100 protein-coding genes, 2 tRNA genes and 1 other RNA gene are annotated in these 106,454 nt (G+C 34.5%); 48 read left to right on the top strand and 55 right to left on the bottom strand.

Annotated features, from left to right (window positions below; all coding sequences use genetic code 11):
* Positions 1 to 75: 75 nt before the first annotated feature.
* The 6 genes from Q1A01_RS15790 to pyrE all read right to left on the bottom strand — a co-directional run bounded on the left by Q1A01_RS15790 (position 76) and on the right by pyrE (position 4,476).
* The gene (locus Q1A01_RS15790; RefSeq protein ID WP_299682945.1) at positions 76 to 699 is read right to left on the bottom strand and encodes an outer membrane beta-barrel protein; all 624 of its coding nucleotides are present in this window, start codon (positions 697 to 699) and stop codon (positions 76 to 78) included.
* A 93-nt stretch (positions 700 to 792) separates the two neighbouring features.
* Positions 793 to 1,746 carry a transketolase C-terminal domain-containing protein gene (locus Q1A01_RS15795; protein WP_299682947.1) on the bottom strand — a complete coding sequence of 318 codons (954 nt, stop codon included), beginning with the start codon at positions 1,744 to 1,746 and terminating at the stop codon, positions 793 to 795.
* Positions 1,743 to 2,462, bottom strand: a complete 720-nt coding sequence (locus Q1A01_RS15800) for a hypothetical protein (protein WP_299682949.1) — start codon at positions 2,460 to 2,462, stop codon at positions 1,743 to 1,745. Before Q1A01_RS15800 ends, Q1A01_RS15795 begins: the two co-directional genes overlap by 4 nt.
* 1 nt (position 2,463) lies before the next feature.
* Positions 2,464 to 3,309 carry a transketolase gene (locus tag Q1A01_RS15805; protein WP_299682950.1) on the bottom strand — a complete coding sequence of 282 codons (846 nt, stop codon included), beginning with the start codon at positions 3,307 to 3,309 and terminating at the stop codon, positions 2,464 to 2,466.
* 113 nt (positions 3,310 to 3,422) lie between these two features.
* Entirely contained in the window at positions 3,423 to 3,818 is a 396-nt protein-coding gene (locus Q1A01_RS15810) for an SRPBCC family protein (RefSeq protein ID WP_299682952.1), read from the bottom strand.
* Between the two features lie 19 nt (positions 3,819 to 3,837).
* Positions 3,838 to 4,476 carry an orotate phosphoribosyltransferase gene (gene pyrE, locus Q1A01_RS15815; RefSeq protein WP_299682954.1) on the bottom strand — a complete coding sequence of 213 codons (639 nt, stop codon included), beginning with the start codon at positions 4,474 to 4,476 and terminating at the stop codon, positions 3,838 to 3,840.
* 7 nt (positions 4,477 to 4,483) lie between these two features.
* Between pyrE and Q1A01_RS15820 the strand changes: the two genes are divergently transcribed.
* Positions 4,484 to 5,107: an NUDIX domain-containing protein gene (locus Q1A01_RS15820; RefSeq protein WP_299682956.1), complete on the top strand. Its 624-nt coding sequence runs from the start codon at positions 4,484 to 4,486 to the stop codon at positions 5,105 to 5,107.
* Here Q1A01_RS15820 and Q1A01_RS15825 read toward each other — a convergent pair.
* The 4 genes from Q1A01_RS15825 to Q1A01_RS15840 form a co-directional block, all read right to left on the bottom strand.
* Positions 5,075 to 6,829 carry a M14 family metallopeptidase gene (locus Q1A01_RS15825; RefSeq protein WP_299682958.1) on the bottom strand — a complete coding sequence of 585 codons (1,755 nt, stop codon included), beginning with the start codon at positions 6,827 to 6,829 and terminating at the stop codon, positions 5,075 to 5,077. The two genes, Q1A01_RS15820 and Q1A01_RS15825, sit on opposite strands and share 33 nt — an antisense overlap.
* A 146-nt stretch (positions 6,830 to 6,975) precedes the next feature.
* A complete protein-coding gene (locus tag Q1A01_RS15830; protein ID WP_299682960.1) occupies positions 6,976 to 9,279 on the bottom strand; it encodes a T9SS type A sorting domain-containing protein in 2,304 nt (767 codons plus the stop codon).
* 119 nt (positions 9,280 to 9,398) lie between these two features.
* Positions 9,399 to 10,058 (bottom strand): uracil-DNA glycosylase family protein, encoded by a 660-nt coding sequence (locus Q1A01_RS15835; protein ID WP_299682962.1) that lies wholly within the window; start codon positions 10,056 to 10,058, stop codon positions 9,399 to 9,401.
* A gap of 3 nt (positions 10,059 to 10,061) precedes the next feature.
* On the bottom strand, positions 10,062 to 10,790 hold the full coding sequence (locus Q1A01_RS15840; RefSeq protein ID WP_299682964.1) for a tetratricopeptide repeat protein: 729 nt from the start codon (positions 10,788 to 10,790) through the stop codon (positions 10,062 to 10,064).
* Between the two features lie 249 nt (positions 10,791 to 11,039).
* Here Q1A01_RS15840 and Q1A01_RS15845 point away from each other — a divergent pair, with 249 nt between their 5' ends.
* Complete coding sequence (locus Q1A01_RS15845; RefSeq protein ID WP_299682966.1) at positions 11,040 to 13,274, top strand: T9SS type A sorting domain-containing protein; 2,235 nt, start codon at positions 11,040 to 11,042, stop codon at positions 13,272 to 13,274.
* A 96-nt stretch (positions 13,275 to 13,370) separates the two neighbouring features.
* On the opposite strand, the gene Q1A01_RS15850 is transcribed toward Q1A01_RS15845, so the two are convergent.
* The 5 genes from Q1A01_RS15850 to Q1A01_RS15870 form a co-directional block, all read right to left on the bottom strand.
* Positions 13,371 to 13,847, bottom strand: a complete 477-nt coding sequence (locus Q1A01_RS15850; protein ID WP_299682968.1) for a hypothetical protein — start codon at positions 13,845 to 13,847, stop codon at positions 13,371 to 13,373.
* 111 nt (positions 13,848 to 13,958) lie between these two features.
* Positions 13,959 to 14,609 carry an elongation factor Tu gene (locus Q1A01_RS15855; protein ID WP_299682970.1) on the bottom strand — a complete coding sequence of 217 codons (651 nt, stop codon included), beginning with the start codon at positions 14,607 to 14,609 and terminating at the stop codon, positions 13,959 to 13,961.
* A gap of 79 nt (positions 14,610 to 14,688) precedes the next feature.
* Complete coding sequence (yaaA, locus tag Q1A01_RS15860) at positions 14,689 to 15,453, bottom strand: peroxide stress protein YaaA (RefSeq protein WP_299682972.1); 765 nt, start codon at positions 15,451 to 15,453, stop codon at positions 14,689 to 14,691.
* Positions 15,454 to 15,922: 469 nt separating this feature from the next.
* Positions 15,923 to 16,960: an RluA family pseudouridine synthase gene (locus Q1A01_RS15865; RefSeq protein ID WP_299682974.1), complete on the bottom strand. Its 1,038-nt coding sequence runs from the start codon at positions 16,958 to 16,960 to the stop codon at positions 15,923 to 15,925.
* Positions 16,947 to 17,558 carry a PASTA domain-containing protein gene (locus Q1A01_RS15870; RefSeq protein WP_299682976.1) on the bottom strand — a complete coding sequence of 204 codons (612 nt, stop codon included), beginning with the start codon at positions 17,556 to 17,558 and terminating at the stop codon, positions 16,947 to 16,949. Before Q1A01_RS15870 ends, Q1A01_RS15865 begins: the two co-directional genes overlap by 14 nt.
* Before the next feature lie 190 nt (positions 17,559 to 17,748).
* Here Q1A01_RS15870 and Q1A01_RS15875 point away from each other — a divergent pair, with 190 nt between their 5' ends.
* The 8 genes from Q1A01_RS15875 to Q1A01_RS15910 all read left to right on the top strand — a co-directional run bounded on the left by Q1A01_RS15875 (position 17,749) and on the right by Q1A01_RS15910 (position 25,514).
* Positions 17,749 to 18,729: a D-alanine--D-alanine ligase gene (locus Q1A01_RS15875; protein ID WP_299682978.1), complete on the top strand. Its 981-nt coding sequence runs from the start codon at positions 17,749 to 17,751 to the stop codon at positions 18,727 to 18,729.
* 10 nt (positions 18,730 to 18,739) lie between these two features.
* Positions 18,740 to 19,204: a hypothetical protein gene (locus tag Q1A01_RS15880; RefSeq protein WP_299682979.1), complete on the top strand. Its 465-nt coding sequence runs from the start codon at positions 18,740 to 18,742 to the stop codon at positions 19,202 to 19,204.
* 227 nt (positions 19,205 to 19,431) lie between these two features.
* Positions 19,432 to 20,895 (top strand): ferritin-like domain-containing protein, encoded by a 1,464-nt coding sequence (locus Q1A01_RS15885; protein WP_299682981.1) that lies wholly within the window; start codon positions 19,432 to 19,434, stop codon positions 20,893 to 20,895.
* Positions 20,896 to 20,939: 44 nt separating this feature from the next.
* Positions 20,940 to 21,587 carry a hypothetical protein gene (locus Q1A01_RS15890; protein WP_299682983.1) on the top strand — a complete coding sequence of 216 codons (648 nt, stop codon included), beginning with the start codon at positions 20,940 to 20,942 and terminating at the stop codon, positions 21,585 to 21,587.
* A gap of 241 nt (positions 21,588 to 21,828) precedes the next feature.
* On the top strand, positions 21,829 to 22,779 hold the full coding sequence (locus Q1A01_RS15895) for a DUF692 domain-containing protein (protein WP_299682985.1): 951 nt from the start codon (positions 21,829 to 21,831) through the stop codon (positions 22,777 to 22,779).
* Positions 22,779 to 23,585: a DNA-binding domain-containing protein gene (locus Q1A01_RS15900; RefSeq protein WP_299682987.1), complete on the top strand. Its 807-nt coding sequence runs from the start codon at positions 22,779 to 22,781 to the stop codon at positions 23,583 to 23,585. Before Q1A01_RS15895 ends, Q1A01_RS15900 begins: the two co-directional genes overlap by 1 nt.
* Before the next feature lie 566 nt (positions 23,586 to 24,151).
* Entirely contained in the window at positions 24,152 to 24,643 is a 492-nt protein-coding gene (gene coaD, locus Q1A01_RS15905) for a pantetheine-phosphate adenylyltransferase (protein ID WP_299682989.1), read from the top strand.
* A 187-nt stretch (positions 24,644 to 24,830) separates the two neighbouring features.
* On the top strand, positions 24,831 to 25,514 hold the full coding sequence (locus Q1A01_RS15910) for an SGNH/GDSL hydrolase family protein (RefSeq protein ID WP_299682991.1): 684 nt from the start codon (positions 24,831 to 24,833) through the stop codon (positions 25,512 to 25,514).
* Between the two features lie 187 nt (positions 25,515 to 25,701).
* On the opposite strand, the gene Q1A01_RS15915 is transcribed toward Q1A01_RS15910, so the two are convergent.
* The 22 genes from Q1A01_RS15915 to Q1A01_RS16020 all read right to left on the bottom strand — a co-directional run bounded on the left by Q1A01_RS15915 (position 25,702) and on the right by Q1A01_RS16020 (position 45,133).
* Complete coding sequence (locus Q1A01_RS15915; protein WP_299682993.1) at positions 25,702 to 27,429, bottom strand: hypothetical protein; 1,728 nt, start codon at positions 27,427 to 27,429, stop codon at positions 25,702 to 25,704.
* 11 nt (positions 27,430 to 27,440) lie between these two features.
* Positions 27,441 to 27,983, bottom strand: a complete 543-nt coding sequence (locus Q1A01_RS15920; RefSeq protein ID WP_299682995.1) for a sigma-70 family RNA polymerase sigma factor — start codon at positions 27,981 to 27,983, stop codon at positions 27,441 to 27,443.
* Between the two features lie 147 nt (positions 27,984 to 28,130).
* Positions 28,131 to 28,748: an endonuclease/exonuclease/phosphatase family protein gene (locus Q1A01_RS15925; protein ID WP_299682997.1), complete on the bottom strand. Its 618-nt coding sequence runs from the start codon at positions 28,746 to 28,748 to the stop codon at positions 28,131 to 28,133.
* Positions 28,749 to 28,777: 29 nt separating this feature from the next.
* Positions 28,778 to 29,725 (bottom strand): alpha/beta fold hydrolase, encoded by a 948-nt coding sequence (locus tag Q1A01_RS15930; protein ID WP_299682999.1) that lies wholly within the window; start codon positions 29,723 to 29,725, stop codon positions 28,778 to 28,780.
* 10 nt (positions 29,726 to 29,735) lie between these two features.
* On the bottom strand, positions 29,736 to 30,338 hold the full coding sequence (locus Q1A01_RS15935; RefSeq protein ID WP_299683001.1) for a hypothetical protein: 603 nt from the start codon (positions 30,336 to 30,338) through the stop codon (positions 29,736 to 29,738).
* Entirely contained in the window at positions 30,331 to 30,639 is a 309-nt protein-coding gene (locus Q1A01_RS15940; RefSeq protein WP_299683003.1) for a hypothetical protein, read from the bottom strand. The genes Q1A01_RS15935 and Q1A01_RS15940 overlap by 8 nt, the downstream gene beginning before the upstream one ends.
* A gap of 29 nt (positions 30,640 to 30,668) precedes the next feature.
* Positions 30,669 to 31,943, bottom strand: coding sequence for an aminotransferase class V-fold PLP-dependent enzyme (locus tag Q1A01_RS15945; protein ID WP_299683005.1), 1,275 nt, complete (start codon positions 31,941 to 31,943; stop codon positions 30,669 to 30,671).
* A 124-nt stretch (positions 31,944 to 32,067) separates the two neighbouring features.
* Entirely contained in the window at positions 32,068 to 33,276 is a 1,209-nt protein-coding gene (locus Q1A01_RS15950; RefSeq protein WP_299683007.1) for a PNGase F N-terminal domain-containing protein, read from the bottom strand.
* A gap of 20 nt (positions 33,277 to 33,296) precedes the next feature.
* On the bottom strand, positions 33,297 to 33,848 hold the full coding sequence (locus tag Q1A01_RS15955; protein ID WP_299683009.1) for an HAD family hydrolase: 552 nt from the start codon (positions 33,846 to 33,848) through the stop codon (positions 33,297 to 33,299).
* A gap of 334 nt (positions 33,849 to 34,182) precedes the next feature.
* Positions 34,183 to 34,731 (bottom strand): Two component regulator three Y domain protein, encoded by a 549-nt coding sequence (locus tag Q1A01_RS15960; protein ID WP_299683011.1) that lies wholly within the window; start codon positions 34,729 to 34,731, stop codon positions 34,183 to 34,185.
* A 295-nt stretch (positions 34,732 to 35,026) separates the two neighbouring features.
* Positions 35,027 to 35,440 carry a hypothetical protein gene (locus tag Q1A01_RS15965; RefSeq protein WP_299683013.1) on the bottom strand — a complete coding sequence of 138 codons (414 nt, stop codon included), beginning with the start codon at positions 35,438 to 35,440 and terminating at the stop codon, positions 35,027 to 35,029.
* A gap of 158 nt (positions 35,441 to 35,598) precedes the next feature.
* A complete protein-coding gene (gene trpA, locus Q1A01_RS15970) occupies positions 35,599 to 36,360 on the bottom strand; it encodes a tryptophan synthase subunit alpha (RefSeq protein WP_299683015.1) in 762 nt (253 codons plus the stop codon).
* A 564-nt stretch (positions 36,361 to 36,924) separates the two neighbouring features.
* A complete protein-coding gene (gene trpB / locus Q1A01_RS15975; protein WP_299683017.1) occupies positions 36,925 to 38,115 on the bottom strand; it encodes a tryptophan synthase subunit beta in 1,191 nt (396 codons plus the stop codon).
* 23 nt (positions 38,116 to 38,138) lie between these two features.
* Complete coding sequence (locus Q1A01_RS15980) at positions 38,139 to 38,753, bottom strand: phosphoribosylanthranilate isomerase (protein ID WP_299683019.1); 615 nt, start codon at positions 38,751 to 38,753, stop codon at positions 38,139 to 38,141.
* 55 nt (positions 38,754 to 38,808) lie between these two features.
* Positions 38,809 to 39,243, bottom strand: a complete 435-nt coding sequence (locus tag Q1A01_RS15985) for a hypothetical protein (RefSeq protein WP_299683021.1) — start codon at positions 39,241 to 39,243, stop codon at positions 38,809 to 38,811.
* On the bottom strand, positions 39,240 to 40,016 hold the full coding sequence (gene trpC / locus Q1A01_RS15990) for an indole-3-glycerol phosphate synthase TrpC (RefSeq protein WP_299683024.1): 777 nt from the start codon (positions 40,014 to 40,016) through the stop codon (positions 39,240 to 39,242). The genes Q1A01_RS15985 and trpC overlap by 4 nt, the downstream gene beginning before the upstream one ends.
* Before the next feature lie 128 nt (positions 40,017 to 40,144).
* Positions 40,145 to 41,137 carry an anthranilate phosphoribosyltransferase gene (trpD, locus tag Q1A01_RS15995; protein ID WP_299683025.1) on the bottom strand — a complete coding sequence of 331 codons (993 nt, stop codon included), beginning with the start codon at positions 41,135 to 41,137 and terminating at the stop codon, positions 40,145 to 40,147.
* Positions 41,138 to 41,187: 50 nt separating this feature from the next.
* Positions 41,188 to 41,790: a hypothetical protein gene (locus Q1A01_RS16000; RefSeq protein ID WP_299683027.1), complete on the bottom strand. Its 603-nt coding sequence runs from the start codon at positions 41,788 to 41,790 to the stop codon at positions 41,188 to 41,190.
* Between the two features lie 14 nt (positions 41,791 to 41,804).
* The gene (locus tag Q1A01_RS16005) at positions 41,805 to 42,374 is read right to left on the bottom strand and encodes an aminodeoxychorismate/anthranilate synthase component II (protein ID WP_299683029.1); all 570 of its coding nucleotides are present in this window, start codon (positions 42,372 to 42,374) and stop codon (positions 41,805 to 41,807) included.
* A 33-nt stretch (positions 42,375 to 42,407) separates the two neighbouring features.
* The gene (locus Q1A01_RS16010) at positions 42,408 to 43,805 is read right to left on the bottom strand and encodes an anthranilate synthase component I family protein (RefSeq protein WP_299683031.1); all 1,398 of its coding nucleotides are present in this window, start codon (positions 43,803 to 43,805) and stop codon (positions 42,408 to 42,410) included.
* Positions 43,806 to 44,038: 233 nt separating this feature from the next.
* On the bottom strand, positions 44,039 to 44,605 hold the full coding sequence (locus Q1A01_RS16015; protein WP_299683033.1) for a YceI family protein: 567 nt from the start codon (positions 44,603 to 44,605) through the stop codon (positions 44,039 to 44,041).
* A gap of 18 nt (positions 44,606 to 44,623) precedes the next feature.
* A complete protein-coding gene (locus Q1A01_RS16020) occupies positions 44,624 to 45,133 on the bottom strand; it encodes a MarR family transcriptional regulator (protein ID WP_366520109.1) in 510 nt (169 codons plus the stop codon).
* A 114-nt stretch (positions 45,134 to 45,247) separates the two neighbouring features.
* Here Q1A01_RS16020 and Q1A01_RS16025 point away from each other — a divergent pair, with 114 nt between their 5' ends.
* The 5 genes from Q1A01_RS16025 (at position 45,248) to Q1A01_RS16045 (ending at position 48,573) form a co-directional block, all read left to right on the top strand.
* A complete protein-coding gene (locus tag Q1A01_RS16025) occupies positions 45,248 to 45,754 on the top strand; it encodes a TlpA disulfide reductase family protein (RefSeq protein ID WP_299683035.1) in 507 nt (168 codons plus the stop codon).
* Entirely contained in the window at positions 45,751 to 46,380 is a 630-nt protein-coding gene (locus Q1A01_RS16030) for a thioredoxin family protein (RefSeq protein ID WP_299683037.1), read from the top strand. Before Q1A01_RS16025 ends, Q1A01_RS16030 begins: the two co-directional genes overlap by 4 nt.
* Positions 46,381 to 46,488: 108 nt before the next feature.
* The gene (locus Q1A01_RS16035) at positions 46,489 to 47,877 is read left to right on the top strand and encodes an MBL fold metallo-hydrolase (RefSeq protein WP_299683039.1); all 1,389 of its coding nucleotides are present in this window, start codon (positions 46,489 to 46,491) and stop codon (positions 47,875 to 47,877) included.
* Positions 47,874 to 48,179, top strand: coding sequence for a rhodanese-like domain-containing protein (locus Q1A01_RS16040; RefSeq protein WP_299683041.1), 306 nt, complete (start codon positions 47,874 to 47,876; stop codon positions 48,177 to 48,179). Before Q1A01_RS16035 ends, Q1A01_RS16040 begins: the two co-directional genes overlap by 4 nt.
* A 10-nt stretch (positions 48,180 to 48,189) precedes the next feature.
* Positions 48,190 to 48,573 (top strand): rhodanese-like domain-containing protein, encoded by a 384-nt coding sequence (locus tag Q1A01_RS16045; RefSeq protein ID WP_299683042.1) that lies wholly within the window; start codon positions 48,190 to 48,192, stop codon positions 48,571 to 48,573.
* Between the two features lie 80 nt (positions 48,574 to 48,653).
* Here Q1A01_RS16045 and Q1A01_RS16050 read toward each other — a convergent pair whose 3' ends face one another.
* From Q1A01_RS16050 to Q1A01_RS16060, 3 genes are all read right to left on the bottom strand, one after another.
* Positions 48,654 to 50,699 (bottom strand): FG-GAP-like repeat-containing protein, encoded by a 2,046-nt coding sequence (locus Q1A01_RS16050; protein ID WP_299683044.1) that lies wholly within the window; start codon positions 50,697 to 50,699, stop codon positions 48,654 to 48,656.
* A gap of 16 nt (positions 50,700 to 50,715) precedes the next feature.
* Positions 50,716 to 51,843, bottom strand: coding sequence for a hypothetical protein (locus Q1A01_RS16055; protein WP_299683046.1), 1,128 nt, complete (start codon positions 51,841 to 51,843; stop codon positions 50,716 to 50,718).
* A gap of 467 nt (positions 51,844 to 52,310) precedes the next feature.
* Entirely contained in the window at positions 52,311 to 55,499 is a 3,189-nt protein-coding gene (locus Q1A01_RS16060; RefSeq protein WP_299683048.1) for a M36 family metallopeptidase, read from the bottom strand.
* A gap of 482 nt (positions 55,500 to 55,981) precedes the next feature.
* Here Q1A01_RS16060 and Q1A01_RS16065 point away from each other — a divergent pair, with 482 nt between their 5' ends.
* On the top strand, positions 55,982 to 56,437 hold the full coding sequence (locus Q1A01_RS16065; RefSeq protein ID WP_299683050.1) for a Na(+)-translocating NADH-quinone reductase subunit F: 456 nt from the start codon (positions 55,982 to 55,984) through the stop codon (positions 56,435 to 56,437).
* On the opposite strand, the gene Q1A01_RS16070 is transcribed toward Q1A01_RS16065, so the two are convergent.
* The 4 genes from Q1A01_RS16070 to Q1A01_RS16085 form a co-directional block, all read right to left on the bottom strand.
* Positions 56,434 to 57,033 carry a hypothetical protein gene (locus Q1A01_RS16070; protein WP_299683051.1) on the bottom strand — a complete coding sequence of 200 codons (600 nt, stop codon included), beginning with the start codon at positions 57,031 to 57,033 and terminating at the stop codon, positions 56,434 to 56,436. The two genes, Q1A01_RS16065 and Q1A01_RS16070, sit on opposite strands and share 4 nt — an antisense overlap.
* A 127-nt stretch (positions 57,034 to 57,160) precedes the next feature.
* On the bottom strand, positions 57,161 to 57,349 hold the full coding sequence (locus tag Q1A01_RS16075; protein ID WP_299683052.1) for a hypothetical protein: 189 nt from the start codon (positions 57,347 to 57,349) through the stop codon (positions 57,161 to 57,163).
* A gap of 50 nt (positions 57,350 to 57,399) precedes the next feature.
* Positions 57,400 to 57,633, bottom strand: coding sequence for a hypothetical protein (locus tag Q1A01_RS16080; RefSeq protein ID WP_299683053.1), 234 nt, complete (start codon positions 57,631 to 57,633; stop codon positions 57,400 to 57,402).
* A 329-nt stretch (positions 57,634 to 57,962) separates the two neighbouring features.
* Entirely contained in the window at positions 57,963 to 58,169 is a 207-nt protein-coding gene (locus tag Q1A01_RS16085; RefSeq protein WP_299683054.1) for a hypothetical protein, read from the bottom strand.
* A gap of 552 nt (positions 58,170 to 58,721) precedes the next feature.
* Between Q1A01_RS16085 and Q1A01_RS16090 the strand changes: the two genes are divergently transcribed.
* Positions 58,722 to 60,437, top strand: a complete 1,716-nt coding sequence (locus Q1A01_RS16090) for a helix-turn-helix domain-containing protein (RefSeq protein ID WP_299683055.1) — start codon at positions 58,722 to 58,724, stop codon at positions 60,435 to 60,437.
* 33 nt (positions 60,438 to 60,470) lie between these two features.
* The gene (locus tag Q1A01_RS16095) at positions 60,471 to 60,677 is read left to right on the top strand and encodes a hypothetical protein (RefSeq protein WP_299683056.1); all 207 of its coding nucleotides are present in this window, start codon (positions 60,471 to 60,473) and stop codon (positions 60,675 to 60,677) included.
* A 110-nt stretch (positions 60,678 to 60,787) separates the two neighbouring features.
* Here Q1A01_RS16095 and Q1A01_RS16100 read toward each other — a convergent pair whose 3' ends face one another.
* Positions 60,788 to 61,015, bottom strand: coding sequence for a hypothetical protein (locus Q1A01_RS16100; protein WP_299683057.1), 228 nt, complete (start codon positions 61,013 to 61,015; stop codon positions 60,788 to 60,790).
* 424 nt (positions 61,016 to 61,439) lie between these two features.
* Here Q1A01_RS16100 and Q1A01_RS16105 point away from each other — a divergent pair, with 424 nt between their 5' ends.
* Positions 61,440 to 63,164, top strand: a complete 1,725-nt coding sequence (locus Q1A01_RS16105; protein ID WP_299683058.1) for a tetratricopeptide repeat protein — start codon at positions 61,440 to 61,442, stop codon at positions 63,162 to 63,164.
* Positions 63,165 to 63,684: 520 nt separating this feature from the next.
* Here Q1A01_RS16105 and ssrA read toward each other — a convergent pair.
* Positions 63,685 to 64,084, bottom strand: a transfer-messenger RNA (tmRNA) gene (gene ssrA, locus Q1A01_RS16110).
* A 274-nt stretch (positions 64,085 to 64,358) separates the two neighbouring features.
* On the opposite strand from ssrA, the gene Q1A01_RS16115 reads away from it, so the two are divergent.
* Both Q1A01_RS16115 and Q1A01_RS16120 read left to right on the top strand, forming a co-directional pair.
* Positions 64,359 to 65,564: an NAD(P)-dependent oxidoreductase gene (locus Q1A01_RS16115; protein ID WP_299683059.1), complete on the top strand. Its 1,206-nt coding sequence runs from the start codon at positions 64,359 to 64,361 to the stop codon at positions 65,562 to 65,564.
* A gap of 62 nt (positions 65,565 to 65,626) precedes the next feature.
* The gene (locus tag Q1A01_RS16120) at positions 65,627 to 66,544 is read left to right on the top strand and encodes a TIGR01777 family oxidoreductase (RefSeq protein WP_299683061.1); all 918 of its coding nucleotides are present in this window, start codon (positions 65,627 to 65,629) and stop codon (positions 66,542 to 66,544) included.
* Between the two features lie 57 nt (positions 66,545 to 66,601).
* Here Q1A01_RS16120 and Q1A01_RS16125 read toward each other — a convergent pair whose 3' ends face one another.
* Positions 66,602 to 67,273 (bottom strand): YceI family protein, encoded by a 672-nt coding sequence (locus tag Q1A01_RS16125; protein WP_299683063.1) that lies wholly within the window; start codon positions 67,271 to 67,273, stop codon positions 66,602 to 66,604.
* 176 nt (positions 67,274 to 67,449) lie between these two features.
* Between Q1A01_RS16125 and Q1A01_RS16130 the strand changes: the two genes are divergently transcribed.
* The 8 genes from Q1A01_RS16130 (at position 67,450) to Q1A01_RS16165 (ending at position 77,299) form a co-directional block, all read left to right on the top strand.
* Complete coding sequence (locus Q1A01_RS16130; protein WP_299683065.1) at positions 67,450 to 67,998, top strand: nucleotide exchange factor GrpE; 549 nt, start codon at positions 67,450 to 67,452, stop codon at positions 67,996 to 67,998.
* A gap of 95 nt (positions 67,999 to 68,093) precedes the next feature.
* On the top strand, positions 68,094 to 69,218 hold the full coding sequence (gene dnaJ, locus Q1A01_RS16135) for a molecular chaperone DnaJ (protein ID WP_299683067.1): 1,125 nt from the start codon (positions 68,094 to 68,096) through the stop codon (positions 69,216 to 69,218).
* 306 nt (positions 69,219 to 69,524) lie between these two features.
* Positions 69,525 to 70,556 carry a hypothetical protein gene (locus tag Q1A01_RS16140; RefSeq protein WP_299683069.1) on the top strand — a complete coding sequence of 344 codons (1,032 nt, stop codon included), beginning with the start codon at positions 69,525 to 69,527 and terminating at the stop codon, positions 70,554 to 70,556.
* A gap of 39 nt (positions 70,557 to 70,595) precedes the next feature.
* Positions 70,596 to 72,896 carry a hypothetical protein gene (locus Q1A01_RS16145; protein ID WP_299683070.1) on the top strand — a complete coding sequence of 767 codons (2,301 nt, stop codon included), beginning with the start codon at positions 70,596 to 70,598 and terminating at the stop codon, positions 72,894 to 72,896.
* Between the two features lie 77 nt (positions 72,897 to 72,973).
* A complete protein-coding gene (locus tag Q1A01_RS16150) occupies positions 72,974 to 73,909 on the top strand; it encodes an ATP-binding cassette domain-containing protein (protein ID WP_299683072.1) in 936 nt (311 codons plus the stop codon).
* Positions 73,906 to 75,204, top strand: coding sequence for an ABC transporter permease (locus Q1A01_RS16155; protein WP_299683074.1), 1,299 nt, complete (start codon positions 73,906 to 73,908; stop codon positions 75,202 to 75,204). Before Q1A01_RS16150 ends, Q1A01_RS16155 begins: the two co-directional genes overlap by 4 nt.
* 1 nt (position 75,205) lies before the next feature.
* Entirely contained in the window at positions 75,206 to 76,096 is an 891-nt protein-coding gene (locus Q1A01_RS16160) for a mechanosensitive ion channel domain-containing protein (RefSeq protein ID WP_299683076.1), read from the top strand.
* 39 nt (positions 76,097 to 76,135) lie between these two features.
* The gene (locus Q1A01_RS16165; protein WP_299683078.1) at positions 76,136 to 77,299 is read left to right on the top strand and encodes a sigma-54 dependent transcriptional regulator; all 1,164 of its coding nucleotides are present in this window, start codon (positions 76,136 to 76,138) and stop codon (positions 77,297 to 77,299) included.
* A gap of 102 nt (positions 77,300 to 77,401) precedes the next feature.
* Here Q1A01_RS16165 and Q1A01_RS16170 read toward each other — a convergent pair whose 3' ends face one another.
* Positions 77,402 to 78,250 (bottom strand): T9SS type A sorting domain-containing protein, encoded by an 849-nt coding sequence (locus tag Q1A01_RS16170; RefSeq protein ID WP_299683079.1) that lies wholly within the window; start codon positions 78,248 to 78,250, stop codon positions 77,402 to 77,404.
* 129 nt (positions 78,251 to 78,379) lie between these two features.
* Here Q1A01_RS16170 and Q1A01_RS16175 point away from each other — a divergent pair, with 129 nt between their 5' ends.
* Entirely contained in the window at positions 78,380 to 79,252 is an 873-nt protein-coding gene (locus tag Q1A01_RS16175) for a PPK2 family polyphosphate kinase (RefSeq protein WP_299683080.1), read from the top strand.
* A gap of 10 nt (positions 79,253 to 79,262) precedes the next feature.
* Complete coding sequence (locus tag Q1A01_RS16180) at positions 79,263 to 80,675, top strand: M20/M25/M40 family metallo-hydrolase (protein ID WP_299683081.1); 1,413 nt, start codon at positions 79,263 to 79,265, stop codon at positions 80,673 to 80,675.
* A 67-nt stretch (positions 80,676 to 80,742) separates the two neighbouring features.
* On the opposite strand, the gene Q1A01_RS16185 is transcribed toward Q1A01_RS16180, so the two are convergent.
* The 3 genes from Q1A01_RS16185 to Q1A01_RS16195 all read right to left on the bottom strand — a co-directional run bounded on the left by Q1A01_RS16185 (position 80,743) and on the right by Q1A01_RS16195 (position 82,334).
* Positions 80,743 to 81,354 carry a hypothetical protein gene (locus tag Q1A01_RS16185; protein ID WP_299683083.1) on the bottom strand — a complete coding sequence of 204 codons (612 nt, stop codon included), beginning with the start codon at positions 81,352 to 81,354 and terminating at the stop codon, positions 80,743 to 80,745.
* Between the two features lie 108 nt (positions 81,355 to 81,462).
* The gene (locus Q1A01_RS16190) at positions 81,463 to 81,846 is read right to left on the bottom strand and encodes a hypothetical protein (RefSeq protein ID WP_299683085.1); all 384 of its coding nucleotides are present in this window, start codon (positions 81,844 to 81,846) and stop codon (positions 81,463 to 81,465) included.
* Positions 81,843 to 82,334 carry a hypothetical protein gene (locus tag Q1A01_RS16195; RefSeq protein WP_299683087.1) on the bottom strand — a complete coding sequence of 164 codons (492 nt, stop codon included), beginning with the start codon at positions 82,332 to 82,334 and terminating at the stop codon, positions 81,843 to 81,845. Before Q1A01_RS16195 ends, Q1A01_RS16190 begins: the two co-directional genes overlap by 4 nt.
* A gap of 147 nt (positions 82,335 to 82,481) precedes the next feature.
* Here Q1A01_RS16195 and Q1A01_RS16200 point away from each other — a divergent pair, with 147 nt between their 5' ends.
* The 5 genes from Q1A01_RS16200 to Q1A01_RS16220 all read left to right on the top strand — a co-directional run bounded on the left by Q1A01_RS16200 (position 82,482) and on the right by Q1A01_RS16220 (position 89,376).
* Positions 82,482 to 83,852 carry an MATE family efflux transporter gene (locus Q1A01_RS16200; RefSeq protein WP_299683089.1) on the top strand — a complete coding sequence of 457 codons (1,371 nt, stop codon included), beginning with the start codon at positions 82,482 to 82,484 and terminating at the stop codon, positions 83,850 to 83,852.
* Positions 83,853 to 83,894: 42 nt separating this feature from the next.
* Positions 83,895 to 84,125 (top strand): hypothetical protein, encoded by a 231-nt coding sequence (locus tag Q1A01_RS16205; protein ID WP_299683091.1) that lies wholly within the window; start codon positions 83,895 to 83,897, stop codon positions 84,123 to 84,125.
* 6 nt (positions 84,126 to 84,131) lie between these two features.
* On the top strand, positions 84,132 to 84,692 hold the full coding sequence (locus tag Q1A01_RS16210) for a phosphatase PAP2 family protein (RefSeq protein ID WP_299683093.1): 561 nt from the start codon (positions 84,132 to 84,134) through the stop codon (positions 84,690 to 84,692).
* Between the two features lie 108 nt (positions 84,693 to 84,800).
* Positions 84,801 to 87,647: a pitrilysin family protein gene (locus tag Q1A01_RS16215; RefSeq protein WP_299683095.1), complete on the top strand. Its 2,847-nt coding sequence runs from the start codon at positions 84,801 to 84,803 to the stop codon at positions 87,645 to 87,647.
* A gap of 7 nt (positions 87,648 to 87,654) precedes the next feature.
* Positions 87,655 to 89,376: a M28 family peptidase gene (locus Q1A01_RS16220; RefSeq protein ID WP_299683097.1), complete on the top strand. Its 1,722-nt coding sequence runs from the start codon at positions 87,655 to 87,657 to the stop codon at positions 89,374 to 89,376.
* A 12-nt stretch (positions 89,377 to 89,388) separates the two neighbouring features.
* On the opposite strand, the gene Q1A01_RS16225 is transcribed toward Q1A01_RS16220, so the two are convergent.
* The 3 genes from Q1A01_RS16225 to Q1A01_RS16235 form a co-directional block, all read right to left on the bottom strand.
* On the bottom strand, positions 89,389 to 90,219 hold the full coding sequence (locus Q1A01_RS16225; protein ID WP_299683099.1) for a DMT family transporter: 831 nt from the start codon (positions 90,217 to 90,219) through the stop codon (positions 89,389 to 89,391).
* Between the two features lie 129 nt (positions 90,220 to 90,348).
* Positions 90,349 to 91,953: a thioredoxin-like domain-containing protein gene (locus tag Q1A01_RS16230; protein ID WP_299683101.1), complete on the bottom strand. Its 1,605-nt coding sequence runs from the start codon at positions 91,951 to 91,953 to the stop codon at positions 90,349 to 90,351.
* Between the two features lie 136 nt (positions 91,954 to 92,089).
* Positions 92,090 to 93,232 carry an acyl-CoA dehydrogenase gene (locus Q1A01_RS16235; RefSeq protein WP_299683103.1) on the bottom strand — a complete coding sequence of 381 codons (1,143 nt, stop codon included), beginning with the start codon at positions 93,230 to 93,232 and terminating at the stop codon, positions 92,090 to 92,092.
* 84 nt (positions 93,233 to 93,316) lie between these two features.
* Here Q1A01_RS16235 and Q1A01_RS16240 point away from each other — a divergent pair, with 84 nt between their 5' ends.
* The 10 genes from Q1A01_RS16240 to Q1A01_RS16285 all read left to right on the top strand — a co-directional run bounded on the left by Q1A01_RS16240 (position 93,317) and on the right by Q1A01_RS16285 (position 104,364).
* The gene (locus Q1A01_RS16240; RefSeq protein ID WP_299683105.1) at positions 93,317 to 94,387 is read left to right on the top strand and encodes an anhydro-N-acetylmuramic acid kinase; all 1,071 of its coding nucleotides are present in this window, start codon (positions 93,317 to 93,319) and stop codon (positions 94,385 to 94,387) included.
* Between the two features lie 202 nt (positions 94,388 to 94,589).
* The gene (locus Q1A01_RS16245) at positions 94,590 to 94,985 is read left to right on the top strand and encodes an ArsC/Spx/MgsR family protein (RefSeq protein ID WP_299683107.1); all 396 of its coding nucleotides are present in this window, start codon (positions 94,590 to 94,592) and stop codon (positions 94,983 to 94,985) included.
* Positions 94,986 to 95,107: 122 nt separating this feature from the next.
* A complete protein-coding gene (locus Q1A01_RS16250) occupies positions 95,108 to 96,334 on the top strand; it encodes a Glu/Leu/Phe/Val dehydrogenase dimerization domain-containing protein (protein WP_299683109.1) in 1,227 nt (408 codons plus the stop codon).
* A 24-nt stretch (positions 96,335 to 96,358) separates the two neighbouring features.
* Entirely contained in the window at positions 96,359 to 97,726 is a 1,368-nt protein-coding gene (gene nhaD / locus Q1A01_RS16255; protein ID WP_299683111.1) for a sodium:proton antiporter NhaD, read from the top strand.
* Positions 97,727 to 97,777: 51 nt separating this feature from the next.
* Positions 97,778 to 98,482, top strand: a complete 705-nt coding sequence (locus Q1A01_RS16260) for a MotA/TolQ/ExbB proton channel family protein (protein WP_299683113.1) — start codon at positions 97,778 to 97,780, stop codon at positions 98,480 to 98,482.
* A 1-nt stretch (position 98,483) separates the two neighbouring features.
* Positions 98,484 to 98,882, top strand: coding sequence for a biopolymer transporter ExbD (locus tag Q1A01_RS16265; protein ID WP_299683115.1), 399 nt, complete (start codon positions 98,484 to 98,486; stop codon positions 98,880 to 98,882).
* A 167-nt stretch (positions 98,883 to 99,049) separates the two neighbouring features.
* On the top strand, positions 99,050 to 99,826 hold the full coding sequence (locus tag Q1A01_RS16270; RefSeq protein ID WP_299683117.1) for an energy transducer TonB: 777 nt from the start codon (positions 99,050 to 99,052) through the stop codon (positions 99,824 to 99,826).
* Positions 99,827 to 99,954: 128 nt separating this feature from the next.
* Positions 99,955 to 100,308, top strand: coding sequence for a nuclear transport factor 2 family protein (locus tag Q1A01_RS16275; protein WP_089372848.1), 354 nt, complete (start codon positions 99,955 to 99,957; stop codon positions 100,306 to 100,308).
* A 325-nt stretch (positions 100,309 to 100,633) separates the two neighbouring features.
* On the top strand, positions 100,634 to 103,135 hold the full coding sequence (locus Q1A01_RS16280) for a T9SS type A sorting domain-containing protein (RefSeq protein WP_299683121.1): 2,502 nt from the start codon (positions 100,634 to 100,636) through the stop codon (positions 103,133 to 103,135).
* 11 nt (positions 103,136 to 103,146) lie between these two features.
* On the top strand, positions 103,147 to 104,364 hold the full coding sequence (locus Q1A01_RS16285; protein ID WP_299683127.1) for a folylpolyglutamate synthase/dihydrofolate synthase family protein: 1,218 nt from the start codon (positions 103,147 to 103,149) through the stop codon (positions 104,362 to 104,364).
* 31 nt (positions 104,365 to 104,395) lie between these two features.
* On the opposite strand, the gene Q1A01_RS16290 is transcribed toward Q1A01_RS16285, so the two are convergent.
* Positions 104,396 to 106,090 carry a hypothetical protein gene (locus tag Q1A01_RS16290; RefSeq protein WP_299683123.1) on the bottom strand — a complete coding sequence of 565 codons (1,695 nt, stop codon included), beginning with the start codon at positions 106,088 to 106,090 and terminating at the stop codon, positions 104,396 to 104,398.
* A 168-nt stretch (positions 106,091 to 106,258) separates the two neighbouring features.
* On the opposite strand from Q1A01_RS16290, the gene Q1A01_RS16295 reads away from it, so the two are divergent.
* A tRNA-Val gene (locus tag Q1A01_RS16295) sits at positions 106,259 to 106,333 on the top strand.
* A gap of 45 nt (positions 106,334 to 106,378) precedes the next feature.
* Positions 106,379 to 106,453 (top strand) — tRNA-Val (locus tag Q1A01_RS16300).
* Position 106,454 lies beyond the last annotated feature (1 nt).

The raw sequence follows: 106,454 nt of genomic DNA on the forward strand, positions 1-106,454 counted from the left end.
TAAGGACAGTTCCATTTTTTTTTACAAAAATCCAACTTCTATTTTAATTCACACACAACTTTTAGGAATGATCCATTATTTCTTATCTCCGTTCCCTTTCAATTGATATGATAGACTTAAAATCCATTGTGAAGGCCTAGAGTCAATTGTAAATTGAGTACTTGCGATATCTGTTAAATCACTAGTTACGCTCGTGTCATTTTCGCTAAATGCACTCTCATATCTTAGATCTATGCCTAGTCTCCCAAGCTGAAGACCAGCGCCTATTTGATAACCAACGGTAAATGAGTTTTCAGGATCATTTGCTTCAAAACCATTTAAATCAAGCTCATTGTTAAGCGTTAGCTGAAAAGCAGGCCCCGCTTTAATATTTAAAGGTCCTACAATATCAAGTCCTACTAATAATGGAATATCTAATTTTGAGAAATTATAATCAGTAGCAACCCCATCTTGGCTATACTCTGTGTTAAGACGTGTATATACTAGCTCTGGTTGTACAAAAATTCCTAGAAATTTAAATTTTGAATAGAGTCCTGCATGAAAGCCTACTCTATTGTCGCCATCAAAACTTTGGTTGTCAAGAGTCGTAATATCTCCAGTAGATCCGAAGTTAAGACCTCCTTTGAGTCCAAATTGTGCGCTCTGCCCAAAAGCTGTTACCGATGATACAAAAAGTATCAAAATCATTAGTTTTTTCATAATTGAGTTTTAGTGTTTGAATGAATGACAAAAATAAAGGCAGAATGTTACACTCTGCCTTATATATATAATAAAAACGTAAAAATAAGATCTTTATTTTCTCGTAATCACTTTCTTTGAGGCTTTTACAATGGCAGCGGCATTAAGTCCATACTTCTCCATGAGCTGCGCTGGCGTCCCACTTTCTCCAAATGTATCCTGTGTTGCAACAAACTCTTGTGGTGTTGGATGTGACGTTGCTAAAGTTCTAGCAACACTTTCGCCTAAACCTCCTAAGAAGTTATGTTCTTCAGCAGTTACGATACATCCAGTTTTCTTTACAGAAGCAATAATAGCTTCTTCATCTAGTGGTTTAATGGTATGTATATTAACCACATCTGCAGAGATGCCTTCAGCATGTAATGTTTTTGCAGCCTCTAGCGCTTCCCATACAAGATGCCCTGTTGCTACAATCGTAACATCACTTCCTTCTTGTAAGTGTACCGCTTTTCCAATTTGAAAATCTTGATTTTCAGGAGTGAAGTTCGCTACTTTTGGACGTCCAAAACGTAAATATACAGGGCCTTTATGAGCAGCTATAGCAATGGTAGCTGCCTTAGTTTGGTTATAATCACAGGTGTTTATAACCGTCATACCAGGTAGCATTTTCATCAGTCCTACATCTTCTAAGATCTGGTGTGTTGCTCCATCTTCTCCTAAAGTTAAACCTGCGTGAGATGCACAGATTTTTACATTTTTTCCAGAATATGCAACACTCTGACGTATCTGATCATATACACGACCTGTAGAGAAATTTGCAAACGTTCCTGTAAAAGGGATTTTACCACCTATAGTCATTCCTGCGGCAAGACCAATCATGTTTGCTTCGGCAATACCTACCTGAAAAAAACGCTCTGGGTGATTTGCTTTAAAAGCATCCATTTTAAGAGATCCCGTAAGGTCTGCACAAAGTGCTACTACATTCTCATTCGTTTTTCCTAGTGCTTCTAAACCTGCACCAAACCCTGATCGAGTATCTTTATTTCCTGTGTTTTCGTATGTTTTCATTCTGAGATTTTAAAGCTGTTATTTAGGCTTATTTTTCGAGGCTTTATATTTACATCAATAGCTTCTAATAATGTGACACCATTATCATCTATAATAGATAATATAATACCTTCAGGTAATCCTCCTTGTATACCTCCTGAACTTTCTGTAGCTGAAATCATTAATTTCATGAAATTTATAAGTAAGGCTGAGTTGTTCATTTTTTTTGACTCATCCACAGCAAATATAATTGGCTTGTCTGGTTCTGCTGCAGCATATACTTCGTATTTAGGGTACTCTTTATCATTAAAACGATAGGGATCTAAAGTTTGCTTAGATTCAAGGACTATTTCTTCATTCATCTTATCATCTTCCGAGAAAGTTCCTTGCAGTACTAGAGCCATATCCATGTCCATCATCATATTTATAGGACCTAAGAATACAGACATATAAATTTTATTGTCCTCACTTGCATATACAAAATTAGAAGCGCCATCTGGAATATTACGAAGGCCAGGCATAATATCAGAAGCAAGCTCTTCAGTTAATCTTTTAAAATTAGTCCACAAGTATTTTCCATTTTTTTCATATCCTATGGTAATTGTGTCTTTTGTTCCTTCTTTCGCATTATCTATTAAATACTTAACCGTATAATCAATAGTAAACTCATGGCTTTGCGATTGTCCGAAAGCTGTTATAGAAAAAAGAATCCCTATTATTACATATAATGCTCTCATATTAATAATCTCCTAATGTTTCTGCGTTCTGGGCAAGGCCAGTAGCAAGTTGTTCATCATTAGGTGCTTTTCCATGCCAAGCATGTGTATGCATCATAAAGTCAACACCGTTCCCCATAATCGTATGCATTAAAACACAAACAGGTTTTCCTTGGCCACTAAGACTCTTTGCTTCTTGTAATCCTTTTACAACAGCAGCCATATCATTTCCTTTTTCAATATCTAAAACAGTCCATCCAAAAGCTTCAAATTTAGCTCTTATACTTCCTAGTTCAAGTACATCATCCGTACTTCCATCTATCTGTTGACCATTAAGATCTACCGTCGCAATAATATTGTCTATTTTATTGGCAGCAGCATACATAATAGCTTCCCAGTTTTGACCTTCCTGTAATTCTCCATCTCCCATTAAAGAATAGACTTTGTGACTGCAACCATTCAGTTTTTTTGCTTCGGCAGCACCAAGCGCTACACTAAGTCCTTGCCCTAAAGATCCAGATGCAATGCGTATACCAGGTAATCCCTCATGTGTAGTTGGGTGACCTTGTAAACGAGAGTCTAATAATCTAAATGTATTAAGTTCTTCTACAGGAAAATATCCTGATCGCGCTAGAACACTATAAAAAACAGGAGAGATGTGTCCGTTAGACAAGAAGAAAAGATCTTCTCCTAATCCATCCATATCAAATCCTTCTTTGCGATCCATGATCTCTTGATAAAGGGCTACAAAGAATTCTGCACACCCTAAAGAACCTCCTGGATGACCAGAATTTACTTTGTGTACTTGTCTTAAAATATCTCTGCGCACTTGTGTAACTAGTGCTTCAAGCTTTTGAATATCTGCCATTAGAAAGTTATATTATTTTAATGTTTAAAAATACTTTATTTGCCTCCGGCAGCCTATAGAGATACTGGGAGGTTATCAACTAAAATCAATAAAAAGTAAACAATTTTTAATCTTTACTGACCTATACGGTCCATATTTTCGGCTAACGTCTGTATGAATTTTGTAATAGGGCCTTTAATCATCATAGACATCATCGGGTTAAAATCTCCTTCAAATGATAATTGCACTTCACTTTTACGGTCTTCTATCTGTGTAATATTTCCCGTAAGGGTAAAAGGTAATTTATCACTAGCAGCACCAAGAACTACTTTAGAGTGTGGTACCCCTTCTTTAAGGTCTAATACAATTTCAGGCATTCCTTTTAATGCAAAAAGGAAACGTGTATCATGAATCTTTTCAAATTTTGTATTCTCTGGCATGAGTGTTTCAAAATTTTCAACATTCATTAAAAATTGATATACTTCTTCTGCAGATCTATCAACTACTTTTGTTGGACTTTCTAAATTCATTTGATTTTTTTAATAGGTGTTATCCCCAGTTTGCTGGGTCTTTACGCCAGTTTTCTAGTGTGGTTTGTTCTTTTTCTGTAATATATTTTGTGTCTGCCGCTTGTTCTAGTAGATGTGAGTAATCACTTAATGTATGTAAATCTACGTTTGCTTCTTTAAAAGCAATCACACTCTTTTCAAAACCATAAGTAAAAATAGCAAGCATTCCTTTTACATTCGCGCCAGCTTCTTTGAGTGCGTCTACCGCTTTAAGGCTGCTCATTCCTGTACTGATTAAATCTTCTATAACTACAACAGAACTTCCCTGTTCTAAATATCCTTCTATTTTATTCTGACGTCCATGCTTTTTTGCTTCAGGACGTATATATACAAATGGAAGGTTTAAGTAGTCTGCAACAAGCATACCAATACCAATCGCCCCTGTAGCTACACCAGCAATAGCATCTGGTTTGCCATAGAGTGTTTCTACTTGCTTAGCCATTTCTTGATGTAAGTAGTTGCGTATCGCTGGATATGATAGGGTAATTCTGTTATCACAATAAATTGGCGATTTCCATCCAGATGCCCATGTAAAAGGGTCTTGTGGTTGTAATTTTATTGCATTAATTTGCAATAATAATTCGGCAGTTTTTTTTGCCGTTTCTTTGTCTAAAATCATACTGCAAATGTATAAAGTTTTTGTGAATGATATTCCTATAATTCTGTCAACAGAAAAAGAGATTGGGAATAATTATAAATCAATTCCGCTTAAGAAGGTAAAGCTGAAGAGAATTATAAAAAAGTTGATTAAAGGAGAGCTTATTTATGTGAACCTTTATCATAAAAATGAAGAGAAACTTCTTAAGTTTTTGAAAAAGAAATTACCTGTAATTGTTGCTGGTGGCGGACTTGTATATAATTCTAAAAAAGAAATTCTATTTATTTATAGAAATGGAAAATGGGATTTACCTAAAGGAAAGATCGAAAAAGGAGAAGATATAAAAACATGTGCAATACGTGAAGTAGAAGAAGAAACAGGTGCTTCTGGTATCGAAATCAAAAAATTTATCACAAAAACATATCATGTTTTTAAACGTAATGGCAAATTTAGACTCAAAGAAACGTATTGGTATGAGATGTATACCGATTATGATGGTGTATTAACACCTCAAGAAAATGAAGGGATTAAAAAGGCCAAATGGAAAGATTTTCAAAAAACGCAAGAAGCCTTAGAAAAATCATATAATAATATCAAATTACTTTTTCCAGCAGCTTACTTAACGAAGCATCCTAACGATCGGGTATCGTAAGTGTGCCTTTTCATAATTAGGCGATTTCTTATGTATCCAGGCTAATTGTGCGTACCAATTTTGTGCAAATGATGGTTCTGCAAGTTTCTTAGCTTCAAATGCTACTTTGATGTCTGGATGTTCATTTAAAAACGCCAAGGCTTTGTCTTCCCATACGTATGGAGAAAATCCTTCCTTCTGTTGGAGAATCGTATCAAAAAAGTTCCAGTTAAAGAAACTGTCGTTTGCTTCAGGTTCTAGCGTTTCTAATAGATAGCGTAACCCTTCTTTATTGTCTTCCACTAAAATCATATATCCATCTCTTGGAATAGTCACTTCTTCCTGAGTCTTTCTCACTTTAGTACCGTAATGCGGATAGTGACCTTCGTACGGATTTCGAGATGTTTGATACGTATCTATATGATATACTTCTGCCATAAATGTCGTATCTCTTTTTAATTGCTTGAATCGAATGTCGTTTTCTCGTAATTTTAAAGCAATGTCTCTATAGCCTCTAGGCATAAAATAAGCCTTGGGAATCGTCACTTCTTTTGTTGGCTTAAAATAGTTGTAATAAGTGACATCTTTTGTAAAGGGCTTCTCTCGATTGTATTTTAAACGTTGTTTTCCTGTGATTTCACTTGGAATCATTTCGCCTTCATAGCCTAAGAATTTTAAGGTAGATGTTTTTGTACTGTCTATGGTGTAGGCAAGTGGGTAAGTGTCCGCTTTCGCGAAAGCGTTAAAAGCATCTTTACGTAAGGCCTTGATCTTCTCTCCTTCCTGAGCAGTTATTTTTAATGCGCTTTTCATCAACTCATACGTGCCTTCTACTCTAGGTTTATATGGTTTAAGCATATGGGTTTCTACCATTAAACCAATTGTGTTCCATAAAGTTGTATACCCTGTAGAATATCTTGGGTGATCCATAAACTGACTAAATCCTTTTTCTGGAGTACGGTTAAAAACATTTACATAAGGTGTAATATCCCAGTCTTTCGATTTTAAATCTTGTTCTAATTTTGGTTGAAAATCTTGATGAGTGTACTCACCTAAAACACCTCCTAATTTATTGTGTTGTGTAAATAAATGTGTGAGTGTGTATTGGTAATCGGCTCCATTACTTACATGGTTATCAATAAATACATCAGGTTTTATAAGGTGGAAAATCTCTGTGAAAGCTTCTGCATTTTTAGTGTCATTCTTTATAAAATCACGATTGAGATCATAATTTTTTGCATTTCCTCTAAAACCATATGCTTCAGGACCATTTTGATTAGTTCTTGATGTACTATTTCTGTTCAGTGCGCCACCTATATTATATACTGCTATAGCTCCTACCCATGTGTTTTCAGGGGTTTCTATAGTCCCTTGCGCTAAATCACGCATAAGCATCATCGTTGCATCAATTCCATCAGACTCACCTGGATGAATACCGTTATTAATAAGAATACGGCGCACATCTTGATTTTTAGAAAATTCGCTTTCAAAAGAACGATTAGGATTAAAGGTAACTAAGGTGAGTGGTTTTCCAATATCTGTTGTACCTATTTCATAAGTTTTGATAGCTATATAAGCTTTATCTAATTCTTGATAGAATTGTATCACCTCATCATAGGTCGGGGTTTGAGTACCTCCACTTTTTTCAAAAATAGTCGTGAAGTCAACATTATCTGGATTATCTACAGGCTCAGAACAAGAGAATAATACTACGATAATTAATAGGGAAAATACGTATTTCATAAACGAATCTATTGATCCTGTGAAGATACATAATGTATGTAAATATTTTTGCTACTTTAACGTTGTGATCTATAGCAGAAAATAAGAACTCATAAAAAATCCCAAGACCTCAGGTCTTGGGATTTTAATAATGGAAAATGCTTTCCCTATTGCTTTATAATACGTTTTACAGTACTTGCTGTAGTTGTTTCAATCTGAACAAAATAAACACCAGTCGCATAGCTTGATATATCAAGCTGTCTTTCTGCGATACTATTTGTATTTGAAATAGCATGTAGAATACGACCATTACTATCAAAAATAGTAATTTGCGTAATAGGCTGCACTCCTGTGTTTGTAAGCGTAACAATATCTCTAGCTGGATTTGGATAGATGCTAATCACATTTTCTAATGTCTCATCGTCAACACTCAAAGAAGATAATACGTTGATATCAAATGTGCATATAGATTCGTTTCCAGATTCGTCTGTTGCTGTAAGTGTTATAGTTTGTACCGTATTTTGATCTACTACTGTTCCTCCAACTGGGTCTTGTACAATAGTAACCTCACTACAGTTATCACTAGCAGACACGATGGCTGTAAAGTCATCAAGGGTTACCGTTGAATTTCCTTCTTGATTCACCTCAAAGTCTCCAGGACATCCTATAAAGAAAGGAGCAGTTTCATCGATCACAGTAATATCAAAAGAACAACTGAGGAGAGTGCCATCATTTCCTGGTACTTCAAAGGTATTTGTAGTTGTACCTGCTGGATATACAGCACCACTTTCTAATCCTTCTATTTGTACTGGTGTGCTTGTCGTTCCTGTAGCGGTTGGAGCATCATAAGTTACAACAGCATCACAAGCGGTACCCATAAATGCGATTTCGGCAAATCCAGCATCATCATCTCCGTAATTACTGAGTACTTCCAAACGTATAAAAGCAGCTTCGGTAGTAACAAATCCAAATTGTTCAGGACCTACAGGCCCATTTTCTAGTACTTGAGATACTAATGCAGGTCCATTAGGAATCACGCTAAAGTTTACACCATCTATAGAAGAGGAAAGTGTAATTTCTTGTATACCTGGTTCTCCTTCTACACCAGGACCTCCATTATTTTGATTCCAGATAGCAACACCATTTAGCATGAATGTGCCCCCTAAATCAAAATCAAAACTTCCAGCTACTTCATTTTCGCTTACAAAAGAATTTCCTGGTGATGTATCATCATGTGTAGCATCTAGACTTGGAAATTCAGAAAGTCCAGATCCATCAATTAATGCTTCTGGAAGCGTTCCAAAACCAGGAGTGTACGTAGTTGTTACCCCTACAGGTACAATCGTTGGGTTGGTTACAATTTCAATATCTTCAGGACAAATAATAGCAAAAGAAACAAAGGTCATACAGAAATTATCTAGGGTTCCCATATCACTACTGCTAAAAACATCTATAATCGTTAAGGTCCAATCTCCGTTTATTTCTTCTCCAGTAAAGGTGTCTGCAAATGAGCCTCCTTGTGGTTCAAAAGTGCCTGTAAAAGGAGGTGATGCTGCATTGATAGGATCGCCACCATCTTGAAAAACAGTATCAATATAATTATTGCCACTACCGCCATTTTCATTAGAGAGAATTAAAGTAGTACCCATAGGTGATGTTAAGTTGATATCTAAATCTCCTACAAAATCATGTGTAATGGTTAGCATTAAATTTTCGATAGAAAATTCATTACCAACAGTTCCATTTTCAGCAACCGTAATAACAGAAGTTATTGTATCTCCATCATTAGAAGCATCTGGATCTATGACTTGACCTGTAGGACCGCATACCGTAAAGGTTTCATTAGGTAAGGAATAACGTATCGCACTTATACCATCTAAAGGAGTAGGGTCATTGAAAGCATATTGATAAACAGTAGTTTCACTTACGACTCCAATAGTAGCACTTTGACCAAGATCAAAATCTGGATCATCAAATAAGACATCTTCGTATACAAAAAGAATATCATTTGTAGTTTCAAAAAGTACTACTTGGAAGGTTGCAGGATCAATTTCTGTTTCTCCTGGAAAGTGAGGCCTGTCTTCCCATTGTATAATGACACGTCTAGCAGGTGCTGTACCTCGTACTTCCCAATATACATCACCAGTTTGTTCATCAAAATCATCCCAGAAAGGAACAATTCTAGGCGATTCGCCATCTAATGGTAAATTACTGGCAAATAAATCACCTTCAGTTACATCATATAATATACCTCCGTTATTTCCAATCCTAAGATCGGAAGAGAGTTGTCCATCAAGGTTAAATTCAAAAGGAATCACAATGTTTTCTTCCCCATCATCGGTGAGGCCAAGGGCAGTACCTGTAGCACTGATGTCTTCAAAAGGAGTGGTGTCTGTATCATCGACCATAAGTTGCCCGTAGGAAGCAATATAGGTACATAATAAAAAAACCAGTAGGGTAATTTTTTTCATAGTATATAATAGATTTAGGTAGGTTAAAACTACTGAATATTTTTAAATAAGTATGTTACTAGCTTGCAGAAGTGTTTGTTTCTTAACAGAAAAGGAATATTTGACAATAAAAATGTAGGTTAAAAAAATGGCTTGTATTGTAATACTCTAAAGTCTATGGTGGTGAAATTTGGGTCTTCGCTTTTCAGTTTTTTATAAAGCGGAAGGCTTCCTACAGCTCTATTGGCAGCGCCAGAAGGCGCTGTGAGAGATACTGTTTTTATAGTGCGATTAGCCCAAGTAAATGAATGTATACGGGGAACTTCACTAGACACAACTTCTAATTTGACGAGATGTTCTTTTGCCTTTCGGCGAAAAAAATATTCGGGGCCATTCTTACTGTTTCCTCCAGTAAATAATAACGTATCAATATTTGGGTGTACTTCTAGGTATCCAAATATATCGCGTAGTTGTACGTTTTGCATCCCAATGTCTGAAGCGTCTATTTTGGTTCTTTCTGAGGAAGCAACGATATCACACACGCCAATTTTTCGCGAAAGCAAAAAATGTTTACGTTGTTCTATAGCCTGGTGGGTGTTTTCATATACCAATTCGAGATCAAATATGGTATCTAGGATTGGCCATAATTGTCCATTACTACTTCCGTAACAGAAATCAACATCTTTATTGTTTAAGGCGCCTGTTGTAAATCTAGGAGGAGGTAATGTTCCTACAATAATTTTAGTAGCGCCTTCTAAATTATAAGGTTCATAAGGATGGGTATGAAGGAAAACAGCCATACGTTATGCAGTGATTTCGTTGTATAGTTTATGAATTTCTATAAAAGTATCTCTATGTAGTCGTTTATTAGGTTTGGTCATGTAATTTCCCTCATTTCCTAATTCTTCCAGAAGTTCTCTAGCTGCTGCTAGTTTATTATTGTCTTTGTAAAAACGAGCCAAGATGAGACGTTCTTCATAATTAGAATAGCGTTGGTCTATTTTCTTAAGAATTACCTCAGCCTCTTCATCTCTATTCATTTTGGATAAAGATAAGCCGTATAAAAATTGTGCTTTTGAGGTTTCAAAATCGGATTTGTCTTTAATAATCTGTGCACATGTAATTACCTGATCATACGCTTGTGTATGGTAATAGGCTTTTAATAATTGTGCAGTGGTGTAGTAATCCTGACTGTGACTTCCTGATAAGGCTTTTTTATAGTTTGTGATCGCATTCTCATAATCATTGAGTTCAGTATAAGCATCGGCGAGGTCTAATCTGTTTTGAAAGGTGTCAGCAAACGCAACTTTAGCTTCCAAATCTTTTACTTTCTTGGTAGGATTGATAACCGCTGTGATTTCCTTTTGAACAATCGCGGCATCTCTCTTTGTAAAAACTTGTGTAACGAGATACACAATAGAGCCTAATAATGGTGCTAAAAAAATGATTAAATACCAGTATAATTTATTGCGAGTTGTATATGCGTGATAAGCGCAATAAAGTTGAAGACCAATAATTACATAATAAAACATATCTCAAAAATAGGGAAACGAAATAGATAAACAATTTTAAGACGCTAGGAATATAGTAGCATAGACATAGTAATTCTTGTCGGAAACAATATTTCTTATGTATAGTATCTCTGTGTTATTCATAATAATTGAAAATAAATAAGTTAACAAAAATTAATTTTTGCCTCTAGTAAGTATAACCGGTTACAATAAGGCGAAATCCGAAAAGCCTTTTAAGAGAGTAGGAATCCACTAAAATCAATTTTAATTATGAAAAAAATAATATTCTTATTTTTGGTTGTGTTAGCTTATTGGACTTCTAATGGGCAGTGTACACAAGGAAATTGTCAAACCAATATACCTATTGCAAATGGCAATAATTGGAGTGAATCACACGGAACCCCAACTTGGGGAAATAATTCTGTATGGTTATGGTCATATACAAATAATAATGGAACGACTGTAGGTGAAGGGGTTAATTATTCAGGAACTAATTTTGTTGCAGGACAGCAGTATTGTGTGTCTTTTACACTAGCTGCGGATACGCATAATGGAAATACACCTCCAAATGTACTTATGAATGTGTTGTTAACTCAAAATGCAGTGATTGGTAATACAGGAAGTACTAATGACCCTATTCCGCCAGTACCTGCGCTCAATCAAGTGGTGATGAGTCAAAACATATGGAATATTGTGCCTAATACACAGACGTATACATTTAACTTTACGGCAAATCAAAACTTTAATAATATCTGGTTTTTTCCACAAAATCCAAACACTCCAGGTAATCCAAATGCTCAGATTGAAGTTAGTATTTCTAACTTAAATATCTGTACAGCATGTGATCCTACAGATTTTGTAGATTATCATTATGAAGATGAAAATGGAAATGATCAAACAGAGTTTTGTGTAGGAGAAGATGTATATGTAAATGGAAGTAATACGTTTAACACAAATAACTATTTCATGGATCTTTGGATTGTAGATGATAATGGTGATTATGATTGGATCTCTGGTGCAGGATGGATTTCAGGAACTCCAGATTTTGTCAATATCACAGACTTATTTGAAAATGATCCAGAACACCCAATAACATTTGAAGCTGGGGAAACCTATTCTGTAAAACTTGCAATTGTTCATCCTACTTGTGGATGGCTGGAATTACAACACGACTTTACGATTGTAGAACCAGATTCTGTAGCGTATCATTATGAGGACGAAAATGGAAACGATAAAACAGAGTTTTGTATTGGTGAAGATGTATATGTAAATGGTAGTGAGACATTGAATACAAATAATTATTTTATGGATCTCTGGATTGTAGATGATAATGGAGATTATGATTGGATCTCAGGAGCAGGATGGATATCTGGCTCTCCAGATTTTGTGAATATCACAGAGTTGTTTGAAAATGACCCAGAACATCCTGTAACTTTTCAAGTAGGGGAGACGTATTCTGTAAAGCTAGCAATAAATGATCCTGATTGCGGATGGGTATCATTACAGCACGATTTTACCATTATAGATTGTTGTGACGATTTTAATGAAGCTGATTTTTCATTAGGAGTAGATTTAGACTATAATTTTTTAGTAGGAAATTATGAAAGTTATGATTTTCTAAATGCAACACATGAATGGTATGTATTTTCTAGTCCAAATGAAACCGGAGGACCGTATACGTTAGAACATCAAGTTACAACTACAGGAGATAATAATTTTGTATTGTATACAGAAGGAGAATTTGAAGTGTATTATACAATAATACATAAAGTGATAACAGATTGTGGAGAGATTTGTTACGCTCAAGTACAATATCAAAAAGAAGGAAAAAATCCTGAAGCATATACAAACGTAAAAGCTGCTGAGATTGATTGTGGCATCTTAGATGAAATTTTGCCGCCAAAATGTAGTGAACTAACAGCACCTACAAATCTTCAAGCTAATGGGGCAACATTAAGTTGGGATCCTGTACCAGGAGCAATTGCATACATCATATCTTCACCTGCTGGCAATGAACCACAAATTGAATGTAGATGTAGAAAATCTATTTCTTTAAATATCGCAACAGAAGAAACAAGTTATACGTTATCTAATTCATTAGCAAGTAGATGTTTTATTTGGCAAGTCACAGCCATATGTGAAGATGGTACAGCATCTGCAACTTCACAACAAATGTGTTTCTTACCAATATTAATTGAAGAAGAAGATCCTCATGAAGAAGATATTCCAAATGAAGAGGTTCCTTATGAGGATAAGGTGACATTATCACCTAATCCTAATAATGGTGTGTTTAGTATAAACATGGACATGGCTTATGATTCTGAAGTATCTATTGAAGTACGTGACTTCTATGGGCGAATGGTTACAGTGCTTTCTGATTCAGTAAGAGCAGAAAAATCTAGTGCTATAAGCTGGGATGGAACTGGAATTTTACAAAGAGGTATTTACTTTATAGAAATTAAAACTGATCGTGATACATTTTATAAGAAAATGATTGTAAAATAATATAGTCAGTATTAAACCTATTTTAACCTGGAGTTATTAAGATAACTCCAGGTTTTTTATATGAAGCATATAGAATGTGCTATTGAATAGTGTGAATTACCTTTGATTTTGAGACAATTTCTTAAGTATCCTCTTCTCTTTTTTAGAGACGCGTGCCACATGGTTATTTCTACTGCAAATACTTGTTGAGTAATCAATTTGGTTTCCAGTAGTTGTCGTGTGATGGTTTGATGTAATAGCATAGACCATATAGGTTTTTCCTATTTGAAATCTATATCCGCAACTAGAGCCGCTTCTCTCGGAAATAATTTGAATTTCACGTTTTGTATCGACTCCTTTTATTTGTTCAATAATTTCAAATGTATATTGGATAGGATCACGAGAAGATGATCGTGTAGGATGTGTGTTGAAATCTTTAATCGCGATCACATTGCCAGTGAAAATAACATCAGATCTTAAAAATTCCTTTTGAATTTTCTTCCTTAAAGATTCTTTTTCTGCAATACAAGAACACCCTATGGCATTTGTTATGGGAATAAAGAAAATGAAGAAAGCTAGAATGTATGGTTTCATTGTATAAAGGTATAACCATTACCTAATAAATACCAACTGATTTTTATTTAAGTCAAAGCCCACTAATTATAGTAACTAAAAAGGCTTCTTTTGTAACCTTAATCCTTAGTGTTACCTTTTGGCTTTTATTTTTTCTTTTCCGAATTCGTTGTTAAAATCATGAACTCTCTTTTCAGGATACTCATATTCTGCGTCCATAAGTAAGTCTCTCCAATCTGTTCGTGTTAATTCAATCATTTTTTTTAGATGAATAATATCTTTATTTCCTGTGAATATTAATGCTCGAACAATTCTATGACTTCTGAATTCCTTGTGGGAAATTATTAATTCTTGTATTTTTCTTTTGGCTTCTCCGGAGTTCTTCCCATAATCTAATTCAAGTTGTTTTAGTATGTCGTTCGGGTATAAATTTAGATTGATTGTTTTTTGGTCAATTTCCGTTTCGCATTGCAAGTCAGAGTTGATGAGTTCAATTATTTTCCCAAAACCAATTATGTTTGGTCCTTCGAAAAATTTGAATTCCATATGTTCATAAAGTCGTTTTGCAAAATACTCAGTTCCTAAAATTACTATTGCTGCTTTTACCTTTTCTCCAGGTTTAACGAACTCTTTTTCAATATAAGTTTGATTTCCAGAAGTGAGGTATTCAGGATAATTTTCGAATTCGATATGTGGTCGATAATTTGAACGTGCTGGTGTTTTTCTACCACCTTTTTCTGATGTCAAAAAATCTAATTCAGCTATGAAGTCAACATGTTTCATAATGTTTTCTTAGCTTGCTAGTAATTACTTTTACTGTGTAGTAACGGGTTGTTTTATTATATGCTGTATATAAAATGTACTAGCGTATAAACACCAACTCATTTTTGTCTAGATTAGAATGCTCTTCACTAAAACCATAGCCTTCATAATCAAACCCTTTCAATCCTTCTAAAGTAGTAATATCTTTATCTATGATATAACGTACCATCATACCTCTTGCTTTCTTAGCAAAGAAAGAAATCACTTTCAACTTATCATTTTTGAAGTCTTTGAAAATAGGCGTAATCACGGGTACTTTTAAATTTTTAGGCTGTACCGCTTTAAAGTATTCGTTACTTGCCAAGTTGATAAATAACTCATCATCGGCGAGCTCTTCATTTAAATGATTGGTAAGCATATCTCCCCAATATTTATATAGATTATCAGCGCTGCCAACTTTTAATTTTGTCCCCATCTCTAGGCGATATGCTTGCATCAAATCCAACGGTTTTAAAATCCCGTACATTCCAGAAAGAATACGCAAGGTATCTTGAAGTTTGTCTAATTTTTCTTCAGGTAAACTATAAGCATCAAGACCTGTGTATACATCGCCATCAAAAGTATACACCGCTGGGCGTGCATTTTCTGAGGTAAACGGGGTGTTAAATTCTAATGTGCGTTGCTTGTTAAGTTCAGCCAATTTATCACTGATGTGCATGAGTTCTCCAATGGCTTTTTTTGATTTTCGCGAAAGCGCACCATTTAACGTACTCGCATTTTTAATAAATGCAGGTTGTGTCGCACATGTAGTGGGAATTTTAGATTCGAGATTTAAGGATTTGGCAGGAGATACAACAATTTTCATCGATTCAATTTTTTTTAGTAAAACTTGTTTTGAAAAGTCTAAAAGACGTATTCAGAACAATTAGTTGAACTAATCCCACTTTTAGGGCGGAATCTATAGCCAACTATTATTTATTTTTCTTCCTTTCAAAAATAAGAAATCTCTGTCTGAAAATAGACGATGTCTTATAGATTGTATGTAGGTTGGTATAGGTTGAACTTATGGAGGTTTTACTGAATGTTTATAGTTTTTAGAAATATAAGTATCCTCTCCCAATGGGAGAAGGAATGGTTATTCATATACAATAACAATGTTTTAAAATAGCGTATTACGCTATCATTAGAGTGTCACTCTATTTTTCACTTTTAAAGCTCCATCCTTTGAAAATGCAAGGGAAAGAGAGATATATAAAGAATTGGCGATTTCGATACACTTTCGCGATAAGTGTATTGAAATTACCTTATGTTTAGTGTATACTCTCTACAAAAATCTACTGCTGATGTGTAGCATAGCCTTTCCACTTTGCAATACAAGCGGTCATATCTTCTGGGATAGGTGCTTCAAAACGCATCAATTCTCCAGTAGTAGGATGTACAAAACCTAAAGTTTTTGCGTGTAATGCTTGACGTGGTAAGATTTTAAAACAATTATCTACAAACTGTTTGTATTTAGAAAAAGAAGTTCCTTTTAGGATTGCATTTCCGCCATATCGCTCATCATTAAATAACGTATGGCCAATGTACTTCATGTGTACTCTAATCTGATGCGTACGTCCTGTTTCTAGTTTGCATGCTACAAGCGTTACATACCCTAAACGTTCTAACACTTTATAATGCGTGACAGCATGCTTTCCAAGACCTGCTTCATCATCTTTATATACCGTGTTTTGTAATCTGTTTTTAGGGTGACGACCTATATTTCCTTCGATGGTACCTTCATCTTCTTCTACATTTCCCCATACGATAGCAACATATTCACGCTCTGTAGACTTATCAAAAAACTGTTTAGACAGATGTGTCATCGCATGCTCTGTCTTTGCAATCACGAGAAGTCCACTAGTATCTTTATCAATACGATGTACAAGACCCGGACGATCACTGCTATTATTCGGTAAATTTTCAAAATGATAAATCAGCGCATTGATCAACGTACCTGAATAATTTCCATGTCCAGGATGTACAACCATACCAGCGGCTTTATTAACAACCAATACCGCATCATCTTCATACACAATATCTATAGGAAGATCTTGAGGAGTCAATAGATACTCATACGGCGGATGTTCAAAAAGCACACGTACTACATCATTTCCTTTTACTTTATAATTTTGCTTAACAACCTTTCCATTTACCTGTATGCTTCCGCTTTTGGCTGCTTTCTGGATTTTATTACGCGTCGCATTCTCTACAAAATTCATTAAGAATTTGTCCACACGTAATGGTTCTTGCCCTTCACTCGCCGTAAAACTATAATGCTCATATAGTTCGTCATCTTGTGGTTCAGGTCCTATAGGACTAGTTTCCTCCATCAGTATCGTTGTTTTGAGAGTCACTCTCATTTACACTTGATCTGTAGGAACCTTTTCCATTTCCTAAAACAAGATCTATCGTGGCTGTTTTTTCAAGCTTATCTCCTGGTTGAAGACGCTTTCCTTTATGATACATTTCTCGTAATTCATTTTCACCGATATAATCTACAAAGGTGATTTTTCCTATTTTGAATCCAAGAGACTTTAGCGTAGGCTCTGCTTGTCTACGTGTTTTACTAATTACATTAGGAATCGTGATCTTACGATATCCCGACGGATTTAATACTAGATAAATCTGTCTGTTTTCCTTTACAAATTTACCTGCTGCAGGACTCTGTTCTATAACAGAATACTTCGGGTAATTAGGATTGAAGTTAGCACTATCCATAATATAATAACGTAGCTCAGCATTGCTTAACTCTTGCTCTACTACATTAAGTGTCATTCCTTTTAAATCAGGCACAGCAATACGTTGATCATGATTTGTGGTACTTCCTAACCACCACTTTACAAGAAAGATAAAAACAATAAGAATCAATATTGCAAGACCTAGTTGTTTTAGAAAAGTCTTACTAAATAGAAAACGAAATAAGTTCATAGGGTCATCTGGTTAGTTCAGCAAAGATATAAAATTGACTGCCTTTTAATAGCCCTCTTCATATCTAGTATTTTTGATATTCATTATGACAACGTAAATAACTGAATTTTCTTTTAACACATCTCTATAAATTATACTATTTTTAAGTTATAATTTTACACTTATTTAAAACAGCAGTAATTCTTTTTTTATGTTGAAAAATGTTGCCGTCCTCATGGGAGGTTATAGCAGTGAGTACGAGATCTCTATCCAGAGCGGAACCACCGTAATGAATGCATTAGATGCCCAAAAATACACACCTTATGCCATACATATCTTAAAAGACAAGTGGATTTGTATGTATGAAGGAGAAGAGTTTTATATGGATATGGGCGAGTTTAGCGTACTACTCCCTTTCGGGAAAGTCTATTTTGATGTATGCTACAATACCATTCATGGTACACCAGGCGAAGATGGAGAGATACAAGCCTACCTTAAAATCATGGGGATCCCTCAGACTAGCTGTGATTTTTATCAAAGTGCGCTTACATTTAATAAAAGAGATACCTTAAGTGTCTTACGTCCGTACGGGATTGACATGGCACAATCTGTATATATCAATAAAGGGGATGTGGTGGATTCCGCTTTCGCGAAAGCTATAGAAGAACGCATCCAATTTCCTTGTTTTGTAAAACCTAACCGAGCAGGATCGAGCTTCGGGATTAGCAAAATATATAACAAAAAAGGACTTGCACCTGCACTCGAAAAAGCATTCGCCGAAGATGATGAAGTTCTCATAGAGTCTTTCTTAAGTGGCACCGAAGTTTCCGTAGGTGTATGTACCTATCAAGGAAAAACCAAAGTACTACCCGTTTGCGAAATCGTATCAGAAAACGACTTTTTTGATTATCAAGCAAAGTATGAAGGCAAATCTCAAGAAATTGTACCCGCACGTTTAAGTGATAATCAAACCGATGCCGTACAATCCTTAACAGGGGCTATTTATGAGGTCATGAAACTCAAAGGCATTTGTAGAATAGATTTTATTTTCCACAACGGAAAACCACACTTTGTAGAAGTCAATTCTAACCCAGGACTCTCTCCAGAAAGTATTATCCCCAGACAAGCCAAAGCCGCAGGTATTTCTTTGACAGATTTATTAGGAGAAGCGATTGAGGCGGCGATGGGGTAAAAGAAAAGTGATGAGTAAAAACGCCATATCCATACTATTAGCAATTGTTTTAACGGTAGTTGGGTATATACTCTATAGATACTTTTTTATTTTTTCATTACATCAACTGGATGAATTAAAGTCGCCAATTTCTATGCATAGGCTTAGCGGTTTATTTAGAACCCGCATACTATTCTCATTAGTTATTGGGAGTATTCCTTTGCTATATCTAGCTGTAAATAAATTTGCAAAACTAAAATCACTACCCCAAAAATTAGCTGTTGTGGGTATGATTATGAGTTTAGGTGTTTTGTTTTGGCAACTAAGAATAGTGTACTTAAGTAAGGTCGTATCACGTTTATTAGGAACCAAACCTACAGGAGTTTTAGATGTTTCTATAAGTTTTCAAGTCTTGCAATTAGAAGTTTTTTTGCTGATTGGATTTATATGGGGTGCACTCATTAGTGTGTTGATTTTTAGATCAAAAAATAAGTAGTCTTAGATTTTTCTTTATAAAAGTCTTCTCTTCTAAGAAGTAAGGGATAGGAAAGGTGTTTTTGAATACTAATCCCAAAGCCTTTACTTCCAGTCTTAAGTCCTAAGTCTTACGTCCTAAAGCGAAACGATCCTACATCTTTTAAACAAACCCCGTATAACTACGCGATTTCTTCAAAAAGATTTTCCATAATTTTAAGGTCATAACAACCTAAAACCAAACCTCCCATGAAAGGCACTCTTTTTCAGTTGGTAGACGAAGTCACGCCTGCCAACTTAAAACAAGCCATGCAACAAGCAATCGAAATTGAGATTGCGACCATCCCCGTATATTTATATACCTATTACTCTATTACTAGAGTACCCGATCAAGCAACAGTTCTTAAACAAATTCTTGATGATTTTAAACGCATAGATACTAACGGTCATTCAGAAGAAGAATTACAAGAAGCTGCTGAGAAACTCGCATTAGATATCATGGTGTTTGCTAATAAAGCAGGAGCATTAATCATGAGCGTAGCGGTAGAAGAGATGCTACATATGTCTTTATCTTCCAATATCAAAAATGCCCTAAAGCATCATGGAGGATTACCAGAACTGGTAGGAAAAACACCTAAAGAATGGCCTGCCTATTTGCCAGGACATCAGCCGCCATTTCCAATCAATAGAGCGAAGCTTACGTTAGATCAATTATACACATTTTTGCTGATTGAAAGTCCGTTGCCTGTAGTGCCAAATCAAAACTTAAGAGCACAAGCCATTACGTATGACACCATTGGTGATTATTATAAAAAGATAGAAGACTGTATGCGAGATCATCTTACCGATGATGATTTTAATCCAGACGCACCTCAGCTTATTAATAGTGAGTACTACGCACAAAACAATGTAGATACAGTGTATTATGATAAAGATCATCAACCAAAATTTAGCAATGAAGATGATAGTGGTGGTTTGATACACGTACGAGGTGTAGATTCAGCGATTAAAGCGATGGATGAAATTGTAGAGCAGGGTGAAGGTGCGACACGATTTGAACATGGACATAAAGAAGTAGGAGATCACTTGACTCCTGATGGAAAAGTAGTGTGCCCTATCGATTTTGATCCTTTATCTTATGATGATCCAAGTAAAGGCGAACTCTCTCACTTTGATAAATTCTTAGAGATTTATTGTACGATTACAAGAACCAATCATAGGCTAAATGATTTCTTAGGTACGCAAGATTTTGATTACTCAAAATACTTTATCACAGATCTTCCTACAAATACTGAAAATGCAACCTATCCAGAAACGATCCAGAAGATAAATACATTAACCAATGCTATTTATACATACATATTTGTAATGGCAGAAGGGTGTTATAAAAAAGCAGGACATACGCAATTTGAGATTTTTATGTTTGGTATTCATAAGTCTATGATTTGGCTGTTGAATGTACTCTCCGAATCTATGGCAACTATGGTGTATCGTGAAGGCACAGGTACCGATCTAAAACGCGTAGCTGTAACTTTTGAAGATTATGATTTTGCAATAAGTAACGACTCGCCTAAAGAGCAAATTTTATCTATGGCTAAAGAATTGATAGGAGTGGAGTATGAAGTAGAAAGTAATGGTGTAACTTCTAAATCTGTCATTGTCTCACAGGGTACTTATGATCGTATGAGCGATTTACCAGATGTAGCGTTATAAAACACATTCCTTTTTTTAAGAACCTATTTCACAAAAAGTAACTCATGGAAAATTTAAAAATAAAACTCAAAAACGAAACTAGTGTATCTAATGATAGTGATGGAAGTTATAAGCCTTCTGGAAAAACAGATATAAAAGTACCTTTAGAATTACACGCATGCATGGGATTAAATGCTTGTAAAGGTCACGATCGTTATGGCGATAATGACTGTGCAGGAGCAGGGTATTGTGCTACAGAAGTGCATGCTTGCCACACCCTAAATGATTGTCGCGGACAAGGAGGTTGTGGCTTGTATGGAGATACAGAAGAACAGTGTAAACCAGGAGCAAATGATTGCTCATGGCAAGGTAGCTGTGGTACACCCATACCTGCAGAGCGTTTTATTACACAAGGAAAAAACAAAGGGCGTAGTGTATGGCAACTAGCAAGAAAGCTATTTGAAGATCGCATGGATACTGCGAGGAGAAATGTAAAAGAAGCGCCTTTTGAATATGGTCCTCCTATTAAATGGTTGCAAGCTAATGGACGAGACGAATCTTGTGGGTATAGCGGTCATAAAAACTGTGCATTTATCGTCAACAAAGAAGATCGAATTGCTGCTCAGGAAAAGCATTCAAAAGAGTTTAGTAAAGAAAGTGCTCAACTACTTGATAATACGGTTGAGAATTGTGAATGCAGTGATAACGAATAAAATCGTATCTTAAAGAAGCATGCTTTTTATAAATAGGTGACTGGGTACGCTTTCGCGAAAGCGTATAAAGAATATTTAGAATTCGCATAAAAAAGCATTTTTATATAATAGCTTTTGCAATAATATGTCTGGTCGTACGCAGCCGAAAACTATAGAAGTAGCAATGAAACAGTCATATGCTTGAAGAGATTCTCAACTACGTGGGAATAAAATATACAGTATACCATTAGGGATATATACAATGAAGAAAAATGAATATAGTTCACAAGTAAAAGACCTTCCAAATTTAGGATTAGGTCTAGGATTACGTAGTGAACATTTTAATCATATTTTGGAAGAACTACCTCAAGTAGATTGGTTTGAAATTATTTCTGAAAATTTTATGGATTCAGGGGGACGGCCACGTTATGTACTAGATCAAATCGCTGCACATTATCCTGTAGTTATGCATGGTGTATCATTATCTATAGGAAGTACAGATCCTTTAAATTATGACTATTTAAAGCGTTTACGACAACTAGCAAAAGAGATCAATCCCAAATGGGTAAGTGATCATTTGTGTTGGACAGGCGTATTAGGAATGAATTCTCATGATTTATTACCAGTTGTCTTAAATGAAGAGAGCTTACGTCATATTATAGATCGTATCCGAAAGGTGCAAGATTATTTAGAACGCCCATTGGTGATTGAGAATCCAAGTACGTATTTGACGTTTAAAGATTCGACCATTCATGAATGGGATTTTTTGCGATATATGGCAGAAGAGACGGGTTGTGGTTTGTTGTTAGATGTTAATAATGTTTATGTGTCTGCGTTTAACAATGAGTTTGATCCAGTTACCTATATAGAAGAATTACCTCACGATCGGATTGTACAAATGCATTTGGCGGGTCATCAACACAATGGTAATCATATTGTAGATACCCATGATAGAGAAGTAGTTGATGAGGTTTGGGAATTGTTTCGACTGGCATGGCAAAAAACAAAGGGTGTTTCGACCTTATTAGAATGGGATGGAAATATCCCATCTTTTGATGTGTGTCATCAAGAATTACTAAAAGCAACACAGTATATGTCTGCTTTAGAACAGGAACACACACCTTCTACATCGATGGTGCAACGCGCAGATGGCGATGTGTCAAATCCTATCAATTTTATGGTGAATAGCGTGACGAAAGAGTTTATAAACTAATGTATATAGATAAAGGCAAACATAGTGACCTCACCTCTCAATTGCGAAATGTACAGTCTTGGATGCAACAGCAATTATTACATCCGTCTCGCGATGTAAGTATTGATGACCGAATCCATAGTACAAGTAAGCTTTCTGCAAGTGAGCATTTGGCTATTTACCAACGGAGTTATATTGCACGATTACGGGATTGTATGGAAAAGCAATTTCCTGCATTGGCCTATGCATTAGGAGGGGAGTTGTTTCAAAATTTTACTGATGTTTTTTTAAGTGAATATCCATCAGGCAGCTATACACTTACCAATTTGGGAAGGCATTTTTCTTTATTTCTTGAAGAGACACGTCCAGATCGAGAAGCTAGTCGGAAAGAATCATGGCCAGATTTTATGATTGAGTTGGCGCAATTTGAATATCAAATCAATAGCGCATTTGATGAACGTGTTTCTAAAGATTATCAACCATCTGTATCTCAAAATGATTCTGACTTAGTATTAACTCCTGTATTGTATTTGTTTCGAAATCGCTTTCCCATAAGTAGGTATTATAAGGCATACATTCAAGAACAAGAACCTACACTTCCTTTTGAAGAAGAGAGTTTTGCGGTTTTGATTCGTAAAGAATACAAACTTGGTCTTTTTGAACTCAATCCTGCGCAATATGTTTTCTTGTCATATGTAAAAGAACAGCAATCTGTCCCAAAAGCAAAGCGTCGGTTTTTAGAGGAATACTCATTTTCAAAAAAAGAATTTGAAAGCTTTTGGAACGTATGGAAAAGGAAATGGATTGAGGAAGGTTTTTTTGAATAATAGATTAAGAATGAGATTCCCTCCTTCAAGGGGATTTAAATGATTTTTCAATCAAAAAAAAGATAACTGTTTTAAATTACGATTGAGAAATGGATACTAAATATTTGTTTTAAATGGAGAGATATTAGTTGCTGTTTTTGGACTTCGAAAATTTGTCGTAAAATTTGAAGTGAAGATTCCGTGAAATTTCTGACTGTTTGAGTGTAGCGAGTTTCAGAAATTTAGGAATTGAACGATAAATTTAGACAAGGTTTCGTGAGCCTAGACTTTCCTGCCTGCTGGCAGGCAGGTTTGTTTCTCGTATGTTTCTTTGGAAAAATAAGCAGTAAGAATGAGAGAAATATTTTGTTTCAGGTAATCTTAAGATATACCGTAAAAAAGAAAAGAACTGTTCGTGACTTAATAACAAATGTAAGTTCTAAACATGGATTTTGCTGATAGAACAAGATAAATCTACCTACAGTCAAGAGGAAGTTTTATAGTACAATTGTGAATGAGCCCAGTAAACTTTATGGAATTGATTTTTATGAAGATAATCTCATTCCTAAAATTCGTACTTTTAGAGCATGAGAAGAGCAGTATTTCCAGGATCTTTTGATCCCATCACTATGGGACATTATGATATTATAGAACGTGGTGTCACATTATTTGATGAAGTGATCTTAGCCATAGGCGTGAATTCCGCAAAAAAATATATGTTTTCGCTAGAACAGCGTCTTAGATTTCTAGAAGAAACGTTTAAAGACGAACCTAAGATCAAAGTGATGAGCTATAAAGGGCTTACTGTCGATTTTTGTAAAGAACAAGACTCAGAGTTTATCTTAAGAGGACTTCGAAATCCGGGAGATTTTGAGTTTGAAAAAGCGATTGCACATACCAATAGAAAACTCTCTGGTATAGAAACGGTATTCTTACTGACCTCTTCAGGAAAGAGTTATATCTCATCGTCTATTGTACGCGATGTTATTCGAAATGGTGGAGATTGTTCAGATTTAGTGCCTGCTGTGGTACGACCATGTGCTAATGATGTTTGGGTAAAAGAACATCAAGGGAAGTAAAATAAAATAATCTTAGGTTATTGTTTCATGCCTTAGAATGATACTTTAATTGTGAGTGTGCAGTTGATGTATGGATACCTTCAAAAAAATAGGATGCAACCTGCTATCTTAAAAGATAGGTTGACAAAGATGCTTATACTATGTAGAGTGTACCAGGTATAATGCTTAGTAAAGAAAACGTTACATTATGAAAGGAATAAAAAGGACCTTAAAAGACTTGTTCATATTCTTTTTTTTAAAGCCTTCTAGTGCTCAAGATTGGCCAAATCTAAAACGCTATAAGGAAGAAAACGAAGTGTTGAAAATACCCAATAAAGATCGTATTGTATTTATAGGAGATTCCATCACAGAAGGTTGGTTGAGAGAACGACCAGAATTTTTTGAAAATAAACCATATGTAAATAGAGGTGTAGATGGCCAAACAACACCTCAAATACTATTGCGTTTTAGACAAGATGTTATTAATTTAAAACCTTCAGTAGTAGTTATACTAGCAGGAATAAATGATATAGCAGGAAATACAGGATTCTCAACAATTCAAATGATTGAAGATAACATTATATCTATGGAAGAATTGGCAAAAGCAAATAATATAAAAGTTATCTTATGTTCTGTGCTTCCAGCATATCACTTTTATTGGAGAAAAGGATTAAAGCCTGCTGAAAAAGTTATAGAACTGAATGCACGATTAAAAACGTATACTACTCAAAATAATTTAATTTATGTAGATTATTTTACTTCTATGGCAAACACATCTAATGGTTTGAAAGAAGAGCTTGGAAGAGATGGTATTCATCCAAATGTTGCTGGATATTTAATTATGGAACCTCTTATCGAAGAAGCTATTTCAAAAGCTTTAACTCAACACTAATTTGTATTGATTGAATAATCAAAAGCTATTGAAGAACTGCGACTTATTAAAAGTATATTTTTTTGTAGTAGTTCGTCATGTGCTAATGACTTTTAGGTAAAGGGACATCAAGGAGAGTGTATAATAAAAAATTAAATAGTAAAAAGCCTTGATGAATCGTATTTGTCAAGGCTTTTATACGTCTTAACTATTTTAGTGAGTTAAGTTCAATTTCTAATTGGTCAAGAGTAAATTCTTTAAACCCTGTAAGTGTATATGTTTTGTTATCTGTTGTAGATTCGCCGATTGCTAATGTTGGCTTCCCATTTGAATAACTTATTCCTATGATTCTTATTTCTTTTCCTTTAGGGATATTTTTGAAAGTAAGTGTTCCATTTTCTAAACTTCCATTCATAATGCTTTTGATGTCCTTAAAGATGATTTGTATTTTAGTGTCATTTGGGTAATCTGTATTTACAATAAAATCTGTTTTTTTAGCCTGATCTATATCCCAAAATCTATCACAATTTATCCATCCCATTTCAGTTGCAGCAAACATATAATATTGTAAAGCTTCTGAATCTAATTTTTGAATAGCATTATCTTTATATTTAGCATATTTCTCTCTGAATTTCTGTTTAAACCTTTTCCAGTTTATAGAACGTCGATTAGAAATACCTAATGAATAGGTCCAATTCGTTTTGATATCTTTTTTAAAATTAGTAACATCAAAAGGAGGTAGAGATTGAAATATTTCTCTTGCCATATTAATAGCTCCTTTCTCATAGATAATGCCAACATCTTTATTAGGCCTTAAATTAATTATCTCACCTTCTTTGTTGATATTAAAATCAAAATCTGTTCTCCAATTATTTTTATGAAATGTATAAGCTTTTATGCTATCAGTATTTTTAGAATTTTCAAGATACTCCACAACAGTTTCATCACTTCCTAAAAAGTTTACAAAGTCAAATGTGGCTGTTCTCAAAGAAACGAAGTATCCAAAATCATACAGGTCATCAGTCATTTCTATAGGATAATTCAATTCAATAATAGTGTCTACTCCATAGTCATTTACTGTATCAACTTCTTTAATTGAATTGTTTATAGCATTTGCCTCAAATAATTTATAATCTGGTATCCATGTATTTATACTATCATTGATTTGAATATCATAAAACAAATCCATTTCTTTTTTTGAGTTCTTTTTAGGAAACCCAATAACGATTGCTTTATCATTTTTGATATGAAGCTTTTTACCTTCCGATTCAGCATTAATGTATATCATGCCATTGGTTTCTAGAATTTGACCCTTTGAAGTGGTCTGTAGATTTTCAGAAATCATATCGGTAAGGCTAAAACATTCTTTTAGTTCTAAATTTATAGAACCAATAGGTTCTGTGCCATTTTCATATTGAAAAGCATATTCAGGAATATATATTGTGGTTCCTTCTGCTCCTTTTAAAAAAGATTCTTCACCTACTTTAATGGTGAAACTCTCCTCGATAGGGGATAGAAATGATATAATTTCTGAAATTGAATTAACAGGTGAGTTTTTTTCTTTTTTCTTTTGCTTTATATTACTATATATAAAACTATTCTCGCTTATAGACTCTTCAATATATTCATCTACAGGAACTACTTCATCATTTGTAAACACCAAATTATAAACCAATAATGCAAGACCTATAACTCCTAAACCAATCAATAAAGACTTGATCCATTTTGTTAGGAAATATCCTTTGCGAGCTGCTTGAATTTCTTGTTTTAACTTAACACGTTTTATACCACCTAGAAATGTTAAATGTTCTTCATACAGTGTCTTTAACTTAGAATCTGTTATTAGATGTAGTTCAAATAATCGTCTTTCATAACTGGATAAATTATTGTTTATATATTCATTAATGCGTTCTATGTCTTGTATGTACTTTTCCATGATGTTACGAACTAAGATTGAACCGTTTTGTAGTTGGCTTTAAAGATGTCTTTTGCTTTTTGTAAGCATTTATACTTCTGATTTTTTGCAATCTTTTCAGATTTAAATTGCATCATTTGTGCAATCACTTTAAAGGATAAGGCCCTCTGATAAAACAGTTGTAATAATTCTTGACATCGTTCTCCTAATTCGAGAAACGCTTTTTCAGCATATTGATATTTTTTCTCCTCTAATATGCTGTGGAATGTATCTACTTCCTCAGGTTGTAAGGAATGTAATTCTTGTTTGGTATATTGTTTTTGAGTATCCTTCCAGATAAAACGTGATACCGCATAGATATACGTGTAAAAAGAAGAAGTTAATTTAAAATCTGATTTTTCTAGATTTTTACTTACTATGATTAATGCTTCTTGAAATACATCTTGTGCATCATTTTTAGAACCACCTTTAGAAAGTACTAATTTTTCAATTCTGGGATAGAGACGATATAATTGTCGAAATGCTTTATCTCGCTGACCATTTTTAAAAAGCATCATTATTTTTTGATCACTCATAAAAGTATGTTTTACTTATTAATGGTCATTTTGTGAAAAGGTCTCCTCAATTTTATAAAATAATTTTTAATGAATAACGATATCACTACTCAAAATCAATAATTATTGGACTATGATCACTAAGGGCTGCCCAATCCTTATGATTACCTATATGTACGTTTTGTAATTTCTTAAGGAGGTCTTTGAAACAAAACAATAATCTAGATGATACGGGCGACCTAGTTGCTTATAGAGATAAAATGTAGGATCTTTTTCTTTGCCTTGTATTTGATTGTGAAAATAATGATACGTACTTTCTATAGTATGTTTAGAAAGATAAGCAACTACATTGGAATGATTGGATTCCCGATTTGGTTTATCCCAAAATGTATTGCTATTAAAATCACCGATGAGTAGCAAGTTATCTAATGATACTATTTCTGTATAATAGTTAATTGCATTCCAAATATGAATTCCATAATTGTCATTGGTTTCAGGTTTTTGCGCCCAAATAGCAAGAAGTGTATAAGTGATTTGCCCATTAGAAATTTGTAAGGGTACTACAAAGCGAAAATCTGTATTATGATCAGGAAGTGGTGATATCGCATACTCTCCATAGGTGAAAACGCCAAGCCCTTTGTGAGGATTATCTCCAAACCAAAAAGAGTCATTTGGTTTCTGTATTTCGTCTTTAAAGATAAGTTTATCAAGACATTCACATTCTTGAATAACCAAAATGTCAGGGTTTTCGAAAAGTATAGTCTGTGCTTTTTTTCGAAATGCCATATTACAATTCCATGTAATGATTTTCACTGTTATGGATTAAAACGGTCAATAAAGTCAGCAAAAGATTTTATAAAATGAGGTCGTGGTGTTTCCATGAATGCTGCGTGATCTCCTCCAGAAATGACAACCCAACTTTTGTCTTTTGTTTTTAATTGTGTAAAAAGTGTTGCTTGTTTATTTGTTGGGCCAATGGGGTCTTCGGCTCCTTGTAATACTAATACTGGCGTGTTGATAACCGTAGGATCAATCTGATTGTACTCATTCTGTTGTTTCCAGTCTACTCGAATTGGGTCTGCTTCTAGCGCCATTTTCACGTAAGTGTCTACAGCATTTTTACTAATAGATCCAGGGATGATAAAATCACTGGCAGCAGCTTTGGCAGTATTGACTCTTTTTTCTAACATAATATCAGTAGGATCTTCTGGAATTATGGTATTAATATCTAACCAAAAGCCAAATAAGGTCAAACTAGCAATATGCGTATCGTCTTTTTGAGTCGCTAGTAATGAAAGAGTAGACCCCATAGACCATCCAAATAAATGTACTTTTTGATTTTTATGTTGCGTAGAAATCCATTGTAATACAGTATTGATATCACGGGCTGCTTTGTTAGGTGTGTTCCATTCACTAGCATCTCTTGGTGTTGCTCCATATCCACGTAAATCGATCGCATATGTCGTATATCCTTGCTCGATCATTCCGTCCATTAAAGAAAGATCTTCGTCTTCTACTTGTAAGTCAAAATCTGGAACACCACTCCAAGTTCGCCCGTGTACAAAAAGAATAACACCTTTTGGTTTTGGTGCCTTTTTCTCCCATACAGCCATAGGATGCCCTTCAGAAATCACAGTGTGTTGTATAAGCGTATCTTTTAAGATCACTGTTTTTTCTGTGGCTGTTGTAGGTGTTATTTCTTTTTTACAAGCAATGCTAATCAAAGCACAGACGATAAGTGTGATTTTAAGAGTGGTTTTCATTATGATTATATTATTTAATACGTTCAATTCTCTCTTCTATCCCATGTTCTCCAAACTTTTCTAAAACGATAATACTACCATAAGTATTATAAGTGAGTTTTGTATAGCTTGTAGGCTTTTGAATAAGCGTAAGATTTCTTCTTTCTTCTTCTTGAGTCTTTGGTAATGCTTTCTCATTTACTAATGATAAATAATACGTACGTTGTTCTATAATGTTATCGTTCTGGTCATACGTTAATGTATATCCCCAAGGTAACTGTGAGCAAATCATACAACCCGAATACTTATATTCAATTAACCTTCCTTTTGTATCATACGTATAAGAGTCTGACCAATTTGCTTGCTCATTTTCAGGATTTGACCATTCTACGATTTCTTGGTTTTTATATTTCTTCTTAATAAGTTGTTTAGGAAGTCCATAAAATAGATGAAAATGCTTTTTGTAGAAGTGCACATCTAGTGTTTGCTTCATGTCTTTTATTGCGATAGTATCTGTTTTATGCAGTAGATTATTTGAATAATAAGAAGAAACAGAAAAATATAGGGAATCTGATTGTGCAAAACCTGACAGTGATATCAATACCAAAAGAGGAAGTATACTATATTTATTCATTTTTATTTCTCTCGTATTTTTCAATAAAATCCCATAATTCAGACTTTTTTGGATTAAAGAACACTTCACTTTCACCATCACTTAAATGAAATTTTACACCCATTTTAATCAAGTCATTTTTTATCCTTTCGGTTAGAGAATTATCATTAATAGTGAAAATTACATCTTCACCCGATTCATAAATTTCCATAAGTTCTTCGGCTTCAGTTAAAGTATATTTTTTTAAAATATGTTGAAAACCTGTTATGATATATAGAAAACTGAATTTTTCATTTTTATTAATATTAATTTTTATTTCCATAATAGTCAATTCACCTATATACTCATAAATTAACCAGCAATTTCTTCTAAAGCCTTCACTAAATAATCAACATCTCTTTTCGTAATAAAAATGGCAAAAGAGATACGTACGCCATTCAACTCAAAAGTACTCATAGGTCGAGTGTCTATGCCATAGGTTTCGGACAGTTGTTTTTTAACATCCTGTACATTTTTATCTATAATTTCTACCGTTTGTATAGCACAAGATAAATCATCATGCCCAGGCGTTTTAAATCTAAAAGAAGGATTGTCTTTTAGTTTGTTTCTAAAATAATGTTTTAGCTCATACGATCGTTGTGCAATCTTTTCCTTTCCAATCTTAGTATGAAAATCTATGGCAGCGCCTAAACCTAAGTATTCAGGTAAATTACGCGTATTATAGTTTTCTAGACGGCGTATGCTAGGGTCATCATACCCATAAGCTACTACCAGTGGTTTTAGATAGTGCTGGCTCTCTTTTTTTGCATAGAATACACTAATGCCTTTCGGCGAAAATAACCACTTGTGAGCACTCGCTGTATAAAAATCACATCCTAAGTCGTGCAGATCTATCGTAAACATTCCTGAACTTTGTGCACCATCTACGGCAACCAAAATTCCATTCTCATGTGCCATTTTCGAAATCTCTTTCACAGGAAGGATCATTCCATTGGTATTTACCATATGACACATAGAAATCACTTTGGTTTTAGGTGTAATAGCATTTCTGTAAACCGCAACAATATCTTCAACAGTTTCAGGGAGGATAGGAAGTACAGGACGAACTAATTTGACGCCTTTTGATTCTTGCCATACCTTCCAAGGGACAGTACCACTGTGATGTTCGTGATCTCCTAAAATAATCTCATCACCAGGTTGTAAATCAAAACTACGCGCAATCAGATTCATTCCCTCAGTAGTATTATGTGTGATGGCTATTTCTTCATTAGAAACAGAAAATACATCTGCCACTTTTTGACGAACCGTTTCTTTTTCATCACTCCAATCTCCCCACATATATTTAGAAGGAAACCCATCTAGAGTTGCCCTAAATGAGTTGGTAGCTTCTTGTACTGAAATAGGAGAAGGACCTAAAGATGCATTATTAAAATAATAAAGTCCCTCAGCAAAAATGAATTGTTGTTTTATCTGTTCCCAAAAAGTTTCAGAATCATCTGTGTAATTTACACGTGATGGTACATCTTTAGGAGTAGATGCATTTGCAGTATAAGAAGGTAATAAGGTAGCTCCTGTTACTCCTGCAAGCAACTGTTTTACAAAAGACCGACGACGATTATTTTTCATAAAAGATTAATTTGTCTAAGTATCTATACTAAGATAATACCCTCAATAATAATGGGGTTATACGCTTTCGCGAAAGCGTGTAAAAACTAATTTCAAAAGGTATGCTGTTTAGAATGTCATTTAACTATTCTAAATCGTATGTAATATACGCAGAAACCATCCAATAATTATTTTCAGTATCAGTAGCAACTTGTGCTTCTGGAATAGCAATCGTTAAGGTATGCCTTCCTGTAGTTAAACCTTCTAAAGGAATAACTTCTGGTATTACATCACTTCCAGGACACCAATTAGAACGCGAGAAATCTGAAGAGGCTATCTGTTGTGTAGAGGTCTCATCTTCCATAATTTTATTTGCAGGCCATGTCGCCGATGTAGGATTGAAACGCCTAAAACTCGCACAATCATCTCTCCATGGGATAAATGATTTGACCATTGTTCCGCCTAGTGTGATGATATTTTCTTTTTTTACAAACTCATCACCACCTCCATGTCCGCCATGTCCCGTAGTGATGTAATGTAGCTTAGCATTTTTAAAAGGTGTATCTATTGAAAAATCTACAACGATGGTATCTTTAGAAAAGGCATCAAATAATCGTTGTGCAGAGGCATATTTAGTTGTATTTACTAGTGGTAACACTTCTCGTTTTTCTGTTGTATGATTAGGGAAATCACTTTCGTCAAAATCTAAGGAAACAGATATATTGTATCCTTCTTTTGTCCACGTGTCTATAAATACACCGATGTACACCTCATCATGTAATACCGGTAAAAGGTGAGAAATATCTTGCGACCAAGAAACCTCTTTTTCCCAATGAGGAATATAAATAGGCTTACGATCTTTTACGCGTTCACTATCCGTAAAATGCCCTACACCAAATGGAGTCATAAATCGAAGTAATTCTATGTTAGGGTTATATGCAATACTATCTTTTGTAAAAGAAGTAATAGCAGGATACATTTCTTGAAGTTGTGCTAGGTCAAAATTCCCATTTTCAAAATCTAATAATGAAATATCAGTATCTGTTGGAATAACAAATAAAGACCCAGATTTATCCCAAGGATCTCCATTAGATGTTAGTGTAACATTGACGCTTGCTTCTGTTTGTAAAATATAGTTGGGAATTGTTACTTTTTTTACAATCACACGACCTGCATCCAAACGCAAAATAGCATCCTGTAATGGAGAAGGGTCAGATTTAAATGCCATATCAAAATACAAGTTTGTATTTTCAAAAACGTGTATGGTTGTATCTCCTATAGGTTCAATAATAGCTTCTTTACAGGAAAAAAATACTGTAATTAAAGTAATGCATAAAAGTAATTGTGATTTCATACAATGGCTGTAACTAGTTGTTATACTTGATTTCTCCAACCTCTTTTTTCAAGGTTTCTTATATTTTCTAATTCTTTTATTGATGAGAGATACTTCAGAAGTAATTGCAATTCATGATCTTCTTGATTTCCTTCAAAAGGATTGATGTAGATGGCATTGCCATAGTTGTCTTTTGTTTTTTCAGGCGAATCATCTACAATAAGCATGCGTTCTATGGTATATCCTTGTTTCTTTACTTTTTTAAGACGTTTCTCATGGATATAAGTGTCTAGGCTATAATCTCTCCTTGTGGTACAACGTGATCTTCCCCAAATGAATTTAAAATCTATAGTAGGAGGTTTTATTTGAGCTACAATATCTTCTACATACCTATCATCTGCAGAGGACCATATGGCTAAATCAAAATACACACTTACCATCTTTAAGAACTCTTCTAAATACGGTCTCTTGTAAATATAATAATCTGCATAAGTAAAACAATGTGGAATATCTTGCTGAACCTCTGTAGCATGTATTAAAGTCTCATCAAGATCTAATATGAGTAAGATATTTTTTTTGTTTTCAGATACCAATTTCGAAAAGAATTATTTTATGGAAAATTAAGCATAATAATCTTCATCTTTCTCAGTATTTCTTTTGAAAATACTTTCGGCATCAATACAAAATATTCTAATGCCTTTTGGGAAGAAGTAGGCAAGTATTGCCAATCCAATACATTACTATTATAACTATAAAAGTTGCCATACATGATCAGTACATCGTATTACCGAAATGTTACATCCTAGTTTTGACGTGCCTTGAGAGTTTGTTTAAAATAAAAACAGAAACACTTGGGGGTATGTTTCTGTTCTTACTATTGATTTGAGGTATATTGATTTGGGGTAAAACGATTTAGGGGTGTTGTAATCAATATATAATTGCGAGTGTGTTTGAAGTATCTGTTTTTATGTTTGTTGCATACATACGGATACGTCTTAAATTAGGTAGCTTACTAATTTTCTTTGGGAATATTCCTGTAAAATCATTTGCATACAGGTATAAGTATTCTAGGCTTTCTATTTTGGAAATTTCTTCAGGGATACTTCCTTGTAGTATATTGAGAGAAAGATTAAGACTTTTTAATTGGTCTAAGTCTCCAATAGTAGTAGGAATTTTTCCTTGTATATTATTATTATGAAGGTTGATAACTTTTGCATGGGTTAGGTTTCCTATAGAAGCAGGAAGTTCACCATTTAAGTTATTATTTGTAAGTTCTAAAGCAACTACTTTATGGTCAATAACAGTAACTCCTTTCCAGTTTTCTACTGAAGTTGTTAAATCCCAAGATTCTGTCCAGTGATCTCCATCTGTAGCATAGTACAAATCGATAAGCGCTTGCCTTTCGGAAGAAGATATCGTAGTAGCTGTCGCGGTAAAAGAAAAAATCGATAGCACTAAAATAAAAACTGTTTTCATATTCTTGAGTTCTGTGAGTACAAAAATATGAGGAGTTTCACTTGTCAATTTATTTGACAGGTAAATCATCGATGAATCGTTGAAATACATTAAAATATAGATGAAATACACAAAAAAATATATATTTTGCTAGTTGTATGTAACTTTTAAAAAAGGTGTTTGAGTGTAGATATTTGTTTTTTAGGTGATTGTGGTTTTGAAGATGTTTGTTGTTATGTATTGTTTATTGAATAGTTATTTTTTTATAATAACAGAAAAGTTGAGAAGCATTTTTTATAATAAATGCACTTGCAAATTAATTAGTAATGAATGATGGTACTTCTTGTACCCAAGCATAGGTAAGTGTGAAAAAGACATATAGAATGATAATTGAAAGGAAGGCTTTAATTTGTTTAGCGGTAGCGTTTTTAATTTTATTAAAAGTAGTTATTTGTATAATGCCTGGGTGTTTTTCAATAAACTTAGCTCCATTTTTAAAATAAATCCATCTAATGAATAAGAGTAGTAAAATTAGTATGGAAGCGTGGTAAACGAGTACTATGGGATTCATTAATTGGGGGTATGCGTATTCAAATGGACTATCTGTTAGTCCTATTAAACTCCCTATGCCCATTATAATCCAGGGAATGTTTACATGAAATATTAACCCTTTATGATAATCTTCATATCCTTTTTTAAGAGTTGGTTTTTCTAGGATAAACTTTTTCAATTTTGATTTTAATATATAACCATAAAGTATTGTCCATATAATTAAAAATAACCACGCCTGCCTAAATAGTATTTCTATAAGTTTTTCCATTTACATTATTTAAAAAAATATAGTGTATCTAAATTAAAATAGAAATTCTATTGGTAAGAGTATGTTTATCATCGTATCGTTTTTACAAAGTCTGCAACACTATTGGCTCCATGAGCAGTGATATGTTTTATAAAAGCACTACCGATAATGGCACCTTTCGCGAATGCGGTAGCCGCCTGAAACGTATCTGAGTTACTAATTCCAAAACCTACAATTTGTGGATTTTTAAGATTCATAGCATCAATGCGTTCAAAATAATCAGATTGCGTATTTCCAAAACCACTTTGTGCACCTGTCGTACTCGCACTGCTCACCATGTATATAAACCCGTCACTAGCAGCATCTATCTGTCTGATGCGTTTATCACTAGTTTGGGGAGTGATTAAAAACACATTCAGTAAGCCATGCTTTTCAAAAATAGCTTTATACTCAGCTTCATATTCTGCTAGTGGAAGGTCTGGCATAATGATACCATCAATACCAATTTCGGCACAAGTAGCGCAAAATTTCTCAACACCATACTGTAACATAGGATTGAAATATCCCATTACTATCAATGGAATGTCAATGGTTTTTCTAACATCTTTGAGTTGTTCAAAGAGCAATTGTGTGGTCATTCCATTTTTTAATGCTGTCGTACTACTTTCTTGAATGGTAGGACCATCAGCTAAAGGATCAGAGAATGGAAGTCCTATTTCTACCATATCTACTCCGCTATCTTGTAATTGTTGCAGGATAGTCATTGTGTCATTAATAGCAGGATATCCTGCTGTAAAATAGAGACTGAGTAATTTTTTATTTTCTTGTAATTTTTGTTGTATACGGTTCATTTTCAATTAGAAATTGTATAAATATTTTGTGTAATAAATCATTCTGATTCCTGAAAGTATTAGCAATATTGCTGCTAAAACAGTAAAAGACAAAGCATGAAATAGGTAGCGTTGTTTGTAACTTGATTGTTTATAGGGTATAAAAGTAGTTAGTGTACCAATACTAAACCCCCAAATAAAACACCATATAAAAGAGGAGAAAAATATATATAAGGTATGAGATACTTTAACACCTTCCTGTTGCCAACCATACGCTTGAAGTAATCCATTACAAAGACTAAATAGTAAGGCAATTGTTGCTAGTATTTTAATAATATATTTTCTTTTGTCTAGAGTCATTCTTAATCTATATAGATTTTTTTTCATTTCCGCGAAGGAGGAAATCTCATTCTATTTATTTGTTCTCTTTTTCAAAGGTGTAAATCTCTTTTTAGCTTTTTTTTATGAGTTAAAGTGTTATGTTTTAACGCTTCGCTCTTCCTATGGTCGTGAATCTCAAAGGCTCGATTTCGCGAAAGCGTATAAATACTTTTCTTAATTTATTTTATGGGTGAGAAAGTTAATCTACAATTTAAAATAATCAATATACGTGTTCAAATCCTTATCTCCACGCCCTGATAGATTAATGACAATCACTTCGTCAGGTTTGAATTTGCGTTCTTCAAATATAGCCAGAGCATGACTCGTTTCTATGGCTGGAATAATCCCTTCTAGTTTACTTAATTCAAGACCAGCTTGCATGGCATCGTCATCAGTCACAGAGATGAATTCGCCGCGCCCCGTTCTAAATAAATTGGCATGCATTGGGCCTACTCCCGGATAATCCAATCCCGCTGAAATAGAATATGGCTCTGTAATTTGTCCGTCAGGTGTTTGCATTAAGAGCGTTTTGCTTCCATGTATAATTCCCTCACGTCCTAAAGCCGAGGTAGCCGCGCTTTCGCCTGTATCAATTCCTTTTCCAGCAGCTTCTACAGCAATAATACCCACTTCTGGCTGATCTAAATAATGATAATATAATCCAGCGGCATTACTTCCGCCACCTACACAGGCAACCACATAATCTGGGTTTTCACGTCCTTCTACTTCCTGCAATTGCTTTTTGGTTTCTTCAGAAATCACCGATTGAAATCGTGCTACCATATCCGGATAGGGATGAGGCCCTACTACAGATCCTATGATATAATGCGTGTCTACAGGATTATTAATCCAGTCACGTATCGCCTCATTAGTGGCATCTTTCAGCGTTCTACTTCCAGACATAGCAGGACGTACGGTAGCACCTAGCATTTTCATACGTGCAACATTAGGAGCTTGACGCTCTATATCGATGGCACCCATATACACAATACACTCTAACCCCATTAAGGCACAAACTGTTGCAGTTGCTACACCATGTTGTCCGGCTCCTGTTTCAGCAATGATTCGGTTTTTGCCTAATCTTTTGGCCATTAATATCTGACCAATGGTGTTATTTACTTTATGAGCTCCCGTATGACATAAATCTTCTCGTTTTAAGTAAATTTTTGTGTTGTATTTTTTACTAAAACGCTCTGCATAATAGAGTGGTGTAGGACGTCCTACATAGTCTTTCAATAATTGATTGAACTCCTTCTGAAAAGAAGGTTCTTGCATGATCTGAATGTATTGCGAGCGTAACTCTTCTACATTTGGATAGAGCATTTCAGGAATAAATGCACCTCCAAAATCACCATAATACCCTCGTTCATCTGCTTGGTATGTTTCTGTAATCATAATATTTTCGTGTTACACCTCCCTCAATCCCTCCTTTCTAGGAGGGAAGCGAGTTGAGAAGTGAAAGTTGTCAATTGTTCAATATTTTTTAATCCAGGCTTATCTTCAAACTTGCTATTTACATCCAGTGCAAGAATAGGAAGATTCGTTCCTAAAATTTCTTTTATGTTATCTATTTCTTCTAATCCAATACCACCACTTAAAACAAAAGGTGTTTCGGAAGTATATTTTTTTAGTACACTCCAATCAAAGGTATATCCATTACCCCCTTTGGCTTTTCCTTTGGTATCAAAAAGGAATGCATTTACAAGTCCTTCGTAAGGTGTGAGTCTTTCAAAATTAAAAGTGTCTTTGATAGAGAATACTTTCCATATCTCGACTGCGCTCGATATGACATTCTTTAGTTCTTGTATATACTCAGGAGATTCGTTTCCGTGTAATTGGATGATATCTAAGTTATATTTTTCTATTTGTGCTTTCGCGAAAGCAATGCTAGCATCCACAAATACGCCTACTTTTTTTATGCCATTTGGAAGCATTTGGATCTCCCCATCAAAATTTCGAGGACTCTTTTCATAGAATATAAACCCAAGATAATCTGGCTGTAATGCAGCGACTTCTTGTGTGTTGTATTTCATGCCGCACACTTTTATTCCCACAGAGGTGGAAATCTCATGCTTTGGAGTTGTATGTTTATGATTTTTTGGCATGTAATCTTTCGGCTAGTTCCTTAATGATGTCATGATCATCAGGTGTGAAACTTACTTTTTTTAATCTGATTTTTTTCTTTTTTCCTATAAATGTATAATCACCAGCATACTCATCTATATGCACTATCTCGTCAAAAAAAAGTCGGTTTATAAACAGGATATTGTTTTGAGTAATACTTTTTTTGTCAATGATGACATACGTATTTAATTTAAAAACGAACCATAGCAGTAAGTGTATTCCTCCTACAAACATTAATGCTTGCCAAAACGGAATAGATGTAAGTAAGATTCCCATGTCAATATTGAATAGTATTTTCAATATTAAAAGCGCTATGCCCAATGCAGTCCAAGCTATGCCCATTTGTAAAAAGTAGCGTAGTCGTTTATAACTAAATGGAATACGTTTTTCTGAGATCATAATTCACTTATAAATGTGGAGGCACTTATGCCTGGATTATCGGTTTTCATAAAGTTTTCTCCTATCAAGAAGCCTTCAAAGCCATACGGTTGTAGTTCTTTGATTGCGCTTACATTACTAATCCCACTTTCAGATACTTTTACAAAATCATTAGGGATCAATGTAACCAGATCTTTACTTGTTTGAATACTAACTTCAAAGGTTTTTAAATTTCTATTATTAATCCCTAACATATCGACGGTTGGAACAATAGATTTTAGGAGTTCTTCTTTATTGTGTGATTCACAAAGTACGTCAAGGTGTAACGCTTTCGCGAAAGCAGAAAAAGAAACAATCTCTTCTTTAGTTAGAGAGGCAGCAATTAAAAGAATCGCATCTGCCCCATGTGCTTTTGCTTCCAGAATTTGATACTCATCTACAATAAATTCTTTGCGTAATAACGGGAAGTTTGTAGTTGCTCTGGCAAGTAATAAATCGTCTAGAGAACCGCCAAAATACTTTCCGTCTGTTAATACAGACATACCACTAGCGCCTGCCGTTTCATAACCTTGTGCTACATCTTGGACACTTAAATTATGGTTAATAACAGATTTGCTAGGAGACCTGCGTTTGTGTTCTGCAATAATACCAGAACCTTCTTTCAGTGCAGTTGCTAGTGAACGCGTTTCCCGATCAAAAAGTGGAAACTGTTCCAACTGACTTGTCGAAATCAATTGTTTTTTAAGTGCTACTTCTTTGCGCTTGTCGGCTATTATTTTGTCTAATATCGTCATTTTATTCCCGCGAAGGCGGGAATCTCACCCCGCTTTTCTGTTTTATTCCCGTTTTTACGAGAATTTGTTAAATTTTATATTTTTCACCTCCCCCTAGCCCTCTCCTCAAGGAGAGGGAATTAGTGTTTCTATTTACTTAATTCCTGTAATTTCTTTAATTTTTCTAATGCTTTTCCAGATAGTAGGCTTTCTTTTGCTTGTTCAAACCCTTCTTTAGGTGTTAGACCTTTTACGGTAGCAATCGCCATTCCGGCATTGGCACAAACTACATTGTTTTGTGGTGTAGTTCCTTTACCTGAAATCACATCTACAAATATTTTTGCTGATGCTTCTACACTATCACCTCCATAAATATCTTGTTGAGTATGTGCTGCTACTCCAAAATCTGATGGTGTCAGCATGGTTTCCGTTAGATTGGTAATGGTTTTTGTAGGCCCCGTTAGTGAGATCTCGTCATAGCCATCTAAAGCATGTAAAATGGTAAAGTTTTTATCCCCTTTTTGATAGAGGTACCCATACATTCTAGCCAATTCTAAATTAAAAACACCCACCAGTTGATTCTTAGGAAATGCAGGGTTTACCATAGGCCCAAGCATATTGAAAAAGGTTTTAACGCCCAATTCTCTACGTATAGGAGCTACATTCTTCATAGCAGGGTGGAAGAGTGGTGCATGCAATACGCACATACCAACCTCATCCATAGATCGTTTTAAAAAGTCTTTGTCATTACTAAATTTAATACCAAGATGTTCCATAACATTACTACTTCCGCTTACAGAAGAAACTCCGTAGTTTCCATGTTTTGTGACATGAACGCCTGCACCAGCAGTAACAAAACTAGAAAGAGTAGAGATATTAAAGGTGTCTTTCCCATCACCACCGGTACCACATAAATCTATAGTATTATATCCAGATAGATCTACAGAGAGGCATAGGTCTAGTAATGCATCTCTAAATCCTTCCAATTCTTCTACGGTAATGCTACGCATCATATATACCGTAAGAAAAGAAGCAATTTGACTGGGATTGTATTTCCCTTCTGATATGTTGACTAAAATCTCACGGGATTCTTGTTTAGAAAGAACATCGTGCTGTATAAGTCTATTAAGTATCTTTTTCATATTCATTTTCCGTGAAGACGGAAATATTATTTTAATTATTCTATAATCACTTATTCTTTTGGTCTATTGATATAGATAATCTCTAAATTTTTAGCATCTGTTGTGAGATTATCTTGTCCTTTTTTAAGGATATTTTCTTGCTTTGGGATACCTTTCCCAAAAGCATCTCTATCTATATAATTATAAATACCGGTACTAGTAGAAGCGATCCATCCTTTTGCAAAAGCAGATTTAGTAATTGTTATCGAACCGCCTTTGTAATTTGATAATAGTTTTTTGGCAGCTCTTCTTGCATCTTTTTCTGCAGTATTATTTGGAAACACCATATAGGTGCCATTTTTAAATAACACCCAGTTTTTTCTATCAGGATTAATACCCAGCTGCACATTGAAAATTAATGACTTATAATCTTCTCTTTTCTTATTAACTACTTTTGGTTTTTTCTTTTTTACTACAGGTTTTTTTACCTCTTTCACTTCTTCTACGGGTGGTTTAGGAGGTTCTGGTACAGAATCTTCAATTACTTCTGGAACTTCAGGAGCTTTAACATCTGATACTTCAGGCATTTTTGGAGTAGCTGGTGCTTTCGGTTTGTCTTTTACACAAGAAAAAATGATACTGCTTAGTACTAGGTAAAAAAAGAGACGTCTCATTATTTAGGTTTTAGTTAGTTATCAATCCAATTTTTGATCATTGCTTTTCCATCAGGAGTTAATACACTCTCAGGATGAAACTGCACGCCACGTACATCATATACTTTATGGCGTAATCCCATGATTTGTCCCGTGTGATCTACTGCAGTAATTTCCAGACTTTCAGGAAACCCATCTTGTGCTACTACCCAAGAATGATATCTCCCAACTGCTATTTGAGTGTCTAGTCCTTTAAATAAAACGGTGTCTTCTTTAGTAATGTCAATTTGAGTGGCTACTCCATGAAACACTTGGTCTAAATTAATAAGACTCCCCCCAAAAACTTCTCCAATAGCCTGTTGTCCTAAACATACACCTAAAATACTTTTAGTAGATGCATACTTTTGAATGACCTCTTTTAATAAGCCAGCTTCCTCAGGAATACCAGGTCCAGGTGATAATAAAATTTTAGAATAATCTTCGCAATCATCAATATGAAATTGATCATTACGCTTTACTACCACAGTACAGTCTAGCTCTTCCAAATAATGGACGAGATTATATACGAAACTATCATAGTTATCTATAACGAGTACTTTCTTCATCTATTTTATATTTAGTGATATACTAAAGACATCTTAAATCTCTTCAGCAAGTTCTAGTGCCTTTGTTAAAGCACCTAATTTGTTATATACTTCTTGTAATTCTTTTTCGGGGTCACTTCCAGATACTATTCCGGCACCTGCTTGATAATGTAATGCGTGATTTTTACTCAAAAATGAACGAATAATAATGGCATGATTAAAATTGCCATTAAAGTCCATAAAACCGATAGCACCTCCATAAAAAGTACGATTGCGATTTTCATACTTTTCTAGTAATTGCATCGCCATATGTTTAGGAGCACCACTTAAGGTTCCTGCAGGAAATGTATCTGCTACCACTTGTAATGTACTTGAGGAATCATGTTTATGAGCAGTTACTTTACTTACTAGGTGTATGACATGTGAGAAAAACTGGACTTCTCTATACGTCTCTACTTGAACGCCATGGCCATTTCTTGAAAGATCATTACGAGCAAGATCTACTAGCATTACATGTTCACTATTTTCTTTTTCGTCTACAGCAAGCTCTTTGGCAAGTTGTGCATCTTGCTCATCATTTCCAGTACGTTTAAAAGTTCCTGCGATAGGATGAATCTCCGCTTTTCCTTCACTTACAATAAGTTGTGCTTCTGGAGAAGATCCAAATATTTTAAAATCTCCATAATCAAAGTAGAATAAGTAAGGAGAAGGATTTACACTACGTAACGCTCTATATACATTAAATTCATCTCCTTTAAATTGCTGAGAGAATCGTTTGCTAGGTACAATTTGAAAAACATCACCGCGCTGACAGTGTTTTTTGCAAGTTTCTACTAAGTCTTTAAATTCTTGATCAGAGATATTGGTGTTAACAGTGCCTTCTCTATTAAAATTATACTCAGCGAAGTTTTTAACTTTTAGTAATTGCTCTATCTGCGCAATATTATTTTCTTCTTCTGTAGTATGACAAAAGATGTAGGCTTCATTATTAAAATGATTGATGGCAATGATATTTTGATATACGGCATAATATATATCAGGAATTGCTAAATCCTGTTCTTTTTTAGTGATTTCTATATCTTCAAAGAAATGAACAGCATCATACGATAAGTATCCAAAAAGGCCATTATTTATGAATTTAAAATCAGATGATTCTGATGAGAATGCTTTCGCGAAAGCGTCCAAAATACCCACAACATCAGTTTCAGGAGTGATTTCTTGTATTGTTTTATTGCCATCGGGAAATTGTTGTACAATTTGGTCACGATCTACTTTTATAGAAGCAATAGGGTTGCAACAGATATAGCTAAAACTATTATCATTGGCATGGTAATCACTACTCTCTAGTAGTAAACTATTAGGAAAACGATCTCGCAAGCGCAAGTATACAGATACAGGTGTAATAGTATCTGCAAGTAGTTTTTTTGAGTATGTTTTTAATATGTATGTCATTGCATATTCTTTTGTAAAAATGAAAAAGCCTGTCGTAAGACAGGCTTTTAATATATGTTAAATACATAGGAGCTTCTTACGATAACGTTAGTTTCGTATTCCACCACCAAGTATGTACTGTATTGTTTTTCATTCTGAGTGTAAATATAGGAAGCTGTTTTAAATAAAAAAAGCCTTGATGCTAAATTTTGACAAATAGTCTCAAGGCTTTTTCAGTCCTTACATTAAAAGGATTAAAAATTTAATGTCACATCAAGTTCAAATTCATCATTGATAGCTTTGTCTTTTAAGTTATCAAAGAAACTTCCTGATCCATATGTAATTCCATGCTTTGTACGATCTATAGATAATTTAGTTGTAGCCTTATTACCATAAACGCTTATACGTAGTCTAATACTTTGAGTAATTCCTTTAATAGTCATATTGCCTACAGTACTATATACATTTCCATTTTGTACAACATCTGTGATTGTAAATGTAGCTGTAGGATGTGCAGTTGTGCCAAAGAAATCTTTTGACTTTAAGTGTCCTTCTAATTTTTCTTTTCCTTTTCCAGCTTCTAAGTCTGTTACTTGTAATGAGGTCATATTTATTGTAAAACTTCCTCCTACAAGCTTGTCACCTTCCATGATAAGTGTGCCGTCTTGTAGATCAATAGTACCTGTATGTGATCCAGTTACTTTTTTTCCTGTCCAAATGATTTTTGATTCTTTTACTTTTATTTCTTTTTTAATTGGGTTTGTAGCAAAAGCTCCAGTTACGATAAGTGCTAAAATTGCTGTAAATAATTTAGTTTTCATTTTTTTTGATTTTAATATTTATTGTCTGAGTTTGTTGAGTAGTTTATTGAGTATCTCAAGCTCATTGTCGTTTAATTGTTTTGTTACTTTCTTTTCTGCACTATTTATAATAGGATCTATAGTATCTAAAAGAGTCAGTCCTTTTTGTGTAATTGTGATTTCAACTTTTCTTCGATTGCTAGGACAGGTAATACGTTCGGTATATCCTTTGGTAATTAGTTTATCTACAAGTCTTGTTGTGTTACTTGTCTTAGCAACCATTCTAGAGTTAATCGTAGAGAGATTTGCAGGTTGGTCATCTTGGCCTCTTAAGATACGAAGCACATTAAATTGTTGTAAGGATATGTCAAAAGGTTTTATAGCTTCAGTGATCATATCATTGGCCCAATTTGCTGAATATAAAAGATTAATAGTCAGCTTTCGCGAAAGCGGTAATGTCTTAGCTTGAATGATTTCTTCTATTGTCATTACAATATTTGTGTATACAAATGTAAAGTATTCTTCATTTCTATTTGGATTATTTAACAATTTTTTAAAAATTTGAAGCATTAGACAAACTAAATCAACAATTTTTTAACGTATAACTCCCAAAGTTTGTTAATAGCTTGAAGGGAGTACAAACTGTATTATATTTTTGTAGTGATGAAATTTTATGCATTTATAGGAATATTACTTTTAATAAGTTGTAAGGGTGGAAATCCAGAAATTGTTTCTTTTGAAGATTTAAAAGAAGATATGTCTTTTGTAACGATAGATTATGAGGGATTGGAAGACTATTTAGAAGCTTCTGAAGCAGCAGTACATGTGGTAAATTTTTGGGCTACTTGGTGTCAACCATGTGTTAAAGAATTACCTCATTTTGAAGAATTGAGAGCAACTTATGGTACCAAGGATGTAAAGGTGATTCTAGTAAGTTTAGATTTTCCTGATCAGATAGAACGTCTCACTCATTTTATAGAAAAGCGGAATATTCAATCAGAAGTAGTATTTTTAGACGATGGGGATGGTAATAGTTGGATTCCAAAAGTAGATGCTACTTGGTCAGGTGCAATTCCTGCAACGATTATGTATAATGATGAAAAACGTTCTTTTCATGAGCGATCTTTCACCTATGAAATGCTAGAAAAAGAGCTTAAATTATTTTTATGAAAACATTAAAAATTTTAACTGCTATTGCTGTGGTTGTGATTTTATCGGCTTTTGTCGTAAGATCTATCAATCCCAATAAAGTAGGTGGTAACGGTTATGGTATAGGAGATATCGCAAAAGATATTTCTTTAAAAAATATAGATGGGAAAATGGTTTCCTATTCAGATTATGCAGATGCCAAAGGGTTTATTGTCATTTTTACGTGCAATACCTGTCCTTTCTCGGTTGCTAATGAAGACCGTATTATTGCATTAGATATGAAGTATAAAAATGTAGGATATCCTGTAATAGCTATTAACCCGAATAATCCAGAGATGAAACCTGGAGATAGTTTTAATGCAATGCAACAACGTGCTAAAGAAAAAGGGTTTACATTTCCATATCTTTTTGATGAAGGCCAAAAAGTGTTTCCTGTATATGGAGCTACAAAAACACCTCATGTATATTTACTTCAAAAAACTGAAAAGGGTAATGAGGTAAAGTATATAGGCGCTATTGATGATAACTCAAGAAATGCTAATGCAGTAAAAGTAAAGTATCTTGAAAATGCTGTGGATGCGTTGCTTTCTGGTAAAACGATCGAAATAACAGAAACAAAAGCGATAGGTTGCTCTATAAAAGCATAACACCTTATTATTTTACAATACATACAAAAAATCGAAACTTAATCAAGTTTCGATTTTTTGTATCTCCCTATATTATTTCCTTAAATTTGCAACAAACTACAGATGCTTATGATCTTAGAACAGATGTATACAAAATGCTTAGCCCAAGGAGCTTATTTTATAAGTTCTCAAGGAGAAGCTATTATTATAGATCCTTTACGAGAAGTACAACCTTATCTTGATCTCGCAAAAGAACATGAAAGTACTATTAAATATGTGTTTCTTACTCATTTTCATGCAGACTTTGTAAGTGGTCAGGTAGACTTAGCAAAAGCTACAGGAGCTACTGTTGTACTTGGACCTAATGCAAAAGCAGGTTACGATTATCACAGTGCAAAAGACGGTGAGGTTTTTCAAATAGGAACTCTTCAAATGGAGGTTATCCATACACCTGGTCATACTATGGAATCGACTTGTTACTTATTGCGAAGTGAAGAAGGAAAAGAGGAAGCTCTTTTTACAGGAGATACTTTGTTTATAGGTGATGTAGGACGTCCAGATCTTGCTGCAAAATCAGACTTGACTAAAGAAGATTTAGCAGGGCATTTATATGATAGCTTACATAACCGTATCATGCCGCTTTCAGATGATATTATTGTCTATCCAGCGCATGGGGCTGGTTCTGCTTGTGGTAAGAATATGAGTAGTCAGACAAGTGATACGTTAGGCAATCAAAAAGAAACCAATTATGCGTTTAAGTTAAATAGAGAAGATTTTATCAAAGAATTAATTACTGGATTAAATGCGCCTCCTAGTTATTTTCCTGAGAATGTAGCTATGAATAAACGTATTAATACAGACTTTGATACCATTATAAAAAGAGGTACAACACCTCTTTCAGTTACTGCATTTGAGACATTAGCATTGCAAGGGGATATGTTGGTGCTAGATACAAGAAGTGTTTCCGCTTTCGCGAAAGCGTCTCTGCCAGGAGCATGGTTTATAGGACTAAGTGGGCAGTTTGCGCCGTGGGTTGGAGCTATGGTAAAAGATATCAATCAAAAAATTATAGTTCTAGCTGAAGAAGGTAAAGAAGAAGAGGTAGCGACCCGTCTTTCTAGAGTAGGATATGACCATAGTTTAGGATACCTTGAAGGAGGCGTAGAAGCTTGGATTGAAGCAGGAAAAGAAACTGTGAGCATACAAGAAGTTACCGCACAAGAGTTTGTAGATGGACTCTCCAATGGTAGTATTGCTTACCCAGTAGATGTACGTAAAGATGGAGAGTTTACAACAAGCCATATTGCAGGAATATCACATATGCCTTTAGATGATGTACATACTAATAGTAAGGATTTAGATCCTTCAAAGACGTATCATGTACATTGTGCTGGAGGATATAGGTCTTTGATATATGCATCTATTGCACGATCTCAGGGAATTGAGATGGTAAATGTATTAGGTGGATACGGTGCTATTAAAAAAACAGAATTAGGAACTATTAAATTAACAGAATGAAAGATATAACAGTAGAAGAGTGGAAATCACAAATCGCAACCGATGATAATGCAGTGATTTTAGATGTTCGTACACAGGACGAAGTAGATGAAGGGGCACTGGAGAATGCACATCATATCGATATTTTTTTAGGACAAGGATTTATAGACGAGGTAAAAAAATTAGATACAGATAAGAATTATTATATTTATTGTCGTTCAGGAAATCGTAGTGGCCAAGCATGTGCTATTATGGGACAGCTAGGTTTTGAAAACACTTACAATATGCTAGGTGGTTACATGGCTTGGGAAGAAGAATTATAAAATAAATCATATGCGCTTTTTAGTATCTATATGTCTTTTAATGGTAATTGTAGCTTGTAAGGAAAAAGCTATAACTCCGCGGGTTGAAGTTATTTCTGTTCAAGAAATGAAAGAAGTTCTTAGAGCAGAATCTGTACAGCTTATAGATGTTCGAACGCGTAATGAGTATGCTTCTAATCATATCAAGAATGCAAAAAACATCGTATATCAAGGTGAAGATTGGGAAGAGCAAATTGCAACATTAGATAAAGAAAAGCCTGTGTATGTATATTGCCAAAAAGGCGGTAGAAGTGCAAAATGTGCATCTTTATTAGAAGAAGCAGGTTTCCAAAAAGTATATGATTTAGAAGGAGGAATCTCTCAATGGATAGCTCAAGGAAATCAAGTAGATTGATCTCTTCCTTAGAAGAAATAATACATACTAAAAAAGCGTGCCATTAGAGCACGCTTTTTTTTAGAATAAAATTATTGATTTTACTTTTTCAAAAATTGTTGTACATAGGTTTTATTATCCTGTAGAATTCGTATAAAATAATTTCCTGTAGCTAGATTACTAACATCAATTATTGTGGTGTTTTCAAGCCTAGCATTCAATACACGTTTTCCATCTACAGTAAATACAGAGTAGATAGCATTGTTTAATTCAATAGGTGTTTCTAGGTTAATCACATTTTCAGCTGGGTTTGGAAATACTTTTAAATCATTTCCTGTAATATCATCTACTCCTAGATTTTCATCTTCAAATATAACGAGTGTATCATTGATGTCTGGATCTTCAACTACCGTAATGATTCCGGATGGCCAGTGTACTGTTACTGTTTCTATTTCTTCATCTTGACCAAGACCGAAGTGAGTGTTAAGTGAACTCATATATCTGAAACCTTCACCACTTCTTACATCTCTAATTTGAGTTCCTAGTCCAGGAGAAACTATTTCTACACGAGCTCCAATACCGTTTAGGTTGCTTTCATCACCTACGGTTACAATTTTAATCCAGTTATTATCATTCCCATCATTTAAGAAAAGTCCGTTACTGAAAATATCAAGGAATCCATCGTTATTTGCATCGCCTATAGCGCCACTTTGCGGAACTGTTTGTGTAATTGTTTCAAAAGATAAGCCGTCGCCACCATTTAAAAGAATTTGACCATTAGAAAAAATATCTAGATGTCCATCATTATCAAAATCAGCAGGTGCATTTTCAATTCCTAAAGGTGTATTAGATAAATCTACAGAGCCAGAAATATCTGTGAATGTACCATCACCATTGTTACGCATATATTTTGTAGGTCCATCAGATGTAGAACTTGCCCCTATATAACCATCCATATCTCCATCATTATCGTAATCACCCCAAGCAGATGACCATGTTTGTACTGGATCGGCTAGATTTACGCCTGAATCTCCAGCTATATTTGTAAAAGTATTGTCTCCGTTATTTCTATGGAGTTCATTGATTTTAGCATCTGTATTTCCTCCTCTACATTTTGCGATAAATAGATCCATATCACGATCATTATCATAATCAATCCACACGGTTCCATAATTTCCTCCATTAGTCACAAGTCCTAACCCAGAAGGAATTCCATCTGGATCTGCTCCTTGGTAGAAGGTAAGGTTTCCGTCACCATCATTTATATAATATACATTAGGCGCAATATCATGGCATACAAATGCATCTAAGTGTCCATCATTATTTAGATCTACAAAATTAGAACGTTGCGAAAACACAAATTCAGGTCCAGATATTTCAGTATAAGCTGTACCATCATCATTAGCCATCATAAAGGTAACTCCGCTACCGCCTCCATATAAAAGATCGTTATATCCATTACTATCAATATCTCCAGCGGCAAGACTCCATGAAGGTGTGTTATCTGCATTTGTAGTGGTAATATTTACGGTATTAAATCCACCAGTTTCTAGTTGATAATTGATATTTATATTACTAGCTGATACAGAAACTAAATCATCTAGATAGTCTCCATTCATATCTACCATAGCAATTCTAGAACCACTAGTAGTAGTGCTTTGTGCAGTAAATGTAAGTTGTCCCGGAGGTGGGGCATCTGCTTCACTAATTTCAAAATCAAAACCGGCTGAAGACCATCTGTTATCCCAAGCAATGTAATAGGACTCTCCTGCTATTGCTTGAAATGAGGCTACAGATAAAAATCCGTTTCCAACATTTCCTGCATCATCATCTCCTACAATACAATTTAGATTTCCGCAATTGCCTGAGTAAACCTGTACACGAGTATCACCTCCTGAATTTACTTCTAGATCTGAAGTGACAGTAACAAATACATCATCGCCAGCTGGGGCAGTGTATATGTACCATTCTCCATTACCCGCTTGATCTGTTGTTTCTGTAGTACATACAGGTGTTGGGGCTTCTCCATCAATACCATCGACAGTATAGGTTCCTACTGTTACAGGAACAGCATTTGCGCAATCTTGTTGGGCATGCATACCAAGCGGTATACATAACAATGAGGTGTAGAGTAGTAGTTTTTTCATAATTAGTTTAGTTAGTTTATTCGCATTCCATGTCTAATTCATTTATAAAGTCTTCTAAGAGTGTCACTGCTTCTTCGTGTATAAGTGTTCTTCCTAATAACGGCATACGAGATTCTTCGGCAGTAGTGTTAAGTCTGAAAAACAATGTAGATCGCTGGATGTTACCTGGTCTTATAATATGTGTAAGTCCATTTCCTAAATCTTCATCTGGCTCTACACAAACTCCAAGGTTTTCGTCTAAAATAGAAGAGGTGTAATCTAAGCGTATAGGTCTGTAAGAACAATGCCCATCATCTATATGGCAATGTGCGCAGTTTACTTCAAAATAGTTTCGAACCCTATCTTTTAATGGTGCGCTTGTATCTAGCCAATCTATAAGCGTATTTATATCTGCTGGTGCAGATTGTAAATAACCTTCTTCAATCCATTTGTCTAATTGATTTGCTGTGCTTCCGTCTGTGTAGGTGAAGTCTTTATTAAGGTTTTGAGGTTTTGGGCCAATAGGAATAGAAGTGTCTCCAGATTTATGACATGTTTGACATTCTGTTACATTAGGGATTCTATAGTTTACAGATCTTGTCTCACCATTTAATTCCCACATAATATCTACATTGCTACCATCCAAATTATATGTAGCTTCTGTTTGTGCTTCGTTCCATACATAGTCTGCAAATTCCCAACCATCTGCAGTATTTATAAGAAGGCGTGTTTCTAGAATTTGTCTTGCGTTTTGTGGGAGTACATTATCATAAAAGAAGTTTTTTATGATAATAGTTCCTACGGGAAAGACGAGTAATTGATCATCTGCTTCATAGGTGGCACTTACACCTTCGGGCATCCATATAAAGCGTTTTTTTGTAGAGTAGTCAGAAAATAGTTTATTGATGAGTGTGTATTCAAGAACTCCTTCATTAGGGGTAAGATTTGCTAAACTTCCGTCAAAAAAACCGTATTCAGATAATGTATTAAAAGGAACTGCGGTTAAATCTATGGTTACCCCCATGTCTACAGTATCTCCTCCATCATCATCCGTCATCATTGGGTCATCATCGGTTTCTGCCATTGGCGTGTAGTTATCATCATCTCCGCAGGATAAAAATAGTGCAAATAGTAGGATCGTGAGTGTTAAGTAATACTTACTCATATTGGTGTAGTTTTGAAAATATAGTTTTGGTTATTATTAGTTAAATGCCTCCTATAGATAGCAATATTATATAAAATGTGTTATCATTTTGTGTATTGTATTGCTAAGGTGTTAAAATGTTTTTGATTTGCTATATTCTACTAAAATAACAACTCAATGTCAAAAGTTCCTACCTAATATTGTTGAAAATTAACATGTGCATGTTATGCTTTGTTTTGTAGGTGTTTGTATGGGTGTTGTATGTCAATACTTCCTGCTGTCTATAAAAGCTGTTTTATACGCTTTATCGCTTTGCTCTCCCTATGGTCGTGAACCTGCCTGCCGGCAGGTCTCACAAGTTCGCTTTTGCGAAAGCGTATTTAGCACCCATTTAATTATGAAATTTTGTATTTAAATCACAGTATGTACCAACAAAAAAGGTTGCCTTTTAACAAGGCAACCTTTTTTTAATAGTTATGTGTTTTATATTATTTGATAATTAACTTATCAATAAAAGTCTGTCCATCGGTAGTATTTGCTTTTACTAAATAGATACCTGCAGTTAGCGTATTAACATCTACTTGTATTTGCGAAACTCCAAGTTCAATAGCTACACTTTTTACTTTTTTACCAGTGATATCAAAAATCTCTAATTGTTCAATACTATTAGTGGTATCCCAATTTAAAGAGAAGCTTGAGCTTGTAGGGTTAGGGAACATGCGTACTTGATCAGAAAGTGTATTTTCTTCAATAGCTAGGGTACAATCAATCGTTACCGTTGCAGTACAAGTTACCGTGTTTCCTGCGGTGTCTGTTACTGTTATGGTGACTGTGTTTTCACCTTCATCATCACAGTTAAAAGTATCTATATCTAGTGTTACTGTAGTTTCATTACCACAATTATTAGGGAATACTCCTTCTTCTGGAATGAAAGCAACATAATCATTTGTAGCGCTCCAAGTTGTTGCATTACGTCCTGGTGTTGCTACAGCATCTGTTCCATTCATGTTTTCAATACCTTGTGTCATTGTGCCATCTGCTGGTATTGATGCGCTATGTATTTCTACAATGTTAGATCCTTCTTTTAGGTGTACTTGTGATGTCACGGTATTTGAAGAACCAAAATAAGGTACATTATCAAACTCCATAATAAGTGTTCTGTTAGGTGCCGAACCAATTGTTTCGTAGCTAATAAGTCCTCCAGCACTTGGATTTACATCTTCCCATGCGAAAGCAACAATGTTATCTATACCATCAGCGCTAGGTAGTGATGCTCCAGAGCAACATCCATTGTTTACACCTGATGAGAATGTTATAAATCCATTTGATGAGATATAGAAGTTTTGGTACATTTCTCCATAGAATGTAAAGTCAAAACCTATAGGTAATGCAGTTGATACTTGATCATCTCCTAAAGTAACTGTTGTACCATTGATGTCTATTGGAGCAAAATCTCCAGTTTGATCAACGGTATAGTTATCTCCTGTTGGAAAATTTGCAATAACATCTGACGGTGTGATGACGATAGGTCCATCTTCACTTACTTCTATTGTAACATCTTGACATTCTAAGATAGGTGTGTCACTACGTACTTCTATCGTATCTGAATCTGTATTTACATCAGAACATTCATTATCTACCATATAAGTAATTGTATGAACACCTATTCCAGCTGCACTAGGATTAAATGTATAGGTCATACCATCTCCATTATCAGTCACTCCAGGTCCAGAATATACTCCTCCTACTGGGATTCCTCCATTTAGTACCATTGTATCTTCAGATACACAGAAAATAGTGTCTGGTGTATTTATTAATGTCGATAATGAATCAAAAGCTTCTGTTCCATCATTTCTACTGTTTGAAGAACCTTGATCGGCACTAAACCCTAGACCTCTTTTTGCAAATGCTTCCCATATAATACATTGGTTAGCTCCACCAAAAAGAGCTACATCTGCTGCTAAGATAGCATCTCGTCCATCTACAAAACCTGGGTTACAAGGTTGTAATTTTAGTCCTTCGGTAACTAATGCTAATGCAATATTATTACCGCCAGTTCCATTATATACATCAGGATCAAACCCGTGTTCTTCAATAAGCCCCCAAGTTACTTCCCATAGCATTGCTGCCCATATAGACCCTAATGGGTGAGGACCTGCAGTACCTTGAATAGAGTTATATGTTCTAGGATCTTGTGCTAGATCTGTCGTATATGGAAATGCTCTAATACCAGGTCCGTTTTCATCTTGACCAAATAACCAGTTTCCTACAGGACGTAAATCTGTGCTTACATCGTCTGCTTCAATGGTAAGAACAGCTCCGTACCAGTCACTCCATCCTTCTCCCATTTGCTCATCGTTAGAAAGGCATCCAGAGTTTGCAGCACCTCCAGTAAGACGTACAGAAACACCGTGTCCATATTCATGTACTACTACGAGATTATCTACATTTCCATCTCTATTTCCACAAATAAACATATTCATACTTCCAGAAGTACCATCTGGTGGTGATCCAAAGGTTGCATTACAGAATTCATCAATTTGTGAAAAAGCATCAACGCTATCATTTCCTAATCCTCCATTTCCATAATTGTTTACTTGAAAATTACCACTCGCTTCATCAAAACCATAGCGATATGTGATATCGTGTATCACATTATTCCAATAAAAAAGATTTGTAATGGCAGCATCTTCCGATTGATCTGCATCACTATATACGGGATTAAAAGGGTAATCAAAAATAAGATCAGCGCCTCCGTCAGGTTGGTAGCCGCTATTATCACCTCCATCACGAGCATTTACATTATTACCCTGTGTTACGGTAAATTCGGCTCCATCTGTTCCATCAGTATCATGCCATCCAAAAGGCGATGCGGTAAGATCATGTGGATCTGAAACAATACTACGATCTCCTTGTAATGGAGTTGCTAGTGGAAGAGCATATACATTATAGGTTCCGTTCCCCATAATTGTAGCGGTCGCTACTGTAGGAGTTGTCATATTAAAAGCAGCAACCGCTTCTTTAGTATGATCATGTGCGTGTCCTGCACTACATTGTATGTTCCAGTTATTTTTTGAAATGATAATTCCTGTTGTTGCATCAACAAAAAAGTTATACCAGTTTGCCCCATTAGTTTCTTCAATAGAAACTTCCCATGCAGCAACCCATTTTCCATTTTGCAGTTTACTATATACTAGTTCTGTTGGAATATTTTTTCTTGAGATTCCTCCATTACTAAAAATGGTTTTGTCAGGAAAGTTATCATCATTTTGTAATTGAACAACAGGTGTTGAGATGGTATATTGCATCCTGTCAGCAATATTTTGAATGGCTTCTGCTGCATTCATTGCAGGTGTGATTACGCCAATTTTCTGATCAACATCTTTTATAAACTTACTGTGGCCTTGTATAATACTTCCATTTTTAAGGTGGATACTACTTTCGGTTCCGATGACTTCATGTCCATTAAAAGCTTGTCTAAAGTAAATGTGTAAAACACCACTTTGACTACTTATATGTTGGCTAGTAATTTTATAATTAGCGATGTCTGATGGATTTAAATCATTGTTTTGTACTTGTTGTAGTAAATACATCGTTACATCTGGCGATGATTGTGCATTCATCGAGAGATAACTCAGACATATGCATACTACGAATACGTGTAATTTTTTAAACATATTTTTAGTGTTTGTGCTTTACATTTTTAAAGCGTTTCATAATTAAATGGATAGAGAAAAAAGCTACTCCATATTTTTTTGATGAAGCTTTCATAGTCTATGTAAGTCCTTTTGGAATTATTTTGTGATAAAAATTTAAAAGTAAAATAAGGGCTCTTATGTAACGTCCAATAAAAGCTTACTTATATTTTTTGCTATTAATTTTTAGGTGATATTGTTATTTAGGGGATTAGAATTGTTAGTCTACATAAATAAAACAATTAAATATCAAAATTTCCTACCTGATGATGGTATTCGTAGGATCATTTTTTTCTTACTTTACAAGAACATCCATGTTTTTTGATTGTTTTGAATAAGAGGTGGTATTTTTTTATACGCTTTCGCGAAAGCGTACCCAACACGAATAGTTGTTTTTAAAGAGTGTTAATTCTTATGGTTATTCTATGAATTTATAGTATTTTAATCTTTTAAAAAATAAAGTTATGTATACCTCTAAAAGATTAGCACAAGCGATTACAAAATTGTACACTGCTTTTCATGACAATACATTGCATCCAGAATGCTGTAAGTCTTGTGCAGTGGGAAATATTCTTGATAATACAGATGCCTGGAAACATCTTTCTGACGCACATGGATCTGTCGTTTTGAATTATGTGGGAAAAGTACATCAAGGATTAGGGCGAACATTTAATGGGTATACTCCTCAAGAATTAATGCAGATAGAAGCTACTTTTTTGAAGGCCTGTGGATATTCCTTACCACTTCATCATAGAGGAGTGAAACCTTCTAATCCTAACGATAAAGAACTGTTGTTTAAAGGGCTTTCTGAAACAATTGCCTTTTTATGTAAATTGGATGGAGTGACTAATGTCATGGATTACTCTAAATTATTTGAATTTAAAGAAGATCATGCCCCAGTATATGCGCTAACGTTTTAATTCTTGTGATACTCTCTATATTCTTTTATATAGTTTTCTAGTGCATTCCCAACTGCTACTTCTCGCCATAAATCAATATCTTTTTCAATGACTGTAGGGTCATAAGATGCGTTGATGTATTTTTTTATAGAAGTAATATAACGCTTGTTTTTTGCTGGGATTTTTATGATAGATTGCTTGCCCGTTATGGCATAATCACCTTCATAAGAAACACAAAATATAAGTACTTGATCTCCTTTTGAGAGGTTTGTCCCTTCAAAACAATCTGTAGAGATATTTCCTATACTATTCATATTTCTATCATGTGATTTTGAATCTAAGATGACTTCTTCTATAACAATATGCCCTTCTACAGAGGTGTATATGTCATCTTCAGAAACCTCAGTAGGATTTTCTATTTGGGTTACGGTACCTAGTATGATAAGACTATAACGAGATCCAAAACCAAAGGGAGTAAAATCATTTGCCCAATACATATAACCAAGATCTAATGTGTCTGATTTGACTATAGTCTTTTGCGTATTCTTATGAGATTGGCATGCTATTGTAGTAAACAAGGAGATACTTATTAATAAAAATGTATGTAAGAGTTTCATAGTGTTTAAAAACTAGCAGTACTCTAAAGTACGAATTAATATGATAGCCTATTACTAAAAAATAGGGGCTATTAAAAATAGCTCCTATTTCATGTTTCAAAGTATTAGTATACTAAAATTTGAATATTTAATCCCCTATATTTCCAGCAGGTAATCCACATTTACAAAGTAACCATGGATCTCCTGCTTGTGCTTGTGCTTCTTCTTCAGGAGTACATGCTTCATAAATACCAGGAAGACATCTGCCAAATCCTCCATTGATTTTCTGTTGCTCTTTTTTATTTAATACTTTTCCTAAATTTGATAGTTTTTTCATGATGTTGTTTTGAATTATTAATAAATTATTTGATTTTTAGAATGTGTGTCTTATACACAAGTACAAATACCCCCCAAATACGCTATATGTCCATTAGGAAGTGTGTGAGGGTGTGTTCCTTGACAGACTGCGTCTAATTCACATTCTGATGAGTTTCCGTATGGGTCGCATGAGCCTCCTGTGGTGCAATCACCATCAGAGATTCCTAATGGTCTTCTTCCTCCTTTAATTTCTTTTTGTTGTTTATGAGTTAATTCTTCTCCTAGTTTTGATAATTTTTTCATAATTGTGAGTTTTATTAATTGATTTTGTCTTGATCATTTAAAGACATTCAAGATGTATGTCTATTTCATTTTCTGATATTAGAATATTCTACATCCTTGCTCAGATACATTTGGATCTGAGCAAGGAAGATATATCCTTCTTAAAGCAGCACATGTAGTTGTATAAGAGGAGGCACAACCACTATCAATAAATGAGGGACGCGCTCTTTGAATTTCTTTTTATTTAATCTTGCCTAAAAGTTTTGCTAGGGTTTTCATAAGGTATATGGTTTGAAAAAAGTTGGTCTACTTAACCTGTAGACCAACTATATAGATTGTTATTTTAAAGTTTATACAGGGGAATTACAATTCATCCCTACATTTTCAGGGCAAATTCCACCACCACCAGGACCATCTCCTCCACCTGGAACGATGCATTGCTCTGTTGAAATTTCGCATACAAGGCCAGGAGGGCATTCTATACCAATACCTATGCCGCAGCCTCCAGAACCATCAGATATAATAACTTCACCAAATCCTGCAGTAATGTTTTTCATTTCAACGCTACTTAAACTTCTTCCAATTTTTAATAAATTTTTCATTCTTTAATTGTATTTGATTATTAAAAAACCTTGATCATTTATAGACATTCAAGATATCTGTCTGACGTATGAACTAATAAATAGTTGTGTGATGCATAATAGATTAGTTCCTACTCAAACTTCACTTTTTTAATAAGCGATTACAAGAAAAATTTACAGGAATTCGCGGAATTTAGGTGTTTAAATCAGGTTTTAAAAGATTGTTTATCAGCACTTTGTGTTGATTTTGTTTTGGGCGAATAAATTGAAGTAAAAAAGTATCGGCACGACACTTTTATATTGTTTTTGAAAGAGATTGTAGGGATTTGTTTGTGGTATAAGTGTTGATTTATAATGATTTATCATTTTTGAGAAAACGATTGTTACTGTAGTTGCTTTCGCGAAAGCGTACCCTTTATTTTGGTTTGTAAAGTACTAGAAAAGGCATTGTCTCTAATTAATATAGCATGTATAATTTTGATTTGATTATTTTAGAGAAAAAAAGTAGCTCTCCTGCTAGTAATGTCTATGCGTTTTATTAAAATACTTTCCCTTGTTTTTTTTTATATGTTATGCTTTTGTGGTACTATATATGGTCAAGTTGAAGAATCGGAAGTATTAGATTCCCTTAAAGGAAAAAGCTATAGATACTTATATCATCAATATAAAAAGAATGTAGAAGATACGATGTCTTCTGTAATGTATCTAACCGCTTTTTTAGATAAAGCAATTTTAGAAAATAATAAAATCAATCAATCAATAGCTTTAAATGATCTTTCCTATTATGCAAAAAATAGAGAGGATAAGTTTCATTTAATTAAGCAATCGCTATATGAAAGTAATAGTGTTGATTCATTGTCTTCTATTCCTGCATATAATAACTTAGGGCAGTATTATCAAGATTATTATGATCATAACCTTGCCATTGATCAATTTTTAAAAGTATATCAACTTTCAAAAAAAGCAAATGATAAGGAGTATGAAGGATTGGCACTGACTAATATAGCTAATGTAAAATCTGATATAGGGAATCACAAAGAGGCTTTAGTGTTGTATAAGAAATGTTTTGACCTTAAGAAAAGCCAGGGAATAGCTATAACGAGTATTTCTCTAAGCTTAGCACAATCTTTTATGTTTAATAAAGAGCATGATTCTGCTACGTATTATTATAATTTAGTCATTGATAAAATAAGAGAAGAGTCTCCTTATTATTTGAGTTTGGCAGATATTAATGAAGGTATTAACTTATATCATAAAGGAGATCGTACACAGTCAAAACTATTATTAGAAAAAGGATCTTCATTAATAGAACGTAAATACCTCAACTCATTATATTATTTGAAATATTATATACGGGCAACATATTATCTAGGAAAAATAAACGAGCCTATAGATAAAGAACTTGCGATGTCTTATTATGAGAAGGTAGATTCTTTACAAACGAGAACTACGATTATACTTCCAGAGATTAGGGATACATATATGCTTTTAAAAGGATATTATGAGAAAGAAAATAAGTATTCAAAGCATTTATATGCGATTAATAAGTTGTTGGAGTTTGATAGTATTGTTTCTGTAAAAAATATAACTACTACCAATAAATTAAATGCTGAGTTTGATACTCCTGAATTACTCAAAGAAAAGGAGAAACTGATTCTGCAATTAGAAAATAAGAATAAGAACCTTAGTTTAAAGTTTGTCTACTTAGTATTATTTATCATTATCATTTTAGCGTTACTTATATTTCAATTTAGAAGGAATAAGGTGTATAAAAAACGTTTTGAAGCGATCCTGATAGACTTGGACAACACACCTAAAGCACCTATTAAAGTAGATCCTTCAAAAACAGATCAGCAACTTCATATAGATCCCAAAGTAGTTGCTACAGTTTTAGATAAATTGGAAGTGTTTGAATCAAAAAATGGATTTTTGAAGAAGACAGTTACTGTAACATCATTGGCTAGAAAATTAGCGACCAATACAAAGTATCTATCAAAAATTATTAATACGTATAAAGGGAAATCGTTTATATCATATATAAATGATTTAAGGATAGAATACATTCTGAAAGAATTGCAAATTAATACAGTACTCCAGCGGTATACTATTTTGGGAATTGCTAAAGAAATAGGTTTTAATTCGGCAGATTCATTTTCAAGTGCTTTCAAAAAGAAAACAGGTATTTCTCCTTCGTTTTACATAAAAAAAATTAAAAACACCAAAAAAGAAACTATTACGCATTAAAATAAATTAGTAACCTTAACAATTCTTTCGATTATGAAAAAAGTAAAAAAATTATCTTTAAAAAAGCTAACCATTTCAAAACTCACTAATTCAGATAGGATACAAGGAGGTTCCGGAATATGTGATGGTGGTGGTGATGACGGAAGTCGCCCATTTAATGATTGCCCTCCCCCTCAAACATGTTTAAGAACAGATTGTAAATCTTGTATTGATCAAAACCAAACAGCAGTTGCTTGTTAAGATGTATTTAGATCATTAAATTAAGTTTGCGTGCTTTCTATATTCGAATAAACATGCTCCTCAATACATTTGGGTCTGTTTCTAAAAAAACAGACCCAAATACTATTATTTTATCCGGTATAATCACAATTCATTCCAGGGTTTTCAGGACAGATATGACCATTTCCATTACCAGGAGTAATACATTCTCCCCAAATATCACATGCTCCTTCTGGGCACGTGTATGAAGAACATCCGCTATCTTCGTCAGGTCTTGTAAAAGTGGCGCCAGCCCCTGCAGTAATGTTTTTCAATTCAATAGTACTTAGACTTCTTCCAATGTTTAATAGATTTTTCATGATTAATTGTTGTATTAATTTGATTTACATCTTGATCATTTAAAGACATTCAAGTGTATGTCTGTCATTATAGTTCGCGATACTTTTGTAGTATTAGCATCTTGTTCTCTGACACTCAAATGTCATTTTTTTTAGTATCTGTTACAAAGATTACTTAGTATGATTCACGGAATTGAATCATGAAATGAGGAAGTGTAAAGTGTTGATTTGTAGTTTTTTTGCTTGACAAGTAGTAAATGATCCAGACATAGTAATTATTGGGGTTTTAAAAATGTACTTTGCATATAGTGAGGCTGTTGTGGTTAACAAAAGATCTGCTTACAATAGTAATTTTTTATAAGAACTTACCCTTTTATAAAAGGGCTTTTGAAATTACTAGTATTAATTTGATTACATTAGAATTCTAAATAATATTCCCTTCAAGTTGAAAACATGTCTATACTTATGTAAGAAAATCTTTTTTTTCTTAGTATTCCTGTGGTGTATAAATAGCTGTGTATATGGACAGCATCAGGTCTTAAAAGTACCTGACAGTCTAAAAGAAAATACGTATATAGATCTCTATAATAAATATAAGAAGCATATTTCTGACACAGCTCGCTCAACACTATATTTAAATACTTTTCTTAGCAAGGCAACTAATGAAAATAATAGCATAAATAAAGCTTTAGCATTAAATGAACTTTCCTATTATGCAGATAACAAAAGAGATAAATTAGCACTTATAAAGCAGTCATTGTCTGAAAGTAATCGCGTAGACTCTATACACTCCATTCCTGCTTACAATAATTTAGGATTGTATTATCAAGATTACTATGAATATGGAAATGCCCTTGAACAATATTTAAAAGTGGTAAGCTTAGCTCAAAAAGGAAATGATAACGTATACGAAGGCATAGCTTTAAATAACATTGCCAAACTTAGAACAGCTATAGGAGATTATGATGAGGCATTAATACTTTATAAAAGAGGATATGAACTTAAGAAAAAGCAAGGAGATATATCTGAAGAAACTATTGTAATAACCTCTTTAGAATTAGCAGAGTCATATAGATATAACAAAAAATACGACTCTGCTTCTTATTATTATGATGAGGTCATAGCGCTTGTAAAAGAAAAATACCCCTATGTATTGAGTACTGCAAAAATTAATGAAGGGATTAATAAATATTACAAAGGAGATTATAAGCAAGCCCAGCAGTTATTAGAAGAAGGAATCTCGCTTATAAATTTGAATTCCTCCTATTATTTAAAGTATTACATACGGGCACAATTTTATCTAGCAAAAATGAGTGAATCATTAGATAAAGAACGTTCCATTTCTTACTATCAAAGAATAGATTCGTTACTCACAAAAGTAGCTATTGTTATCCCTGAAGTTAGGGAAACCTATGAGTTTTTGGAGTTCAATTATGAAAAAAATAATGATTATGTAGGACAACTTTATGCAATAAATAAATTGTTGAAATTTGATAGCATCACTACAGCTAGAAAAATAAATACTTCTTATAAAATAAATACAGAATTTGACACCCCTGAGCTACTTAGAAGTAAAGAAGTGTTAATTGAAAAATTAGAAAGTAAAAACCATAACCTTAACTTAAACTTTATCCTTTTATTAATAGGAATGGTCATTACTCTCATAGGGATTGTTATGCAATATAGAAGACATAAAATCTATAAAAAACGCTTTGAGAAACTATTAGATACATTAAATAATAAAACGATAGAAATTTCTAATATAGAGGTAGAGAAGGTATCTCGAAATTTAAATATTGATCCTGAAATAATTTCTTCGATTTTAAATAAATTACAAGCGTTTGAATTGAAAAATGACTTTTTGAAAAAGACAATAACCATTACCTCATTGGCCAAAAAACTATCTACAAATACAAAGTATTTGTCAAATGTTATTAATACGTATAAAGGAAAAACATTTGTTCAATACATTAATGATTTACGTATTGAATATATACTACAAGAGTTAAAAGTAAACCCTAAATTGCATCATTATACAATTTTGAGTATTGCCAAAGAAGCGAGTTTTAATTCAGTAAATTCTTTTACTACAGCTTTTAGAAAAAAAACAGGGATATCACCTTCTTATTACATTAAAAACTTAAAAAGTAAACAAAAAGATGATATCTGAATTTTGTATATTCAATACATATCAATCATAAATAGTCAACTACATGAAAAAAAATAATTTAAGTAAATTGTCACTCAATAAGTTACAGATTTCTAGATTAACAAGTTCTGATAACATTAAAGGAGGTTCAGGTGATGTATTTTGTAACCCTGGCGATGATAGTAGACCTCTTAATAATTGCCCGCCTCGTCCAACGTGTTTTAGAACAAGATGTGATTCTTGTATTACCGACCAAGCAAATGGTTGTTAGAAATTAATAGTATTAAGGCATATAAGTCTTAGCTAGATAAAAACAGGAAACCCAATCAAATGCATTTGATTGGGTTTTTTACTTTTTAACCCATAACGCAGTTATGAATGATCGTGGAATCGATCAGATTACCTTCGGTAGGCCTTCGTCTCGCAGTACTGCAATTATAACTACCTGTTCTTTTCGTCCAGATGTCTTAAAACAAGAAAACCCAATCAAATAAATTTGTTGGGCTTTCTATATTTTAATCCATAACGTAGTTATGAATGATCGTGGAGTCGGGCGGACTCGAACCGCCGTCCAAACAAGTAACAAAATAGCTTTCTACACGTTTAGTTTCTAATTAGTTTTCGTGCAACCACCGGTCAGAAACTACCAAGGATTACCTTATTCTCAATTAAATTTCGCTTTCGTATCAAGACCCTACAAAAACTAGGTTTACTTTTACGAAGTCACTATATCAAAAACCGCAAACCAAGGTGTTTGAGTGACTTCCTGCTTGTCTACCTTGTAGACCGAGGCGTAATCCTACTATAATTCGGATTATGCAGCTAGGGCGTAGTTATTTTCGCCGTTTAAAAAGTTTGAAATATGATATTTACGAGCTATATCCCAGCGCTCGACGTGCTTACCATTTGGTTAATCTCGCTGTCAAAACCAAATCGACCCCTTCCATGAGATAGGTGCGCATAGCGTACCGTAATCAATTTGAATTCCGAACTTGTTTCAGAAACTCATCGATACCTCATCTATTTTCAATGAACTTTTCCATACTTAGTGAATCACATCGTTTGGAAAATAGTATTATTTTGTATACGCTTTCGCGAAAGCAAAACAAGTCCGCAAATATAGGACTTAAACTCATATATTTGCTATGTAATTTATGTCAAAAGGTATACCAAAAGACCTAACTGACAAATCAACCGAAAAAATAAAGACATCACATGAAGTTTGCCATTATAAAAGAACGTAAAAATCCACCAGATCGTAGAGTTGTATTTTCCCCTCAAATGCTTGCAGAAGCGAGGTCACAATTTCCAGATGCTTCTTTTGTAGTTGAATCTTCAGATATTAGAATCTTTTCAGACCAAGACTATATAGCAGAAGGATTTGAAATAGCACAAGATGTCACGGATGCCGATGTGATGCTAGGCGTAAAAGAAGTGCCTATTGACGCATTGATTCCAAATAAAAAATACTTCTTTTTTAGTCATACCATAAAAAAACAACCCTATAATAGAAAGTTATTGCGTGCCATGCTTGATAAAAATATCGAGATGTATGACCATGAGGTGATCATCAAAGCAAATGGAGCAAGATTGATAGGATTTGGACGTTATGCAGGCTTGGTAGGCGCTTATAATGGTTTTCGATTGTTAGGAATACGTGACGAACTTTTTGAATTACCTAAAGTAGAAGACCTAAGAGATCTTGATGAGGTAAAACAAGAACTAGATAAAATCACCCTTCCCGCTATTAAAATCACCCTTTCAGGTACAGGGAAAGTAGCTAAAGGAGCACAAGAAATTTTAGATCACTTACAAATTAGAGAAGTGACAGATGAAGCCTATTTATCTCAAGATTTTGATGAACCCGTATATTGCCTTATTGATGTAATGGAATACAATAAGCGTAAAGATGGAGAGAAAGGAGATAAATACGAATTTTATGATGATCCTAGTCCCTATGAGAGTGATTTTATGAAATATGCAAAAGTAACAGACTACTTTATTGCAGGTCATTTTTATGGAGATGGTGCTCCGTTCTTATTTACACGAGAAGACGCTAAGCATCCTGATTTTAAAATTAACCTAGTAGCAGATGTTTCTTGTGATATCGACGGACCCGTAGCAAGTACCATTCGTCCTTCTACGATTGCAGATCCTTTTTATGGCTATGATCCTATGGCAGAGTCAGAAGTAGCTATGGATGCTCCTGGGGCTATTGCTATGATGGCGGTAGATAATCTTCCTTGTGAATTACCAAAAGATGCCAGTGAAGGATTTGGGGAAATGTTTGTAAAACATGTAATTCCTTCTTTCTTTAATGGCGATGCCGATGGTATTTTAGAGCGTGCGCTGATGACCCAAAATGGGAAATTGACAGAACGATATGCCTATCTGCAAGAGTATGTAGACGGGAAAGAGTAAGCTGTTAAGATTCTTGTAAATACCCCTAGTTTTCTAGATACGCTATGTATCTTTGTAAGGCTATGAAAGTACTTATTACAGGAGCGACAGGGCTTGTAGGCACCGAAGTAACTCGACTATGTCGAGCACAAGGTATTGCCGTAAATTACCTAACAACTTCTCGAAAAAAAATTAATTCAGAACCTGATTATAAGGGATTCTATTGGAATCCTTCTAATGACGAATTAGATATTGCCTCTCTGGAAGGAGTTGATGCGATCATTCATTTGGCAGGAGCTTCGATTGCTCAAAAATGGACGCCAAAAAACAAGCAACTCATAAAAGATAGCCGTATTAAAAGCGCGCAACTGTTGTATGATGCCTTGGCACGCTTTCGCGAAAGCGGAAACAGCACTTCTATAAAACATATTATATCAGCAAGTGCGATAGGGTGCTACCCTTCATCATCTACCAAGCTTTACAACGAAAAGTATCCAGACTATGCATCTGGATTTTTGGGAGAAGTGGTTCAAGAATGGGAAGAAGCGATTATACAGTTTCAAAAACTAGATATAGCAACAAGTTTGATCCGAACCGGAATTATTCTAGATAAAGAACAAGGCGCGTTACCTCAAATAGTAAAGCCTGTGCGATTTTTTGTGGGATCTCCGCTTGGAAACGGACAGCAATGGCAATCTTGGATTCATGTAGAAGATATGGCACGTATGTATTTACATGTGCTAGAAGAAGAACTTACAGGTATTTATAATGGAGTGGCTCCTAATCCTGTGACAAATGAAAAGCTAACTAAAGTAGTTGCACAGACTATTAAAAGACCGCTTTTCTTTCCTAAAGTCCCTAAAAAAGCACTTAAGTTCCTTTTAGGAGAAATGGCTACAATCGCATTAGAAAGTCAATTAGTATCTGCCGAAAAGATTCAAGAAACAGGATTTGTATTTACGTATACAACTGTTGAACAAGCTATCGAAGCTATTTTATAAATAAAAAAGCCATTTCGAGTCGAAATGGCTTTTGGTATATAGAAACATTATCTGTAATTACGCTTTCTTTGCTTTAATAGAAATTGCAATTTCTATGTCATCACTTATAAATTTATCCTTAAGGTCATCAAATACACTTTTTGACATAAACTCAATACCCCACTTAGTGCGATCTATGGTAAATGGTTTACTAGCTAGAGTCATTGTATCTCCTCCTACAGTATAGGCTACAGGAAATTCTATATTCTTAGTGATACCTTTTATAGTAAGATTTCCTTGCATTGTTCTTACCCCTTCTTTTTCAGAAACTCCAGTAACTTCAAATGAAGCCGTTGGATGTTTTGCTACATTAAAAAAGTGATCTTCTTTCCCTTCTGCTTCACCTTTTAGATGCGCTTCAAGGCTTGCTTTACCATCGCCCTCAAGATCGGTAACTGTAATACTATTCATAGCAATGATAAAAGATCCTGTAATGCTGTTGTCTGCAGCTACCTGTACAGATCCAGATTGTACATTAATGGTTCCTTCATGCGTGCCAGCAGGTTTAGAGCCTTTCCAAGTAATCTTAGAAGCAGCTGAGTCTACAGTATATGTAGTTGCTTGTGCTGTAGGAGTGGCAACTTCTTTAGCATGGGTAGTATCTGTTTCATTTTTTGCATCTCCTTTACATGCTACAGTACTTACTAAAATTGCTGTAATAGCAACTGTATTTACAATCCATTTATTCATTTTATATCGTTTTGATGTTAAAAAGTGGTGAAGGTACACAATAACAAAAACTACGTATTTTAAATTTATATTAAAATATAGTGTACCTATTAAAATTATACTGTGACATTTTGACATTTTTTCAGAAATGGCAGTACTTTTGCCACCTCAATTAAAAATTGAAGTAATCACCAATTATGGCAAAAAAAGAGAACACACAAGAAATAGAAGATACTCAGGTTGATGGTAACTTACAAGAAGATGTTGCAACAGAAAAAGAGGCAACAGAAGCGTTAAGTGAAGTAGATCAATTAAAGAGCGATCTAGAAGCAGAAAAAGATAAATTCCTTAGACTTTTTGCGGAGTTTGAAAACTATAAGCGTCGTACAACAAAAGAACGTTTAGAGTTATTTAAAACAGCAGGACAAGAAGTGATACAATCATTACTTCCTGTGATAGACGATTTTGATCGTGCACTTACTGAAATAGAAAAGGCAAAAGATAAAGAGCTTGCAAAAGGAGTAGGGCTTATCAGTAATAAACTAAAAGAAACATTGAAGTCAAAAGGACTTGAAGAGACCAAAGTGAAAGCTGGAGATACTTTTGATGCAGAATTACACGAGGCTATTACGCAAATACCTGCGCCAAGTAAGAAAATGGTAGGCAAGATTGTAGATGTAATAGAAAAGGGATATACCTTAGGAGATAAAATAATACGTTTTCCTAAAGTAGTAACAGGAAAGTAAGGTTTGAAGACTAATTTTAATCTTAGACTTGACGACTATAAAGGGACAGTAAAGGATTATACTAATACAATACTCAGGTAGGCTGAGTACTATATATGAAAGAAGATTTTTACGACATATTAGGCATTTCAAAAGGTGCTTCTCAGGCAGAAATTAAAAAAGCATATCGTAAAAAAGCGATTGAATTTCACCCAGATAAGAATCCTGGAGATGCAACTGCTGAAGAAAATTTCAAAAAAGCGGCTGAGGCTTATGAGATATTAAGTGATGAGCAAAAACGAGCGCGTTACGACCAGTATGGTCATCAAGCATTTGAAGGCGGCGGCTTTGGCGGTGGCGGTGGAATGAATATGGATGATATCTTCAGTCAATTTGGAGATATCTTTGGTGGCGCTTTTGGCGGTGGCGGTGGTTTTTCAGGCTTTGGTGGCTTTGGAGGCGGCGGACAGCGACGTGCTAAAGGAAGTAACCTACGTATTCGTGTAAAACTTACCTTAGAAGAAATAGCACAAGGCGTAGAAAAGAAAATCAAAGTAAAGCGTAAGAAACAAGCACCAGGAGTAACCTATAAAACCTGTGAGACTTGTAAAGGAGCTGGACAAGTAACTCGTGTTCAAAATACAATATTAGGTCGTATGCAAACCTCAGCACCATGTTCTACATGTGGAGGGGCGGGTCAAAGTATAGATAAACGACCTGATGGAGCAGACGCCCAAGGTTTAAAAGTAGAAGAAGAGACAGTAAGTATAAAAATACCTGCAGGGGTTGTAGACGGTATGCAACTTAAAGTACAAGGAAGAGGAAACGATGCCCCAGGTAATGGTATTTCAGGAGACTTACTTGTTGCCATAGAAGAGCTTCCTCACGAAAACTTACAGCGTGAAGGCGATAACTTACATTACGATATGTATATCAGTATTAGCGAAGCGGTATTAGGAAGTTCTAAAGAAATAGAAACTGTTACTGGTAAAGTACGCATTAAGGTAGAATCCGGAGTTCAAAGCGGAAAGATATTACGTCTTAGAGGAAAAGGAATTCCATCTATAAATGGATACGGTAAAGGTGATTTACTGGTACATGTAAATGTATGGACACCAAAAACCCTTACGAAAGAACAAAAACAATTCTTTGAAAAAATGGCTAAAGATGAAAATTTCACGCCTAATCCTGAGAAAGAAGATAAATCTTTCTTTGAGAAAGTGAAGGATATGTTTTCATAAGGCTTGTTAAATTGTCAATTTTTCTAAAGGTTTTCTCTATAGGTTGATAAAAAAAAGTTATATTTGAATAACGTTAAACACTATTTAACGTTATTTTTCTTTTTCATAGCAATTTTTTTCCCATCCTAGACTTTTGTCAAGGGTGGGTTTTGTTTTTTGTAAAGTGTTGTTTTAAAGGTATTGATAGCTTTTTTTAAAGTTTTCTAAAAGACTTCATAGGGTAAACATTGATCGGTAGCACCTAGAGTAAAGGTTTGTTTACAGATTTTAGTTAATGAATAACTAAACAACACTAAACCAACCATAATGTTCAAAAAATACATTACAATCATTGCGTTTGTAAGTATATATTCTTGTACTACAGATGATCCAGATACTATTCAAGAACCCGTTGCTAATATTTTTAATGGAGATGCCGAATTATTTACACAACAAGCGGTAGATGATTTTGGAGCTATGGAGTATACAGAAATAACTGGGAATCTTATTCTTAGATCACAGTTTGAAAACCCTGACCCAATTTCTAGTTTAAGCAGTTTGTCTACCATTGAAGTGGTGGGTGGCGATTTAAGACTGAGTGGTCTTTTTGATGTGCCTAGCTTGGATGGTTTACAAAATTTAACAAGTGTTTCAGGTGTTTTAGCACTAATAGTAAATTCTACAATTACATCATTAGATGCTTTTAGTAACATCAATTCGACCATACAAAGTCTTGAGATTATTAATTTTAGAGAAATACAATCTTTACAAGGATTAGAAAATATCTCTATAGCATCAGGAGGGGATTTAATTATTGAGGGTAATGATAAATTAGCAAGCTTAGATGCTATTCAAAATGGTATACCATCTATGATGGGCACTATAAAATTTCAAGAATTTATACTTGATTGTGGTCCTTTTATAGATTGTGGGCCAACACCTCCAGAACCTCAGCCATTTACATCCCTAGCATTTTTAAGTAATGTAAATGAAGTAGATTGGTTGCGACTTAAAGGCTTTCAAGGATCAAATCTTATTGGTTTAGAAAATATAACAGCCGTAAATCGGCTTTCAGTTTGGGTAAACCCAAATTTAACAAATCTTCAAGAATTAAGTGCTGTAAACAATAATGTTCTTTTTCTTTTTGTAGCAGAAAATAATCAATTAGAAAATTTAGAAGGTTTAGAAAATATTCCATTAGTAACAGCAGGATTTCAAGCCATAGCAAACCCTGTTCTTACTGATTTTTGTTCAGTACAAAATAGTATAACAATCCTTTTAGGTGAAGACGTTGAAATACTTTTTAATGCTTACAATCCAACACAACAAGATATTATAGACGGAAATTGTAGTGAATAATTCTGTTTTTGCGTTATCATTATCTATAATCATACTATTATGAAAAAAAGTATACTTCTTTTAAATGTGTTACTTGCCATTTTTCTATTTTCTTGTGAAAAAGACGATTTTGGTAATAGCATTCCTGAATCTGAAATTATCAACCAGCAAGATGATGTAAGTTTTCAAATAGCTAGTTTTGGTGAAACTGTTACGGCAGATTTTACAGGACGCATTGTAAATGTATTGGGAGATGGAATTCCTCAAGCACAAATTACTATAGGGGCTAGTACGTCCCAAACAGACGATAATGGTGTTTTTATAATGCAAGATGTTACTACCTTTGAAAATATTGCCTTTTTTAAAGTGCGTAAAGAGGGATATATTTTAGGATCTAGAGCTCTTATACCAGCTGTGAATACGATAAATGATGTACAAATTACCTTACTAGAAAAAAATATAGTAACTACCGTACAATCAGGAATAGCTAGTGTGGCTGTTTTAGGAGAAAGTAACGTGTCTTTTACAGGAGATTTTATAGATGAAAATAACAATCCGTATACAGGAGAAGTAGAGGTGTCTATGCATTATTTAAAACCTAATGAAAGAACAACTTTCGAACAAATGCCAGGAATGCTATTTGCACAGGACCTTAGTAATGAAGCTAGAAGTTTAGAAACTTATGGGATGCTTGCTGTCAATTTATTTTCACCTAGTGGTGATATACTTAATATTGCAGAAGATACCCCTGCTACTATTGAGTTTCCTGTGGATAATACACAAATAGGAATCGCTCCAGATACCATACCTCTTTGGTTTTTTGATGAAAATGTGGGCTATTGGAAAGAACAAGGAGAAGCCATAAAAGTAGGTGATAAATACATAGGGGAAGTTACGCATTTTACATGGTGGAATTGTGATTTGCCTATACGTTATATAGAAGTTTGTATAACAATACAAGACGAGAATGAAACCCTTGGAGCTGTCCCTATTCAAATAATCAGGAATGAAACGGGTCAGGTTATTTTTGACGGATTAACAAATCAAGATGGAAGTGAGTGTGGGTTATTTCCTATAAATGAAGAAGTAACTTTAAAAGTATTTGGAATCGATGACTGCGCAGGAGAACAACTGTATGAAACACAATTAGGGCCATACAGTGCAGATACCTTGGCTGTAATAACGATACCTGAAGGAGTCATTAATCAAACTACATTGATAGGTACCGTAACCAATTGTGATGGAGCTCTTCTTGAAAACGGACTTGGGGTATTAATGAATGATTTTGGACAAATAATAAGTATCCCCTTTACGATTGAAAATGGGGTGTTAGATTATACGTTTATATATTGCTCACAGACTTCATATGACCTTGTGATCATAGATCAGAGTCAAAATCAAAGTACCGAACTATTACCAATAACAATAACTTCTGAAGAAACTAATGTTGGTACAGTAAGTACTTGTGACCAACAAGGAGGAGTTTTTGAAGGAGATGTTTTTGTAAGTACTCAAGAAGAAATTAATGCTTTTGGAGCATTAGGTTATACGGAGATAACTGGTAATTTAGTCATTTTTGGAGGGACTTCTCTTGAACCCTTTGAAGATCTTACCACTATAGGAGGTATATTTCAATTAGGAGGTACACAATTAACAAACCTTAATGGACTTGAAAATTTAACAAGTTTACCAGGTAGTATTCAAATTGAATTTAATAATCAATTAATATCCATTGAAGCTTTGTCAAATGTGACTTCAGTCGGAAATATTTTTATATCATATAATGCAAATTTAGAAAGTTATAATGGTCTTGAAAATGCTCAAATCCAAGAAGGAGGGCGTTTAGCACTTACAGCTAACTTACTTATTGAGGAAGCTTCTGTATTATCAAATATAATCCCACAACATTTGGAATCATTAAGTTTAGTAGGGTGTTCTAGTTCTTTTTGTACTCCGCAACCACTTAATGATTTGTCTTTTCTTTCGAATCTAAACAGTGTCGGTAATCTTAATATACAGAAGTATCAAGGTGCAAGTTTAGAGGGGTTGCATAATATCATAACTGCAGATAATGTTTTTTTACAACTTGATAATCTTTTTACTTCTTTAGATGGATTGTCAGGATTACAAACTGTAAATGAAGTTTTAGCGATAAGTTATAATCCTACAATAACTGATTTGTCTGGATTGGAAAATATTGCAGATGTTAATTCTTTATGGATTAATAATAATGAGGTACTTACTGATTTTTGTGCCGTGGAAGATTTAATTATAAATGGACTTGTGGAAGATTTAGTAATCAATGATAACGCCTACAACCCAACAGTACAGAATTTTTTAGATGGAAACTGTAGTAATTAATTCAATTACTAAAAAACTGTAAAGTGCATTCATGCTCTGCCTTCTTATTCCTATCTTTAGCACACTAAAGATCAACTATGAATTCATTACTTGTTGCCGATACGGTTTCTAAGCAATTTGGAAACTTTACGGCACTTAACGGAGTGTCTATAGCAGTTCCTAAAGGAAGTATTTTTGGACTTCTGGGGCCTAATGGAGCGGGAAAAACGACGCTTATACGTATTATTAATCAAATCACCATGCCAGATGTAGGTGCTGTTACATTAGATGGAGAACCTTTACAGCAACACCATATTCGAGATATAGGTTACATGCCGGAAGAACGTGGTCTCTATAAATCAATGAAGGTAGGAGAACAAGTCTTGTATCTAGCACAATTAAAAGGGCTAGATAAAGCAGAAGCCAAAAAAAGAGCAAAACATTGGTTTGAAAAACTAGAAATCGGTGCTTGGTGGAACAAAAAAATTCAAGAATTATCAAAAGGACAAGCACAGAAAATTCAGTTTGTGGTGACTGTTATGCACAATCCTAAATTACTCATTTTTGATGAGCCTTTTAGTGGATTTGATCCTATAAATGCCAATCTCATTAAAGATGAAATCCTTCAACTGCGTGATGAAGGTGCTACAGTTATTTTTTCAACGCATCGTATGGAATCTGTAGAAGAATTATGTGACCATATCGCATTGATTCATAAATCTAATAAAATCTTAGATGGAGAGATTAATACGATAAAACGTCAATATAGGAACAATACGTTTGATATTGGTGTAGAGATGGATGCGTCCGCTTTCGCGAAAGCGGAAACAGCATTACAGGCTGCATATAAAGTGAGTCCCGCCGAATTTAAATCATTAGGTGATGAACTGAAATTGCGAGTTCAACTTGGAGAGCAAGGAAATTCAAATGAGTTATTAAAGCAGTTACAATCCTATGGACAAGTAACCCATTTTACGGAGGTGATCCCTAGTGTAAATGATATTTTTATTCAAACAGTAAATGAAAGTTTATGAGTGTATTGTCATTAATTATAAAAAGAGAATACAAAGCTAGAGTGCGTAATAAGTCATTTTTGATCATGACGTTTTTGAGTCCGCTTATTTTAGTTGGGATGGTATTTTTAATTACTTACTTAACACAGCTTAACAGTAATACCAAACGGGTGATCGCATTTGTAGATGAGTCTAGTGTATTTGAGAGTGTATTTAGTACTACCGATCAGACAACATATATAAATCTTTCAGATCAGGGATTAGAAACGGCAAAGGAAGTCGCTAAGGATGAAGAGTATTATGGACTTGTTCATATTTTGCCAAGTACAGAAAATACTGCTTTTGATATTAAGTTTTATGGAGAAGAAACTCCCTCTCCTGGATTGGTAGAGAGTATAGAGGCGAAAATTGAAAATAAGCTTACGGATCGACTTTTGTTAGAAAAAGGTATTGATCCTGAAATGATTGAAAATGTGTCAAGAGATATAAATATTGGTATAGAAAATTATTCAGGAGAGAAATCTTCAAAAATGAGTAATTGGGTAAAAGCAGGCTTTGGAGGTGCTGCAGGGTATTTATTAATGATGTTTATTATCATTTATGGAAATATGGTAATGCGTAGCGTCATCGAAGAGAAAACAAACAGGATTATAGAGGTTATTATTTCTTCTGTAAAGCCTTTTCAGTTAATGCTAGGGAAAATATTAGGAACTACTATGGCTGGTATTACACAGTTTTCAATCTGGGTAGTATTAGGACTTATATTATTAACAGTAGCTCAAGTTGTATTTGGTATTGATCCAAGTGTTACGGAAAATATGAGCAACGCAGAAATACAAGAAATTTTAAAAGACGAAACCTTAATTGTCCAGATAATAGAAGAAGCAAAAAAGCTTCCGTTATTGCAATTGGTATTTGGTTTTCTAGTATATTTTATAGGAGGATATTTTTTATACAGTTCTATTTATGCAGCTATTGGCGCTGCGGTAGATAATGAGACGGATACACAGCAGTTTATGTTACCTATTATTATGCCTTTGATGCTTGCTATTTATGTAGGCTTTTTTGCAGTAATAGATAATCCGCATGGTACTGTAGCAACTATATTCTCTATTATTCCACTCACATCACCTATCGTAATGCTTATGCGTATTCCTTTTGATGTACCTGGATGGCAAATTGCATTATCAGTAGCATTATTAATTGCTTCTTTTGTTTTTACAGTATGGTTTGGATCAAAGATATACAGAGTAGGAATCTTGATGTATGGTAAAAAGCCAACGTATAAGGAACTCTTTAAATGGTTGAGATATTAATATGCTTCAGGAAGATACAGTAGATAAAGTAAAAGATGTCATCACTCAGGATGTATGGGGGAGCGTGAAGGAATTTCTGAATTGGGGACTTCATTTTGGTTCTGGGAAAGAAAAAATCCATATCACTATAGGTACGTTTTTACTGATCATCATTTCCTTTATTATTATAAATCGTCTTCTTATACTTTCGCGAAAGCTAGTATCTAAAAAATTACCAGAAGATGATCGTAATAAGTTTAATAGCATCTTTACCTTCTTAAGGTATCTTATTTATATTCTTGTTGTCATTGCAGTATTGAGTGCTTCTGGTGTAGATGTGACGGTGTTTTTAACGGCTTCTGCTGCTCTCTTTGTAGGATTAGGTTTTGCACTACAAACGCTGTTTCAAGATGTGCTTTCAGGTATATTCATCATACTAGATCAAACATTACATATTGGAGATATTATAGAGTTTGATGATGGTAAAGTAGGGCGTGTTTTTGATATTAAGTTGCGAACAACAAGGGCATTAACTAGAGATGATAAGGTTATTGTGATTCCTAATCATAAATTCTTAACAGAAAAAGTATACAATTGGACACAAAATCATAAAACAACAAGAGAAAGCGTTTCTATAGGAGTTGCATATGGGAGTGATACAAGTTTGGTTTCTAAATTACTTATTGATAGTCTAGAAGGACAAGAAGGTATACTTAAGACTCCTAAGCCTTTTGTGTTGTTTGAAGATTTTGGAGATTCAGCATTACAATTTAGAGTGTATTTCTTTACGAGTAATAGTTTTGCAGATCCTCGTATTAAAAGTGATTTACGATTTAAAATAGATGCATTGTTTAAAGAACATGATATTTCGATACCTTTCCCACAGAGAGATATACACGTTTATAATAAATAAGGAATAGTATTTGATTCGATACCTAATAAAAAAAGATATATGTCTAAAATATTGATAATAGAAGATGAGGCTGCAATACGCAGGGTACTCACAAAAATCCTTTCTGAAGAAAGTAAAGAATATCAAGTAGAACAAGCTGAAGATGGACTAGAAGGGATCAATAAAATTAAAGAGACTGACTATGACCTTGTACTTTGCGATATAAAAATGCCAAAGATGGATGGGGTAGAAGTGCTTGAAGCTGCCAAAAAACTAAAACCAGAAGTTCCCATGGTGATGATTTCTGGGCATGGAGACCTAGATACAGCAGTAAATACAATGCGTTTAGGTGCTTTTGATTATATCTCTAAGCCACCAGATTTAAACAGATTACTGAATACAGTGCGTAATGCTTTAGATAAGAAAAATCTTGTAGTAGAGAATAAGTTGCTCAAAAAGAAAGTGAGTAAAAAATATGAGATGATAGGCGATAGTGATGCGATCTCTCAAATTAAAGAAATGATAGAAAAGGTAGCTGCTACTGATGCACGTGTATTAGTGACAGGACCTAATGGAACAGGAAAAGAACTTGTAGCGCATTGGCTACACGAAAAAAGCGAACGCTCTAATGGCCCTTTAATAGAAGTAAATTGCGCTGCAATACCATCTGAATTAATAGAGAGTGAACTTTTTGGTCATGTAAAAGGGGCATTTACATCTGCAAATAAAGATAGAGCAGGTAAATTTGAAGCAGCAAATGGGGGTACTATATTTCTTGATGAAATAGGAGATATGAGCCTTTCTGCACAGGCAAAAGTGTTAAGAGCCCTTCAGGAAAGTCGTGTACAACGTGTAGGAAGTGACAAAGATATTAAAGTAAATGTACGTGTTGTAGCAGCAACTAATAAGAATCTTAAAAAGGAAATTGAAGAAGGCAGATTTAGAGAAGACTTGTATCACAGACTTGCTGTAATTTTAATACAAGTGCCAGCGCTTAATGATCGTAGAAATGATATTCCTTTATTGATTAATCATTTTGCTAAAAAGATCTCTCAAGAGCAAGGAACTAGCGAGAAGAAGTTTTCTGATAAAGCCATCAAATTATTACAAGATTATGATTGGACTGGAAATATTAGGGAGCTTCGTAATGTCGTTGAAAGATTAATTATCTTAAGTGGACCGGAAGTTTCTGAAGGAGATGTAAAGTTATTTGCGAGTAAGTAGCACTGTAATCATTACAATCTTAAAAAATAAAAAGCCGAAATCGTAATGATTTCGGCTTTTCTAGTTGTTGAGTTGTGTATGAAAAAAAACTAAAAATTAGTTTTAATTTTTGATAAATTTAATGGTAGTATTTGCTGTATCGTTAGAGATTTGAGCAAAATAGATACCATTAGCTAGTTTGCTAGTAGCGATTGTATTGTTTCCAAAACCTTCGATAGAAGCATTTAATACTTTTTGACCGTTTACATTGATGATGTCAACAGTAGTAGTTCCAAAGTTTCTAGCAAAGTTGATATTTAAATCTCCATTTGTAGGATTTGGATATACAGATACGTTGTCATTTAAGATGTCATCTTCTACTCCTAATACTGCATCGTCAGATGTTAATGTCATATAAAAATGAGCATCTGGGAATCCAATATCAGTTGGTAAAGTGTAATCTGTTACACCACATTGTACAGATCTTAAAAATCCTTCAGCAGTTTCTTCAATAGTACCTCCAACAAATAGGTTATTTCCTAAAGGAGTTGTGATAGCATATACAATAGCTTCTGTACCAGCTGGTACTACAATAGGAGTATCAAAATCAAAAGTTACAATAGATTCTACAGCAGTTTCGTCTATAGTAACATCTTGTGTACCTAAGATATTTGTGTCGTCAAATGTAGCAGGAAAATCAGCAGTAGCTCCAAAAATAGTTACGGTAGCTGAAACTCCAGTTGCATCAGTTGTTTGAACACCAAAAGCTCCTGAATTTAATGTGAAATCAGCAGAGTTGTCAATAAAGAAGTCAGACAGAATAAAAAGTCTAGCCCAATCATTGTCTCCACCTGGACATCCTACGGCATTCGCACCAGTTACGGTATCATCTGTGTTTTGTGAAATAGTAGTTTGAGCGTTTACTGCAATACCTACAATAAATGCTAAAACAAAAAGAGTAATTTTTTTCATATTGTTTATAGTTATGATTATAATTTGCTAATATATTAAATAAAATGATAAGTTTTTTAACGTATTATACGCTTTAACAATACTATATTGCATAAAAAATAGCTTTTTGCCACTAATTATTGAATTTTTATGGAAGAATTACATCAGTATAAAGTCACTGAAAAAATAAACCTAAATGACTTTGAAGGAGCTAAAATTTCTGAATTATCAGAAGAAGAGTTAGAAAAAAAACTTCGTAAAGTCCGCAAAAAACTAGGAAAACTTCAAGACACTATTTACGCACATGATAAGTATAGTGTTTTGGTGTGCTTACAAGGAATGGATACCTCTGGAAAAGATAGCTTAATTCGAGAAGTATTTAAAGATTTTAATGTAAGAGGTGTAGAAGTGCATAGTTTTAAAGTACCTACAGATTTAGAATTAGGGCATGATTATTTATGGAGACATTATATTGCCTTACCTCAACGTGGTAAATTTGGAGTGTTTAATAGAACACATTATGAAAATGTGTTGGTAACACGAGTACATCCTGAATATATTTTGGGAGAGAATTTGCCTGACATACACTCAGTAGAAGATATAAATGATGCTTTTTGGGATAAACGATTTGAGCAGATCAATGCTTTTGAAAAACACCTTGCCGAAAATGGCACCCTTATTTATAAGTTCTTTTTACACTTATCTAAAGAGGAACAAAAAAATAGATTATTACGTCGATTAGAGAAAAAAGAAAAAAACTGGAAATTTTCTGCAGGTGATTTGAAAGAACGTAAACTATGGGACGACTATCAACGTTGTTATGAAGATGCTATTAATCGCACATCAAAACCTTATGCGCCTTGGTATGTAATTCCAGCCGATAGTAAACCTGCAGCTAGACTCGCAGTTGCTAATATTTTATTGGAAACCTTAAGCGCTTATGATGATATTAAAGAACCAGAATTAGATGCTAAAACAAAGGCGAATATAGAAATATATAAGTCTCAATTGAATAATGAATAAAAATGTAATAATGATAAAAAGAGTTACTATTCTAATTTTTATTTTTTGTGTTTCCGCTTTCGCGAAAGCGCAAAATGATTCCATTCAAATTAGAAAAATATATGATGAAGCTTTAAATAATGGTCATAGTTATGAATGGCTTAGTTATTTGTCAAATCAGATAGGCGCTCGCCTTAGCGGTAGTTTAGGCGCAGAAAAAGCTGTTGAATGGACCAAAGAACAATTAGATAGTGTAGGATTAGATAAAGTATGGTTACAACCGGTCATGGTTCCTAAATGGGTAAGAGGTGTACCTGAATATGCCTTTATCGAAACAGATTTAGGAAAGACAACACAAGTGCCTATTTGTGCTTTAGGAGGTTCTGTTGCAACACCCAATGGAGGTGTGAAAGCACCGGTCATAGAAGTGCAGAGTATAGAAGAAATAGAACGTTTAGGAGCAGCCAATGTAGGTGGTAAAATCGTATTCTTTAATAGACCCATGCAAGCAGACATTATTGATACTTTTAAAGCATATGGAGGTTGTGTAGATCAACGTTATAGTGGTGCTGCCAAAGCTGCTGAGTATGGAGCTGTTGGGGTTATCGTAAGATCTGTAACACATAGTCTTGATGATTACCCTCATACAGGATCTATGTCTTACGGAGATTTAAAACCTGCACAGCGTATACCTGCTGCTGCTATAAGTACGAATGGGGCAGAACTATTAAGTACACTACTTAAATTAAACCCTAAAACCAAGTTTTTCTTTTCGATGTCTTGTAAAAACTTGCCAGATGTAAAATCATATAATGTTATAGGAGAAATTACAGGAAGCGAATTTCCAAACCGATACATGGTTGTAGGAGGACATTTGGATTCTTGGGATCTAGGAGACGGCTCGCATGATGATGGTGCTGGGGTTGTACAAAGTATGGAAGTATTACGTATTATGAAAGCGCTTAATTATAAGCCAAGACATAGTATACGTGTTGTACTTTTTATGAATGAAGAAAATGGTTTGCGAGGCGGACGTAAATATGCAGAAGTTGCAAAAAGTAAAAGAGAAAAACACGTCTTTGCATTAGAAAGTGATGCGGGTGGCTTTACTCCAAGAGGTTTCTCTTTTGATACGGATGATAGAAATTTTGATGAGATCTTAAGTTGGAAACCATTGTTTGAACCTTATTTTATACATTCTTTTGTACGAGGTGGAAGTGGTGCTGATATTGGACCTCTAAAAGGAAATGGGACAGTACTAGCTGGATTACGTCCAGATTCTCAACGCTACTTTGATCATCATCATGCAGCAAATGATACGTTTGATGCTGTCAATAAAAGAGAATTAGAATTAGGCGCTGCTACGATGACGGGCCTTATTTATATGATGGATAATTACATCCAGAAACCAGGTAAGTTGATGACACTGCCTATAAAAGATTAATAAACTTAGACTTTTACGTATAAAAAAGGGAACCGATTTGGTTCCCTTTTTTATGTTATATGTTTTTTTATTGTCTCCATTTTACCCAGATAACAAGAGAGAGGTTTGTTGTCGTTGTAGAGGCATCTCGTGCTCTCGCAGTAATAAAGTCTCCAGCATTAAAATCAAGATTAACAGCGTTATCTATATAGCGAAGGCTTGAAAGAGTAATTGTTTCATTTATAGAATTTGTATTTGTAGCATCTCTGGCACGTATGTTAATATCGGTGTCATCTCCTGCACTTCCCATAGCAGCAATAGCCACAATAGTTCCATCTAAAGGCATTAAAGAGCCAGAAACGCCACTCGTTAAATCACCACCATAAAGAAGTTGGTTATCGTCAGAGCTTCCGTCACGTGCATATTGTATTGCTGTGCTTTCTATGCTTAACCATTTACTACGAGAACCATCATACATGTATAGCATATTCCCTATTACAGCAAGTTGACCATTTGCAAGACTTGTGGTAGGTGTTGGCTGCGCAACTAATTCTAGTGCTGCTGTAGTTCCTGAACTTGCATCTACAGTAAGCATTCCATTTGGTGATATCGTACCTATACCCACTTGAGCGTTAGAAAAAAATGGTATTAATAATAGGATGAGTAATTTAAAATGAGCCCCTTTCATGTATCTTTTCATTTAGATTATAATTAAATGTAAAGAGTTTTACCAGAAGGGCATTTTTTTTTAAAAACTATTCGATCAAAATCAACTAATTTCCGATGAAATCACATAAAATTCATATGGTTATACCGTAGTTAAGAGCTCTTTTTCTTGATATGTCTTAATTCCTAGTGCTATCATATTTGTAATATGAGTTGTTAAGTTGTCATCTATTTTTTTGATATGAAAACAACTTTTTCCTTTAAGACATTTACGTAATTCTGGCGCGATATCTTTAAAAACTTCAGGGTCTGTATAAATAGGAAAAAAGTATAAGCGCACATCTTTAGGTTTTGGCATCACACTAGCAAAATAAAAGCCATTTACCTTTTGTTTTCCTTGTAGGGTAGGGATGGTTCCAGCAGCTTCTAATACGGTTGCTTCATCTTTTCTAATTTGTAGCGGTCCTATATGTTCTTTGATCATAGAACGCAGTATTTGGTCCATTTCTTTAGGGTCGGTTATCATATGTCAAAAGTGTTTTCTAGGTACATTCCATCTTGTATGTTTTTCCATTCAGAAATAAGATTTGAATATTCCAGACGTATATTATTAAGAGTTTGTTCTGTTAAATGATCAGGATAAGGAAGTTGATTCTCCTGTAGTATTTTTTGAGTTTCTTTTATAAAGTTAATAGGCTTCTCAGCATTAAACTGTTCTATAGTAAGCAAATTTACTAAGTGTTCTGTGATAATTGATTCTTTTGGAAGATTGGCACTTGTTAATGCAACTGGTTTTTGATGTTCAGGTAATTCAAAATCTGATATGTTGACTCCTTGAGATACGAGTCCATAAAATGCATTTGTAAATCCTAACCCTTTTTCTACAGCAATATGAGCGAGATCGTGATATTCTGTATTAGGATGTAATTTAGACCATGTTTCGCTTTTATCTGCTCGGATACATTTTAAAATTGTAGCTTTATGTATACGTTTATGTAATTGAATGGTAAGCATATTGGAAAGGTACTATAATTTTAAAAAATACTTAATAAGTTCATAAAAATATAGGATGTAAGTTGGTATGCAAGTCTTATTTTTGACATCTCTAAATTCGTGTAGAATTTATTACAATTCTAATAATAGCATAGGTTTTAGCTCGTCATGCAGATTCAAAGATATACTAAGGAGTTTCGGCAAAATACACTTATAGCAGCGCCTATTGCTTTAGGTCAATTAGGGCATATTTTAGTTGCCTTTATTGATAACCTCATGGTAGGGCGTTTGGGGGCTGCCCAGCTAGCAGCAGTGAGTTTGGGAAATAGCTTGGTATTTATAGCATTGTCATTAGGAATAGGGTTTTCTTTTGCAATTACACCTTTAATAGCAGAGACAGACGGAGCAAACAATATCAAAAAGGGACGTTTGCATTTTCATCATGGAGTCATTATGTGTGCTGTAAACGGCATTGTTTTATTTCTTGCTTTATTGGTGGCAAAGCCTATTTTGTATTACTTAGATCAGCCTAAGGAAGTGGTCGAACTAGCAATTCCATATCTTGAGATTGTCGCTTTTTCTATGATTCCCTTAATGATATTTCAAGCCTTTAAGCAGTTTGCAGATGGGTTATCTCAAACACGTTTTGCCATGTATGCTACATTGATTGCCAATGTAATTAATGTCATCTTTAATTATTTCTTGATATATGGGATTTGGATTTTTCCAAGACTTGAAGTAGAAGGTGCTGCATGGGGCACGTTAATTTCTCGCTTCTTTATGTTGGGATTATTAATATATATGCTTTCGCGAAAGCGTACCTTTACCCCGTATTTTCAGATTTCAAATTTCTCTCATATTAAATGGGCAGAATTTAAAGAGTTATTTCGTTTAGGATTCCCTACAGCATTACAAATGCTTTTTGAAGTAGCTATTTTTACAGCAGCTATATTCCTGTCAGGACTGCTTGGTACAAATGCACAAGCAGCAAATCAGATAGCACTTAACCTTGCCTCAATGACTTTTATGATTGCCGTAGGTCTGGGCGTAACCGCTACAATTCGTGTAGGAAATCAGAAAGGGAGAAAAGATTACCCTAATTTAAGACGTATAGCAATTTCCATTTTTATACTTGTCTTCTTAATCGAAGCTGTATTTGCAGTGCTATTTATTGTTTTTAAAGATGTCTTTCCAGCAATTTATATAGATGATACCGAGGTGATTATTATTGCCGCTCAATTACTAATTGTAGCAGCGTTATTTCAATTAAGTGATGGTATTCAAGTTACCATATTAGGAGCCTTAAGAGGGCTTCAAGATGTAAATATTCCTACTGGAATCTGCTTTATAGCTTATTGGGTGATTGGGTTTCCTATTAGTTGGTATTTAGGGAAGGCAGACCAAATGGGAACGCAAGGTGTTTGGGTAGGGTTACTAGCGGGATTAACCGCTTCTGCAGTGATGCTCTATTTTAGATTTAACTACCTTAGCAAAAAATTAATTAGGAGTACATCTCAAGAGCATATCACTGCTAATTAAAATAGTATAATACGATATATTGATTCATTAATACGATAGTAAATGACAGTTCCAAAGTTTCTTTTAGGCGATCACTCTGAGTATGGAGATGCTATTTTTGTAATTCATACAGAGTTTCCTAGATTTATTATAGATCTTACCAAAGATGAAATCCAATGGTTTGAAGAGTTTGATAAACAAGATGAAGCAGAACTTGCTACCGAAACTGAAAATGCCATCAAAGAAGCAACGGCTTTTTATGATGCAGAAATTGCAAAATACGAAGACGGCTAAACACACATGGAAACAATTGTAGCATATGATCAAGAGCTTTTCTTGTTTCTGAATAATCTTGGCTCAGAAACTTGGGATGGGTTTTGGCTGGTCGTTACCAATAAACTGTCTTCTATACCGCTATATGCTTTATTACTGTTTTTTATCTATCAGAAATTTGGCTTGAAAGGGATGCTTATTACGATGGTAGTTGTAGCAGCAATGATTACCGCTACAGATCAGCTTTCAGATTTTTTTAAAAATTTTATACAAAGACCTCGTCCTTGTAAGTTATTTTCTTGGGAAGAAACAATGCGTTTCATAGCACCTCGTTGTGGTAGATATGGGTATTTTTCTGGACATGCTACAAGTAGTATGGCTACAGCTGTTTTTGCAGGGCTTGCTTTACAAGCAAAATACCGAAATCTTATTTTTATACTTTTATTCTGGGCATTTTTTGTAGGGTATAGTCGTATTTATGTAGGAGTACACTATCCATTAGACGTTCTTACTGGAATGGTAGCTGGCGGAATATTAGGATTTACTTTTTATAGAATACAACAGTTTTTTGTTACTAAGTATACCTAGTGTTTTTAGGTTAAAAAACATCAGTTTTTAATGCTTATGTTAACGTAAATTAACATACCCCTTTTTTCTTTTTAAGTATCTTCGAGCTTTAATTATAAGCATACCCTTATGAAAGTTTTTCGCCTTTTAATCCTACTATGTGGTGTTTCTGTTATTTCTTCTTGTGAAGAAGATAAAACAACTACAATTACAGAAGAATCTAAAGAATTTAATGTCCCTTTTGAAAAGTTTACCCTAGATAATGGTTTGACAGTGCTATTACATAAAGATACCTCAGATCCTGTTGTTGCTGTTGCATTAACAACGCATGTAGGATCTGCCAGAGAAATAGAAGGCAGAACAGGGTTTGCACATTTATTTGAACATTTACTATTCTTAGAATCTGAAAATCTAGGAAAGGGAGGACTTGATAAAATGAGTGCTCGTATTGGAGGATCAGGAGCAAATGGTTCTACAAGTAGAGATAGAACAAATTATTTCCAAACCGTACCTAAAGATGCTTTAGAGAAAATGATCTGGGCAGAAGCAGATAAACTAGGGTGGTTTATTAATACTGTAACTGACCCTGTGCTTGCGAAAGAAAAACAAGTAGTTAAAAATGAAAAGCGCCAAGGTGTCGATAATAGACCTTATGGACATGTAGAATATGTTATTGATAAAAACCTATATCCTGAAGGACACCCTTATAGTTGGCAAGTGATAGGATCTTTAGAAGATTTACAAAATGCTACATTACAAGATGTGAAAGATTTTTATAATCGTTGGTATACTCCTAATAATACAGTATTAACCATTGCAGGAGATTTTGATACAGCACAAACAAAAGCATGGGTTCATAAGTATTTTGATGAAATCAAAAGAGGTGAAAAAATACCTTCTTTAGAGAAGCCAACAATAACAGTTTCTGAAACTAAGAAGCTATATTACGAAGATAATTTTGCACGCGTACCTCAGCTTACAATGACATGGCCTACTGTGCCCCTATATCATAAAGACTCCTATGCGCTTGATATGCTTGCTAGGTATCTTTCTGATGGCAAACAAGCTCCTTTTAATGTAGTATTAATAGATGATAAACAACTTACCTCTAATGTGAGGATGTCTAATTATGCTTCAGAATTAGCTGGGCAATATCGCATTCAAGTACGTGCTTTTAACGGTAAAGATTTAGATGAAGTCTCAAAAAGTATTGATAACGCTTTCGCGAAATTTGAATCAGAAGGTATCCCTCAGTCTGCGATAGATCGTATAAAAGCTGGACAAGAAACCAACTTTTATAATAGTCTTTCTAGTGTGTTAGGCAAGGGATTTCAGTTAGCGCAGTATGAGATATTTGCTAATGATCCAGGGTTTATTGCAAAAGACATCGAAAATATCTTAGCCGTTACCACAGAAGATGTAATGCAAGTGTACAATAAGTATATTAAAGGTAAAAATTATATCGCAACTAGCTTTGTTCCTAATGGACAAGTAGATTTAGCATTAGAATCATCTACACTAGCTGAAGTTGTTGAAGAAAAAATAGTAGAAGGAGCTGAAGAATCTTTTGATGCAAGTGTCGTAGCTAGCTATGAAAAAACACCTTCTTCTTTTGATCGCTCTATAGAACCTGCATATGGGAACTCTCCTTCATTAACCATTCCTGAGGTATGGCAAACAACGCTTTCTTCAGGTATAAAAGTGTATGGGATAGAAAATAAAGAAGTGCCATTGGTGCAATTTCAATTAAGTTTTGATGGAGGCTTATTGTTAGAAAACCCAGAGAAAGTAGGTGTTTCAAATTTAATGGCTCAATTAATGACTAAAGGAACAGCTACTAAAACTACGGCAGAACTTGAAGAAGCTATTGAAGGTTTAGGTGCATCTATTAATGTATTTGCAGGAAATGAAAGTGTCGTTGTAACAGGAAATACACTTGCTAAAAACTATGAAGCTACAATAGCTTTAGTAGAAGAAATTATATTACAACCTCGTTGGGATAAAGAAGAATTTGATATTATCAAGCAAAGTGTGATGAATCAAATAGTACAGCAACAAGCAAGTCCTAATAGAATTGCTACTAATGAATATGCAAAACTTATCTATGGAGATACCCATATATTATCTCATAATCAATTAGGGACACTAGCTTCTGTGACTACAATTACATTAGAAGATTTAAAAGCATTTTATAAAAACTTGTCTCCTACAGTTGGTAATATGTATGTCGTAGGAGATGTTCAAGAAAACACCGTTGTATCATCCTTAGAAAAGATTAATGAAAATATGGTAGCAACAGAAATAGTAATCCCTACCTATGAAATGCCAGAACGACCCGCGCAATCTAAAGTATATTTTTATAACGTACCTGGAGCAAAACAATCCGTATTGCGTTTTGGATATCCAGCATTAGCTGCTACAGATCCAGATTATTATCCAGCACGTGTTATGAATTATCGTCTAGGAGGAGGAGGATTTGCTTCTCAATTTACACAACAATTACGAGAAGGAAAAGGATATACTTATGGGATTAGATCAGGATTTTCAGGGACCGCACTTCCTGGTTCCTTTACAATTTCAAGTGGTGTGCGTTCTAATGTGACCTATGAAAGTGCAGCATTAGTAAAACAAATATTGGCTAATTACGGAGAAAATTTTAGTGAGGAAGATTTAGAAGTATCAAAAAGTTTCTTAATTAAAAGTAATGCACGTGCTTTTGAAACCTCAGGAGCAAAATTAGGAATGCTTTCTAATATTTCTGAACTCAATCTTCCTGTAGATTACGCAAAACAACGTGAAGCTAGAGTTAAAGAAATGACAGTAGCAGATATCAAAGCCCTTTCTGCTAAATATTTAGATCCTGATAAAATGATTTATTTGGTAGTAGGAGATGCAAAGACGCAGCTTAAAAAATTAGAACAGCTAGGATATGGAACGCCAGTTTTGTTAAATCCTAAAGAAGAGATTAAGAAGTAAGTCTTTTATGAAAAATACATGCTTCTTCTTAGTTCTTGTTATGGCAAGTCTTGCAGTACTTAGTTGTTCTCAAAAGAAAGAAATAGTAGACCCAATAGATGCCTATTTTAAGTTGGTTAGACCAGAATTTAAAGGAGATGTAGCATTTAATACGACTGCTTTTGTAGAACAGTTCTGGAGAGTTGCAGGGAATACAGGATTCAATAAAACAGTTTATAAGATTGTTGAAGAATTAGAGACTGCTGGGTTTGTAGAAGAATCTAAAGCAAGTATAGAAGAAACCCTTACCTATAGGATAGAAAAAAGGGTCATGCAAAGACCTACTTGGGAACCTGTAGATGCTAGGCTTAGTATTCAAGGAGAAGAAATTCCTTTGTTAGAATACAAGACCAATAGAAATATGATCTATCAATATGCTAGTTCAACACCAGCAGAAGGTGTTACAGCTGAGATTGTATATGTAGAAAACGTAGATGATATTGATGAATTAGATCTTAAAGGTAAAATAGTATATACAAACGCCAATCCCTATAGGTTTTATAAAAGTGCCATTGTACATGGAGGAGCGTTAGGACTAATTACGTATAATAATCCTGACTATTTACAACCAGAAAAAAATATAACTTCTATTCAGTTTAGAGGGGTTCCATACAATAAAGAAATACCAGTTTGGGGGATTGCATTGTCATATCAAGCAAAAGAAAGACTCGAAAAAGCATTAGCTAAAGGTAAAGTTACTGTAAATGCTTTCGTGAAAACGAATATATACCCATCAGAGGAGCTCACGGTAGTTGCTAACGTAAAAGGTTCAGAGTTACCAAAAGAGAGTCTTGTCTTTAGTGCGCATATTCAAGAGCCAGGTGCAAATGATAATGCAACTGGTGTGGGAACTCAGTTAGAGATGGCTTTAATTACAGCAAACCTCATCAAAAATAAAAAGCTAAATCTTACAAGAACATTGACATTTCTTTGGGGAGATGAGATTATCTCGACACGTCGTTATATAGAAGAAAAAGAAAAACGCACCTCAGCTATTAATTGGGGAATTAGCCTTGATATGGTAGGGGAGAATACAGCTATTACAGGCGGTACTTTTTTAATAGAAAAAATGCCAGACCCAAGTGCTATTTGGACACGAGGGAATGATAAACACTCAGAATGGGGAGGTAAGCCATTAAAGCTAGAAGAAATGAAACCACATTACCTGAATGATTTTATAATAAAAGTTTTTGAAGATCAAGGCAAACATGCCAATTGGGAAGTAAAAACTAATCCTTTTGAAGGTGGTAGTGATCATACACCGTTTTTAGATGCTGACCTTCCAGGGATTTTACTTTGGCATTTTACAGATCAATTTTATCATACAGATAATGACCGTATTGATAAGGTGTCTAAAAAAACAATGACAAATGTTGGAATTGCTGCTTTAGTAAGTGCATATACATTACTTAATAGTGATGATACTACTAAAAATTGGATGATAGAAGAGATCATTGAGAAAGCTAAGGGACGATTAACCATAGAGTTTGATCTTAGTAAAGAAGCTATCGCAAACGGAGCCACTAAGGAAAGTCAAATAGAAATTTTGAATGCTTGGAATGATTGGTATATAAAAGCAATAGCAACAACCAAAGATATGACTGCAACATCTTATACAAATAATAATTCTAAGAAGGAGGCGCAAGAAGAAATCAAGATGTTTACAGAAAACCTTTTGAAACAATTATAGTCAAACTAATCGTTACCCTTTTCTCTTTATCCATACATTCAAAAGCATTCCAAATACGACAAGGGTCATCCCAACAATAGGCCAAAAGGCGTATTTCTCGTCAAATAAGAAAAAACCAAATAGTAATGCATATACTAGTTCCATATATTTAATAGGAGCAACTGTACTGGTATCTGCTAGTTGAAAAGCCCGTGTTAAGAAAATCTGACCTACAAGACCTAATATTCCGATAATAGAAACCCACCACCATTCTTGACCCACAGGCATACGCCAAAACTGAATAAAAAATAAACTACCTACAATCGAAAAGACCATAAAGTAATTGATAATGGTGAGGTAATGCTCACGTGATCCTAAATACCGTACAATGGCAAAAACACCACCTACAAGAATTGAAGAAAACATAATGAGTATAAAACTCATCGTATCTATTCTCAAATCAACACCTTTCATAATAAAGGCACCCGCTATAGAAATGATAAGACTGATCCATTGTCCTAGCTTTACGACTTCTTTTAAGAAGAAATAAGCAAGAATAACACTAAATATAGGCGCTGTATACCGCAAGGCAACTGCCGATCCTAATGGAATATCTTGTACCACTTTAAAAAATAATGCAAGCGATACAAAACTCAATACCCCTCTAAGGCTTAACCACACAACATTTTTCCCTAGTATAGGAACTTTTTTAATAAGCATGTAAGGGAAAATAAAGATAAAAGTTCCAAAAGCCCTAAAGAAAACTACTTGAAGTGGGTGAAAGTCTTGTAAGTATTTTGCCAGAAGATTCATCCACGCAAAGGCGAATGCAGCAATAAGCATATAGACAATTCCTCTACCCATAGAGACTGTTTTGTTTATAGTACAAAAGTACAATATAAAGAAGTAGGCAATACTATTTGAAGCCTGAGTTTTATCTTTTAGATGATATAAAATATGTATACGCTTTCGCGAAAGCGTATAAAAAGAATATTAGCGTCTGTTAATAATCTCTTGGATATTTCTTTTAAATGTAATACTATCAGATGGGTGTGGTGCAATAGCGAGTGCTACATTATTGTCACTATTTATAATGGTGTAACGAGGTACATACACCTTATTATTTTTTCTGGCTTTTAATAATTTAAGGAGTTTTGATTTAAAAGGTCTTACAAATCGATAGTGTTTTTCCTTTGGAATATATTTTTGAAGTTGGTTGGTTTTTTTTAGCCATTTCTCTTGATCTTCATCGGCAGATATATAGATCCAATCTGTACCGTATTCGGCCGCGAGATTTTCTTTAAAGTCCTTGGTGGTTTTCATCTCCTTAATACAAGGCGCGCACCAACTTGCCCAAAAATCGAAAGCACGTATATTGCCTTTTGTATCCTGTAATAATGCTCTTAGGGTAATGGTATCTAATGTAGTTGAGAGTAATTTTTCATCTAGAATGTGATCAGGAATACTATTTCCTATAATTTCCATACTTGTCTGTATGGTATGCATGGTCTCTGTGTATGAAGGCTTATCTGTTCTTGATAAAAGCTCGTTAATAGCATTTTGCATGATCTCCATATCTTTTGCGCCACGACCAAACCCTTTTTCATTATAATCATAAATCAATCTCCCTAATGTGAAAGTTTTTAATTCGCCGTCAAGGTTTTCGTCTATAAACTTTTTTTCCGCTAAGAATGTTTCTTTAGAGTAGTTGAGGTAATCGTATTCTGCAAAATAATGCCGTATCATTTTACTCAATGTTCGTTTAAAATAATCGTTATTTACATACTCAGGTTTTTGGAAATCATTTATAGTAACTTGATCATAGTACGTATTGAAATTGAGCATTTCTTTTTCTGAATTATATCTAGAAGATCGCAGTGTAGAAAGAAGTCCTTCGCCATTATTAAAGTTATTAATAACCGCTCCTTCTACGGTAGGTTTAATCGATCTAGGACTTACAAGTTGATATAAATATTCAAACTTCATCTCATCAGCTACACTAGTTTTAAAGGTTTCTGATGTTTCGGGGTGCTCTTTTATAAACGTATCAAATAGTTCTTTACGTGCATCACGCATTGCGACTACATCTTTTTTATAGGTAGTGATATCTCCAGTAAAGTTTGGCCATTGCATTTCTGGAGATGTAATTTTTGAGAAAAAGTTGTTTTCAGGACCATCCGCTTTATGAAAAGTAACTGTGCCATTTTCTAAATGAAAATAAATAGAATCCAGAGGATTAATAAGAGCTCTTGTATTATAAAAGCCAGAATTACCAAAAGCCATAATTTCTATGATTTGAGGTTTGGCAATATTATGTAATACCATTTCTAAAGTATCTCCTCTCATTTTCTTATCATAATGAATATCTGGTTGCCCAACGAGTTCAGAAAAATCTAAAAGATTCATATACTCTAAATCATCTTGCTTTTGGGCAGAGGCAAATAAGTAAACGTCTTGTGATTTTGGATTTTTCTTTTCTAGTTGTTGTTTGGTATTTTCTTCTTGATGAGGTATCTCTTTTTTACATGAAGATACAAATAGTAAAATGCAGGCTATTGTTAAGAAAGGTAACAATGATTTTTTAATGATTGATGTCATTTAGTATGTATTGATGCGTTTTTTAGGCATCAAAAACTACGCCATTAAAAAAGCGAATCCTGTTAAGATTCGCTTTTTGTTTATAGTTTTTTACGCTTTCGCGAAAGCATAAAAGAGATTTCATATAAGAAGGATATTATTCTTTGATCAAACTTCTAGAGATTACAATTTTCTGAATTTCTGAAGTTCCTTCATAAATCTGAGTGATTTTTGCATCACGCATTAAACGTTCTACGTGATATTCTTTTACAAAACCATTTCCTCCATGCACTTGAACGGCCTCTACAGTATGTTCCATCGCTACTTTTGAAGCGTATAATTTTGCCATTGCACTTGAGCGATCGTAGTTGTTTCCTTGATCTTTATCCCATGCCGCTTTCATAACTAGGTGACGTGCAGCATCTATTTCTGTGTACATATCAGCAAGTTTAAAAGCAATCGCTTGGTGATTGCATATTTCTGTTCCGAACGCTTTACGTTCTTTAGAATATTTAAGTGCTAACTCATACGCACCTGAAGCAATACCTAATGCTTGAGCAGCAATTCCGATACGTCCACCAGAAAGCGTTTTCATAGCAAATTTGAATCCGAATCCATCTTCTCCAATACGGTTTTCTTTAGGTACTTTTACATCATTAAATTGTAATGTGTGCGTATCACTACCTCTAATTCCTAATTTATCTTCTTTAGGACCTATTTCAAAACCAGGCATTCCTTTTTCTACAATAAAAGCGTTGATACCACGGTGTCCTTTTGATCTGTCTGTTTGTGCAATGACTAAATATACATCAGAACGTCCCCCGTTAGTAATCCAGTTTTTTGTTCCGTTTAATACATAGTGATCTCCTTTGTCTTCTGCTGTAGTAGCTTGTGAAGTCGCATCAGAACCTGCTTCTGGCTCACTTAAACAAAAGGCTCCTACAAATTCACCAGTAGCAAGCTTTGTAAGGTATTTTTGCTTTTGCTCTTCGTTACCATAGGCTTCAAGACCATAACAAACTAAAGAGTTATTTACAGATACAATTACAGAAGCAGAAGCATCTATTTTAGATAACTCTTCCATAATTAATACATATGAGATAGCATCCATACCACTTCCTCCGTATTTAGGATCTACCATAATACCTAGAAAACCTAGGTCTCCCATTTTTTTGACAAGTTCAGCAGGAAATTGCTGCTTCTCATCACGTTCTATAACACCAGGAAGTAATTCTGTTCTAGCAAAATCACGTGCTGCGTCACGTATCATTAAATGTTCTTCAGTTAAACTAAAATCCATAAGAGGAAAATTTTTTTAAGAATTATGTAAAAATTGTATGCAAAGATACTAGAATCTTACATTTTTCTCAATAATTTTAACGTGATGGAAAGAAAATACTATAACGTTGTCGGAGTCATGAGTGGTACCAGTCTAGATGGTATTGATTTTGCGTATCTAAAAATCACTATAAAACCTACGTATAACGCTCAAATTATTACAGCAGAAACCCAGTCATACCCTGATGCTTGGATAAAAAAATTACAAGCTGCTGTTCATTATAATGCACGTGACCTTCAAGAACTAAATAAATCCTACACTCAATATTTGGGAGAGGCGATTCATCAATTCATTGAGAAAAATAAAATTCCTCGAGATACACTAGATGCCATATGTTCTCACGGACACACTATTTTACATCAACCCGATCAAGGTTATACCTTACAGATTGGAAATCTTCCAGAGATTGCTAGTATTGTAAAATGTAAAACGGTATATGACTTTAGAGTACAAGATGTTACTTTAGGAGGTCAAGGAGCTCCTTTGGTACCTATTGGAGATCAATTGTTATTTTCTACCTATGATTATTGTATCAATTTAGGTGGTTTTGCAAATGTATCCATGCAAAAAGAAAACACGCGTATTGCTTACGATATCTGTGCTGTAAATACAGTACTTAATACATATGCGCTACAATTAGGAAAGGCGTATGATGATGGGGGCGCTTTCGCGAAAGCGGGTACAGTAAATATTCCATTACTAGATGACCTGAACGCATTATCATTTTTTAAGAAATCACCACCAAAATCTTTAGGGATAGAATGGGTACAAGAACATATCTTTCCAATAATAAGCAATTATAAAATACCGCCGAAAGATGTATTGGCTACTTTTACAGAGCATATTGCACAACAACTGGCAAATCAAATAAAAGAAAATAGTGCTGTTTTGATTACTGGAGGAGGAGCCTATAATACGTATTTAATGGAACGATTGCAGGCATTAAAAAAATGTGAAGTCATAGTACCAGACAATGTGCTTGTTGAATACAAAGAAGCACTGATTTTTGGATTGTTAGGAGTGTTGAAATTAGAAGGCAAAAATAACTGTTTAGCGAGTGTCACAGGGGCTCGAAAAGATCATAGTTCTGGGGTTGTTATAGATTATTCTTATTGATTTTTGCTTGTATTATAAGAATAAAATATAATCTCAAATTTAACAATCATATTTTTCTGAATATTAGATACTTGAAATTTAATTATGTAAGCTGAATTACATTTTTAACATTCTGATTTACAGTTATGTAGTAAGGTTGTGGTTTTGAGTTTGACATAAAGAATGACAATGAGTTAGTTTTTAACCCCAAAACAGAACAACTATGTATGTAATTTACTACGATCCAGGATGTGTATATTCTCTTATATGTTTAGCAATTTTGAGAAGTAAAAAAGTAAATTATAAGAAGGTAAAGTATCTTAAAGAACCCCTTACATTAGAAACCATTCAAAGCCTTATTAAAAAATTAAATATTTCTGCCGTAGACCTTATTAGACAAGATCATCCAGATTGGAAAAATTTTTATAAACATTTAGAGTTGACAGAAGAAGAGATCATGCACTTAATGTTAGAAAATCATGGACTTATTGTTAGACCTATTATAGTGAATGATGATCAGGCTGTTATAGGGCGTCCTCCTAAAAAAGTAATTCGTTTATTAAGCAAGAATAAAGAAACTGTTAAGAGCTATACAAATGAAAATACAATCCTTTCGTAAGTAAGATATTCGTAATTTAATCTTAGTTTTTCTATTTATATTATAGATTCTTTAGTGAATAACTACATTGTACTTTTTATATTTGTAATACCCTATAATTATTATAAAGGTGTACATACTATATGAGAGGACTACTTGCAAAGTACGAAGATAAAACCCCAGAAATTGTTTTTCACTGGAATGACCCAGAAACAGAAGCAGAAGGTTGGGTAGTTATTAATTCTTTAAGAGGTGGTGCTGCCGGTGGTGGTACACGTATGAGAAAAGGACTGAATATGAATGAAGTGCTTTCATTGGCAAAAACCATGGAAGTAAAATTTACAGTTTCAGGTCCTGCTATTGGAGGTGCAAAATCAGGAATTAATTTTGACCCTAAAGATCCTCGTAAAAAAGGTGTTTTAGAACGTTGGTATAAAGCAGTTTCTCCATTACTCAAGAGTTACTATGGAACAGGTGGTGATTTAAATGTAGATGAAATTCATGAAGTAATACCTATTACTGAAGAAAGTGGCGTATGGCATCCTCAAGAAGGTGTTTTTGCTGGGCACTTTCAACCTACAGATGCAGATAAAATTAATCGTATAGGGCAATTACGCCAAGGAGTGATAAAAGTGATAGAGAATCCAAAGTTCTCTCCTGATGTTACACGTAAATATACAGTGGCAGATATGATAACGGGTTATGGTGTAGCAGAGGCTGTACATCATTATTACGATATCTATGGAGGGGATATAAAAGGAAAGAGAGCTGTTGTACAAGGTTTTGGAAATGTGGGAGCCGCTGCAGCTTATTATCTAGCTCAAATGGGAGCAAAGATAGTTGGGATCATCGATATTGTAGGTGGGCTTATTAACGAAGAAGGATTTACTTTTGAAGAAATTCAAGGGATGTACCTCAACAAAAAAGGAAATACACTTGGAGAAGAAAATCTCATTCCTTTTGCAGAAATGAACGAACGTATATGGAATCTTGAAACGGAGATATTTGCACCTTGTGCTGCTTCTAGATTGATTACTCAAGACCAAATAGATCGAATGATCGATACTGGGTTAGAGGTGATCTCATGTGGAGCTAATGTTCCTTTTGCAGATAAAGAAATATTTTTTGGTCCCATTATGGAGCACACTGATGCGAAGGTGAGTCTAATACCCGATTTTATTTCAAACTGCGGAATGGCGCGTGTATTTGCTTATTTTATGGAGCGTAAAGTTCAAATGACAGATGATGCTATTTTTAGTGATACTTCGCTGACAATCAGAAATGCGATCCAAGAAACATATGATCAAAATAAAAACACAAAAAATATTAGCAATACTGCTTTTGAAATTGCTTTAAAACAACTACTTTAAAAGCTTCTTAAACACCAACTTTTTATGGAATCTGTGATTATACTCATTTTTGTTATTGGCTATTTGTCAATTACCCTTGAACATCCTTTAAAACTTGATAAAACAGTGCCTGCACTTATCATGGCTTCATTAATGTGGGCCTTTTTAGCAGTAGGCTTTAGTCAAGGATGGTTTAATGTAATTGATTCTCATGAGCATGTATATAGTTTTTTAACAGGAGGTGATGATGCCATGCATGGTTTTGAAAATACATTGTTACATCATCTTGGGAAGACTGCAGAGATACTGGTGTTTCTGATCGGAGCAATGACTATTGTAGAAATTATTGATTTACATCGTGGTTTCGAAATCCTTAAGTCAGTAGTACGTACAAAGAGTAAAAAACGACTATTATGGATTATAGGAGTTTTAGCTTTTATCCTATCAGCAATTATTGATAACCTAACGGCAACGATTGTTTTAATTACGCTATTGCGAAAATTAATTAGCAATAAAAACGAAAGACTTTGGTTTGCTGGTATGGTTGTGATCGCTGCAAATGCAGGAGGAGCATGGTCACCTATTGGAGATGTAACGACAACCATGTTATGGATTGCAGATAACGTTTCTGTAATGGGACTTATAAAAACACTCGTACTCCCTTCTATATTATGTTTTGCAGTGCCTTTTGGTATCGCTATGTATTTACCCGCTTTTAAAGGAGATATAGAAGTAGAAGAACTAGAAGACGATGAAGAAGCTGGGCGTTTATTGAGTAGTAAAACGATGTTGTTTCTAGGATTAGGAATGATTGTTTCTGTACCTATTTTTAAAACATTAACGCATTTACCTCCATATATGGGAATGATGTTAGCATTAGGTGTTGTTTGGCTAGTATCAGAATACATTCATCCTGAAGAAGATTTTTCTAAAGAACGTCGTCATTTATATTCTGCTCACAAAGCATTATCTCGTATAGAAATCAGTAGTATCTTATTTTTCTTAGGAATATTAATGGCTGTAGGAGCTTTAGAAACACTTGTATATGGTGCAATAGGAGGGCAAGAAGTAGGTACGCTACGTTATTTAGCCGAAGTCCTACAAGCAGCTATTCCAAATCAAGATGTAGTAGTAGCCTTATTAGGGGTATTCTCAGCAATTATTGATAATGTACCATTAGTAGCAGCTTCTATAGGAATGTATAATGAACCAATAGATAGTAATCTGTGGCATGCTATTGCCTTTGCAGCAGGAACTGGAGGTAGTATGTTAATTATCGGATCTGCCGCTGGAGTTGCCGCTATGGGAATGGAAAAAATAGATTTTATCTGGTATCTTAAAAAAATATCTTGGCTCGCAGCAGTAGGGTTTTTAGTAGGTTACATCTACCTAGTTATTATGTTCTCATTATAACACATACTTATTCCCCAGATAATTCGTTATGAACTTAACTAATCCTAAATTATGATTAATATGTTATTGCAAGATGGCGTTCAAGAAGCCGCCGATGCACTTACTACAGATGAGCCTGTAGAAAAAACACTTTCTATAATAGATCTCCTTCTTACAGGAGGAGTCTCTGGTATGGTGATTATTGGTGTTTTATTTGTATTACTTTTTGTAGCCATTTATATTTATTTTGAACGCTTATTTGCCATTAAAGCAGCTTCAAAAATAGATGGAAACTTTATGAACCAAATTCGGGATAATGTTTCTAATGGAAATATAGAAGCAGCAAAAATACTATGTGCTCAAACAAATTCTCCTGTAGCAAGATTAACGGCAAAAGGAATCTCTAGAATTGGAAATCCATTAGAAGATATTAATACGGCTATAGAAAATAGTGGTCGACTTGAAGTGTATCGATTAGAAAAAAATGTAAGCGTACTGGCAACAATTGCTGGAGCTGCTCCAATGATAGGATTCTTAGGAACTGTAATCGGAATGGTACTTGCTTTTCATACATTAGCAACCAGTAGTGGACAAGCAGATATGGGTACACTAGCTGAAGGTATTTATACCGCTATGACAACAACAGTAGCAGGTCTTATTGTAGGTATTATAGCTTATATGGGATATAATCATCTTGTGGTACGTACAGATAAAGTAGTACATGCCATGGAAGCAAATGCAGTAGATTTCTTAGACTTACTTAACGAACCTATCTAGTATGAACCTCAGAGGAAGAAATAAAGTAAGCCCAGAGTTCAGTATGAGTTCTATGACAGATATCGTATTTCTGTTATTAGTCTTCTTCCTATTGACATCTCCTGCGATTACGCCAGATGCATTAGATCTTATATTGCCAAAAGCAAAGGGTAAAAGTAGTAATAAGCCTAATGTCTCAGTTAGTATCACTAAGGATTTAGATTACTACGTAGACAAAGAACGTGTTCCTCGATCCAATGTTAAGAGTGCTGTTATAGAGGCGCTTTCAAATGCTGAAGAGAGAGTGATTTTCCTTCGAGCAGAAGGAGATGTGGCTCTTAAAAATGCTGTGGATATTATGGCTTTAGGAAATGAGATTAAAGCTAAAGTAATCCTTGCAGTAGATCCTAATCAGAAGTGATAATTATGTGATTAGTAACTACCAGTTCAATGTTTTAAAGCTTTTGCAAAAGACCAATGGTTATTGCGAATATTAAATATATACTCACACTAAAAATTGAATACATAAAAGTGCCCTATTTAGATACCCCACATAAGAAAAAATCCTTTACCATAAGTAGTATTATTATGGCGATCATATTATTGCTTATGTTTTGGGTAGGGATGGATTATCTAGATCCTCCACCAGAAGGAGGAATTGCTGTAAATTTTGGAACTTCTAGCGTTGGATCAGGAAATGTACAGCCTACAAAGCCAGTAGCATCTGCTCCGAAAAATACAGCGCCAGAGCCTGTACCTACACCACCTCAACCAGAAATCACAGAAGAGGTAGTAACACAAGACACAGAAGATGCACCAGTCATAGAAGAAAAACCTGAAGAAACTCCTAAGCCTGAAGTAGAAAAACCTGTGGAAAAACCAGAGGAAAAGCTTGTAGAAGAAGCAAAGCCAGACCCTACACCAGATAAGAGTACCACAAATGCACTAGATGCTTTAATTAATGGTCCTAAAAAAGATGGTACTGCACAAGGAGGAGAAGGCGATGATAATCAAGCTGGAGATAAAGGCGATCCTAATGGTGATCCAAATGCATCTAGTTATTACGGAACAGGAAAAGGTTTAGATGGTGATGGTAATTACCAATTAGGAGGGCGTAAAGCCTTAGGAAAACCAAAACGTGTACAAGAATGTAACGAAGCGGGAATCGTAGTGGTAAGTATAGAAGTAGACCGTACTGGAAAAGTAATTAAAGCGGTACCTGGTGTTCGCGGTACAACCAATAATACAAAATGCCTTTTAGATCCTGCAAAAGCAGCAGCACTTGCCACAAAATTTAATGCAGATTCAAAAGCACCTTCTAAACAAATAGGAAAAATCGTCTATCGTTTTAGCCTTTCTGATTAAAAAATAAACTTCATTTTAGTATAATTGACAAGCTTTACGTCTTTATTGACATCATAAAGCGTGTAAGTGATTTTTTGTTTGTCGACTCAATGGGCATATAAAAAATTAACTTAAATCATACGCGCAAAATGGAAAATCAAATTAAGAATGCACTACTAGATCTTAAAGAATTATTAGGAAAAGGACAATTCATAGAAGCAATGGAAAAATACCTTGCTGATGATGTAGTTTTACAAGAGGCTAATAACGAACCTAAAGTCGGAAAAGAAACAGCACTTCGTGCAGAAAAGGAACTTTTGGCTACTGTAACTGATTTTGGGGGGTATGAAATGAAAAATATTGCTGTAAGTGGAGATACGTCTTATTATGAAGCAGTAATGGAATTTACAACAAATGATGGTGTCTCTCATAGATTCGAACAAGTAAATCGTACCGTTTGGAGAGATGGTAAAATTATAAATGAACGCTACTTTCACGCGTAAATACTAGAAATTAGATTCTTATATCTAGAGCAGTTCCATTACGGAACTGCTTTTTTATTTGCAAAATTTACAAACTTCACATTTCCTTTTTGGTAGTTTTTATATCAAGACCTCTTTTTCTTTGTGTATCTTTAACAAGCATTATGAAATAGAACTTCGTGATGAGGGTTAAAACAGCAATGAAATATGACGTTTTCTGAGTTTTAGCATAGCATCGCTATGGTTAAGCTTAAAAACGTAGTGCAACGATATATTTTACAGCAGTTTAAAGATGGAATAGATTTTCTATTTCATAATGCGGGTTTAAAATCAAAAGCTAACTGTTATGAAAATTAGAACGTTATTTTTACTAGTCATTGCCTGTTTTTTAGGGTTGGTTATTGTGCAGTGCACTACGAAACAAGACGCAAAAGAAACGCTAACCGAAAAAAAATATCCCACAGGAAAATCACCATTTGATCTGATGTTTATGCAACGCGCGTATCCTACTGGTGAGTTAAAACCAAATGCTTATAGAGAAGCTGCATTATGGAAGCAAGAGCTAGAGGAAAATTCAACACGAAATACAGAGAATGATTGGAATTTTGTAGGACCTGTCAATATAGGAGGTCGTATTACAGATATAGAAATTGTTTCAGAAACAAATGATATTATATATGTGGCTGCTGCTTCTGGGGGAATTTTTAGAACGGTAGATAATGGTGTGAATTGGGAACCTATCTTTGACGATCAGCCGATGCTTGCCATTGGAGATATGGAGGTTTCTAAAAGTAATAGTAGCATTATAGCTGTTGGCACAGGAGAGGTGAATGCAGGAGGAGGATCACTTGCGTATGATGGAGATGGTGTGTATGTAAGTAATGATGGAGGAGATACATGGGACTCAAGAGGATTAGAAGAAGTCGGGAGTATCGGAAAAGTAATTATTGATCCAACAAATCCTTTAGTGATGTATGTAGGGGCTATGGGACCATTGTTTAAAAATGATACCAATAGAGGTGTGTATCGTACTACCGATGGAGGGACTACTTGGGAGCAAATATTATTTATAAGTGATAAAACGGGAATTGTAGATATGGCCATTCACCCTACAGATGCAGCTATTCTATATGCTGTTGCTTGGGAGCGTGAGCGTACTCCAGAAAATAGAAGTTATGGCGGAGAAACTTCAGGGATTTATAGATCTACCGATGGGGGAGATAATTGGGAAGAGCTCACTACAGGACTCCCAACAGAAGGAAGTCAAAAAGGAAGAATAAGTATTGATATTGCTACATCTAATCCAAATGTATTATATGCATCTTATGCAGATGAGATAGGGTCTGTGCAAGGATTTTATAAGTCTACTAATGGAGGAGATTCTTGGTCTGAAATCAATAGTTCGCAAATTGTAAACGTAGGATTTCATTGGTGGTTTGGAGGACTGTTTATCAACCCTGAAGATGAAGATGAGGTATACCATGTAGGATTTGAAATACAAAAAACAACTGATGGCGGCGATACATGGCAATTTGCATTTCCAGGAGTTCATGTAGACCAGCATGCTATGGCTTTTCATCCTGACGATGCCTCAAATGTGTTTCTTGGAAACGATGGAGGTTTATACACTAGTACCAATAGCGGTGCTACTTCAGTAAAAGATTTAACACTTCCAATTACCCAGTTTTATCGTTTTACAGCAGAAACTAACGGTAGATTATATGGAGGCTCTCAGGATAATAGTACAATGCGTACAATTACTGGTAGTGCAGATGATTGGACAATTATTAATGGAGGAGATGGATTTCAGCCATTAATTAATAAAGACAATAATGCTATTATATATGCATTGGCACAGCGTGGTAGTTTGCGAAGATCTACAAATGATGCGGCTTCTTTTCAAACCATTTTAAATGGAATAGAACCTTCAGATCGAAATAACTGGGATACACCTATTGCCTTCGATCCTCATAATAATGATATTTTATATTACGGGACACAGCGCGTCTATAGAACTATAAACGGTGGAGATTCTTGGAGTGCAATAAGTGGCGATCTAACCAATGGACCAAGTACTGGAAATCTAAACTTTGGCTCCTTAACAAGTATAGATGTTTCTACACTCGATCACGATATTATTTATACAGGAGCCGATGATGGGAGTGTTTGGAGAACACTTGACGGAGGAACTACTTGGGAGAATATATCCTCTGCATTACCAAATCGCTGGGTGACCAAAGTAAAAGCATCTACGCAGAATCCTCAGGAAGTTTTTGTAACCCTTTCTGGATATCGTTTTGGAGAAAATGATGGGCATATATTTCATAGCTTCGATGCTGGAGATACATGGACAGATATAACCGCAAACTTACCCGATATTCCAGTAAATGATATAGAATTTAGTATCTATGAAGGGTATTTTGTAGCGACAGATGTAGGCGTGTTTAGAGCTTTTGAGCCTGGGGACGATTGGGAAGTATTTGGAGATTTACCATCGGTTGTTGTAAATGATTTATATATAGGTGATGATTTCTTACTATATGCTGGTACATACGGTCGTTCTGCTTATAGAGCCTATGTAGGTGAGCTAAGTGTAGAAGAATTTTCGAAAGATAATATACTGTCTGTGTTTCCTAATCCAGCTTCATTAGAAACAACATTTGTTTTAGATCGATTGATTCCTGATGCAGACTTAATTATATATAATCAGTTAGGACAAGTAGTACTTCAGCAAAAAATAGAAACACTAAGGGAAACCATATCCATCCAAAACTTATCAAAAGGAATGTATTTTGTGCAAGTGAAAGGAAACAATGAAGTATTTTCGCGTAAGCTTATTAAAAATTAAATCTTAGTACCATCACATATCAAGAAACATTAGACTGGTTATTTACGCAGCTTCCTATGTATCAAAATCAGGGAGCCACTGCTTATAAAGAAGATCTAGGGAATACGATAGTGCTTTCAGAGCATTTAGGAAATCCTCACACAATGTTTAAATCAGTACACATAGCTGGTACCAACGGAAAAGGTTCTACAAGTCATATGTTGGCTTCGGTTTTGCAGGAAGCAGGCTATAATGTAGGCTTGTATACTTCACCGCACTTAAAAGATTTTAGGGAACGTATACGTATTAATGGGCTTCCTATATCTGAAACACAGGTTGTCGATTTTATAAAAAATAATAAGTCGTTTTTTGAAGAACATAGACTGTCATTTTTTGAAATGACTGTAGGTATGGCATTTGATTATTTTGCTTACGAAAAAGTAGATATTGCTATTATTGAGGTTGGACTAGGAGGGCGATTAGATAGTACTAATATTATTACTCCAGAAGTTGCGGTGATTACCAATATAGGATTGGATCATATGCAGTTTTTAGGAGATACGCACGCTAAGATTGCTTTTGAAAAAGGCGGTATTATCAAAGAAGGAATTCCTGTGGTAATCGGAGAGTATCATCCTGAAACGGAAGAGGTGTTTGGTACGCTTTCGCGAAAGCGTAATGCGTCACTACACAAAGCGTATACATTTGATGCACTTCCAATGAAATCTGACTTAAAAGGGACGTATCAGAAACATAACATCAGAACGGTACAGGTAACGGTGGCGCAATTACAGAAAAAAGGATATGGGATAGGAATACAACATATAGCCAAAGGATTATTGAATGTTGTGAAGAATACGGGACTTCTGGGGAGATGGCAATTACTAGGAGAAAACCCAGCTATTATTTGCGATACGGGTCATAATAAAGAAGGGCTTTCTTTTGTGTTACCTCAATTAGAAACCATAGCTTATGAACGCTTGCATATTGTATTAGGGGTCGTGTCTGATAAGGATTTAGAAAGTATATTGCCTCTATTTCCTAAGCATGCTATGTATTATTTCTGTAAACCCTCTGTTGCTAGAGGGATGTCTGCTGTAAGGTTGCAAGAAACAGCAGCTCGTTTTGATCTCAAAGGATATCATTATGAATCTGTAAAAGAGGCATTGCAAATGGCTAAAAAAGATGCGACATCTGAAGATCTGATTTTTGTAGGAGGTAGTACATTTGTAGTTGCAGAAGCACTTTAACTTGTAATTATAATTACATAACGATGATGTCTTATTTATTATAATAAGCGTTGTAATACTCCGTATATAAAGATTCTATAGGTTTTAGTTTTTTTGCTTCTACATGATGCAATTCCAAAGATTCAATAGTTCTACGATATTTAGAGTTTTTTTTAGATCCTGAATTGCCTTTAAAAGTTACTTCAATATGAGCGTCTTTAGCTAATGATTTAATTTCATATAGATTAGAAATGTCTTGTTCTCTCGTGAAATGTGAAAATTTAGTAACTGTAAAATCAGTTCCTGCGTAAAAAGCAATGGAATCTCCTTGTTTGAAATTTAAAATAGCATTGTTTTCTTTAGGGATGACAATCGCTTCATCTATGCCATTTTGAAGTTTAAAAATAACGAGGTGTTTTTTAGTGCGGTTCGTAATTTTTAATTGCTCGTTGTTTGTGTCAGGATTTGTTTGGATCGTATTAAATGTTTTTGGATATGGGTTTGTAAAAGGAGTAACAGTAATAATTCTTTTGGCATCTTGATCATCGCCTCTTAAAACTTTATTTTTTAAACTATATAAAAAGCGTATATGCGTATCTTGAGTACGGTTTTTAGTTTTTTCAGATAGTGTGGTATATCCGGGAACAATGACTCGTTCTTCCTCATTTGTTTTAGGAATGTCTTCTCCAATAGCAGGCTCAGAAATCGTTGCTTCTATTGTTCTGTCTTCTTCAAGTATAGGGATTTCTTCTTCAGAATCAGTATATGAGTTTTCTTGATCGCTTTCATAGTCTTTGATCATTTCCCCAAAACTATACTCCTCTGTATACTCATCATTATAAGGAGTAGTGTTTCTGTTGATAAAAGGGAGAGAAACTAGCGCAGCAATAAAAATAACAGATGCAAAAGCAATAATGGTATAGGTAGTTTTAGAATTAGTACGCTTAGGATTTGATGTATTGAATGATACAACGTCAGTATTAAATTTGCTAGATTTTGCCATAGAAGCATTTTTTGTAAATACTTCTTGTTGCTGTTGATTAGGAAAGGATAGTTTTCCAAAGGCAATCATGGTAGAGATTGCAAAAGCCCATTCATTGTTTCTAGTACTCTGATTGAGATTGTAAGTACGTACAATAACACTATTGATTGCGGTTAATTCTTGTGATACTTCTTCTACGTAGAGGTTTACGCTTTCTACAAAACCGGCATTGTTTAAAAAAGAAATAGGAGTTTGGGATTCTTTAAGTTTTCCTTCAGTAATATAGTTTTTTGCAACGTTTAATTGTCTTTTGAAAAAGGTGACAATTTCTTGCTGTACCTCATCAGAAAAGAAACGTTTTAGAGATACAACTCTAGCTAATAGTTTGAATTTTTCTTCTTTAAAAAAATAATGAAGTGCTGGTGTAAGAGCTTCTAATATAAAAGGCGTTATATATGTTTTTGTTTCATCAGTTATAGCTCGCGGATCATAAGTAGCATTAAAAGAAGTGTCGTCTATGAGATTATAATTTTCTAAGAGTATGTTTTTTAGCCATAAGTGCTGTTCTATAAAAATAGTACCATCTCTTACAATAGAATTTTCAAGCTGACTAACTAATTGTGATAGTTCTGTTATTTTGATACTACTATCTAATGTTGCTTCAAATTCAAGTTGTTTTTGTATTTGTTCAATTCGGTATGCATTTATAAAACGTATCGTTTCTATAGTAATGCTTAATTCATCTATTAGCGAAAGGTATTTCAAGAATGATTTTTGAGCTAAGATATTAAAATTAATAATGAGGTTTTCTAATTCTATATAAGGGAGTTATAGGGTAGTTTTAATTTTTTTTTCGAAAGAACTAATTATTTTTTACTAAAACGTTTTACACTCACAAACTTTAGCTTATATTTGCACCCGCATTGCAAGAAAGGGCGCGTAGCTCAGTTGGTTCAGAGCACTTGGTTTACACCCAAGGGGTCAGGGGTTCGAATCCCTTCGCGCCCACAATACTTTCTCAATGTAACAAGAAGTTCAACTTGTATAAAAATAGGGCGCGTAGCTCAGTTGGTTCAGAGCACTTGGTTTACACCCAAGGGGTCAGGGGTTCGAATCCCTTCGCGCCCAC

It is taken from the genome of uncultured Dokdonia sp., assembly GCF_947492815.1.
Classification (GTDB): Bacteria; Bacteroidota; Bacteroidia; order Flavobacteriales; family Flavobacteriaceae; genus Dokdonia.

What these genes read in the sequence shown, in the direction of transcription:
- Q1A01_RS15790 (WP_299682945.1), bottom strand. Translation starts at nt 699, where the DNA reads ATGAAAAAACTAATGATTTTGATACTTTTTGTATCATCGGTAACAGCT.
- Q1A01_RS15795 (WP_299682947.1), bottom strand. Translation starts at nt 1,746, where the DNA reads ATGAAAACATACGAAAACACAGGAAATAAAGATACTCGATCAGGGTTT.
- Q1A01_RS15800 (WP_299682949.1), bottom strand. Translation starts at nt 2,462, where the DNA reads ATGAGAGCATTATATGTAATAATAGGGATTCTTTTTTCTATAACAGCT.
- Q1A01_RS15805 (WP_299682950.1), bottom strand. Translation starts at nt 3,309, where the DNA reads ATGGCAGATATTCAAAAGCTTGAAGCACTAGTTACACAAGTGCGCAGA.
- Q1A01_RS15810 (WP_299682952.1), bottom strand. Translation starts at nt 3,818, where the DNA reads ATGAATTTAGAAAGTCCAACAAAAGTAGTTGATAGATCTGCAGAAGAA.
- pyrE (WP_299682954.1), bottom strand. Translation starts at nt 4,476, where the DNA reads ATGATTTTAGACAAAGAAACGGCAAAAAAAACTGCCGAATTATTATTG.
- Q1A01_RS15820 (WP_299682956.1), top strand. Translation starts at nt 4,484, where the DNA reads ATGTATAAAGTTTTTGTGAATGATATTCCTATAATTCTGTCAACAGAA.
- Q1A01_RS15825 (WP_299682958.1), bottom strand. Translation starts at nt 6,829, where the DNA reads ATGAAATACGTATTTTCCCTATTAATTATCGTAGTATTATTCTCTTGT.
- Q1A01_RS15830 (WP_299682960.1), bottom strand. Translation starts at nt 9,279, where the DNA reads ATGAAAAAAATTACCCTACTGGTTTTTTTATTATGTACCTATATTGCT.
- Q1A01_RS15835 (WP_299682962.1), bottom strand. Translation starts at nt 10,058, where the DNA reads ATGGCTGTTTTCCTTCATACCCATCCTTATGAACCTTATAATTTAGAA.
- Q1A01_RS15840 (WP_299682964.1), bottom strand. Translation starts at nt 10,790, where the DNA reads ATGTTTTATTATGTAATTATTGGTCTTCAACTTTATTGCGCTTATCAC.
- Q1A01_RS15845 (WP_299682966.1), top strand. Translation starts at nt 11,040, where the DNA reads ATGAAAAAAATAATATTCTTATTTTTGGTTGTGTTAGCTTATTGGACT.
- Q1A01_RS15850 (WP_299682968.1), bottom strand. Translation starts at nt 13,847, where the DNA reads ATGAAACCATACATTCTAGCTTTCTTCATTTTCTTTATTCCCATAACA.
- Q1A01_RS15855 (WP_299682970.1), bottom strand. Translation starts at nt 14,609, where the DNA reads ATGAAACATGTTGACTTCATAGCTGAATTAGATTTTTTGACATCAGAA.
- yaaA (WP_299682972.1), bottom strand. Translation starts at nt 15,453, where the DNA reads ATGAAAATTGTTGTATCTCCTGCCAAATCCTTAAATCTCGAATCTAAA.
- Q1A01_RS15865 (WP_299682974.1), bottom strand. Translation starts at nt 16,960, where the DNA reads ATGGAGGAAACTAGTCCTATAGGACCTGAACCACAAGATGACGAACTA.
- Q1A01_RS15870 (WP_299682976.1), bottom strand. Translation starts at nt 17,558, where the DNA reads ATGAACTTATTTCGTTTTCTATTTAGTAAGACTTTTCTAAAACAACTA.
- Q1A01_RS15875 (WP_299682978.1), top strand. Translation starts at nt 17,749, where the DNA reads ATGTTGAAAAATGTTGCCGTCCTCATGGGAGGTTATAGCAGTGAGTAC.
- Q1A01_RS15880 (WP_299682979.1), top strand. Translation starts at nt 18,740, where the DNA reads ATGAGTAAAAACGCCATATCCATACTATTAGCAATTGTTTTAACGGTA.
- Q1A01_RS15885 (WP_299682981.1), top strand. Translation starts at nt 19,432, where the DNA reads ATGAAAGGCACTCTTTTTCAGTTGGTAGACGAAGTCACGCCTGCCAAC.
- Q1A01_RS15890 (WP_299682983.1), top strand. Translation starts at nt 20,940, where the DNA reads ATGGAAAATTTAAAAATAAAACTCAAAAACGAAACTAGTGTATCTAAT.
- Q1A01_RS15895 (WP_299682985.1), top strand. Translation starts at nt 21,829, where the DNA reads ATGAAGAAAAATGAATATAGTTCACAAGTAAAAGACCTTCCAAATTTA.
- Q1A01_RS15900 (WP_299682987.1), top strand. Translation starts at nt 22,779, where the DNA reads ATGTATATAGATAAAGGCAAACATAGTGACCTCACCTCTCAATTGCGA.
- coaD (WP_299682989.1), top strand. Translation starts at nt 24,152, where the DNA reads ATGAGAAGAGCAGTATTTCCAGGATCTTTTGATCCCATCACTATGGGA.
- Q1A01_RS15910 (WP_299682991.1), top strand. Translation starts at nt 24,831, where the DNA reads ATGAAAGGAATAAAAAGGACCTTAAAAGACTTGTTCATATTCTTTTTT.
- Q1A01_RS15915 (WP_299682993.1), bottom strand. Translation starts at nt 27,429, where the DNA reads ATGGAAAAGTACATACAAGACATAGAACGCATTAATGAATATATAAAC.
- Q1A01_RS15920 (WP_299682995.1), bottom strand. Translation starts at nt 27,983, where the DNA reads ATGAGTGATCAAAAAATAATGATGCTTTTTAAAAATGGTCAGCGAGAT.
- Q1A01_RS15925 (WP_299682997.1), bottom strand. Translation starts at nt 28,748, where the DNA reads ATGGCATTTCGAAAAAAAGCACAGACTATACTTTTCGAAAACCCTGAC.
- Q1A01_RS15930 (WP_299682999.1), bottom strand. Translation starts at nt 29,725, where the DNA reads ATGAAAACCACTCTTAAAATCACACTTATCGTCTGTGCTTTGATTAGC.
- Q1A01_RS15935 (WP_299683001.1), bottom strand. Translation starts at nt 30,338, where the DNA reads ATGAATAAATATAGTATACTTCCTCTTTTGGTATTGATATCACTGTCA.
- Q1A01_RS15940 (WP_299683003.1), bottom strand. Translation starts at nt 30,639, where the DNA reads ATGGAAATAAAAATTAATATTAATAAAAATGAAAAATTCAGTTTTCTA.
- Q1A01_RS15945 (WP_299683005.1), bottom strand. Translation starts at nt 31,943, where the DNA reads ATGAAAAATAATCGTCGTCGGTCTTTTGTAAAACAGTTGCTTGCAGGA.
- Q1A01_RS15950 (WP_299683007.1), bottom strand. Translation starts at nt 33,276, where the DNA reads ATGAAATCACAATTACTTTTATGCATTACTTTAATTACAGTATTTTTT.
- Q1A01_RS15960 (WP_299683011.1), bottom strand. Translation starts at nt 34,731, where the DNA reads ATGAAAACAGTTTTTATTTTAGTGCTATCGATTTTTTCTTTTACCGCG.
- trpA (WP_299683015.1), bottom strand. Translation starts at nt 36,360, where the DNA reads ATGAACCGTATACAACAAAAATTACAAGAAAATAAAAAATTACTCAGT.
- trpB (WP_299683017.1), bottom strand. Translation starts at nt 38,115, where the DNA reads ATGATTACAGAAACATACCAAGCAGATGAACGAGGGTATTATGGTGAT.
- Q1A01_RS15980 (WP_299683019.1), bottom strand. Translation starts at nt 38,753, where the DNA reads ATGAAATACAACACACAAGAAGTCGCTGCATTACAGCCAGATTATCTT.
- Q1A01_RS15985 (WP_299683021.1), bottom strand. Translation starts at nt 39,243, where the DNA reads ATGATCTCAGAAAAACGTATTCCATTTAGTTATAAACGACTACGCTAC.
- trpC (WP_299683024.1), bottom strand. Translation starts at nt 40,016, where the DNA reads ATGACGATATTAGACAAAATAATAGCCGACAAGCGCAAAGAAGTAGCA.
- trpD (WP_299683025.1), bottom strand. Translation starts at nt 41,137, where the DNA reads ATGAAAAAGATACTTAATAGACTTATACAGCACGATGTTCTTTCTAAA.
- Q1A01_RS16000 (WP_299683027.1), bottom strand. Translation starts at nt 41,790, where the DNA reads ATGAGACGTCTCTTTTTTTACCTAGTACTAAGCAGTATCATTTTTTCT.
- Q1A01_RS16005 (WP_299683029.1), bottom strand. Translation starts at nt 42,374, where the DNA reads ATGAAGAAAGTACTCGTTATAGATAACTATGATAGTTTCGTATATAAT.
- Q1A01_RS16010 (WP_299683031.1), bottom strand. Translation starts at nt 43,805, where the DNA reads ATGACATACATATTAAAAACATACTCAAAAAAACTACTTGCAGATACT.
- Q1A01_RS16015 (WP_299683033.1), bottom strand. Translation starts at nt 44,605, where the DNA reads ATGAAAACTAAATTATTTACAGCAATTTTAGCACTTATCGTAACTGGA.
- Q1A01_RS16025 (WP_299683035.1), top strand. Translation starts at nt 45,248, where the DNA reads ATGAAATTTTATGCATTTATAGGAATATTACTTTTAATAAGTTGTAAG.
- Q1A01_RS16030 (WP_299683037.1), top strand. Translation starts at nt 45,751, where the DNA reads ATGAAAACATTAAAAATTTTAACTGCTATTGCTGTGGTTGTGATTTTA.
- Q1A01_RS16035 (WP_299683039.1), top strand. Translation starts at nt 46,489, where the DNA reads ATGATCTTAGAACAGATGTATACAAAATGCTTAGCCCAAGGAGCTTAT.
- Q1A01_RS16040 (WP_299683041.1), top strand. Translation starts at nt 47,874, where the DNA reads ATGAAAGATATAACAGTAGAAGAGTGGAAATCACAAATCGCAACCGAT.
- Q1A01_RS16045 (WP_299683042.1), top strand. Translation starts at nt 48,190, where the DNA reads ATGCGCTTTTTAGTATCTATATGTCTTTTAATGGTAATTGTAGCTTGT.
- Q1A01_RS16050 (WP_299683044.1), bottom strand. Translation starts at nt 50,699, where the DNA reads ATGAAAAAACTACTACTCTACACCTCATTGTTATGTATACCGCTTGGT.
- Q1A01_RS16055 (WP_299683046.1), bottom strand. Translation starts at nt 51,843, where the DNA reads ATGAGTAAGTATTACTTAACACTCACGATCCTACTATTTGCACTATTT.
- Q1A01_RS16060 (WP_299683048.1), bottom strand. Translation starts at nt 55,499, where the DNA reads ATGTTTAAAAAATTACACGTATTCGTAGTATGCATATGTCTGAGTTAT.
- Q1A01_RS16065 (WP_299683050.1), top strand. Translation starts at nt 55,982, where the DNA reads ATGTATACCTCTAAAAGATTAGCACAAGCGATTACAAAATTGTACACT.
- Q1A01_RS16070 (WP_299683051.1), bottom strand. Translation starts at nt 57,033, where the DNA reads ATGAAACTCTTACATACATTTTTATTAATAAGTATCTCCTTGTTTACT.
- Q1A01_RS16075 (WP_299683052.1), bottom strand. Translation starts at nt 57,349, where the DNA reads ATGAAAAAACTATCAAATTTAGGAAAAGTATTAAATAAAAAAGAGCAA.
- Q1A01_RS16080 (WP_299683053.1), bottom strand. Translation starts at nt 57,633, where the DNA reads ATGAAAAAATTATCAAAACTAGGAGAAGAATTAACTCATAAACAACAA.
- Q1A01_RS16085 (WP_299683054.1), bottom strand. Translation starts at nt 58,169, where the DNA reads ATGAAAAACATTACTGCAGGATTTGGTGAAGTTATTATATCTGATGGT.
- Q1A01_RS16090 (WP_299683055.1), top strand. Translation starts at nt 58,722, where the DNA reads ATGCGTTTTATTAAAATACTTTCCCTTGTTTTTTTTTATATGTTATGC.
- Q1A01_RS16095 (WP_299683056.1), top strand. Translation starts at nt 60,471, where the DNA reads ATGAAAAAAGTAAAAAAATTATCTTTAAAAAAGCTAACCATTTCAAAA.
- Q1A01_RS16100 (WP_299683057.1), bottom strand. Translation starts at nt 61,015, where the DNA reads ATGAAAAATCTATTAAACATTGGAAGAAGTCTAAGTACTATTGAATTG.
- Q1A01_RS16115 (WP_299683059.1), top strand. Translation starts at nt 64,359, where the DNA reads ATGAAGTTTGCCATTATAAAAGAACGTAAAAATCCACCAGATCGTAGA.
- Q1A01_RS16120 (WP_299683061.1), top strand. Translation starts at nt 65,627, where the DNA reads ATGAAAGTACTTATTACAGGAGCGACAGGGCTTGTAGGCACCGAAGTA.
- Q1A01_RS16125 (WP_299683063.1), bottom strand. Translation starts at nt 67,273, where the DNA reads ATGAATAAATGGATTGTAAATACAGTTGCTATTACAGCAATTTTAGTA.
- Q1A01_RS16130 (WP_299683065.1), top strand. Translation starts at nt 67,450, where the DNA reads ATGGCAAAAAAAGAGAACACACAAGAAATAGAAGATACTCAGGTTGAT.
- dnaJ (WP_299683067.1), top strand. Translation starts at nt 68,094, where the DNA reads ATGAAAGAAGATTTTTACGACATATTAGGCATTTCAAAAGGTGCTTCT.
- Q1A01_RS16140 (WP_299683069.1), top strand. Translation starts at nt 69,525, where the DNA reads ATGTTCAAAAAATACATTACAATCATTGCGTTTGTAAGTATATATTCT.
- Q1A01_RS16145 (WP_299683070.1), top strand. Translation starts at nt 70,596, where the DNA reads ATGAAAAAAAGTATACTTCTTTTAAATGTGTTACTTGCCATTTTTCTA.
- Q1A01_RS16150 (WP_299683072.1), top strand. Translation starts at nt 72,974, where the DNA reads ATGAATTCATTACTTGTTGCCGATACGGTTTCTAAGCAATTTGGAAAC.
- Q1A01_RS16155 (WP_299683074.1), top strand. Translation starts at nt 73,906, where the DNA reads ATGAGTGTATTGTCATTAATTATAAAAAGAGAATACAAAGCTAGAGTG.
- Q1A01_RS16160 (WP_299683076.1), top strand. Translation starts at nt 75,206, where the DNA reads ATGCTTCAGGAAGATACAGTAGATAAAGTAAAAGATGTCATCACTCAG.
- Q1A01_RS16165 (WP_299683078.1), top strand. Translation starts at nt 76,136, where the DNA reads ATGTCTAAAATATTGATAATAGAAGATGAGGCTGCAATACGCAGGGTA.
- Q1A01_RS16170 (WP_299683079.1), bottom strand. Translation starts at nt 78,250, where the DNA reads ATGAAAAAAATTACTCTTTTTGTTTTAGCATTTATTGTAGGTATTGCA.
- Q1A01_RS16175 (WP_299683080.1), top strand. Translation starts at nt 78,380, where the DNA reads ATGGAAGAATTACATCAGTATAAAGTCACTGAAAAAATAAACCTAAAT.
- Q1A01_RS16180 (WP_299683081.1), top strand. Translation starts at nt 79,263, where the DNA reads ATGATAAAAAGAGTTACTATTCTAATTTTTATTTTTTGTGTTTCCGCT.
- Q1A01_RS16185 (WP_299683083.1), bottom strand. Translation starts at nt 81,354, where the DNA reads ATGAAAAGATACATGAAAGGGGCTCATTTTAAATTACTCATCCTATTA.
- Q1A01_RS16190 (WP_299683085.1), bottom strand. Translation starts at nt 81,846, where the DNA reads ATGATAACCGACCCTAAAGAAATGGACCAAATACTGCGTTCTATGATC.
- Q1A01_RS16195 (WP_299683087.1), bottom strand. Translation starts at nt 82,334, where the DNA reads ATGCTTACCATTCAATTACATAAACGTATACATAAAGCTACAATTTTA.
- Q1A01_RS16200 (WP_299683089.1), top strand. Translation starts at nt 82,482, where the DNA reads ATGCAGATTCAAAGATATACTAAGGAGTTTCGGCAAAATACACTTATA.
- Q1A01_RS16205 (WP_299683091.1), top strand. Translation starts at nt 83,895, where the DNA reads ATGACAGTTCCAAAGTTTCTTTTAGGCGATCACTCTGAGTATGGAGAT.
- Q1A01_RS16210 (WP_299683093.1), top strand. Translation starts at nt 84,132, where the DNA reads ATGGAAACAATTGTAGCATATGATCAAGAGCTTTTCTTGTTTCTGAAT.
- Q1A01_RS16215 (WP_299683095.1), top strand. Translation starts at nt 84,801, where the DNA reads ATGAAAGTTTTTCGCCTTTTAATCCTACTATGTGGTGTTTCTGTTATT.
- Q1A01_RS16220 (WP_299683097.1), top strand. Translation starts at nt 87,655, where the DNA reads ATGAAAAATACATGCTTCTTCTTAGTTCTTGTTATGGCAAGTCTTGCA.
- Q1A01_RS16225 (WP_299683099.1), bottom strand. Translation starts at nt 90,219, where the DNA reads ATGGGTAGAGGAATTGTCTATATGCTTATTGCTGCATTCGCCTTTGCG.
- Q1A01_RS16230 (WP_299683101.1), bottom strand. Translation starts at nt 91,953, where the DNA reads ATGACATCAATCATTAAAAAATCATTGTTACCTTTCTTAACAATAGCC.
- Q1A01_RS16235 (WP_299683103.1), bottom strand. Translation starts at nt 93,232, where the DNA reads ATGGATTTTAGTTTAACTGAAGAACATTTAATGATACGTGACGCAGCA.
- Q1A01_RS16240 (WP_299683105.1), top strand. Translation starts at nt 93,317, where the DNA reads ATGGAAAGAAAATACTATAACGTTGTCGGAGTCATGAGTGGTACCAGT.
- Q1A01_RS16245 (WP_299683107.1), top strand. Translation starts at nt 94,590, where the DNA reads ATGTATGTAATTTACTACGATCCAGGATGTGTATATTCTCTTATATGT.
- Q1A01_RS16250 (WP_299683109.1), top strand. Translation starts at nt 95,108, where the DNA reads ATGAGAGGACTACTTGCAAAGTACGAAGATAAAACCCCAGAAATTGTT.
- nhaD (WP_299683111.1), top strand. Translation starts at nt 96,359, where the DNA reads ATGGAATCTGTGATTATACTCATTTTTGTTATTGGCTATTTGTCAATT.
- Q1A01_RS16260 (WP_299683113.1), top strand. Translation starts at nt 97,778, where the DNA reads ATGATTAATATGTTATTGCAAGATGGCGTTCAAGAAGCCGCCGATGCA.
- Q1A01_RS16265 (WP_299683115.1), top strand. Translation starts at nt 98,484, where the DNA reads ATGAACCTCAGAGGAAGAAATAAAGTAAGCCCAGAGTTCAGTATGAGT.
- Q1A01_RS16270 (WP_299683117.1), top strand. Translation starts at nt 99,050, where the DNA reads ATGGCGATCATATTATTGCTTATGTTTTGGGTAGGGATGGATTATCTA.
- Q1A01_RS16275 (WP_089372848.1), top strand. Translation starts at nt 99,955, where the DNA reads ATGGAAAATCAAATTAAGAATGCACTACTAGATCTTAAAGAATTATTA.
- Q1A01_RS16280 (WP_299683121.1), top strand. Translation starts at nt 100,634, where the DNA reads ATGAAAATTAGAACGTTATTTTTACTAGTCATTGCCTGTTTTTTAGGG.